The organism is Pseudomonas sp. NFACC39-1 (assembly GCF_900110355.1).
GTDB classification, from domain to species: domain Bacteria; phylum Pseudomonadota; class Gammaproteobacteria; order Pseudomonadales; family Pseudomonadaceae; genus Aquipseudomonas; species Aquipseudomonas tehranensis.
On the sequence record NZ_FODL01000005.1, the window covers coordinates 288,358 to 403,700 of the forward strand.

The following is a 115,343-nucleotide window of genomic DNA, read 5'->3' on the forward strand; positions in this document are numbered from 1 at the left end:
CCGCGCGAGCAAAAACAGTTCATGTCGGGCCTTCGGCGTGCTGCCCGCAAGGTCGGCCTGGCGACTGACCCATCCAGCGGTTTCGACAGTCTCTTCGCGCAACTCGATTCCTTGGGCGCAAATCCCTACCTGGGCTTCTATGGTCAGGACTACGGGGACGCATGGAGACCCGAGGGGCATTTCGAGGCGTGTCGGCGCGTGAGTCACATTGGTATCGACGACCTGATCGTCGACAGTTCGCAAGAAACCAACTGGCCACTGTTCAGTGAATTCCTTCGGGTGCGGACCGATGAGCTGGTCGCATCGGCGCCGGAAAACGAATACCTGAGCCCACTGCTGTCAGCCCACCTGCATGGCCTGCAGGCCTGCTATCTACAGGGGCGCAGCTATGAAGCCGGCTATGGCGACTATGTACAACGGGCGATCATGATCATGCATCGCAAGCAGTTGCCCGAGCACGTCTGCGAGCAGGCACGAATGCTGTTTGGCCCACCCACCGCTATCCCCGAGCGGCGCGCCCAGGCTGCCAGCGACGCGCACAAGACCCTGGGGCTCAATGAAACGCAACTGGTGTGTATGTTGTTCGCTCCCTTCGTGGAGCAAGGCGCTGGCCTTGAGCACTTCCTGCGCTGCTGTCATCCCGGCATGCTGGTGGCGCTGCCGGATCTGCACAAGGCCATGCAGGGCGCGGCCATCGCCGATCAGGTGGCGCAATGGATGGTCGACGTCAGCGGCCTGTCCATCGACATGCTCGGCAAGCTGTATCGGGCCAGTATCACGCCGCCGGAGCAGGAACAGGCATCGGGAATGGATGCGCAGCAGCCTGTCGATGACGTCGACATTGAAGAAGCCGGGCAGGGCGACGATGCCATGCGCGAACGTGCGGCACGGCATTGAGGGGCAGGATTTGACGGATTCATTCGCCACGTCGCCTGGCCCAACCCCATGAAAGGTTGCCGGGAAACAGACTTCGCGTATCAGGCGGTTTATCGTTACCTCACCACCCTGATCAACGAACTGGGCGCCGACGCCCGAGTGCGTTTGCCGTCATTACGGCAACTGGCCGAGCGCCTGAACGTGTCGATCTCTACCATCCAGTACGCTTATTCGTTGCTGGAGAAGGAAGGGCGGGTCTATTCGGTCGCCAAATCCGGTTATTACGCATTGCCAGTACCCTGCGTCGCGACACTGGGCGGCGGTGATGATCTGCTCGAGACCCTGTATGTCAATGCACGGCGACCGGGAATGCTGGTACTCAGCGCTGACGAGCCTGCGTCGATGCAACCGCTGGACAGCCCGCTGTTGTTACTGGAGCGTGAGCTGCTGCGTCAGTATCCGCGCTCCTCACAGATGCCCTCGCAGCCTTGGGGCGAGCTGGAACTGCGCACCGCGCTGGCGGCTCGCTATACGTCTTCGCCGGCCCGATGCTGGAACGCCGACGATGTTTATATCGGCGCTGATCTGCGCGGCGTATTGGAGATTCTGATCGCTGTGCTGGCGCTCAAGGGCGCCACGGTGCTGATCGAGTCCCCCTGCGACTGGACGGTTCTGCGCTTGCTGCAGGCGGCCGATATCGACGTGATCGAGCTGCCACTGCTGGCGGATGGGGAGATCAATGTCGAGCAACTGGAACAATTGCTGACGAGTAAAGCGGTACGCCTGGTCATCCTGTCCTCGGTCCTGAATATGCCCAGGGGCACGCTCGTTCCTGAAAACAACCGTCGCGCCGTAGCGCGCTTGCTGGAGCTGCACGGCACATGGGTGCTGGAGAACGACAGCTATACAGACCTGGCGTTCGAAGCCGGGGTTACGCCTTTTCGAGACTTGCTCGACCCGGACCGGCTGATCGTCTATTCCACTTTCGAAAAAACCATCGGCCCCGAGGCCCCCTACGGCTATGTGTTGTCGCGACAGCTGACGCTGGAGCTGCAGCGACATTTCCTGCTGCGCGCGTTTCGTCTGTCACCGATTCGCCAGAAGGCCATCGCACGTTTGTACAGCAACGGACGGATCGATCAGCACTTGCTGGTGCTGCGACGATTGTTGCGTGAGGGTGCGCTATCGACAACGCAAATGCTGCGCGAGCGGCTAGGGGACAGCCTGCAATGGCTGGAGCCCCAAGGGGGCGCAACGATCTGGACCCGATCTTCGCGGCACGTCGATCTGCGACGGGTCTTCCAGCGGCTGCTGGCGCAGCGAATCGTCATTGCGCCGGGGGAGCTGTTCAGTTTGCAAGGGTTGTATGCACAACATCTGCGCCTGACCCACGCCTTGAGCGGTTCACGCGATCTGGATACTGCACTCTGTGCGCTGGCCGATGCCTTGAGACTTGAGCAATCGTAACGGAGGGCGATGGATCGAACCCATCGCGCCACGGTCGAACTGTCAGTAAACTGCATCCATTTTATCGAGCCACTCCATTCAGAGGTTTTGCATGACAGTCAGTCCATTTGCGGGCAAGCCGGCACCGGCAGAGTTGTTGATCGATATCCCGCGACTGGTGACGGCCTATTACACCGGCCGACCCGACGCCTCGGTGTCGACCCAGCGTGTGGCTTTCGGCACTTCCGGGCACCGTGGCAGTTCCTTCGACCTGGGGTTCAACGAATGGCATGTGCTGGCTATCAGCCAAGCGATCTGCCTGTACCGTGAAGCCCAGGGCATCAACGGCCCCTTGTTCCTGGGGATCGATACCCATGCGCTGTCCACCCCGGCAGGCGCCAGCGCGCTGGAGGTGTTCGCTGCCAACGGGGTCACCGTGATGATTGCCGAGGCCGATGAATACACGCCCACGCCGGCGATTTCCCACGCCATTCTTTGCTACAACCGCGGCCGCACCACCGGTCTGGCGGACGGCATCGTCATCACCCCGTCCCACAATCCGCCACAGAGTGGTGGCTACAAATACAACCCCACCAACGGCGGCCCGGCCGATACCCACATCACCAAATGGATCGAAGCCAAGGCCAACGAGCTGCTGGCAAGCCAGTTGACCGGCGTCAAGCGCGTCAGCTATGAGCAGGCCCTGAAGGCCGACACCACTCACCGTCACGACTACGTCAACACCTACGTGGCGGATCTGATCAATGTCATCGACTTCGATGCCATTCGCGCTGCCGGCTTGCGCCTGGGCGTGGACCCGCTGGGCGGAGCAGGAGTGCGCTACTGGCCCGCCATTGCCGAGCATTACCGCCTGGATCTGGACGTGGTCAACACTCAGGTGGATTCCACCTTCCGCTTCATGACCGTCGACTGGGACGGGCAGATCCGCATGGACCCGTCCTCCAGCCATGCCATGCAAGGGTTGATTGGCCTCAAAGAGCGTTTCGATGTGGCCTTCGCCTGCGACCCGGACCATGATCGCCATGGCATCGTGACGCCGTCCGGCGGTTTGCTGGCGCCGAACAACTATCTGGCGGTGTCCATCGACTACCTGTTCCAGAACCGTCCGCAGTGGCGTGCCGATGCCGCCGTGGGCAAGACGGTGGTCAGCAGCGGTCTGATCGATCGCGTGGCCAAGCGCCTGGGTCGACGCCTGTATGAAGTGCCGGTAGGCTTCAAGTGGTTTGCCGACGGCTTGTTCGACGGTTCCTTGGGCTTTGGTGGCGAAGAAAGCGCCGGCGCCTCGTTCCTGCGCAAGGACGGCGGTGTGTGGAGTACTGACAAGGACGGCCTGATCCCGGCGTTGCTGGCAGCCGAAATGACCGCACGCACCGGTCGCGACCCAAGCCAGGCCTACCGCGCCCTGACGGATGAACTGGGTGAGCCGTTCTCCGTGCGCGTCGATGCCAAGGCCAGCCCGCAACAGAAGGCGCTGCTGAGCAAGCTGGCACCGGACCAGGTCGCATCCACCGAATTGGCCGGGGAGACCATCCAGAGCATCCTCAGCCATGCACCGGGCAATGACCAGGCCATCGGCGGCCTGAAAGTCATGACTGAAAACGGCTGGTTCGCCGCGCGACCATCAGGCACTGAGGACATCTACAAGATTTACGCCGAAAGCTTCATCAGTGATGAGCACCTCAAGCAATTGGTGGTCGAGGCGCAGGCGTTGGTCGACAGCGCCATTTCCGGACAGTGATTCAACCCCATCGCGAGCAGGCTCGCTCCCCACATTGGCTTTGCGGTGCACCCCGGCCTCTGTGGGAGCGAGCCAGCTCGCGATGACGGTGGGTCGGGCGACACTGATGGCGATGTGCGACACCACTTTCACTTCATCGCCTAAATCCATGACTTACAAGCTTTTGAGTGGAATCCGCTGGCAAATACAGACACCATAGCCGCCATGGTTCTGAACACCGGAGTCCCTCAGCGTGTCGCAACACACTCCCGATCTTCCCCCCGAACTTCTGCCCCTGGCGCAGATGTCTTTACTCAAGCGCCTGGCCGCGCGGTTTTTGGGGCATGGCCTGACGCGACTTCGAGCCCAGCATCGGGCTTCCTGGCTGCACGGCCAGGCCGACGGCTTTCGCAGCGGGTATAGCGCCGGTTTTGACTACGGCCATAAGGAAGGCAAGGCCGAAGGGTTGGAAGAAGGCCGTCAGGTCCTGTTGATTCGGGATTCCCGAAGCACTGAACACCCGGCACCGAAAGTCGATGATCTGTTGTTCGATGACTGGCGCCTGCCGTTGACCGCCGAACTCAAGAAACGCATCAAGGCCGATGTTGCCCGATTGCTTCCTGCTCACGCCCAGCCGAGCGCCGCGCAGTGGAAGATGATCCTGAGCGATACGCCGTCTACCTCGGTCGTTGCCGGCGCAGGCGCCGGGAAGTCCACGACCCTGGTGCTACGTATTGTGCTGCTGTCCCATTACCTGGGTTTTGAGTTGGATTCGATGACCGTGGTGACCTTCACGCGGGAGTCGCGCAAGGATTTCATTCACAAACTCATTGAGGTTTTCGCCCTCTGGGGGCGGACAATCAGCCTCAAGGAAGCTCGCGACCTGGTGCGAACCTTCCATTCACGCATCTTGCCCATGGTGCGCAGCCTGCCCGGGTTCGAGCGGCTCCAGGCGTTTGAAACCCTGAGCCACCGCACCGAATCGCCGGATGATGACGCCCAAGGCAATCCCTTTGAATTGCGCATCAACGATGCTCAGCGCCAACAGCTCAATGCCTGCTATCACGGTCTTTATCAGCGCGACGAGCGTTTTCGCGAACTGATCAAGCCGATGTCCCGCCATGCCTTGCAGCTCAAGGAGCTGGAATGCGACCACCCTGATGTGCAGAAACGTGTAGCCGTGACCGAGCTGGCCGCCCAGCGCGATGAAGAGCTGTGCGATGCGATCGAAGACCTGTGGTTTCGCGCCGGTGCCTGGCCGATCAAGGGCATCGTGCCAAAGCGTCAGGCATTCCAGATCAATGGCGCGACCTTTCATTGTCACGGCTATGTTCCGACTCTGGACGCCTGGGTGATGCTGGGTTTCGATCCGCGGGAAGACGCCCGACTCAGCCGGCCGGGCGCCAAGCTGAGTATCCGTGCGGAGTGGGCGGTCAAGCGCACCCTGTTTCAAGCTTTCTGCTCTAAGCCATTGATATGGCTTGATAGTTATGAGGCGTCAAAGCGTGTATTGAGCGTGTTGGCCGGCGATGCCAGCGCAGGCCCAGGGTTCGATTACAAAGTGAAAGGCGAACTGGGTTCGGCACCGTTGCTGGATTGTTTCGTCGCGGCCGCCGGCTTTATCGAGAACCTGGGCCTGGACGTCCCGGACGCCGTGGGCCGGATGTGTTTTGCCCAGGATGACCCGGATCGTTATTTCTTTGAGGCTCTGAGTCGCTACTGGCGGGCATTTGAAGATCATTTGCTGGATCAGTCGCCGCCCGTCATGACTTATAACCGAATGTTCGCGCTGTTCAGTGAGCATTCCCCCGAGAACTTCAAGCTGTTGAGCGATGCGATACTGCGTCCTCTGTCGCACTTGATGATCGACGAGTTTCAAGATGTCTCGCCGCAGATCGTCTCCTGGCTTCGCGCCAGCCTGCGGGAAGTGCGCAGCCGCGGTCCCGCCATGCATGTGGGACGGGGCGCCCAACGTTCCTCCTTGCTGTGCGTGGGCGATGATTGGCAGTCGATTTACGGCTGGCGCGGCAGCTCCCCGAGTTATTTCATGGCGTTCAACAAACAGTTTCCTTCACCGGCAAACACCCGGGTCATGCTCACCGACAACTACCGTAGCCATCAGCACATCATTGACGCCGCCGAACACGTCGTGCGCGCGGCTGCGGCGATTCCCGGCAAAAAGGCCAAGGCCAGTGGCGTGCCTAGAACCTTGAGCCCGGTCAATGTGCTGGACAGAGACGACGAAGGCCTGGCGAAGCGGCTGGACGAACACTACCGCAAAGGCGATTCAATCTTGATGCTCTATCGAAAAAGCAGCGATAAACTATTGATTGAAAAGCATATTCAACCAACAGTTAATGTGGATTCTAGCTTGCCGTACCCGGCGCGACGCCTCCGACAGATGACTTACCACAGCGCCAAGGGACTTCAGGCCGATGCGGTGTTTTTGCTCGGTGACTGCCAGCACTCAACCAGTTCCCCCTACAAGAATCAGGTCTACCGAATGGCCGGGCTTGGCCAGGAGGGCGATGCCGAGCCGTACGACACGGCACAGAAAGACGAGATTCTGCGTCTGGCCTATGTCGGCATTACCCGGGCGGTGCAGCACTGCTATTGGTATGTCGATGGGCAGGACACACAGGTCAACAAGGCGCCCAAGGCGTCGGATCGGATAGGGACCGGCAAGCCGTTCTTTGCCGATCATCGCCGCGCCCGCAGCTGAGAACCTCGAGGCACGAACAAAACCGTCAGCCACAAAGAAGCCCACTACTGTGGGCTTCTTTTTTTCAGGAGGCAAATCGTCGCAAGCCAACCGGTGGCACGAAGGCTTCCAACTCGGCTTCCACCGCTTCGATTATTCGCTCCACGTCAGGGGCGTTCATCACTGTCGCGCAGGGAATGCCCGCAATCGCGATCATAGTCTCGCCGCTGGCACGGTCAAACAGCCGGGCGACCATACTGCCCGGTGCGTCCATGCTGGCCTCGAATCCCATGGGATGAAAGTGCCAGCGCATCAACTGGCAGGCGTTGGGAAACGTAACCTTGCTGAAAGATCCTCTATTCATCTGTTGCCCACCTTCTTCATCAAGCGCTTCCGTTTGCTCATATCAGGAAGGAAGAGCCATCATGGCTCTACCAGTGAGAACTAAAAATAGCACCTGAAAATGAATGTCATGTGGCTTTTTTCAGGCCGTTTGGCGATTGGTTCACTTTTTTTGATTTGCATCACGACTTATGCCGTTTTGATCAGGCCCTCACTTTCTCTGGGCAAGGATGTCATTACGCCCATCCAGAGGCTCTGGTTCACGGCATTGCAAGACCACTAGCCAGGCCAACAGCATCAACGATGTGGCTACGGCGAAGGTCAGATGCAAGCCATTTGTTACCGCTTCGGGGGAGGCGCGGACGATGCCATTCGTCGGTACAGTCAGGGCAAACACCGCGCCGAGTGCCGATGCACCGGTCAGGAAACCCAGATTGCGCGACAAGTTGAGCAGCCCTGAGAAGACGCCACGTTTGTCTGCTGGCACGTTCGCCATCACTGCGGTGTTGTTGGCCGTCTGGAACAGCGCATAGCCAAGGGTCGTTACCGCGATAGCACCGACATAGCCGCCCACACCGAGGGTCGGTGACATCAGAGACAGCATCAGGCAGCCGACAATCATGACCAGCAGCCCGACGAGCCGCACAGGGCGCGCGCCGAACCGGTCCACCAGCCGCCCGGCAGGCACACCCGTCAGCGCAGCCACCGACGGTCCCGCCGCCAACGCCAGCCCCACCAGCGCGGCAGGCAATCCAAGGGCGACGGACAGGTAGAAGGGCCCTACCAGCAGCGTCGCCATCATGACCGTTGCCACCAGAGCACTGGTCACCAGCCCGCAAACCAGCAGCCGGTCTCCCAGCAACGCCACGGGAATCAACGGCGCCGCGACCCGCCGCTGGGCCAAAACAAACAGACTGCCGCCCAGGATCGTCGTCAGCAACAGCGCCATATTCAACCAGCCGAAGTGCCCCCGCCCCAATGTCGTGGCCAATGCATAGGCAGCAAGCGTTGCTGCCAATAACAGCGTGCCTAACGCATCAAAGCGCGGGCGCCCGACTACCCGCATGGGTGGTTGGGCGGGCAATGAGCGCCAGGCCAGGCCAAACGTCAGCAGTCCAAGAGGAACATTAATCAAAAATAGCGCCTGCCAACCGAAACCGCTGATAAGCGCACCACCCAGTGAGGGGCCAAGGGCGGTTCCGACTGCGGAGAGGGTGCCCAACAGCCCCATCGCGCTGCCGGCCTTTTCCTTGCTGACCGTTTCAGCCACCAGGGCCAGGGTCAACGTCATCATGATGGCCGCACCAAGACCCTGTAATGCCCGGCCTGCGATCAACAGCCAAAGCGAAGGCGCCATGCCGCATAGCGCTGATGCGAGGGTGAACAGCACGATCCCGGCCAGTAGTAACCGGCTACGACCGAGCAAGTCCCCCAATCGCCCGAGGCTGACAATCAGGGTGGTTATTGCCAGTAGATAGGCAAGGACGACCCACTGCACTTGCTGGAAGGAGGCCTCGAACGCATGGGCCAGTGTCGGCAAACCCACCGTCGCCACGCTGGCGCCCAGGGAGGCCAGCAAGGTCGACAGTGAAAGGCTGGTCAAGGCCCAGCGCGGTGAAAAGACCCGTTGTGCGCCCGTCGCGCTTGGCAGGCTGGGTTGGGTATTGGCTGGTTTCATCATGTCCTCTGGCTCTGCCGCTCTAAAAATGGAGCTGTCAGAACGTTACGCCTGGGCATAACATGGCGGAAGACGCACGGATTGCACTTTATAGCTGCATGCAGCGCCACCTATTCCAACCCAGGGCTGCGCCATGTCCACACCCGACCTCAATCTGCTGATTACTCTCGATGTCTTGCTGTCGGAAGGCAGCGTGGCCCGCGCCGCTCGGCGACTGCGACTCAGCCCTTCGGCCATGAGCCGGGCGCTGGCGCGGTTGCGCGAAACCACGGGTGATCCTCTGCTGGTGCGGGCCGGGCGCGGCCTGGTGCCCACACCCCGCGCATTGGCATTGCGCGAGCAGGTCAGCCAGTTGGTGCAGGATGCCCAAGCGGCACTGCGGCCGTCCCGGGTGCCGGATCTGCGCCGACTGAGCCGCACCTTCACCCTGCGCACCCGGGAAGGGTTCGTTGAAAACTTCGCCATCGACTTGATTGCCCATATCAGCGAACAGGCGCCCGGTGTACGCCTGCATTTCCTGGACAAGGCCGACAAGGACAGTACGGCGCTGCGAGAGGGCAGCGTGGACCTGGAAACGGCGGTCGTGGACAAGGACACCAGCCCGGAGCTACGAACCCAGGCGTTGTTCACTGATCGCCTCATTGGCGTGGTGCGCACGGGTCACCCGCTGAGTCGGGCCGAGGTGTGTACCGCCGGTTATGCGGCAGGCGGGCACATCGGCGTTTCCTTGCGGGGTCTGGACCACAGCGTCATCGACCAGGCCTTGCGGTCATTGAACCTGACACGGCAGATCGCGATCACCGTCCCAGGCTTCTCCACTGCGCTGGGCCTTGCCCGGTCCAGCGACCTGATCGCCAGCGTCCCTGAACGCTATACCACCCGCCTGCGCGTCGGCATGCACAGCTTTGCGTTGCCGTTTGCGCTGCCGACATTCACGATTTCCATGCTTTGGCACCCCCGAATGGATGCCGATCCTGTGCACCGCTGGTTTCGCGGTTGTCTGCGGGAAGTGTGTTCAGGCAAAACCGTAGAGATTTAGCCGCCATTAGTTAGTAGCGTTTCGCTGGCACTTAGTTGCTAGAAGTGCGACGTGATTGGCAAATAGGTGGTTAACCTCATTTAATATTTAAATAGAATCTTGTCCTACAATCTTTAATGTCTTCCGCGAAATACCTGTGCTAACGGGGCGCCGTGTATCTTTTGCCGTTGTTGAAGGCGTGAGTGCGTCAAAGGGTCAAAAAAATTCGCTGGACGTTTGATTTCCAATTGTGTCAGTTTTCTTGCGTCCTCAATTGGGCGAGTGATAGGACGCTCTCGCCAGAGATTGTTCTATCTGACAAAAACTGTTCCATTGCAAACAAGGAAGTGTGTTTATGTCGAAAGTCAAAAACAGCGCTATTGATTCTGCTGAGCAACTGCTCTGGGCGCCACAGTCACTGGCGGCGGCCAGCAGTGCATTCAATCAGATCAATAGTTTCAGCCACCAATACGATCGTGGCGGCAACCTGACCGTCAACGGCAAACCCTCGTACTCCGTGGACGAAGCGGCCAACCAGTTGCTGCGCGACGGTGCGGCCTACCAGGACCGGGACGCCAGCGGCAAGATCGAGCTGACCTACACGTTCCTGACCTCTGCCTCCTCAAGCACCATGAACAAGCACGGCATCAGCGGTTTCAGCCAGTTCAGCGCCCAGCAGAAAGGCCAGGCGGTCCTGGCCATGCAGTCCTGGGCGGACGTGGCCAATGTCACGTTCACTGAAAGGGCCAGCGGTGGCGACGGCCACATGACCTTCGGCAACTACAGCAGCGGCCAGGATGGCGCGGCGGCATTTGCCTATTTACCGGGCACGGGCGCCGGTTATGACGGGACTTCCTGGTACCTGATCAACAGCCGCTACACCCAGAACAAGAACCCGGAACTGAACAACTATGGCCGTCAGACCCTGACCCATGAAATCGGTCACAGCCTGGGCCTGGCGCATCCTGGCGACTATAACGCCGGTGAAGGCAGCCCGACCTACGATGACGCCACCTATGCTCAGGACACCCGAGGCTACAGCCTCATGAGTTACTGGAGTGAAACCAACACCAGCCAGGACTTCAGCAAGGGCGGCGTCGAAGCCTATGCCTCGGGCCCGCTGATGGATGACATTGCGGCCATTCAGAAGCTCTACGGTGCCAACACCAGCACCCGGACCGGCGACTCGACCTACGGCTTCAACTCCAACACCGGTCGCGACTTCTACAGCGCATCCTCGTCTTCGGACAAAGTCGTGTTCTCGGTATGGGACGCCGGTGGCCGCGACACCCTGGATTTTTCAGGCTTCACACAAAACCAGAAAATCAACCTCAATGGCGCCTCGTTTTCCGACGTAGGCGGCATGGTGGGTAACGTTTCCATCGCTCAGGGTGTGACTGTCGAGAATGCCATTGGCGGCTCGGGCAGTGACTTGCTGATCGGCAACTCCGTGGCCAACGAACTCAAGGGCGGTGCCGGCAACGACATCCTTTGGGGCGCCGGCGGTGCCGACAAACTGTGGGGCGGTTCGGGCTCGGACACCTTCGTGTTCGCCGCCAGTTCTGACTCACGGCCAGGTGCGGTCGATCAGATCCTCGATTTCGTCAGCGGCCTGGACAAGATCGACCTGACCGCCATCACCAAAGGCGCGGGCCTGCACTTTGTGAACGCATTCACCGGTGCGGCGGGTGATGCGGTGCTGTCGACATCAGGTGGCAACAGCCTGCTGTCGGTGGACTTCTCCGGGCACGGCGTGGCTGACTTCCTGGTCAGTACCGTCGGCCAGGCGGCTGTCTCGGATATCGTGGCCTGATGTCCTCGATCCCGTGGGAGCGGCCAGCGCTCTTGCGGGATCCTTCAGGATTGAACCTATGTGCAAAAGCCCTAAGCCCCGAGGTGTCCAGGCAGGTGCCTGGTTACTCGCTACGCTGATGATGTTTACCGGAGAAGTCGCCATGGCGCGCAGCCTGTTGTTAGCAGAACCTTCGCAGTTGGCCGGCCAGTGGCAGGCTGTTCTGTCGGGGCCGCAGGAGCCTGCGCAGCCCCCATCGTCCCAAGACGCGCCGTCCAGCATCTGCCTTGTCGAGCTTCGGGCAGATCAAACCCTGGTCGGGCAAACCGCCTGCCTGGGACAGTGGCTGGGCGATGAGCCGGTCCATTGGTTCACCGAGCCAGACGGCCTTTCACTGATTGGCAAACAGAACAGCCGGATTCACTTGCAACTGCGTCAAGAGCAACGCTATCAAGTTACCTTGAAATCAGGTCAGGTAGTGACGCTCGAACGGAGTCCACCCCCAACCATTCCTTAACACGTTGGTACAGTGTGCCAATGCCCCAGGCGCGCCTGTTGAAACAGGCGCACACCGCGCCGCGGCCCGATGTAAATCATTTAAAGATTGGCAAGTTGAATAACCTGGCAAAGCCAACAGCAAGGATATCTACATGAACATGACAAGGCGCGCTGCGACGGTGCCGCTGTTTAGAGCGCTGGGCGACTATAAAAGTATTCTGATCAGCGTCGGTTGTTTTACCGCACTGATTAATGTCCTGATGTTGGCGCCTTCGATTTATATGCTCCAAGTGTATGACCGGGGCCTGTCATCACAAAACGAAACCACGCTGTGGATGTTGTCGTTGATGGTGGTGGGCTTCTTCGTATTTATCGGGCTGCTGGAAATGCTGCGCAGCTTCATTGTTATCCGTATCGGCAGCCAGCTGGAAAGACGCTTGAACCTTCAGGTGTACAAGGCCGCGTTCGAGCGCAACCTGTGCCAGGGCGAGGGCAACGCCGGGCAGTCGCTGGGTGACCTTACCCACATCCGCCAGTTCGTCACCGGACCTGCGCTGTTCGCATTCTTCGACGCCCCGTGGTTTCCCGTGTATTTGCTGGTGATCTACCTGTTCAACGTCTGGTTGGGCGTGTTCGCCAGCGTTGGCACCTTGCTGCTCATCGGCCTGGCCTGTCTCAACGAAGCCATGACTAAAAAGCCGCTGGGGCAGGCCAGTGTTTACTCGCAACAGTCCAGCCAACTGGCGACCAGCCACTTGCACAACGCCGAGACTATCCAGGCCATGGGCATGCTCGGCGCATTGCGCGGGCGCTGGTTTGCCGTGCATTCGCGCTTTCTCGGCCTGCAAAACCAGGCCAGTGATACCGGCGCGGTGATCAGCTCCCTGAGCAAGACTCTGCGCCTGTGTCTGCAATCGCTGGTACTGGGGTTGGGGGCGCTGTTGGTGATCAGGGGCGACATGACCGCTGGAATGATGATTGCCGGCTCAATCCTGATGGGTCGGGTGCTAAGCCCCATCGACCAGTTGATCGCCGTGTGGAAGCAGTGGAGCGGGGCCAAACTGGCCTATCGCCGTCTCGACGCGCTGTTGCAGGCTTATCCGCAGCAGGACGAGGCGATGAAATTGCCGGCGCCCAAGGGCCAGGTGAGCTTTGAACAGGTCAGCGCCGGCCCACCGGGGCGGCGCAACGCGACGCTGCATCAGCTCGGTTTCAGCCTGGACGCCGGGGAAGTGCTCGGGGTGCTGGGCGCGTCGGGGTCCGGCAAATCCACCCTGGCCCGCGTGTTGGTGGGGGTATGGCCGACCTTCGCAGGCACAGTGCGGCTCGACGGGGCCGACATCCATCGCTGGAATCGCGACCAGCTCGGCCCGCACATTGGCTATCTGCCCCAAGACATTGAGTTGTTCAGCGGCAGCATTGCCGAAAACATTGCCCGTTTTCGCCAGGCCGATCCGGAAAAGGTCGTCGCGGCCGCACAACAGGCTGGTGTGCATGAACTGATCCTGCGCATGCCTCAAGGCTACGACACCGTGCTGGGAGAGGATGGCAGCGGTTTGTCCGGTGGCCAGAAACAGCGCGTCGCCCTGGCCCGGGCAATGTATGACCAACCGAGCCTGGTGGTGCTCGATGAACCCAACTCCAATCTCGACACAGTCGGTGAAGCGGCACTGGCCGGCGCCATCGCGCAGATGAAAGCCCAGGGCACCACGGTCGTGCTGGTGACCCATCGCTCCTCGGCGCTGGCTCAGGCCGACAAGCTGCTGGTGCTCAATGAAGGCCACCTACAAGCGTTCGGTCCAAGTCAGGAGGTGCTGCGGGCTTTGTCCGGCCAACCGCAATCGCAACGCGACAAACCCCAGGCAGCCCCCAACGGGCTGAGCATGAGTCGCCAGTACTCGGCGGCCAGCAAACCCAGCGGCGCATGAGCAAGGATCGCGACATGAATCTGCAACACTCTCAAGACCTCGAACATCCCGAGCGCGATGCCCGTTTCTTCACCCGCCTGGGATGGGCACTGGCGATCATTGGTGCCGGCAGTTTTTTCACCTGGGCCAGCCTGGCGCCGCTGGACCAAGGTATTGCGGTGCAAGGCACCGTGGTGGTGTCCGGCAAGCGCAAGGCCGTGCAATCGATGAGCAGCGGCGTGATCAGCCGGATCCTGGTGCGTGAAGGCGAGGCAGTGAGGCAGGGCCAACCGCTGTTCCAACTGGACCAGACTCAGGCTGCGGCCGATGTGCAATCGCTGCAAGCCCAGTACCGCATGGCCTGGGCCAGCCTGGCACGCTGGCAAAGCGAGCGGGACAACCTCCCACAGGTCAGCTTTGCGGCTGAACTGAGCCACGACCCCGATCCGCGCCTGGCGCTGGTGCTCGAAGGCCAGCGGCAGTTGTTCAGCAGCCGCCGCGAAGCGGTGGCCCGGGAGCAGGCCGCGTTGCGCGCCAATATCGAAGGCGCCACGGCGCAACTGGCGGGCATGCGCCGGGCTCGCAATGACCTCAATGCCCAGGCCCAGTCCCTGCGCCAGCAGCTCAGCAACCTGCAACCGTTGGCGGACAACGGCTACATCCCGCGCAACCGTCTGCTGGATTATCAACGGCAACTGTCGCAAGTGCAGCAGGAACTGGCGCAGAACAGTGGCGAAAGCGGCCGGGTGGAGCAGGGCATCGTCGAGTCCCGCCTCACGCTTGAACAACACAATGAGGAATACCAGAAGGAGGTTCGCAGTCAGTTGGCCGAGGCGCAACTCAAGCGCGAAACCCTGCAACAGCAACTCAAGTCTGCCGCGTTTGAGCTGCAACACAGCGAGATCCTCGCCACCGCCGACGGCATCGCCGTGAACCTGGGCGTACACACCGAAGGCGCCGTGGTCCGTCAGGGCGATACCTTGCTGGAAATCGTGCCCCAAGACACGCGCCTGGAAGTGGAAGGGCGCCTGCCGGTCAACCTGATCGACAAGGTGGGCACCCATTTGCCAGTGGACATCCTCTTCACCGCCTTCAACCAGAACCGCACGCCGAGAGTCCCGGGGCAGGTCAGCCTGATTTCCGCCGACCAGATGATTGATGAAAGAACCGCTGAGCCGTATTACATCCTGCGCAGCAGCGTCAGCGAAGTGGCGATGGAAAAACTCAACGGGCTGGTGATCAAGCCCGGAATGCCGGCGCAAATGTTCGTGCGCACGGGTGAGCGCTCGCTCATGAACTACCTGTTCAAACCGCTGCTCGACCGAGCCGGCTCCGCGTTGACCGAAGAATGAGGATGTTCGGGGGTATGAAGGGACGTTATTGGCTCGCCGCGCTGGCGGCGGTTATCTGCAACAATGCCTGGGCCATGGGGCCATTCGAGTTCTATGAACAAGCCCTGCGCAATGACCCGGTCTACCTGGGCGCGATCAAGGAGCGCGATGCCGGCCTGGAGAACCGCACCATTGGCCGCGCCGGGCTGCTGCCGCACCTGGGCTACAGCTACAACAAGGGCCGCAACCAGTCCAAGGTCACCTACCTCAACGAGCGCGGCGCCAGCCAGCATGACGACCGCAACTACAGCAGCTATGGCTCCAGCCTGACCCTGCAACAACCGCTGTTGGACTACGAGGCCTACGCCGCCTACCGCAAAGGCGTGGCCCAGGCGCTGTTTGCCGACGAAAACTTTCGTGGCAAGAGCCAGGAGTTGCTAGTGCGGGTGTTGAGCGCCTACACCCAGGCGTTGTTCGCCCAGGATCAGATCGACATTGCCCAGGCCAGGAAAAAAGCTTTCGAACAACAGTTTCATCAGAACGAGCACCTGTTTGCCCAAGGCGAAGGTACGCGCACCGACATCCTTGAAGCCGAGTCGCGCTATGAGTTGGCGATTGCCGAAGAGATCGAGGCTCGCAACGAGCAGGACGCTTCCTTGCGCGAACTGGGCTCGCTGATTGGCGTCCCGACCCTGAACATCGGCGACCTGGCGCCCCTGAGCGAAACGTTCCAGACCTTTGCCTTGCAACCGGCCAGCTTCCAGACATGGCACGAACTGGCCGTGAGCAACAACCCGACCCTGGCATCCCAGCGCCAGGCCGTGGACGTGGCGCGCTACGAAGTCGAACGCAACCGCGCCGGACACCTGCCCAAGGTCAGCGCCTACGCGACGATGCGCCAGAACGAGTCGGAAAGCGGTAACACCTACAACCAGCGCTACGACACCAACACCATTGGACTTGAGATCAGCGTGCCGCTGTACGCCGGTGGCGGGGTCTCGGCGTCGACCCGTCAGGCCAGCCGCAACATGGAGCGGGCCGAATATGAACTGGACGCCAAAACCCGGGAAACCCTGATCGAGCTGCGCCGACAGTTCAGCGCCTGCATGTCGGGGGTGAACAAGCTGCGGGCATACCGCAAAGCTCTCAGCGCCGCCGAGGCGTTAGTGGTATCGACCCGGCAAAGCATCCTCGGCGGCGAACGGGTCAACCTCGATGCCCTGAACGCCGAAGAACAGCTCTACACCACCCGACGCGACCTGGCCCAGGCCCGTTATGACTACCTCATGGCCTGGACAAAGTTGCACTACTACGCCGGCACCTTGGGCGCGCAAGACCTGGCCCAGGTGGATGAGGCGTTTGTGCCGCCGGCGCTGACCCAATGACTGGCAGTGCTGTGTGGCGAGGGGATTTATCCCCGCTGGGTTGCGAAGCAGCCCACCCACAAGAGCTTCGCCGCTATCAGCAACCTTTCCAACAACAAAAAAAGAGGTCATCACGATGGGTATCTACGACTATAAAAACCTCGGCACCACCGAGTCCAAGGCGCTGGTCAGCGATGCAATGGCGATCATGCTGTATTCCTACCACAATCTGGACCACGGCTTTGCCGCCGGCTACCAGCAGAACGGCTTCGGTGCGGGGCTGCCCGCCACGCTGGTGACGGCGCTGCTGGGCAGCACCGATTCGCAAGGGGTGATCCCCGGCGTGCCGTGGAATCCCGACTCGGAACAGCTCGCCCTGGAGGCGGTGCAAGAGGCCGGCTGGACCCCGATCAGCGCATCGCAACTGGGCTACACCGGCAAGGTGGATGACCGGGGAACGTTTTTTGGTGAGAAGGCCGGCTACACCACCGCGCAGGTGGAAATTCTCGGCAAGTACGACGACGATGGGCAACTGACACAAATCGGAGTGTCGTTTCGTGGCACCAGCGGCCCACGGGAGACTCTGATCAGCGACTCCATTGGCGACGTCATCAGCGATCTGATGGCGGCTTTCGGCCCCCAGGACTACGCGAAAAACTACGTCGGCCAAGCATTCGGCAACTTGCTCGGGGACGTCGCTGCGTTTGCCCAGGCCCACGGCTTGACGGGCCAGGACGTGCTGGTCAGTGGCCACAGCCTCGGTGGGCTGGCGGTCAACAGCCTGGCGGACTTGAGCACTAGCCAATGGTCGGGGTTCTACAGCAGCGCCAATTACATCGCTTACGCCTCACCCACCCAAAGCAGCACCGACAAGGTACTGAACATCGGTTATGAAAATGACCCGGTGTTCCGGGCACTGGACGGCTCCACGTTCACCCCCGCATCGGTGGGCGTACATGATGCTCCGCAGGCGTCAGCCACCAACAACATCGTCAGCTTCAACGACCACTATGCCTCGGCGGCCTGGAACGTGTTGCCGTTTTCCATCCTCAACATCCCCACCTGGATATCCCACCTGCCCACCGGTTACGGCGATGGCATGGGCCGGATCCTCGATTCGGCGTTCTACGACCTCACCGAGAAAGACTCCACGATCATCGTCGCCAACCTGTCGGATCCCGCACGCAGCAATACGTGGGTCCAGGACCTCAATCGCAACGCCGAAACCCACACCGGCAGCACGTTTATCATCGGCACTGACCGTGATGATCTGATCCAGGGCGGACAGGGCAATGACTATCTGGAGGGCCGCGCCGGCAATGACACCTTTCGCGACGCTGGTGGGTACAACGTGATACTGGGCGGGCAGGGCAGCAATACTCTGCAACTGCAGTCCTCGGTGAAGGATGCAAGCTTCGTCCAGGACGGCGCCGGGACCTTGTACGTGCGCGATGCCCAGGGTGCAATCAGCATGACCCGCGACATCGATACGCTCGTCAGCAAAGAACCCGGTTTGTTCTGGGGGCTGGTCAAGGACGAGGTGAGCCACAGTGTCACGGCCAACGGCCTGGTGGCGGGCAGCGAGCTCACGGCGTATGCATCGTCGACCACCGGCACCTCGGCTGACGATATGTTGACCGCGCGATCATCGGGGGACTGGCTGTTCGGGCATGACGGCAACGATGTGCTACTGGGCGGTACGGGTAACGACACCTTTGTTGGCGGCTCGGGCAATGATCGGCTGCAATCGGGCGGTGGCGCTGACACATTCCTTTTCAATGGCGCGTTCGGCCACGATCTGATCAGTGGGTATGATGCCGGCGACAAACTGGTGTTCCTGGGCGTGCAGGGCGCCGGGGCAGGTTACGACTACCGCCAGCACCTGTCTCAGGTCGGCGGTGACACGCTGCTAGAGGTCGGTGACAGTTCGGTGACCCTGGTGGGGGTCAACCCCGGCCAGGTGGGAGGCGACATTGTATTTGCCTGATTCAGGATCGTTTTGAGTAGCCTGTGGCGAGGGGATTTCCCTCGCCACAGTAATTGATTTGAGGAGAAGTGAAGCAGTGAGCAGCAAGAAAAGCCCCATCATCGGCCTGATGGGGGCCTTGGCCTTGGCCTCGGCTGGCGCCTTGGCCGAGTTGCCGGATCAATCGATTCTGACCCGCTATGGCATCACGCCCGAGCAATTGCCCGCCGCCGAACGAGGCAAACCGTTCGATGCGCCTTCGTACCTGCCTCGCTTTGAGATACAGACGCCCAAGTCATGGGTTTCGGTAGGCGTTGATGAAGCGAAGAGACCCGACATGACCGGGAATATCAGCATTGATCGTTCCACTCAACTGGAATACGAGCACTGCCTGCGAATGCAGGAACGGTCGTTGCGACGAAAAGGCGCGAAGATCAGTTGTGACGAGGGCGGCTTGGCGCTGGAGATGAGCCTGGATCCTATCCGCTGATTTCAAACAGGCCCTCTGCGGACAGAGGGCTGGAATAAACTCAGTCTTCCTTACGCACCGTCGCCACTTCATCGGCGCGGACCCGCACTTTTCTGCCGGAAATGTCTTCGAACTCATAGAAGCCGTCAGCGGTACGGGTGTTGGGGGCATCCTTGGTCAAATACTGGGTACCGTTCTGCAAGGTCACCACAGTTGGTGATGAGCAGCCGGCCAAAGCCAGCAACGCAGCGGCGACCAGGGGCAGACCCAGAATCCTGATGTTCATATCCGTAACCTCTCAATCAAAAAGGCGCAGTTCAGTTGATTAGACCGTGCCATCACTGTAGTTAACCGCCATTGGTCTCGCTTGCCGTAGGAAAGTTCATCGTCGGAGCAGGTTTTTCCTCCTGAACGCGGGCGACCGCTCATCTTTTGCAGTTGCTTGGGCCCGCCGCAGCTGATATCTGTACGCATAACCAGTATTCCGGCAGGCATGGCACTTCTTTCCGTGACAAATAACCCTCTCGATGACCCCTTCTACTATCTGAACAACTTTGAGCAAGTGCTCGCCTGGTTGGCAGCGCGCTATGCCGATGTGCTCAGCGTCGAGGAGCAACGCTTCATCGACGATTTCGCCACCTTGCCCCGTGCATCCCAGGGGTTGTTGGTGCGCATGGTGATGCGCAAGGGGCGGCATTTTCGCCATAGCAAGCTGCAGTACCCTGAGATCGGTGATATTGGCAGCGCCGTCGAACCTTTGTTGGCGCTGGGCTGGGTCGAGGATCAGGCGCCTCTCGGGCTTGTCGAGCTGTTTGAGGTGTTGCGCAAACAGGAAATCATCCTGTGCCTGGGTCACCTGATCGAACACCCCAAGGCGAAAAAGGGCCAGTGGCTCGAATCCTTGCAGGGCCATTTCGATCAACCACAGCCTTTTTGCACCTGGTGCCCGCTGCTGGAAGACCGACTCTTCAGCCTGACGATCATGAACCTCTGCGACCACCTGCGGTTGCTGTTTTTTGGCAATCTCTATCAGGATTGGTCGGAGTTCGTGCTGGCGGATCTGGGTATCTTCACCTATGAAACCGTTGAGTTCAGTGCCCAGTCCCGTGGCCTGCGCAGCCGCCAGGATGTCGATGCCTGCCTCTTCCTCCACGAATGTCAGCAGCGTTTCGAAGCCGGCGAGCCTCTTGAAGAGATCGTTGCCCAAATCCATGCCCTGAGCCTGGACAACCCCTGGCTGGAGCGACGCCGGGGCAAGCTGCTGTTTCAGATCGGCCAGCACGCGGAGCGCATCGGCGATTTCACCTTGGCCTTGCGCATTTATCAGGATTGCAGCTACTCCGGCGCACGGCTGCGGATGATCCGGGTGATGGAGCGCATCGGTGAATACGCCCCGGCCCTGGAATGGGCGCAGGCGGCGGCACTAGCGCCGCAAAGCGCCGCCGAAACCCAGGCCCTGCTCAGAATCCTGCCCCGGCTGCGGCGCAAGCTGGGCGGCCCCCCGGTGCCGCGCACCATGGCGCGCAAGGTCGAGCGGTTGGACCTGCACCTGCCGCGTGTCGATCCGGCCTTGTCGGTGGAGTATCACGTTCAGGCCCATCTGCACGATGAAACCGCGCCGGTGCATTACGTGGAGAACAGCCTGATCAACTCGCTGTTTGGCCTGCTGTGCTGGCCGGTGATTTTTGCGCCGTTGCCGGGAGCGTTTTTTCACCCCTTCCAGCGCGGGCCGGTGGACCTGCTCAACGAGGACTTTCACGAGCGACGCGCCGAGCTGTTCGCGGCCTGTTTCGCGCAGCTCGACGATGGACGCTACCGGGACACCATTGTCCGTCGTTACACAGAAAAGTGGGGCGTGCAGTCGCCTTTCGTGTTTTGGGGTGCACTGTCCGAAGAGTTGCTCCATCAGGCCCTCGACTGCCTGCCTGCTGAACACCTCAAGCACTGGTTCAGCCGCCTGCTGCTGGATATCAAGGCCAACCGCGCCGGCATGCCGGACCTGATCCAGTTCTGGCCGCAGCACAAGACCTACCGCATGATCGAAGTCAAAGGCCCCGGCGACCGCCTGCAAGACAATCAACTGCGCTGGCTGGAGTTCTGTCACGAACACCAGATGCCCGTCGCCGTCTGCTATGTGCAGTGGGCGGAGCAGGGCGCATGACCCAGGCGCCGGGCTACAGCATCGCCGTTCGGGCACTGTGCGAGTTCACCGCCAAGACCGGCGACCTGGACCTGCGCTTCACACCGTCGCCCACGGCCATGGAAGGGATCGTCGGCCACCGTACCGTGGCCTCGCGGCGTAGCGAGGGTTACCAGGCCGAAGTGAGCCTGGAGGGCCGCTACCAGACGCTACAGATCAAAGGCCGGGCAGATGGCTACGACCCGGCCTGCAATCGCATCGAAGAAGTGAAGACCTACCGGGGCGACCTGGACAAGCAACCGGCCAATCATCGCCAGCTGCATTGGGCCCAGGCAAAAATCTACGGTTGGCTGATGTGCCAGAAGTTGCAATTGCCGCGGATCGACGTGGCGCTGGTCTACTTCGACATCGTCAGCGAAAAGGAAACCTGCCTGACGCAAAGCTTTGAAGCGGCGCAGCTTGAGGTTTTCTTTGAACAACAGTGCGCGCTGTTCCTCGCTTGGGCCGAACAGGAGATGGCTCACCGACAGGCGCGCAACCTCGGCGCTCAGACGCTGGCATTTCCTCACGCTGGCTTCAGGACCGGGCAACGACACCTGGCTGAGTCGGTGTTCAAGGCCATCAGCACCGGCCGCTGCCTGATGGCCCAGGCGCCCACCGGCATTGGCAAAACCGTGGGCACCTTGTTTCCGATGCTCAAGGCATTGGCGCCTCAACGACTGGACAAGGTGTTCTTCCTCACGGCCAAGACCCCAGGACGCAAACTGGCGCTGGATGCGGCCCGAGTGATTACCCAAAGCGCACCGTCGATGCCGTTGCGGGTGCTGGAGATGATCGCTCGGGACAAAGCCTGTGAGCACCCGGACAAGGCCTGCCATGGCGAAGCCTGCCCGTTGGCCCGCGGGTTCTATGATCGACTGCCGCACGCCCGTGCGGCGGCGGGCCAGGTCACGCTGCTCGATCAGGCGGCGTTGCGCGATATTGCTCTGGCCCATGATATCTGCCCGTACTACCTGAGCCAGGAAATGGCCCGCTGGGCAGACGTGGTGGTCGCTGACTACAACTATTACTTTGACTTCAGCGCCTTGCTCTTTGGTCTGGCCCAGGCCAATGGCTGGACCGTCGCGACCCTGGTGGACGAAGCCCACAATCTGGTGGAGCGGGGACGGCAGATGTACAGCGCGACCCTCGATCAGTCCGTCTTGGCAGCAGTGCGCAAAACCGCACCCGAGACGTTGAAGAAAGCCCTACAGCGGGTCAATCGCCAGTGGAACGCGCTGCATGAGCCCCAGGTTGCGGTCTATCAGGCGTATGAAAAACCACCGGAGAAACTGCTCCAGGCCCTGTCGCTGTGCACCACGGCTATCAGCGATTACCTCAATGACCATCCCCAGGGACTGGATAGCGGTTTACAGGCGTTTTACTTCGATGCCTTGCAGTTTGCCCGGGTGGCGGAGTCCTTTGATGAGCACTTTCTGTTCGACATACACAAGCGTGAATATGGCCGACAGCGAAGCGCATCGACCCTGTGCCTGCGTAATGTAGTGCCGGCCGCTTTTCTGCGACCCAGGCTGACCGCCGCCCGCAGCAGCGTGCTGTTTTCCGCCACCCTGAGCCCCCGGCACTATTATGCTGACTTGTTGGGCGTCCCGGCGGACACTGTGTGGATCGACGTGGAGTCGCCATTCCAGGCGCAACAGCTTGATGTACAGGTTGTCAGCCGGATCTCGACCCGGTTTGCCCATCGCCAGGCGTCCCTGGAACCTATCGTCGCGTTGATGGCCCGCCAGTTCAGCGAGCGCCCGGGCAATTACCTGGCCTTCTTCAGCAGTTTTGACTACTTGCAGCAAGTGGCCGGACTGTTTGCCGAGCGGCATCCGCAGATTGCCACCTGGTCGCAATCACGCGGCATGGGCGAAGCACCCCGGCAGGCGTTCCTTGAACGATTCATGGAACACAGCCAGGGGATTGGGTTTGCGGTGTTGGGCGGTGCGTTCGGGGAGGGCATCGATTTACCTGGCTCCCGCCTGATCGGTGCGTTCATCGCGACCCTGGGGCTGGCGCAGTTCAACCCGGTCAACGAGCAGATGAAGCTGCGCATGGCGGCTATTTTCGGCGATGGCTACGATTACACCTACCTGTATCCCGGCCTGCAAAAAGTGGTGCAGGCTGCGGGTCGTGTCATTCGTACGCAGCAGGATCGAGGGGTGGTGATGTTGATCGACGATCGATTTGCTGAGGCGAGGGTGCAGCACTTGTTGCCGCGCTGGTGGTCAGTTAGTCAAGAGCAGCACAACTGCTGTGGGAGTGAGCTTGCTCCCACAGGGGATCTGTGGTGAATCTCATATCGCGACCAAGCTGCTGATTCCCACGGATCTAATCACTATTTCCGATGCCGCACTTGCTCCATACTTCGCAAAAAATCCTTCTGGATGCCTTGGCCAAAAAAATGCTCGAAGACGCCCCCAAGACCGCACTCATCAATCAGGAACAGCGTTTTCGCCTGCTCATCGACGCCGTGGTCGACTACGCCATCTACATGACCGACCCCTCCGGTATCATCACCAGTTGGAACTCCGGTGCCAGGCGTTTCAAGGGCTACGAGGAATCCGAGATCCTTGGCCAACACTTCTCACGCTTCTACACTGACCAGGATCGGGCAGACGGTCTTCCGCAACGGGCGCTGGACACGGCCTTGCGCGAGGGCCGTTTCGAAGGCGAGGGCTGGCGGGTGCGCAAGGACGGAAGTTTGTTCTGGTCCCATGTCGTCATTGACCCGATCATCGATAGCCAGAGCGGCAACTTGCTGGGCTTTGCCAAGATCACCCGCGACCTGACCGATCGCAAGATGGCCGAGGAAACCCTCAAGCAAAGCGAACAGCAGTTTCGCCTGCTGGTGCAAAGTGTCACCGATTACGCCATCTATATGCTCGACCCTGACGGCCAGGTGACCAACTGGAACCTGGGTGCGCAACGGATCAAGGGTTATCTTCCGGCGGAAGCCATCGGCCGGCATTTTTCGATGTTCTATACCCCTGAGGACCGCCAGGCCGGTGAGCCACAACGAGCTTTGAGCATCGCCGCCAATGAAGGGCGCTTCGAAAAAAGGGGCTGGCGGTTACGCAAGGATGGCACGCGGTTCATGGCGCATGTGGTCATTGATGCGATCCGCAGCGACACGGGGACACTGCTGGGTTTTGCCAAGATCACCCGCGACATCACCGATGCCACGCGAGCGCAGCAAGCCTTGGAGCAGGCACGCGAAGCGCTGTTCCAGTCCCAGAAACTGCAAGCCATCGGCCAGCTCACCGGTGGCATCGCCCATGACTTCAATAACCTGCTGACGGTGATCCTCGGCAACCTGGAAATTGTGCGCAAACGCATGCCCAGCGACCCCAAGCTCATGCAATTGCTGGATAACGCCAGCCAGGGCGCGCTTCGCGGTGTTTCGCTGACGCAACGCATGCTGGCATTTGCCCGCAGACAGAAACTGTCCTCCGAATCGGTGGAACTGTCGGCGCTGGTGCAGGGCATCAGTGGTTTGCTGCAAAGCTCCATCGGCCCTTCGATACACATCCAGACCGACTTTGCCCAAGCGCTTTCGCCGGTGCTGGCCGATGTCAACCAACTGGAACTGGCCATCCTGAATCTGGCGACGAACGCTCGGGATGCCATGCCACATGGTGGGCGGATACTGATCACCGCCCGGGAACGCTCAGGCACCGAGGCCGGAAAGGACACGCCGATGGCGCCAGGGCAATACATTTGCCTGTCCATCACCGACGAGGGCGAAGGCATGGACGAGGCCACGCTGGCTTCGGCTGTGGACCCGTTCTTCACCACCAAGGGCGTCGGCAAGGGCACGGGCCTGGGCTTGTCCATGGTGCACGGCCTGGCCGAGCAATTGGGTGGCCGCCTGATGCTCAAGAGCCGCAAAGGTGAAGGCACTACCGCTGAGCTGTGGTTGCCAGTGGCTGACAGTTCGGCGCCAGGCAAGGCGCCGTCCCAGGCCACGACCACACAGCCGGTGAACGAGCTACGGGTGTTGGTCGTGGATGATGACAGCCTGGTGCTGACCAGCACCCGGTTGCTGATCGAAGATCTGGGCCACCGGGTGCTTTGCGCCCCATCAGCGGCTCAGGCGCTGCAGATGTTCGAGCTCAACCCGGACATCGATCTGGTGATCACCGACATGGCCATGCCGCAGATGGACGGTGCGCAGCTGGCGAAACTGTTGCGTGACCGGCATCCGACCCTGCCCATCATCCTGGCCACCGGTTACGCCGAGCGTCTGGAGGGGTTCGCCACGCAATTGCCGCGGCTGACCAAACCGTTCAAGCAGATCGATCTGGTGCGGGTCATTGGGCAGGCGATGAAGTAGCCTCAGGCATGCACCTGCCACAGGTTCATTCGGTATTTTTCTTGAACCCGCGCAGATTCATCGCACACAGGCAGAATTGCAGCACGATCAGCGCGTAGGCGTCTGAATGCAGCCCCCAGATGACCCACAGGATATTGCTCGCGATAAAGCAACTGAACCCGGCCACCCGCCGTCGGGGCTGACGTGAGCCGATCAGCCAGGCGGCCAGCACCGTTACCACCATCGCCGGCCATTGCACCCATCCAAGATAGTCCACAGATCCCTCCTTAAGCATTTGGTGATTTAGAGACCGTGACGATCGGTAAGTGTTTCGTTGAACCCGGGTCGCACCTCTGGTCCGGTGGTCGGAACTTGCCTGTCGCTCATTTCTTCTAACAAGTCCCAAACCCACGCCCGAGGCGCAGCCTGCGCAATGCCCAGAATACTCACCAGCCATACCCCGGATGAAGAACTGACGGAACACAATGCCAAGCTGTTCGGCTCGCCCAAGGAACGCCTGGATTTCTATCGTCGGGAGATCCAGTACGAAACCAGCATCCTGGCCAATCGAACCGATGCCTACCTGGCTGCCCAGTCCTTCCTGGTGATCGCCTTTGCCTCATGCATGGCCAACCTGAACCCGGAGTGGGGCAAGTTGTTCACCTTGATCGTGCCGCCGTTCCTGGCGCTGCTGGGCTTCCTGAGCTCGCTCAACGCCTGGCCAGGAATTCGCGCCGCTTACGAGATCATTGACCATTGGCATTTCAAGCAAAGCGAGTTGCTGCGTGCAGAGCCATTGATGGGCTTGGCCTACGATGAGTCCCCGCTGTTCAGCGAACAGGAATCGACCCACAAGGGCTATCGCAAGTCGTTGTTGTTTTCGGTGCGTACGCCATGGATCTTTGCCACGTTCTGGGTGTTGCTTGGGGTGTACTCGATCTATATCCAGGTGAGTGATCCAGGCGGCTGAAGCCTCAACTCGATTTTTTGTGGCGCTCATACCAGGCCAGTATGGGTTGGGTGCTCAGGCCATGGACCAGAATGCTCAGGGCCACCACCGACAGCGTGATATCGATGCACAGCTGGACCATCTCTGGCTGTAAATCATGGTTCACCGCATAGAACAGATAAAACAGACTGCCGATGCCGCGTATGCCGAACCAGCCAATCAGCAGCCGTTGCGGCCTGTCCAGCAACCGCCCCCATGGCAACACCCACAAGCTCAACGGGCGAATCACGGCAAACAGCAGGCCGCCGATGACCAGCGCCCGCCAGTCCCAATGAGTGGCAAGCACCACCCCCAACAGCGTCACCAAAAACACTTCCATGGAACGCTCCACCAGACTGCCGAAGGCGAGCATGTCGCTCATCATGACCCCGGCGGCCACCTGACCCTCTTCCAGCGTCTCGGCGTCACCCCGGACCGCGTCCCGGGGGGTGGCCGCTTCGTGCCCCACGACCGGTTGCACCAGGTGTTCGGCCGGAAGTGAGTGTTCATCCGTCGATTGCACCTCGGCCTGGCGCAGGCCCAGGCCGGCGGCGAACACCGAAAGAAAACCATAACCCTGGAGGGCTTCGGCCACGACATAGGCCAGGGCAATCAGTGCCAGGGCCAGGTAATCGTTGGGCGAGAGCGTGCTGTCGGCGTTCTTGATGCGCATTGACAGGGTCAACCAGCCGATACCCCGGCCCATCCAGTAACCGGTGAGCAAACCGACCGGCACCGCCCACAGCACATCCTGCAGCATCCAGTCGCCGAGAAAACCTAAGCCGTCCTCGTTCAGCAACAACAAACCCAGAATCACAAAGGGGAAGGCCGTGCCGTCGTTCAAACCGGCTTCCCCCGACAGGCCAAACCGCACCTGATCGTCATCCCGGGCATCGTTGACCTGCACCAGCGCGGCAAGCACCGGGTCAGTCGGCGCCAGGATCGCCCCGATCAACACCGACACACCCCAACCGAGGCCGAACAGGTAATGCAGTATCAGGCTCAGGCCCGCGATAGTCAGGATCATCACCGGCCCGGCCAGGGTATAAGCCACGCGCCAGCTTCGGTCCTTGAGGGGCAAGCGTAACTTGAGGCCGCTGACGAACAACGAAAACACCACCGCGACTTCCGTGAGGTGTTCCATCCAGGCCGAGGAGTCGGCAATGTCCAGCCTCAACAGCTCCAGGCCCGCCGGCCCGATGGCAACGCCCAAACCCAGGCAGATTGCCGAGGTGGTCACCGGCATCCAGCGCAGGTAGGAGGACGTCAGGGCCAAGGTCAGCAATACGGCGCCGAGCACCGCTACCCATACCGTAAAAATCATTGCTGCTCCTTGGATAGCGGACAGGTCAAACAGGGGAGCCAATGTTCGGCTCCTGTCAGTGATTCGAGCGTTGCGCTGAAGCAGGGGTTCCCATCGAAGCGGTACGGCCCCGTTTGTCCGGCCACATTTCACCCCAAGGGAATTTTTCGTCATTCCCGGCGCTCTGCAAAAGAAGAGACGTGCTGCTTCAGCGTCCTGCCGAGAACCCAAGAGGCCCTTATGACTGCGCTGACACCCCTCCAATCCCGGCCTGCCACCGTGCATTCATTCATGGATGCCGGGAACGTGCGCCAATGCTATGAGCGCCTGCTCAATGGCCCCGACGATGCTGACAAACAGGCCGTCGCCCAGGCCTTCCTCCAGCAATGCCTGGGGCAGGCCGCGACGCTGCCCCTGGAAATGCCCGGCGACCCCGCGGCCCTGCAAGCCTGGGTCGAGCAACACAGCGCCGGTGTGGCCCGCCAGTACGCCGAGTATCTAGAGCGGCGCAAGAACGCCGGTCCGCGAGAGTTTTTCACGTGCAAGGCCCACGCCTTGTATTTCCTGCAGGCGGTGGCGCCGACCAAACTGGTGGATGGCGCGTGGTTGTATGGCGTGCTCAAGCATTGGCACGACCATCGTTTTGAAGGGCTGCTGTGCACCTATCTGGAAGAGCTGGGAGACGGCAATCCTTCGCAAAACCATGTGGTGATCTATCGCAAGCTGCTCGCCGAACACGACCTGTCGGACGCGCCCGACATTGAAGACGAGCGCTACCTGCAAGGGGCCGTGCAATTGGCCCTGGGCTATGCCGGCGATGAATACCTGCCTGAAGTGATCGGTTACAACCTGGGTTACGAACAATTGCCCTTGCACCTGTTGATCAGCGCTTATGAGCTGACTGAACTGGACATCGACCCTTACTACTTCACCCTCCACGTCACGATCGACAACGCGAGCACCGGTCATGCCCACAAGGCCATCCAGTCGCTGCTGCAACTGATGCCGATGGAGGCGGACCGCGAAGCCTTCTGGCGCCGGGTCACCCAGGGTTATCGCCTCAATGATCTGGGCCAAGGCAGCCGAACCATCATCGAGTCATTCGACCTGTATCGCGAAGTACTGGAGATGCTCGAACGCAAACGCCCGTTCGGCCAGCACATGCATTCCGATTACTGCAAGTTCGAAGGCAAGACCGTCAATCAATGGCTGGCAGCACCTGGACAGCTGGAGGGGTTCCTGACGGCGATGCAAAACAAGGGCTGGATAAAACGTCATGAAGATCCGCAGAACAGCCGGTTCTGGACCCTGATCGAAGGGGCGGGCGCGGCCATGTTCGGGGTGTTCAGCCCCTATGAAAAACAGTTGCTGCATGACTGGATCGCCGGTGACTGGCTGAAAGGGGGCGCCCGAAAGGCCCCACGCCGCACCCAATGCGCCGCGTGCGAACCACCGACGCCGACCGAGGATCCCGATGTACAGAGCCTGCAACAGACCCTGCGCGGCCAGGCGCCCGATGCGCAGATGCAGACCCTGATGCCGTGGCTTTCGGCACGCTGCCACAGCCATCCGGCCGGCCTGCTGGCGACTCGTCGTTTCATCGAACTCAAATCCGCGCTGCGCTAGGAGCCCGCATGAATCAGGAAGAACGCCTATCAGAAACCGACCTGGCGCTGTTGCAATTGGGCCGACGCCTGCAAGCCGACGGCTATCGCTTCATTACCCCGACACCCCTGACCCACGAACGCGTCAACCAGCGGCCTGGTAATGAGCGCTCCAGGACCCTGAGGGACGTGTTCGGCTGGTCGCGCCCGTTTGCCCCGGGGCTGATCAGCGCCGATGAGCAGCGTCAATTGCAGCAAGCCGAGGTGCTGGAGGAGCGCGGCGGCCTGCTGCATAGCCGGGTGCGCTGGTCGAGCCTGGACGGCCTGTTGTTCGCTCATTCGCAATTTCCCACCCAAGCCAACGACGCGGTGTTTTTCGGTCCCGACAGCTATCGTTTCGCCCAGCTGATCCATACTTATCTGCAACAGAACTTCACGGCAATACATCGGGCCGTGGACATTGGCTGTGGCGCCGGTGTCGGGGCGCTGGTCATTGCCCGCGCCCGGCGCGAGGCACAGGTGCTGGCGGTGGACATCAATCCAATGGCCCTGCGCCTGAGCGCGGTCAACGCAGCGCTGGCCGAGGTGTCCAACATTGAGATCGCCCGCAGCGATGTGCTCCAGGATGTGGAGGGCGACTTCGACCTGATCGTCGCCAATCCGCCGTACATGGCCGACCCCAGTGAACGGGCCTACCGCCATGGCGGTGGCGCACTGGGCGCCGGGCTGTCGCTGCGCATCGTCGAACAGGCCCTGCCACGGCTGACGCCCGGTGGCTCGCTGGTGCTCTACACCGGTGTGGCGATGGTCGATGGTCGTGATCCGTTTCTCGAGGCGCTTGAGCCTTGGCGCGACTCGCCGGATTTCGGCTGGACCTACAAGGAATTGGACCCGGACGTGTTTGGTGAAGAACTGCTCACCCCGGGTTACCAGGATGTAGAAAGGATCGCCGTGGTGGCGTTGGTTGTAACCCGCATCGGCGCGGGTATCGGAGGGACTATCGATGAACAGGCGACTGAAGTTCGGCATTGAAGAGGAGTATTTCATCACCGATCTGCAAACCCGTTGCATGCCGGATCAACCCTCGACAGAGGTTGTCGCGGCGTGCCAGGCGCTACTGGGCAAGCATTTCGCCCATGAAATGTTCCAGTGTCAGATCGAGATGGCGTCGCCTATTTTTCGCAACCTGGCCGAGGCGGCCGATTATCTGTCCCGGGTGCGCACAGGCCTGACCCAGTGCCTGGCCGCCCATGGCCTGGGCCTGCTCAGCGCAGGATCTCATCCCATGGCGACCCAGGGTCTGCAGCCCACCGACGAACTGCACTTTCAGCAACTGTTCGACGATTACCAGCGGGTGGCCCGCCGTAGCGTGGTCTCGGGCCTGCATGTGCACGTAGAGGTGCCGGCCAATAAGGACCGTGTCCGGGTCATGAATGAGGTGCTGCCCTGGTTGCCGATGTTCCTGGCCCTGAGTGCTTCGTCGCCCTTCTGGAACGGCGCCTACAGCGGGTTCAGCAGCTACCGTCAGGTCGCTTGCGATGAATGGCCGCGCATGGGCGTGCCGGAGTTCTTCGAGGACGAATCGGCGTTTGCCGGCTACGTAGACATGCTCATGCGCACCGGATCCATTCGCCAGCCCAGCGATTGCTGGTGGGTGATGCGGCCTTCGTCGCGTTATCCCACGCTGGAGCTGCGAATCTGCGACGCCTGTCCGCGTGTTGAAGATGTCCTGTGCCTGGCCTCGCTGTTTCGCCTGATGGTGGCTCATGCCATTGCACAACCTGCGCCCGGCGCGCACTTCAGCCTGACCTCCCACTGGATCCTCAAGGAGAATCGCTGGCGGGCCAAGCGTCATGGAACCCTGGCCGAGTTCATCCTGGAGGGGCAGGAGCAGCCGATGATGATCGGGGAGTGGATCACACTAGCGGAGCAAACCTTTGGCGAAACGGCCGCCGCGCTGGGCGTTGAGGATGTGTTCAAGCAGGCACGGCGTATCGTCCAGGAAGGCTCCAGTTCCGATCGGCAAATCGTGCTCTACGAACAAGGGCTGCTGCTGGGTGACTCCACCGAGCACGCCTTGAGCAGGGTGGTCGATCAATTGTTGGCCGAAACCGCTGGGATGCCCGTGGCCGACCCGTCGCTGTTGCAAGTGGCAGGTGGTCCATGAGCAGCAAGACCCTGGAGGATTACAACCGGATGCGTGACTTCGCCGCCACCCCGGAACCGGCGGCCAAGCGTTCACGTAAATCGGCGAAAACCGCTCATGCCTTGCAGTTCTGTATTCAAAAGCACGACGCCTCACGGCTGCATTATGATTTCCGGCTGGAGCTGGACGGTGCGCTCAAAAGCTGGGCGGTGCCCAAGGGGCCGTCCCTGGACCCCAAGGTCAAGCGCTTGGCGGTGCATGTTGAAGACCATCCGCTCGATTACGCGACCTTCGAAGGCAGCATCCCCGAAGGTCACTATGGCGCCGGCGACGTCATTGTCTGGGATCGGGGCGTGTGGATTCCCCAGGGCGATGTCCACGAGGCCTATGAAAAAGGCCGGCTCAAGTTCGAGTTGCAAGGGGAAAAACTCAGCGGTCTGTGGAACCTGGTGCGCACCCACATGCCCGGCAAGCAGGAGCAGTGGTTCCTGATCAAGCACCAGGACGCAGCGGCACGCCCCGAAAGTGAGTACGACGTGGTCCAGGCCGAGCCGGACAGCGTGCTCAGCGAGCGTACCCTTGTACCCAAGCGCCGTGGCAAGTCTGCCGTCCAGGTCAAGGCAGTGCAGCAACCGAAAAAAGCCACCACGGCAAAACCGTCTAGGAAAACCTCGACCACCACCCTCAGCGGCGCGGTGGCCGGGCCAATGCCCAAGTCACTCAAACCGCAACTGGCTACGTTAGTAGAACGCGCGCCTGACGGCGAATGGCTCTATGAAATCAAGTTTGACGGCTACCGCGTCATGGCCCGCATTGAAAACGACGACGTCAGGCTGATCACCCGCAACGGCCATGACTGGACCCACAAGCTACCCAAACAGGCCGAGGCCCTGGCCGGATTGGGGCTGGAATCAGCCTGGCTGGACGGCGAAATGGTGGTGGCCAACGACCAAGGCGTCCCGGACTTCCAGGCCCTGCAAAACGCTTTCGACGCCGGCAGCAGCAACAAGATTGCCTACTACTTGTTCGATCTGCCTTACCTCAATGGCATGGATCTGCGCGAGGTGCCCGTGCAAGAGCGGCGGGCCGCGTTGGCGGCGGTGCTTGCGAGCAACAAGAATCCGTTGTTGCGGTTCTCCGATGCCTTCGAAGAAACCCCTGAAGCCTTGCTCAACAGTGCTTGCCAAATGCAGATGGAAGGATTGATCGGCAAACGCATGGGCAGTGCCTACGTTTCCCGGCGCAGCAACGATTGGATCAAGCTCAAGTGCAAGAATCGCCAGGAGTTCGTCGTCGTCGGTTTCAGTGAGCCCAAGGGCGCCCGCAATGGCTTCGGCGCCTTGCTGCTGGGGCTGCACGATGCCGACAGCGGGCAATTGCGCTATGCCGGCAAGGTCGGCACAGGGTTCAACGAGCAAACCCTCACAAGCATTCACCAGCAATTGTTGCCCCTGGAAAGAAAAAAGGCTGCGGTGGTCAACCCACCCACCGGATATGACGCCAAAGGCGTGCATTGGCTGGAGCCGACGTTGCTGGCTGAAGTGGCGTTTGCCGAGATGACCAAGGAAGGCTCGGTCCGCCATGCTGTGTTTCATGGTTTGCGCAACGATAAACCGGCGAAGGCGATCACCCAGGAGCTGGCCAAACCCGTGAAAAAGACCGCGAAAAAGGCGCCGGCCATGGACGGCAAGGTGCGTATTACCCACCCGGAACGGGTCATCGACGCCAGCAGCGGCACGACCAAGCTGCAACTGGCCGAGTACTACGCCAGCGTCGCCGAATTCATCCTGCCGGAATTGGCCGATCGCCCGGTGGCACTGGTCAGGGCGCCGGATGGCATTGCCGGTGAGTTGTTTTTCCAGAAAAACGCCGAGCGCCTGGCGATTCCTGGCATCACCAGCCTGGACAAATCATTGACCGGACAGCCGGTGATGATCATCAACAATGCCGAAGCGTTGATCGGCGCGGTGCAAATGAGCACGGTGGAGTTGCACACTTGGAATGCCACTTCGGTGAACCTGGACAAGCCTGATCGCTTTGTGCTCGATCTTGACCCGGATCCGGCCCTGCCTTGGAAAAGCATGGTGGAAGCGACGCACCTGACCTTGTCGGTACTCGATGAACTAGGGCTCAAGGCGTTTCTCAAGACCAGCGGCGGCAAGGGGATCCACATTGTCGTGCCCTTGACCCGCAAATTGGGTTGGGACGAGGTCAAGGGCTTCAGTCATGCGATTGTCAGCCACATGGCCAAGCTATTGCCGGATCGCTTCTCGGCGGTCTCAGGGCCAAAGAACCGGGTAGGGCGGATCTTCATCGATTATCTGCGTAACGGCCTGGGCGCCACCACCATCTGCGCCTATGCCGCACGAACCCGTGAAGGGTTGCCGGTGTCGGTGCCGATCTTTCGCGAGGAAGTCGCCGAACTCAAGGGCGCGAATCTGTGGAACGTGCACAACGTCCATGAGCGTTTGGCACAAGTGGGTCACGAGCCGTGGGCGGGCCTGAAGAAGACCCGCCAAAGCATCACCGCCGACATGCGCCGACGCATTGGTATGAAAAAGACCGAGAAGTAATCTTGTTCGGTGCCTCCCGACTGTCAACTCACCGGAACGCGCAGGTATTCCGGCTGCAGGACGTTGAACCACAGCAGGATCATTTCCACCAGGATGGTCACCAGCACCAACAGCCCTACGCCCCATACGCTGGCCGAGTACAACAGACCTTGTTCCTTCTTGATGTTCATGAACTTGGGCAGGCCAACAAACAGCAAAAAGGTCGAGTAGGCCGACGCCATTGCCAGCGCGATCACCGCCAGCCAGCGGTTGGGGTAGAGCCCGAAGATCCCGGCCAGGAAGTAGGGCGTGGCGGTGTAGGCGGCAAAACCAATGCACTGGTTGACCGTAGGGCGGGCATCGAAGGTGCGCGACATCCAGCGGATGAACAGCCCCATGAGCATCACGCCGGCCACGATGGTCAGGTACAGCAGCACACTCAGTTGAAGGGCGCTGGCCGTGCTGAGCCGTACCGTTTCGTTTTCAGCCAGGCTCCAGCCGGTCCAGGTGGTCCCAATGAACAGGCACACCACGGGAATCAGGGCGAGCAACAACAGGTGAGCCAGATAGTGGCGCGGGTGAGCTTGTTCCTGTTCGCGGATGTCTTTCCAGGCAAACTCGGGGTGGGTGAACAGTTTGACGAAAGGGGCAGACATGACGACCTCCTGATCAGTACAGCCTCTGCTGAGGCCCATACGGATTTGAGGTTCAGGATCGGCCCGGGGTTCATTTATTTGGAGTGCCCGCGGGGCATGATCCGAGGGAATGAATCAATACGGCCGGGGTCAATCCATCAGATCCCTGAAGGACTGTATGCCATGACTGTTGCTTGCTCCCTGGTTGATTACCTGCGTGAACACCAGTTGCGCCTGACGACGGCTGAATCCTGCACAGCCGGCAAAATCGTCACCCTGTTGGCCGAAGTGCCGGGCAGCGGCTCGCTGATTGAAAGCGGTTACGTGGTGTATTCCCCAGAGGCGAAGCAACGATTGCTAGGGGTCAACCCATGCACCATCGACACCTTCAATCTCACCAGCCGTGAGGTGGCCGAGGAAATGGCCCTCGGCGCGCTGCGCGACGCCAATGCCAACGTCGCCGTAGCCACCACCGGCATTCTCGGGCCGGACGACATGGACGGCATTCCGGCGGGTACCGTCTGTTTTGCCTGGGCGTTCGATATGCGCGGCGAGCGAGCGCTGTTCAGTCGCCAGGAGAGGTTTTTCGGCAGTCGCAACCAGGTCCAACGGTGGGCCGCTGAACATGCCCTTGTGCAGTTGCGGCACTTTCATCAACGCGCACTGGCGGGTGAACGCAGATAGGAGCCCCCATGACCCATCCCACTGAATCCGAGGAGTTGCGCAGCCGCCAGTTCCCGGTCCGTGAAGACATGGCCTACCAGCTCAAGGTCTGGCGTTTCGAGCGAGTGGGTTGGTACGTGTTGGTATTGCTGGTGGTCCTGACGTTGCTTGGGTTGTTCTCTCGCGGCCCGTTGAGCACTCGAGATGTACACAGCGGTGATGGCCGACTCGGCGTCGAGTACGAAATGTTCCACCGCAACGGTTCTACCAACCCCATGGTCATCCATCTGAAGGGGCAGCCCAATGCTGTGCTGGAGGTGGAACTGGTCGGCCAGTGGCTGGAGGGTTTCGAGGTGCAGACCCTGCAGCCCCAGCCCGTGCGCTCGGCGAGTGCGCAGCGGGGCCTGAAGCTTTGGGTCCAGGCGGATGCCAAGGGAGAGGCCAGCCTTTATCTGTCACTGCTGGGCGATGGGCTGGGGCTCTATCACAGTCGTATTGCCACGCCCGGTGGCGCCACGGTCAGTTTCGATCAATTCATTTTTCCCTAGGTGACGTATGGACTCTGTGCTGCGGGCTGCCGCGATCTATGGGGCATTGCTGGTACTGTTCAAGATCGCTGGGCGTCGCTCCCTGGCGGAAATCACCACGTTTGATTTTGTCCTGCTGATGATCATCGGCGAGGCCACTCAGCAGGCGTTGCTGGGGGACGATTTCTCGCTGACCAATTCGTTGATGGTGATCGTGACGCTGATTGCCATCGATGTCGGCCTGTCGTTGCTCAAGCAACGCTCCCAATGGGTCTCGCAACTGATTGACGGCGGCCCGACCATTATTGTGGAGGATGGGCGAATACTGAAGGCACGCATGCGCCATGCCCGACTCATAGAAGAAGACATCATGGAAGCGGCACGGTCGAGCCAGGGGATCGAGACACTGGAACAGATCAAGTTCGCGATTATCGAGCGTAACGGCAAGATCTCGGTGATTGCCAAGGAGTCGTGATCCCCTTCACATGATTTATGGCGAGGGCTAAATCCCCTCGCCACAACAGCTGCGTATCACTGCTTGACTCACAGGATCGGCTTGCCGCCCGTAATCCCATATCGGGAACCGGAAATGTAGCTCGCCTCATCCGAAGCCAGCAGTACATAGATCGGCGCCACTTCCACCGGCTGGCCAGGACGGCCAAGGGGCGTCTGGGAGCCGAAGTTCTGCACTTCTTCCTCAGGCATGGTGGCGACAATCAGCGGTGTCCAGATCGGCCCTGGCGCCACGCTGTTCACCCGGATGCCCTTGGGCCCGAGCATCTGCGCCAGGCCGCCGGTGAAGTTGGCGATGGCGCCTTTGGTGGTGGCGTAGGCCAGCAGAGTCGGCTTGGGCATGTCGGAGTTGACCGAAGTGGTGTTGATGATCGAGCTACCCGCCTTCATATGCGGGACGGCGGCCTGGCAGATCCTGAACATCGAGGTGATGTTGATATCAAACGTGCGCACCCACTCTTCGTCGGGGATGTCTTCCAGGTTTTCGTGGGTCATCTGGAACGCCGCGTTGTTGACCAGAATGTCGATATGCCCGAAACGGGCGACGGTTTCGTCGACGATCTTGCGGCATTGGGCCTTGTCCGCCAGATCGCCGGGCAGCAACAGGCATTGGCGGCCGGCCTGTTCTACCCAGCGGGCAGTCTCCCTGGCGTCTTCATGCTCGTCCAGGTAGGAAATGGCCACGTCCGCGCCCTCGCGGGCGAAGGCAATCGCCACGGCACGACCGATGCCGCTGTCGGCGCCCGTGATCAAGGCGATCTTGCTTTCCAGGCGTCCGGAACCGGTGTAGCTCTGTTCTCCGCAGTCTGGATACGGGTCCATCTTGCGTTGAGTGCCGGGCACCGGTTGGCTTTGTTTTGGAAACGGCGGGGTAGGGTAGTCAGTCATGACATTCTCCATGCTGGATGTATAGTCGATGGAGGGTGGACTGTGGGCCTTCAGGCAGAGTTCGGTCGGATTCCGGGGCCGGTCGATGAGCGCGAGGTGCCTTGCGATCGACATCGACTTAATGTGGGGCGAATGTGAATAAGGAGCAGGCCATATGTTCAGTCACATACAAATCGGCGCGCGGGACCTGCCAGCAATGGTCGCGTTTTATGATGCTGTGCTGGGTTGCCTGGGGTTGGTACGCCTGCCCAGCGAAAACGACTCGGGCCCGCCGGGAGAAGGCTGGCATCAACCTGGCAAGCGTTGGCCCCAGGTGTTCGTGCAATTGCCGTTCAATGGTTTACCCGCGACTTGGGGCAATGGCATGCAAGTGAGCTTTGCCGCCGATTCACCGCACACCGTGCACGCCGCCTGGGCGCAGGCCATCGCCCTGGGCGGCACCGACGAAGGCCCGCCGGGCCCGCGCCCCCAGTACTCAGAAGGGTATTTCGGGGCCTATTGCCGCGATCCGGAGGGGAACAAGTTGTGTTTTGTTTATGCGCCGGATATGTGCGAGTAAAACGCGGATCCATTGTGGCGAGGGAGCTTGCTCCCGCTGGGGCGCGCAGCGGCCCCAACAACCGGACAATCCGGTGTGTCAGGCAGGCCGAAGGGGACTGCTGCGCAGTCCAACGGGAGCAAGCTCCCTCGCCACAGGTTCTTCGTCGTCAGGGGGATCAGCCCCTGGCCTTCAAGCTTCGCTCCATCCGCGCAATCCCTTCCTCCAGCAGCGCCCGTGGGCAGCCGAAGTTCAAGCGCACGAACTGCCCGGCATCGTCGCCAAAATCCAGTCCGGCGCTCAGGCCGACCTTGGCTTCTTTCAGGAAGAAGCCCTGCGGGTCGTCCAGCCCCAATCCCGAGCAATCCAGCCAGGCCAGGTAAGTCCCCTGAGGCACGGTCATGGTGATGCCTGACAGGCGGGTCTTCACGGCGTCGACCAGGTAGTCGCGGTTGGCTTGCAGGTAAGTCTTCAATTCTTCCAGCCACGGGCCAGCTTCGCTGTAGGCCGCGCGGGTCGCTTCAAGGCCCAGGGCGTTGACGCTGTCGACCATGCCGGCCCGGGCGCTGTTGACCCGCTCGCGGACTTTGGCGTTCTGGATGATGGCGAATGAAGTTTTCAGTCCGGCAATGTTGTAGGCCTTGCTGGCCGACATCAGGGTGATGGTGCGCTCGGCAATCTCCGGGCTGAGGGTGGCGGTGGGGATGTGCACACGACCGTCGAAGCACAGCTCGGCATGGATTTCGTCAGAGATGATCCAGGCATTCTGTTCCAGGCAGATATCCGCCACGGCCTTGAGTTCTTCCCGGCCAAACACTTTACCCAGCGGGTTGTGAGGGTTGCTCAGCAACAGTGCACCACCGCCGTGCAACGCATCACGCAGCGCGACCAGGGGCGTGTGGAATTGGCCGTTGAGCGGGTTGAACGGCAGTTCCACCTTGTTCAGTTGCCAATGAGCGGGAGCATTGCGCAACGGCGGGTAGTTGGGCACCTGTACCACAACGTTCTGCGCAGGCTCCACCAAGGCGTGCAGCGCCATGTTGAACCCTGGTTCGACACCCGGCAGGAAGACGATCTGCTGAGGCTCGACGCGCCAGGCGTACTTGTTCCAAAGGTCCGCAACGATGGCGGCGCGCAGCGAGTCCTGGGCCACGCTGTAGCCGAGCATGGGGTGTTCGAGACGTCTGTGCAGTGCGTCGATGACCACCGGCGGAGCAGGGAAGTCCATGTCAGCCACCCACATGGGCAACACATCGGCAGGGTAGCGACTCCACTTGGTGCTACCGGTACCGTGGCGCTCCAATACCGTGTCGAAATCGAAAGTCATGGTGGTTCCATCAGGTCTGGGAATGAGATGGCGAACATCATAAAGCAAAGATCAATGAAAAAAGGTAGGTGGCCCAGTGCCACTAACCAAGGGTAATCGGCTACAGTTCCATTCCGACACGCCGATAAGCCTGCGAGCGGCATTGGTAACGGATCCTCCACCCCCCGAAAAGGACAGCCCCCATGACATCGCCCGTGCGCTTTAACGATCACTACCGTAAAGCTGATCGCATTATGCTGGGGCTGCTCTGGCTCACTTTTGTCTACTCCCTGTGCCTGGCCTTCCTGCACTCCACCTTCAGCCAGGCGCTGCTGATAGGGGCGACGACCTGCGTGCTGACCACCGTGCTTTATCGGGGCCTGGGCGGCACCCGGGCCATGCGCTGTGTCATCGCCGTGGCGCTGATGGTCATGGCCGCCCTGCACATCAACCAGACCCGTGGCGTGATCGAGTTCCACTTCGGGATTTTCGTCCTGCTGGCGGTGCTGACGTTCTACCGTGACTGGCTGCCGATCATCGTGGCCGCCGCCACTATCGCTATTCACCACGTCGGTTTTCACTGGCTTCAGCACCAGGGTTATCCGGTATTCGTCATGGCCAACCACGGCGGCTGGACCATGATTTTCATCCACGCCTTCTACGTGGTGGTGGAAAGCGTGATCCTGATTTACCTGGCGAACCAGAGCTTGGCCGATGCCACGGAAAACCAGGATGTGCTCGATAAAGTGCTGGCCGCCGCCATGCAGTTGAGCAGTGACACCCAGACCCAGCGCAACCGGGGGGACAAAGTCTCTTCGTCCGAGCGTTTCGATCATTTCCTGCAGCAGATCACCAACCTGGTAGACGGTGTGGTGCGCGATACCCGCAACCTCTCGGACTTGGGCCAGGATCTTTCTCAGGTCGGCCAGACACTGGAGCACGGCGCCAGGCATCAGCTCAATGAAGTGGCACAGATGAGCGGCGCGATTGGCCATCTGGTCCAGGCCATGGACAGCATTGCCGGGCATGTCGGCCAGACGGTACAACGCGCCGGCCAGGCCAGTGAACAGGTCAACCGCGGGCGCAGCACGGTTGACCAGAGCCGCGAGGAAATTGTCGAGTTGGCCGGTCGCCTCAACCTCACCAACGAAACCGTGCAAGGCCTGGCCGAGCAGGCGCAACAGATCGGCCAGGTGCTGGATGTCATTAACAGCATCGCCGAACAAACCAACCTGCTGGCCCTCAACGCCGCCATCGAGGCCGCCCGGGCCGGGGAGCAGGGACGCGGTTTTGCGGTAGTGGCGGACGAGGTCCGGACCCTGTCGCAAAAGACCTCGACGTCCACCACGGAAATCCAGCAGATCATCGCCAAGCTGCAACAGGGCAGCCGTCAGGCAGCCCTCGCCATGCAAGACAGCCAGGAAGGTGTACAACGCTGCGTATCGGCCAGCCAACTCGCCTCGCAACTGCTACATGCAGTGGTAGAGGACATCGCGGCGATCAACCACTTCAACGACCTGATCGCCAGCACCACCCAAGAACAGTCCGAGGCCTCGAAGGGCATCAATGAACGCTTGCAAAGTGTCCAGGCAGTCGCTGAGCGCAACGCCGATAACATTGGCATTTTGACTCGGAGCAGCCAGTGCCTGCCACCGTTGGCGGAACGATTGGCGGTGTTGGGGCAGGCGTTTCATCGCAAAGGTGGGGCGGTTTGACTGGCTTGCTTCGCGCTGGCGGATACACAAGTGCAGGGCGGATTTCACGCAAGGCAGCTTCGTACTGACCTTGCATCGGCAGTGCCAACAGACATGGGGAGTTGTTCCTGGAGCTTTTGGCGTTAAAAGTTGACAAGGAGGTAAACGGAATGAGCAAAAACCAAGCCGATCAGGTGCACTGCTATCACTGCGAGGGGGACTTTACGGGGTGGGAGCATGTGCCTCCGCAAAGCTTCTTTTTCAAGGGCGAACGAGGCGGGTTGATCACTGTTCCATCCTGCGATTTGCATAACCAAAAAAAGTCCAAGGATGATGAGTATATTCGTGCGATTTTACTCTCTTCTGCCAAGCTCGACGATAAGCCGCATCTCGCCCCTCTGAGAGATGTTCACGAGAGGGCGTTGTGGCATGCAGGTAACCGTTTGGGTGATTGTATTAAGGATAAACAACAGGCCAAAAAAATCTTAGAGATCATCGAAAAGCATACGGGTGATCCTGTCGCTGGGATGAAGAGCTTTTCAGATATGGCGCAGGCAGGAATTGGCACCGGTTTGTTGGGTTTGTTAAGTGTCGACCTGAAAGATGAAACCATTGTGGATGCAAACGGTGAAGAACAACAAACGAGCTCATTTGTTTATGATCGACAACGATTTGATAACTTCTTCGAGTGTATTGCAAAAGGACTGTTTTACCATGAGGCAAAGTGGACGTGGTTGGGCAAGGTTATTTTATTGCCACACACCTTCCTTAGAGACGATGCATCTGATGCAGAAAAAAATCTCAGTGAGCACTTTCGTCAGATGTTGAATCGCCAGTCTGCCAAAGGGGAGCATAAAGAGGTGTTTTTTTATGATGTGCTCACCGTCGTCGATCCTGACACTAATGATCCAGAAAAATACATTATAAATTTTTGCTTTTTTGACACTTTTGAGTTTACTGCGGTGCTTTCAAAAGAGAATTTCATTCCCTATAAATTTGCTGCTAAGTGAAGGTTTGCAGTATCCGATGGAGAGTCTGTCTGGAGCATTGAGACATCGGCCCAGTGCAGCCACTGTAAATCACCTTGAATCGGGCAACTATTCCGGCGGATCCGGCAAGCGGATCTGTTCTTCGCTCCACATACTTTCACGACCCTGAGACCCTGCCACGGATGTATGCGCGTGGCAGGCCTGTCTGGTCGAAAACATGTGTGTGAGTGTTTGATATGGAAAACAACGCTATCCGGTTTGCCTGCAACGGCTGCGGGATCTGCTGCAAAGGCCGTCTGATTCCGCTGACACTGGCGGAAACCAGGCAGTGGCTACAACGGGGGCATGAGGTGGCGGTGATACTGGAGGCGTTTGATGAGTCGACGTGGGATTCGCAACCTCATCAGTTCACTCACAGTGCCCAGCGAGCCGTGGAAGTGACCAGCGGCGAGGCCAGGATCCGGGTCGTTGCGGTGTTGGCGGGCAACGCGTTGGAACAATGCCGGAATCTCGGCGACGACGGCCGTTGCGGTATCTATGAGGAGCGGCCACTGGTCTGTCGAATCTACCCGATGGAAATCAATCCCTTCATTGCCTTGGACCCCGGAAACAAAATTTGCCCTCCTGAAGTCTGGGAGGAGGGTGACATCTTGTTCACCGACAGGGTGGTTGATCCGCTCCTGGCTGATCAGATAGAACGCTCCCGTCAGGCTGACAGGGACGACGCACACGCCAAAATTGCACTGTGTGAGGCCATGGGGCTGAACGTTGCGGCGTGGAAGGGTAACGCGATGGCCGTGTATCTGCCTGACCGAGCGCAGTTGCTCGAGGCCTTGGATCGCCACAACTGCGGGATAGCTGCGCCGGCAGGTCCGGATTGGAAGGTGCGGGTCGACGCCCCGGCGTTACGCCACCAACTGCATCAAAAAGGGGTGGCGTTGGACGATCAACCCTCAACCGATTACATCTTCCACCGGCTGTAGGCTCAAGCTGGAGTCATCACTTTGGGCATACTGCACCTCTGAAACATCTTGTTATATCTAGCCATGCGTGATGGGTGTCACGGATGGCTCGTTGAATCGTGCAAGAAATTGCGCCGATCAGGCAAGCGACTCGAACCGCCGGCCCTCCATACTGCGGCCATGCTGACCCACGACGGTTTGCGGTAACGGCGAACGTCATCCGCGGTTGCCCGTGGGCAGCGATGGGGCTGATGGTTTAAGGAGTCGAAGGTGCAACCCAATACTGAACACGACCAGACCGCTGGCGATATCAACCGCCTGGCCGTCGCGGTCAGTCAGATTCTATCCAGCGAAGGCGATCGGGTGACCGACATTCCTGGCTTGAGCCTGCATCGGCGCCAAGCGGTCACCGCCCCCATGCACTGTATCTATGGCTTGGGCATTGGCGTCACTTTGCAGGGCCGCAAGCAAGCCATGATAGGGGACGAAATCCTGACCTATGTGCCTGGCCAGTCCATGGTGACCAGCGTAGATCTACCGGTTATTTCACATATCTCTCAGGCCAGTGCCGCCAAGCCATTTCTGGGCATGATGCTGAGATTTGAAAGCGCCACGGTGATGCAAGTGGCCGAGCGTATGCACCTGTCCCAGCGCATGAGAGATGGTGCGTTTCGCCCGATTACCGTGCAACCCCTGGATGCCGGGGTGCTGGATGCCCTGATGCGTTTGGTGAATCTGCTCAGAGAGCCGCAATTGTTGGAGGCTGTGGCTCCGCTGATCAAGGAAGAAATCATCGCTCGCCTGTTAAGCGGTTCCCACGGCCCGCAGTTGCTTCATGTGGTCACCGCCGGCTCGCCCAGCCAACACATTGCCAAGACCGTCGCCTGGTTGAAACTCAATTTTCGTCAGGCATTGCGCATGGACGATTTGGCGGCACAAGCGCACATGAGCCCTTCTACCTTTCGTCAGCACTTTCGCGCCGTGACAGGAATGAGCCCGCTGCAATACCAGAAGCAACTGCGGCTCCAGGCTGCCCGGCAGTTGATGCTGAGCCAGAACGTCGACGCCAGCAGTGCAGGGGGGCAGGTTGGGTACGAAAGCGCTTCGCAGTTCAGTCGCGAATACAGCCGCCTGTTTGGCGAGCCGCCGCAGCGGGATATCAAACGTATTCGTTTGTAACAGGGCGGCACGTCTGGCGGTGCAACCACCAGACGTGCCTCGCGCTGTTGTCACGTCATCTTGAACGGCAACTCCCGCAATGGCTTGCCCGTAAGACTGGCGATGGCATTGGCAAAGGCCGGAGCCAGCGGCGGCAGGCCGGGCTCGCCCATTCCCGTGGGCGGTTCGGCGCTTGGCACGATGTGCACGGCAATCTCTGGCATGTCGGTGATGCGCGGCACGCTGAAGTCTGCAAAATTACTCTGCTGCACGACGCCGTCCTTCAAGGTGATGGCGCCTCCGGGCAGGCACATCGACAATCCCATCAACGCGGCACCTTGCACCTGAGCCTCGACACTGCGCGGGTTGACCACCAGGTTGCAGTGCACACCTGCAGTCACTTGGTGCAGCACCGGGCGACCGTCCTCTAGCGAAGCTTGCACCACGTAAGCCACCACCGAACTGAACGACTCATGCACCGCCACGCCCCAGGCATGCCCAGCCGGTAGCGGGCGTTTGCCGTATTCGCTCTTGTCCACCGCCAATTGCAGCGCAGCGCGATGGCGCGGGCTTTGATCGGCGAACAGTTTCATCCGGTAGGCCACCGGATCCTGCTTCGTTGTACGGGCGATCTCATCGATCAAGGTTTCCATCACAAACGCCGTATGGGTGGAACCTACGCTGCGCCACCACAGGATGGGGACGTTGACGTTTGGGTGATGGACCGTCAGGCGCATCGGCAGCGGATAAGGATCACGCATCCCTTCCGTGGCGGTGGGGTCGATGCCGTTTTTCACCCGGCCACCAAACACGGTGCCGGTGAGAATGGATTGCCCGACCAAGGCGTGATCCCAGGCCAGGACCTTGCCGCTTTCGTCAAAACCGATGCGCGCACGGTGCAGGTGCATGGGGCGGTAGTAGCCGCCCTTGATGTCGTCTTCTCGGCTCCAGAGTGTACGGACAGGGGCATTGAGCCCTGCAGCACGGGCGGCCTTGGCCACCTCGCAAGCCAGCACGACGAAGTCGCCTGTGGGCACGCCGCGCCGGCCAAAACCACCGCCGGCCGTCTGCACATTCATTTGTATTTGCTCGGGTTTGAGGTTCAGCACCTTCGCAGCCGCTGCACTGTCGCCGCCGGGAAACTGCGTACCGACCCACAGTTCGGCGCGGCCTTCGTTGAGCTGCACCGTACAGTTCAACGGCTCCATGGGGGCGTGGGCGAGATAGGGGAATACGAACTCGGCTTCCAGTTGATGCGTTGCGGTTGCCAGCGGCGTCATGTCGGCATCGAAACGCAGTGGGCCGGGTTGACCGGCCAGCTCCCGGTACTGGAGCAATTGTTTTTCGCTGTCCACCTTTTCGACGGACGCCAGGTCCCATTCCAGCTTCAAGGCATCGCGTGCGAGCTTCGCCTGCCAGTAACCATCGGCGAGCACCGCGACACCTTCAGCGCCGCCGTCCAGCGGCACGCGCAGCACAGCTTTCACGCCCTGGGTGGCGCGTGCGGCGCTGTCATCCAACGAAGCGATTCTGGCACCGAACACCGGCGGGTGAGCAACCACGGCTGTGAGTTGCCCTGGCAGATGCATATCGATGCCGAAGTCCTGCTGGCCACTGCTCTTGGCCTTGGCGTCGATGCGCGTGGTGGCATGCCCAATGATGCGAAACTCCTTGGGATCCTTGAGCGTCACCTTTTCGGGCACAGGCAGCGCCATAGCGGCTTCGGCCAATTCGCCGTAGCTGGCTTTACGGCCCGCTGGGCCGAGTACCGTACCGGCCTGGGTGCTCAAGCTGTTGGCGTCGACGTTCCAACGCGCGGCCGCCGCGGCGAGCAGCATGGCGCGGGCGCGCGCGCCAAGTTCGCGGTACTGGGTATAGCTGTTCTTGATCGAGTTGGAGCCGCCGGTGAGGTGCACACCAAAGATCGGATCCTGGTAAGCAGCGTCACTGTTGCCGTTGCGCGCTCGCACCAGACTCCAGTCGGCATCGAGTTCTTCGGCAAGAATCATCGGCAGACTGGTCTGCACGCCCTGGCCGAACTCCAACCGGTTGATCGTCACGGTGACTTCGCCGTTGGGCGCGATCTGCACGAATGCCGACGGTTGCTGGTTCGGCTTGAGTGGCGCTGCGGCCCCGCCGTTGGCCTCTTGCGCCAGGGCCAGATGAGGAAAAGCGCCCAGGGCTAGACCGCCGATGCCGACAATCTTGAGGAAGCTGCGGCGGGGAAGGGTGGTGGGGCCGTCAGCCTGATCATGCTCAAGCATGTGCTGCAAAGCGCGGGGAATTTCGTCTGGAAAAATCTCGTTCAACATGGCGAACTCCGGTCAGGCAAGGGTCTTGGCGGCATCTGCCACAGCCACGCGGATGCGCGCGTAAGTGCCACAGCGGCAAATGTTGCCGGCCATCGCCGAGTCGATTTCGGCCGCCGTAGGTTGCTTACCCTTGGGCTGGGCTTTGAGAAACGCCGTCGCGCTCATGATCTGGCCGCTCTGGCAGTAGCCGCACTGCGCCACGTCGTGTTTGACCCAAGCTTCATGCACGGCGGTGCCGACCGGGTCACTGCCATCGGTGGCCGCTTCGATGGTGGTGATCTTCTTGCCTTGGGCGGCGGCGATTGGCGTCACGCAGGAGCGAATGGCCTGACCATCCAGGTGAACGGTGCAGGCGCCGCATAAGGCGGCGCCGCAGCCAAACTTGGTGCCGGTCATGCCCAGCGTGTCGCGCAGGGTCCAGAGAATCGGGGTGCTTGGGTCTACGTCGACCGTATACTCACGGCCATTGATGTTGAGGGCGCTCATAGCGGTTCCAGCTCCGGAAGGTTTGGCTCTGGTTAACTATAGGAAGCAATTCAGGGGGCTGATTGCATAATCCGCGCGGATGATTGCCCAATCGTGCGAATCAGCCGACGTTGGGCAAGCGCTGATAAAGGGCCAGGAGAGTTTCACGCAAGTTCCACTCCCTGGCCCTGAATGGCGCTGGACGCTTACATCAGGGGAATGCTGTAACTCACGATCAGGCGATTCTGGTCCTGGTCGCGGGCGACTTCACTGCGGGACATCGCGTTGCGCCAGCCAAAACCCAGGTTTTTCAACGTACCGCTCTGGATCACATAGTCCAGGGAGATATCGCGTTCCCATTCACTGGCGTCCTGGCCGCTGGCGGTCTGGATATTGTCGCCCTTGAGGTACATCACCGACGCCTTCAAGCCCGGAACGCCAAGCGCTGCGAAGTCGTAGGCATACTGGGCGAATGCCGTGCGCTCACCCGCCTGGATGAACGTCTGAATAGTCCGGTCGGTGTAGAGATAAAGGCTGGCGCCGGCTTCGCCTTTACCCACCAGGCCACCCTGGTTGAGTTGGGTAAAGTTGCTGTCTTCAGACACGCTTTGATAGCCGGCGGTAATGGCATGGCCACCCAGCGAGTAAATGAACGCCGCGCTCCAGGTATCGTTGTCGATTTCGCCGCTACCGTCCTTGGTGTAGCCGCCCAGTTTGTAACCACTGGCGCGACCGGCGGCGCTGCTGTTCTTGCCGTCGGAGGTGGTCTTGAAGTAGCGCAAGTCGGTTTTCAGCGAGCCGTATTCGCCCAGTGGCAACACATGCAAAAAACCGGCGAAGTGCTGCTGGTAATAGTCTTCGAGATTGGCGTAGTAATACTGTGCAGTCAGATCCTTGGTCAGCTTGTAGTCGCCACCGGCAAAGGTAAATTTATTGCTTTCCTGGCTGCCGCCCGCCACCGCCAGCCCGGCGCGGTCACTCGATGCACGCCCGGTGGCGTGTTCCAGTTGGCCGGCGGTGAACGTCAGGTTGTCGATTTCATTGCTGGTGACTTGGCCACCTTCGAACGTTTGTGGCAGCAGGCGGCCATCGTTGGACACCAGGATCGGCAGCTTCGGTTGCAAGGTGCCGTAGCGCAGTTCGGTCTTGGAGACGCGCATCTTCGCCGTTGCGCCAAGACGCGCCCATTGGTCGGCAGCTTTGTCACCGTCGTTGGGAAACATCGAACTGCCCACATGGCGACCTGCGCCACTGTCGAGTTTCAAACCCAGCAGGCCGATGGCATCCAGACCAAACCCCACAGTGCCGTCGGTAAACCCGGACTGATAATTGAGCATGAAGGCCTGGCCCCATTCCTCAGTCTTCGAGGGCGCGGCGGAACCGTCACGGTTATCGTTGTTGAAGTAGAAATTGCGCAAGTTCAAGTTGGCCTTACTGTCGCTGATAAAATCAGCAGACGCCAACGGACTCAGGACAATACTCACGCCGCCGGTTAATAAACTCAGTACGTTGAATAGCGTTTTCATCAGGACGAACTCCAGCGCGGAACCTCTGTTCCGGGCACAGTGAAAAGGCAGCAGGAAGCCCTCGGCCGATCAAATGATTGGCCGATGCGTTCAATAACTCGTTAGAAAATCTTCAATAAATAGAGTGGGGTAGGGATTAAATCTCCAAAGCAAGCCGTCAGTGAAAGTCCCTGGGTTATCAGTCGATCAATCCATGAGCGTCATAAAACGGATACGGTCCGGGATACTCGCCAAATACGCCGTTATGGGTCACCAGTGCCTGCCCCTGCCAGTGGTGCAGCAGATACCCCGGCGGTTCCAGATTGAAATGCGCGGGAGCGGCTGGCTGTAGATCCAGGACGATTTGATGTGAGGTGCCGGGGCACACGCAGCTCAGGCTGCCGCCGAAACGCCGTTGCATCGGCCGATGCAAGTGCCCGCACAGCAAGCGCTCCACCTGCGGGTGTCGGGCGATGACCTGCTCCAGTGCCGCCGCGTTGATGAAGGGTTCACGGTCCATATGGCCAATACCGCTTACAAACGGCGGGTGATGCAGCACCAATAGCGTCGGCGCATCGGGACGACGGGCCAGTTGCTCATCGAGCCAGCGCAATTGGCTGTCCAGGAGCTGACCGCCATGGGCGCCGGGAATGGTGGTGTCCAGGCCAATAAGGCGTATCGGATGCTCCTCCACCACCCAGTCCAGGGGGGCGTCAGCCCGTATCGGCAGGTAGCGGTGGTCGGCAAATGCCGCCCGCAAATGCTCGCGATTGTCGTGGTTACCAGGCACCAGGTAGCAAGGCATGTGCAGGCGCGCCAGTTCAGGGTGCAGCGCGGCATATTCATCAGGGCGGCCGAAGTCCACCAGGTCGCCACTGACCACCACGATGTCGGGACGCGGCACCTGGGTGTTCAAATGATCAACCGCACGACGCAATGCTGCGAGGGTATCGACAACGCCGTAAGTCAGTTTTTGCCCGGCTTTAAGGTGCAGATCACTGATCTGCGCGATGAGAAACGGATGATTCAAAATAAGGCCTCTGAAAACACAAAGATCACGATGACAGGGTGAACAGCACTTGTGGCTCGACGGCCAGGGCAATCAGGGCACCGGGGGCGTGGATAGCGCTATCGGTGCTGTCCACCAGCAAAGGTTGAGCCGCCCCCACATCCACCAGCAGACGGCTTTGAGCCCCCTGGAAAAACTGGCCCACCAGACGCCCGTGCAGATGGCCTTCGCTGTCCATCACCCGCAAATGCTCGGGGCGGCAATAGACCGTGGCGGGCAGGTCGGCGCCATTCCATGGCAACTCACCGCCACTGACCTTCAAGCCATGGGGCGTGTGCTCGATCACCGAAAAAGCATTGAGATTGCCGACAAAACGAGCGACGAAAGCGTTGGCAGGCTGCTGATAGACGTCCCGCGGGCTGGCCAGTTGCGCGACGCGGCCGTGCTCCATGACCAGGATGCGATCCCCCAGGGCCATGGCTTCGCCCTGATCGTGGGTGACGAATACGGCGGTAATGCCCAAACCGCGTAGCAACTGGGCCAATTCGCTGCGCAGGCGTTCACGTAACTGTGCATCCAGCGCCGCCAACGGTTCGTCGAGCAACAACACCCGGGGCCTGGGCGCCAGGGCGCGGGCGAGGGCGACTCGCTGGCGCTGGCCGCCGGACAATTCGTGAATACTGCGCTTGCCGTGATCCTGCAAGCCGACAAGTTCCAGCAACTCCGAACAGCGCTTGTTGCGCTCGGCGGGGGACACACCGCGAACTTTCAGGCCATAGACGAGGTTGCCGGCCACATCCAGGTTGGGAAACAGCGCATAGTTCTGGAACACCATGCCCACGTCGCGACGTTCGATGGGGAAGCGGGTGACGTCACTGTCGCCAAAAAATACCTGGCCCACGTCCGGACGCTCAAGGCCTGCGATCAGGCGCAGGGTGGTGGTCTTACCGCAACCGGACGGGCCGAGGATCGCCAGGGTTTCTCCAGCCTCAATGGTCAGGTCCAGGTCATGTACGGCAACGGTGCCGTCAGAGAACGCCTTGCGACAACCCTTCAGGCGAATAGTGGTTCCGCTCATCGATTTGCTCCACGAGAAAGGCGCGCGCTGATGGCCTGCAATGCAACAAGCAGCGGCACAATCATCAACAGGAATATAAGGGTGTAGGCGCTGGCGACTTCCAGTCTGGCCGAGGCATAGCTGTCGGCCAGGCCCACCGGCAAGGTTTTGGTCATCGGGGTGTGGAGCATCCAGGTCAGGTTGAACTCACCCAACGACAGGGTGACGACCATCAAGACCCCGGCGAGAATCCCCGCCCGACAGTTGGGCACCACCACGCTGAAGAAGCGCCGGATCGGCCCGGCACCCAGGCTGGCGGCGGCTTCTTCCAGGACCGGCAGGTGCTGGCGTTGCATCACCGCCATCACCGGGCGCACCAGAAAGGGCAGGGTGAACAGCACATGGCCGACGAGAATGAATAACCAACTGCTGCGAAACCCGCCGAACTGACCATAGGTGAGCAGCAATGCCAAGGCACTGGCCAGACCGGGCATCGCCACCGGCAACACCATCAGTTCCTCGAACGCGCGGCTGAAGCGGTTGTTCATCCGCACCAGTGCGTAAGCCGCCGGCACCCCCACCACACAGACACACAGCGCACAGGCGACGGCCAACTGCAGCGACAGCCAGACCGTCGGCGAATACGCCTGCCAGACTTGCACCAGCCAGTCGAAGGTCAGGCCGCTGGACAGCCCCTGGAAGTAATTGCGCGTCAGCCCGGCCAGCAGCGACATCACCACCGGCACCAACATAAATGCGCACACCAGCAGGGTAAACGCCAGTTGCCCGACAAACAGCGTTGAACGTCTCACAAGACTGTCCTCGAATCTTTGGCCAGCCGCCGGGCCAGCAACAGGACCGCCCAGGTCACCAGCCCCAACACCACCGACAGCGCAGCGGCCACGGCGAAATTGGCGTAGTTGGTAAACACGTTGTAGATCGCCACCGGCGTCACGTTGAGCCGGGTACCCAGGGTGAAGGCGGTACCGAACGCGCCCATGGAGGTGGCAAAGCAAATCGCCCCGCAGGAGACCAATGCCGGCGCCAGGCCGGGGACAATGACATCACAGAGCACACGCCAATGATTGGCCCCCAGTGAACGAGCCGCCTCTTCCAGGCTGCGATCCAGGCTTTCGCAAGCAGCCATCACCGTAAGGATCACCCGCGGAATCGAGAAGTACAGGTAGCCGATGCACAAGCCCATCAACGAGTAGGCGAAAATCCAGCGCTCACCCACCAGGGCCAGACCCAGGGTGGCGAACAAGCCTTGGCGGCCGGCCAGCAGGATCACCAGGAAACCAACGACCACGCCGGGAAATGCCAGCGGGAAGGTCAACAAAGCGACAAGTACCGAACGGCCGAAGAAACGCTGGCGACTGAGAAAAAAACCACTGAAGCCGCCCACCAACAGCGCCGCGAGGGTCGTTGCCAGGGCCAGCAGGCAGGTCTGCGCCAGACTGCCCAGGTATTGCGCGCTGCTTAGCACCTGCCAATAGCCGCTGTCGCTGCCATCGCGACTTTGCCCACCGAGCAAGACCAGGTGTGCCAGCGGCAACAACCAGAAGGCGAACAGCACCGCCGCCGCGGGCGCAAGCGCCCAGGCAGCGGTCGGCCGTAAGCGCGGCACCATGGCCCAGCCCGACAGTACGTTCCGGGCTTTTACTGCCGAGACGGTCACTTACTTGACCTCGCTCAGATAACGTGCGGAAAAGGCTTCCTGCGCCGCGGCCATCTGCTCGTAGTTGACCACGCCGGCCCGGGCGTAATCGCTGTCGGGCAAGAACTGCGCGGCGACGTCGGCCGGCATTTTCATTGCCCGCACCGGCCGCAGGTACGCCTTCGCCCAGAGCGCCTGGCCTTGCTCGGACAAAACAAAATCCAGGACCTTCTCGGCGTTGGCCCGATGGGGGGCGTTGTCGACAATGCTCATCACGTAAGGCACGCTGATGCTGCCTTCCTTGGGAATCACAAAGGCAACGTTGGCCTTGTCTTTGTAACGAGCCCGATAGGCGTTGAAGTCGTAGTCCACCAGAATCGGCAACTCACCGGACAGCACCCGCGCATAAGCCGTTTGCTTGGGCACGATCGGCGAGTTTTTCGCCAGCTTTTTGAAGTAGTCGATGGCTGGAGCGAAGTTATCCAGATTGCCGCCCATGGCCTGGTTGATCGCTACCGCCGAGACGTAACCGACAAAAGCACTGGACGGGTCAAGGTAGCCAACCATGCCTTTGTACTCAGGCTTGAGCAGGTCGGCCCAGCTTTGCGGCACGGGCAGGCCGCCCAGCGCATCGACGTTGACCATGATGCCCAGGGTGCCGGAGTGAATGGCAAACCAATGCCCCTTGGGATCCTTCAAACCCGCCGGGATCTGCTCCCAACCCTTGGGTTTGTACGTGCCGACCACCCCGGCTTTTTGCGCCTGCAAACCGAACGTCACGCCGTAATACACCACGTCCGCCACCGGTGCGGCCTTCTCGGCGACCAGTTGCGCCAATGACTGTCCGGAGTTCTTGTTGTCCAGTGGAACCTGCACGCCAGTGGTATCGGCAATCGCCTTGAGCTGCGTGCCCCAGTCGGCCCATTCGGGTGGACAGTTGTAGCAAATGGCCGTTTCGCCGGCCTGGGCCAGGCTGGCCGCGCCGCATAACAGCAGTGTCGCCAGGGTTTTACGCAAGTGGATCATCAAGCGTCTCCTCGTAGGGTTGAGTGCTTTCGCCCGGCCGGATATGACAAGGCAGGCAATGGGAAACCGGGGTGGCGCCAGCGATCTGCGCCAACAATTGATCAATCACGGTGCAGGCCAGTGCCTCGATGGGCTGAACAACGCTGCACAGCGTCGGGTGCATTTGGGTGCCGAGGGCGATGCCGTCAAAGCCAATGACCGAGAGTTGCCGGGGCACTTGCCAGCCGTTGCGGCGCAGTTCGGCGATCAAGCTGATGGCCAGCAAATCGTTGGAACAGACCAGTGCACTGAGCGCCTGGGGGCCATGCAATAACGGCTCGATGGCGGCGAAGTCAGCCTGGGTATGGGCGGGCATTTCAATCACCGGCAGGCTGGCGAGACCGGCTCCACGCATTGCCTCGCAATAACCGGCATAACGCAGGCGAGCACGGTCGGACTGCAGGGCAGGGCCGGCGACCATGCCGATTCGAGTGTGTCCAGCCTCCAGCAGATAACGGGTGGCGAGCGCCATGCCTGCGCGGTTGTCCACCGACACCGCGCTGTAATCCGGATTACCCGGCTGGTGATAAGCCAGCACAAAGGGCGTGTCCTCACTGTCCAGGCTTTGCAGCACCCGGTTGCTCTCGGCATCGGTCACCGTGAGGACCAACCCGTCGACACGCTGACGTAACAACTCCTCAACCACTGCGCTTTCGCGCTCGCTGTTGTAATCGGTGGTTGCTAACAACAGGTTATATCCGTGGGCACGCGCAGCGCGCTCCATCGCCTGAAACTGCTCGGCGAACACCGGATTGAGCAGGTTGGGCACCACGACACCGATCAGCTTGGTCACCTGCAGGCGCAGTTGCCGGCCGAGACGATTGGGCCGAAAACCCAGCTGGCGCGCTGCGGCGAAGACCTGTTCCCGGGTGGTCGGACGCACCACTTCAGGGGAGGCAAAGGCTCGCGCCGCGGTCGCCCGCGAAACCCCTGCCAGCCGTGCAACTTCTTTCAAATCAGTCATTGTCACTCGCTTGAGATCGATCTCATTGGCGAGGACATTACTCAGGGTGTATGGCGTTTCGGCGACGCAGTGATGACGATTTGATGTCAGTTGCTGATATCTATCGTTGAGAGCTATCCGGGGCGCATGCTTGTTGTAAACCCGTACTGCCTGGCGGACCACACCACTGCCAACGTCAGCAGCAAGAGCGCGACCAGCACAGGCGCAAACGCAACGACACCCAGATGATCGAGCAGGATGCCCCCCACGATCCCGCCGCCGGCAATGGCGACGTTCCAGGCCGTGACCAGCATCGACTGGGCGAGATCGGCCGCGTCTCCGGCCGTCTTGGCGATTGCCGTTTGGAACAACGTGCCGGCCCCGCCAAAAGCGACTCCCCAGGCCGCCGTTGCGATGTAGATCGCAGCAGGGCTGTCGCTCATGGCGGCCAGTGTCAGGGCCGAGATGGCGAACAGTGCCGTGCTGGCAAGGGTCAATACCCGTAGATGGCGATCAATCAACACGCCGACGACCCAGATGCCCAGCAACGAGGCGACCCCGAAGACCAGCAGCACCAGGTCGATCCGCTCGCCCAGGCCCGCCGCCATCAGGAACGGCGCGATATAGGTAAAGAGAATGTTGTGCGCCAAGACAAAGGCCAACACCACAAACAGCACCGAGCGAACGCCTGGCAGGGTGAAGACGTGGCGCAAGGCAACGCGTTTGTCGGTGGTTTGCCCGGGAAAGTCAGGCACTTTGAGTCTCACCCAGACCATCAAGGCGACGGCGAACAAACTCATGATGGCGAAGCTCATCCGCCACCCGATCAAATTACCGAGCAAGGTGCCGGCCGGTACGCCCAGGGATAACGCCAAGGGTGCGCCAACCATGGCAATTGCAATCGCCCGACCTTTCTGGCTCTCGGGCACCATGCGGGCGGCATAACCGGCCAACAAGGCCCAGAGCAGCCCGGCCGATACGCCACCCAGCAAGCGGGCAACGATCGTCAAGCCATAATGGGACGAAAGCGTCGTGACCGTATTGGCAACGGCAAAACCGGCGATGGCCAGCAGCAACAGCGACCGGCGCCGCATGCCTTGGGTCGCGGCCGTCAAGGGAATGGCCGCCAGCAAGGAACCTATCGCATAGACCGTGACCAACTGGCCGGCGAGGGCTTCGGAGATCGCCAGCCCTTCGCTGATCTGTGAGAGAAGGCCGGCGGGCAAGGCTTCGGTGAGAATGGTCACGAACGCCGCCAGCGCGAGGGCGAACAGTGATCCGATGGGGAGCGGCGCAGCGTGTTGAACGACCTCGGCATCGTCGTCGATATGGGTATTGGCAATCGTCATGTGTCACCTGCTTGGTGCGCCTCTGACCCGCCGGATAGCGGCGTCAAGCGCAGATTGATAGGTGTCCACTACGGTAAGTGTCGCTCTTTGGCGAGACAAGAATGCTAGAGTGCGCAACACATCGGAAAAAATGTCCGCAATGGGAGCCTGGCGTGGAATCACTGAGCGGGATTGATTTTTTTGTTCGCGCGGCCGAAACCCGCAGCTTTTCAGAGGCGGGCAGGGCGCTTGGCATTTCGTCTTCGGCGGTGGGCAAAAGCGTGGCCCGGCTCGAGGAAAGACTGGGTGTGCGGCTGTTTCATCGCAGCACGCGCAGTATCACGCTGACGGCAGAAGGGACGCTTTTCCTCGAACGTTGCCGACGCATTCTCTGCGAAATCGAAGCGGCCGAACTGGAACTGTCGGAAACCCGCAAAGCGCCGCGGGGCAAACTGCGCGTGAGCTTGCCCCTGGTTGCAGATTTGGTCATGCCGACGCTGATGGCCTTCATGCGCCGCTACCCCAGTATCGAATTGGACCTGGATTTCTCCGACAGGCTGGTGGACATCATTGAGGAAGGTTTTGATGCCGTTATTCGGACCGGAGAGCCAAACGACTCCCGGCTGATGTCCCGCCCGTTAGGCGCGTTCAAGCTCGTCGTGGTCGGTTCGCCCCGATACTTCGCCGAACACGGCACACCGCAGGTGCCGGCGGATCTGCTGCGCCATGCCTGCCTGCTGTACAAATTCCCCAGCACGGGCAGGCTGCAGGTCTGGCCGGTGAACGGGGAAGGGCAGTCCGATCTCAACCTGCCGGCCACCCTGGTCTGCAACACCACCGAGGCGTTGCTGTACGTCGTGCGCGATGCATTGGGGATTGCCTGCGTGCCGGATTTCACCGTGCGCGCTGCCATCGCCGCCGGTGAGCTGGTTACCGTCCTCGACGAGTTCAATCGGCATCAGAGCACCTTCCGCATGCTCTGGCCTTCAAGCAAGCACCTGGCGCCGAAACTGCGGGTGTTCATTGATTTCATGAGCAGCGAATTGTTCAAGTGACTCTCTGGCGATATGTCCCAACCCTGCGGGAGCCTGTTCAGCTCAAGGGGCTTTGTTCTCGACCAAACAGTTTCCGCCATCCACCACGATGACTTCGCCAGTGAGGTAGCTCGCCTCTGAGGACGCAAGGAAAGCAACCACTGCGGCCACCTCTTCGGGACGTCCGGCCCGGCCCATCGGTGTGTAACCGGCCGCCTTGGCTTCCTCGGCAGTGGTCGACCCTGTGGTGATCCAGCCGGGAGCGACGCTGTTTACGGTGATCCCTTGCTGGGCGACTTCAAGCGCCAGGCTCATGCTCATTCCAACCATCGCCGCCTTTGCGGCGCTGTAAGCCGCTTCACCGGGGTTACTGCAGCGGGTGCCGGTAGTGGAACTGATGTTTACGATGCGCCCGTAATGACGCGCCCGCATGCCGGACAGAACGCCCTGTGTAAGCAGAAAAGCCGTGGTCAGATTTCGCGCCAGTGTAAGGTTCCAGGTATGCAGATCCATGGTTTCCAAGTCGGAAAAAAACTCCGGGCTTCCTTGCATGGCCATGCCCGCGTTGTTGACCAGAATATCGATCTGCCCCCAGAGAGACTCTGCCCATAGAATAAACTCACGCACCTGATGCTCATCGGTAAGATCGACGGCCCGCCCTTGAACTTCGAATCCTTCGGCACGCAGTTCTGCGACTCGATCATTGATTCGCGCACTGCTGGCGGTGACGATCAGTCTGGCACCTGCAGTACCCAGCCTGCGCGCGATGGCCATGCCGATCCCAATCTCACTTCCAACCCCACTGACAAGGGCGACAGGGTTCTGTCCGGTTGCGTTTGGCATGGAGCCTCCAGAGGGGTGTAAGTAATGATCAGGTGTCGGAGCCTGAGTTGCGTTTGAGCTATATAAACACCCTGATCAACGCCCGAACACCCCCGTCCTCCCCAACAACTGCTTTTGCCGCCAAGCCGGTGCACTCGTGGGGAAAAGCACTTCGGTTGGTCGATAACGGGCGATGCCGCAGGCGGCGGCGATGCGCTGGCGTTGCTGGCCCTGGGCAAGGGCGTGCCGAAAACTGCCTTCGCTCTGCATGTGTCCCAGCACATAACCGACGCCCGCCTGGAAATCGCCGCCATGGGCCTGCCACCAAGCGGTGATTGACTGCGGGTCGGGCCAGGGTAGATTTTCGTCAGGGTCCATCGCCACGTTGGTGTCTTGCGGGTCATCGTTCGGGCCTGCGTCGAAATCGGGCAGGTTCTGCAGTTCCAGATCGAGCAACGCCAGGTCAGCGCCGGTGATCAGACTGAAGGCTTCACCGGCGACCCGGGCATAGGGCAGGTCGCTCATCTGCTGGATCAACCACGGTACACAGACCGGATCGCCCAGCAGCCCAAGGGCTTGGATGCCGATACGCCGATCCCGGGGATCCTGGACCAACTGGCGTATCCAGGCGATGCTGGGTTCGCGTTCCTGCCAGGCGATCAATACGCAGAGCGCGCGGTACTGGAACTCGCCCGGTTGTTCGGCAAACTGTCGCAATGGCTCCAGGGCTTGCGCGTCGCCCATCTGTGCGGTGGCCCAGTTGGCCCAGAAGCGCGTGGCCGCATTCTCATGCAGACGATGGGTACGAATCGTCGGCAGCAGGTCACGCCGGCGCAGTTCGCCGGCCGTACGGGTCGCCCGTGCCAGCACGCTGGGGTCGGTATCGGAAAGTCCGGCAAGCAGGGCGGCGCCAGGGTCGTGGCGATGCATGCCGCAGGCGGCCAGACCGAGGTGGCGGAACTGTGGGGAGGGAGAGGCAAGCATACGGTCGATCCAGGGCGATACCCGCTCCCAGTCGAGCCACCCCAAGGCCATCAAATAACCGCGTTCTGTTTCCGGCGCCTGTCGTAAGTGTTCGCTAAGGCACGACAACATTTTCCCATCGGCCGACTCGAAGGCCAGCACCACGCAGGCAAACATCTCGCCGACAGCGTCTGGTCCAATCTGGGCCAGCAAGGTGTCGTAGCCCGCCTGGCCAGCGATGGCCAGGCCGTCGATGTGCGCCTCGATGCGCAGGTCGAGTTTGCGCAGCTCTTGCAGGTCGTAGTGCGAGGCGCGTACGGCGTAGCCGCGAAGCATGCTGAGAAAAGAGACTTCCTCGGCGTGAAGGGCGACCGTCTGAGCCACCACGCCGTCCATCAATCCTTCCACACGAACCGCTGGATCATGTCCAGCACGGTATAGCCGGCCGCATTGAAACAGCGCGGATCATCTTCGGGCAATTCCCACAGCTCACGCATCCGTTGCGCGGACAAATAGCGCTCGCGCACCCCGGTGATCGATCCCGGTCTGCGTCCGTGAAGACTCATTTGCGGCGCGGTGAGGCGCTGCATGATTTCATCCAGCGAGACGCTGTGAAACTTGCCCTGATCCGCAAGCAGGATGAATGCTTCGGCATCCACCTGCCGCACGACCGTCATGCACACGGCCAGGAAGTCGCGCTTGACCTCGGCATCGAACTGACCGTCCGTACCGTCCTCGAACTCAAAGATTGCCGGAAACGCACGGTCGCTGAAATTGAACTGGAGCCCGCCGCGATCCGTTCCTTCGCCATCCGGAAAACTGCACAGCGTCGCGAAATACCGTCCCTGTCCGAGCCTGAGCTCTACCTCCAGGCTCAGCCAGCGATACCGCTGCAGACATTGTTCCAGAGACACACAGTCGGTCGCGATCGAGGCAGTATCGAGCCACTCGCCGGAAACAGGGTCTACCACCAACTCTGACACACAGTCCGGCAATTTCGCGGCCATGATGTGTCGGGTCTTCAACGCAGTGATCACGGCCAGCAACTTCCCTCTCAGACTGTCCTGAGGTAGCGAAGGGAAGTGGATCGATATCGGATACGAAAACGCCATACGCTAGTGCTCCTGAATCTTTCCCGACATGTGTGGCTTGTTTTCCTTCCCGAACTTTTTTTCCAGGTTACTCCGCTGGCCTTTCGGGACGGCGACGTGCACGACGGTTCCCGGGCCAAACACATCCGGTCGCTGTGCCAACTGTTCTTCCCGCTTGAACTGTGAGAGCCCGACCTGGCCCCAGCTCGCCTTGCACTCCTTGACCACACCCTCACGCGTCACCACGTCGAACTCCTGGATCACCAGGCCGCAGTCCCGGCAGGTTATTTTTACCGCCACCTCCTTCGCTTGGGTCTGCTCAGCCACTTTTACCTCGAAGCGCTCACCCTTGATCAGGGTGTCGTATTTCAGCGCCGCCTCGAACAGCTCCTGCTTCTCACTGGGGCTATTGGCCTTGTTGGCCTTGTCCACCATTCGATCCAGCTTTTGCTCCCTGCGCTGCTGCAATTTTTTCTGTCGACTGATGCGCACCTGCTGGTTGATCTCGTGTTCGTCCTTGGGTGGGTCACGCTTGAGGTTGGTATGAGGGCAGGACGAATCCTGGGCGACGCCGTCAGTGGTCGGGCCCGGGGGCGTCTGCGCTGGCATCGACGCATGATTGTGTGTGGTCAGGTCCAGGTGCCGGTCGACGTTCTGCCCCTCGAACTTGACGTCCATCGACCATGAAACGAAATACACCTTACCCTTGATCTTGCTGGTGACTATACCTTTCTTGGGCGCGTTGCCGGCCTCGTCGCCGGTGCTGGTTTTGAAGTAGCTCTGGTCTTTGAGCATGACTTCTTTGCCACTGATCCTGACCGTTCGGCTGCCGCGCGACGTGTCTTTTGCATAACCGGTATTCGGATAGGGGATGGGTACACCCAGCGGGGTAGGCGGCGCTTGAGGTGGGGTGAAGCAGACATCCGGAAACCTGGCGATCGATACTCCGTCCCCCGCCTTGCAGGAAATCTCCCGATTGTTGGCAAAAACCTCATTGGCCATCAGGCAGCCCTCGCGGTCTGATAACTGAGTAGCGCGACCGCGCGCTGGCCGGCGTCGTTGCCCAGGTGGCAGAAGATGTTCGGCCCTTCGCCATAGCCCTTGCGACAGGCGGCCAGTGCCACGGCGAGTATCACCGGGCCGATGGCGGCGCCAACTTCGCCGATGCAGTCGGCCGGATGCCAGAGATGGAAGAACTCTTTGCGTACCCGCAGGCTGCGGCTCAGGGCCAGAGAGGCTTCCTTGAAGTAGTACTGTTCGCCGCAAATATCAGTCAGACGATAATCCATCTGCTCCAACCCGCAGCCCGCTTCGTTCAGCGCAGCGCGTATGGCCTGGGTCAGGCCTTCAGCGCGCAACGGGATATCTTCGGCCTCCACCGTGGCTGGCTCCATGCCAAAACCCAGGCCGATGCAGGCCAATTGCGGCTGATCGCTGGCAAAGGGGGCGGCGATCACCACGGCGGCGGCCCCCTCGCCGGGAATAAAACCGTTGGAGTTCTGACTGGTGAGCAGGCGTTCGCGTTCTTCGAAGGCGGCCAGGGTCGCTCCCTCAATAAACGAGTCGACGCCGGCAATCAGCACGTGGCGATGGCCGCCCTGATGAATCAGCGTGCGTGCATTGAGCAGGGCCACGGCGGCACTGACCCGGCCACGGGCGATGATGGAAGAATCGGGATGAAAACGCAGGCCCAGCTCGGCTTCGATGGCGTGCAGCAACCCCTGATCGAGACCGGCGAGGCGGCCGGGGCGCTCGGCTTCCGCGACACCCAGCAACAGCGGCGTTTTGTGTGGATCGACCCCGGGGGGGCTCTGCAGTGCCTCGGCGATTGCTCGGCTGGCCATCTTGATCAGCTTGGTGCGGTCGAGCCACGGTTGTTCCAAGGGCACGCTGGCGGCGATCAGCCATTCGCCGCTGCTGTCGATAAAGCGGGTTTCCTGAAAGTTGTCGATGGCGCAGCGGATCGCCGCGCAGCTTGCCGGTGCGCTGAGGCCGACAGCGCTGACCATGCCGGAGCCAATGATCCAAAGAGCGCTCATCACGGCGTTTCCTCGGGGGCACGCGTGGCGTTGACCAGCGCACCGAGCGACGGGTAATACTCCTTGCCCAGCTCACGGGCGCGCCACCAGCCCGTGGACACAGTGCCGACCAGCACTTGGGCAATCTCGAACATGTTGCGTCGAAGCGCACGAGAGACACGCCAGGTCAACTGCACCTGGCGAGCGTCTGTGTCGATCAACAGAGTATCGATCACCGCGTGCACCGTCTCATGACCGCCTTTTTTCAGGAAAAAGGTCACCGGAACGTCCATTTTGGGAATGCGAAAGCCAGCGCGCTCCTGGGCGGTGAGGTTTAGCAGCAGCACCTCTTCGCCGCCGCGCAAGTAATCGAGCTGCTGATCCTCAGGCGTTGCCTGAAAATAGCGGTTGTCGAAATCCCCTGGCAAAAACGGAAAGCAGTCGGCCAGCCAGGCATCGTCATAAGTACCGGCGTAGCGGACACGTTGCGGCCAGCTACGCCCGAGTGGGCCGAGGGCCATGGGGCGGAAGTCGCCAAAGGGGCTGTCTATCGGCTTGCCCAGTTCCTCGGTGTTCGGCATGGGCATGCCGACGATGTTGGAGCTATTAATGCGGCGTGAGTACCAGCCGCAACCGTTTGGGTTATCCGGGTAGCAGTCACGTATTTGCGGTGCATTCGCCACGGGATGTGAGCCACCATAGGCCTGGGCGTAGGAGATGCTTTGTTCGGTAAAAGGTTGCGGCAAGCCGGGAGAGACGCCCAGGAGCCCTTGTTGCCATTGTCGGGGGCCGAGGACGGAAAAAGCCTTGCTCACCCGACCGACGCGAATGCCGGCGGCCAGCTGCGTCACCGGCCGTCCACCGGGTGCATAGGCCTTGCCACACACCAGCACATCGCAGCATGGTTTGACCGGGGCGAAATCCATTTCCTGCAACGGGGGGCTCAGACCAGGCTCGCCGAGGAAGGTGTCGGCCATCAGCAGCGGTTGCTGGGTCTCTGCGAGGGTCGCGGCGCGGCCGTCCAGCGGTAGACTGAACGTGCCTTTGGCCACCACGACCAAGGATTCGCGACCATCGGACCCCAGGCCCAGGGTATAGGCAGCAAGCAGTTTGCTGGCGTTGAGCAGTTCCATAGGCCGCTGACCTGTCTAGTTGATCTGCACCGAACCACCCTTTATGCGGTTGACCCCGCTGGAACGGCTGGACAGGTAGGCGCCCTGGATGATCACTTTGCCCGCGCGGGTCAGGGTGATGCTGGCTTTGCCGCAACGCAGGACGATCTCGCGCTCGGCGCTCAGTTCAATACGTTGCTCATCCAGGCGCACGCTGGCGAAGGGCGCTGGTGAGACCGGCGCGCCGAGCAGAAGACCGATCACCAGCGGACGGGCCGGGTCGCCTCCTTCGAACATCAACGCCACCTGACAACCGATGTCCCCAGGGCTTAGCAACGCAGTGTTACGTGCAACGATGCCACTGCTGTTCGCGCAACCTGGGTAAGTGACCTTGGGCGCGCTGGCGTCCGGCAGATCGAGCAGGGTGCCGATGACGACTGTGTCTATGCGGGCCTGGGTGGGGAGGGGCTGTTGAACCGTCATAGAGATATCTCCATTGTTCTAGTTCTGCAAAATCTTCTGTCCCTTGATCACCACGTTCCTGTTGGCCTTGACGTTGATGGCGCCGGAGCCGTCGATGGTGATGTTCTTGCCACGAATCATGATGGTGCCGTCTTTTTTCAAAGTGATGCTCGCATCGCCCGTGGTCAGGCTGATGGAGTCGCCGGCGTTGAGGACAAAGTTCTTGCCAACGTCCAGGCTGTCGTTCTGCTTGATGTTGGTGGTGCGGTTACGGGCGACGTCGCGGGATTCGTTCTGGCCGATCTGGGTACTCTGGTTGCCGTTGATCTCGATCCCTTCGTTGCCTTTGACCGTTTCGTTGCGGTTGCCGGTGATGCCGATGGTCTCGTTACCGCCCACGTCTTCGGTGCGGTTGCTGACGATGGTGATATTTTCGTTGGCACCGACCTTTTCCGTGCGGTCCGCGCCGATGGTGATGGTCTCGTTGTTGCGCACGTTTTCGGTGCGGTTGGCGCCGATGGTGATTTTCTCGTCGCTGCCCACATCTTCGGTGCGGTTCACGCCGATGGAGATGGTTTCGTTGTTGCCGACGGTTTCCTTGCGGTCGACGCCGATTTTGATGGTTTCGTTGTTGTCCACCGTCTCTGTGCGGTCGTGTTTGACGTGCACGGTTTCGTCGTTGTCGATGGTCTTGCTGCGGTCATGGCCGACCCAATGGGTCTCGTCATTCTCGACTTCGATGTCCTGATTCTTCTCGGCGTGGATAAACAGTTGCTCCGCGCCTTTCTTGTCCTCCATGCGGATCTCATTGAAGTTGGCCTGTGAGCCGTCCTTGCTTGAGCGACTTTTCACGCCACTCTGAGTGGCATTGGCCGGCAGCTTGTAGGGCACGGTCTGTTCGGCGTTGTAGACGCGACCGGTGATGATCGGCCGGTCCGGGTCGCCTTCCAGGAAGCTGACGATCACTTCCTGACCGATCCGCGGGATCTGTACCGCCCCCCAGTTCTTGCCAGCCCAGGCTTGGGACACGCGAATCCAGCAGGAACTGTTTTCGTTGGATTGGTCATGGCGATCCCAGTGGAAATGCACCTTGACCCGGCCATACTGGTCGGTCCAGATCTCCTCGCCACTGGGGCCAACCACCACGGCGGTCTGCGGCCCACGGACAATGGGCATGGGCGTCAGAGGGAGAGGGCGGAAGGCCTGGCTGGCATCCATGCAGTCCAGCTCGCTGACGAACTGTTCAGCTGAGTCTGACTGCCCGCTTTCATAGACTTCCTGACGGATCTGATAGCGCGCGACCACCACCAGGTATTCGCGATTCTGGTCCGCACGGTCATAACCCGTCAGCGTGAACAAATGACCGGAGCCCAGCCCGCGGGCTCGGCCGCGCAACTGCACGCGCTCGAACTGGCTGTGAATGGCTTCGATGCGGGTACGCGCGTAGTGATCGCCATCGTTGCTCTGCAGGTACTCGCCTGGGTAGTCATAAAGCGGGTGGTCAGCGTTGCTGTGGTTGCGTACCACACTGGAGCGCACTTCAAGGCTGGCGCGCGGGCGCAGGAAGTCATAGTCGTTCAGCGCCAGCGAACCAGGCTGGACTTCCCGTGCCAGTTGCCAGTCATAGAAATGATCGCGCTCGCGCATTTGCCGATCGGGTGGATAGAAGGGGACAGCGTCGTAGTCCGCCGGCGTGGAGTGAGCGCCATAGGCGTCGGCCAGCACCAGAACATGACGCTCCTTTTCATGGCGGAAGTAGTAATAGATGCCTTCCTGTTCCATCAGCCGGCTGACGAAATCGAAGCTGCTTTCGCGGTACTGAACGCAATATTCCCACTCACGGTAGCTGGCGCTGAGACTGTCTTCAAAATCAGAAAAACCGAGGTCGCGAAACACCTGCTTGATGATGTCCGGCACGGTCTTGTTCTGGAAAATCCGACAGTCCGAGGTCCGCGTGAGCAGCCAGAACCACGGTCGCAGACTGACCCGATAACCCGCGAACTGGCCGTGGCCGGTCAGTTGCCGGCAGCTGCTGATAATGCCGTGGAAATAGCGTTTGCCTCCGTTGTACAACTCCAGGGTCAGCCCCATCGGCTTGCCCAGCAATTGATCGAACTTGATCGCCCGGTCTTCGGAGGTAAGGTCCAGTTCGTAGTGAAACAACCGCCCCAACTCTTCGCTGCCATCCATGCTCTGCAGCACCAGGACATCGCCGCCGAGGGGGCTGTCGACCTGTACCAAACGGTTGTTTTGAGTGATTGCCATCGACGGCTTCCTTGGCTCGTGTTCGGGCGTCAGTGGGCCGTAAGGAAGACGGCGTACTCAAGGTCGTCGCCATAGGGGGGAGCAGGGGGCGTTGTGTCGAACAATCTTGTGTCGAACAATCGGTGTACATTCACCACAGAGGTGATCTCCATATCGGCCCTGCGATCTGCACTGAGTCAGAGCAGACGTACGATTAGATCCGTCTCTCTGACAATAGCACATGTGTCGGGGGGCAACTGCCGGAGGGCGGGCGGCTGGTGTCGAAGCCTTCCTTGGCAAGGCGTGACGGTCTGCAAATCAGACGGAGTGCTCCAGGTTGGCGACAGGCTGGGCTTTTTTCCGGTGGCACAGGTGATCGAGTGTTACGAACACCACCGGCGTCGTCAGCAATGTCAGCACCTGGCTGAGCATCAAGCCACCGACAATTGCGACCCCGAGCGGTTCGCGCAACTCGGCACCCGTGCCGAAGGCCATCATCAAGGGCACGGCACCGAGCAGGGCGGCCAGCGTGGTCATGAGAATCGGCCGAAAACGCGCCAGGCACGCCTGATGGATGGCGTCGCGAGCGGACAGGTGGCGTTCGCGCTGCGCGTGGATGGCGAAGTCGATCAGCAGAATACCGTTTTTCTTGACGATGCCGATCAGCAGGATCAGGCCGATCAGTGCCATGATCGAAAAGTCCAATTGCCAGGCCCACAGCAACACAATCGCGCCAATGCAGGCTGACGGCAGGGTTGAAAGGATGGTCAGTGGATGCACCAGGCTTTCATAAAGCACACCCAGGATGATGTAGACGGCCACCAACGCTGCCAGGATCAAAAACGGTTGGCTGGCCAGGGACGATTGGAACGCCTGGGCAGAGCCCTGGAAGGTGCCGTTCATTGACGTCGGCATGCCGATCTCGCGTTCGATGTCCTGAAGTGCCGCCACCGCCTGCCCGAGTGCAACTCCAGGGGCGAGGTTGAAAGACAGATTGGCGGCCGGCAGCATGCCGTTGTGGTTGATGACCACAGGGCCGCTCGCCGGCGGCTCGATCCGCGCAAACGTGAGGAGTGGCACCATCTGCCCGGTCAGCGGCGAACGCAGGTGGAAGTAACTGAGGCTTTCGGCATTGCCGCGCTGTGCCGTGCTCAGCTCGAGTATCACTTGGTATTGGTTGACCTCGGTCTGGTACTCGCTTATCTGCCGTTGCCCGAACGCATCGTACAGCGCGTTGTCAAGGTCTTGGGCGGTGAAGCCATAGCGTGCGGCCTCGTCGCGATCCAGGGTGATACGGGTGATGTTGGCATCCAGTTGCAAGTCATGGGAAGCATCACGGAACAGCGGGTTGGCCCGCAGCCGATCGGTCAGCGCGGTGGCCCAGGTCGCCAGCTCGGCACTGCTCTGCGCACGCAACACGTATTGATACTGCGCACGGGGCTGGCCGGCACTGAGGTTGATGTCCTGCACGGCGCGCAGAAACACCTGGATGCCAGGCACCTGCGCCAGTTGCGGGCGTAGCCGGTCGATGACCTGACTGACCGTCTCGTCCCGCTCCCCGGGGTCGTTCAACACCAGCCAAACCCGACCATTGCCGATCGAGTCGGTGATGGTGCCACCGACGGCGTGGTTATAACTGATGACCGCCGGATCCTTGCTGAAAATCGCTTCCAGTTGTTTGTGTTTCTCGATCATCTCCTCATAGGGGATGTCGGCCGAGGCCTGGGTAAATCCTAGGATGAAGGCTGTGTCCTGCAACGGAAAGAAGCCTTTGGGAATCACGATGAAACTGGCCACGCTGAGGGCCACGGTTCCAAAAAACACGCCTAGCATGATTCGCCGATGACCCAGGGTCCAAGTCAATGTGCGGTCGTAGAGCTTCAGCAAAGCGGCGAAGAAGTCTTTGTCCGACTTCACACGATGGCTGGGCGCCTTCATGAAAAGGGAGGCGAGCGTCGGGGCCAGGGTCAGGCAGACCACTGCCGAAATCATGATGGCGGCCACGGAGGTCAGGGCAAACTCGCGGAACAATCGACCGATCACCCCGCCCATGAAGAGCAGGGGGATGAAGGCGGCAATCAGCGACACACTGATGGACACCACCGTAAAGCCGATTTCACTGATGCCCTTGAGCGCCGCTGTGCGTTTGTCCGCACCCAGCTCCAGGTGTCGATGGATGTTTTCGATCACAACGATCGCATCATCGACGATGAAACCGACCGCTATGACAATCGCCACCAGCGTCAGGTTGTTCAGACTGAAACCAGCCAGGTACATCGCCGCGCATGTCGACACCAACGATACCCCCAGCACAGTGGTGACGATCAGCGTGGCTGACAGTTGTCGCAGGAACAAAGCCATGACGCCGATGACCAGAACGATCGCGATGCCCAGCGTCAACTCCACCTCATGCAAGGAGGAGCGGATGGTGCGGGTCCGGTCGTTCAACACTTCGACCGTCATGTCTGCTGGCAAGGACGCCTTGAGTTGGGGGAGGGCTGCCTGAATCCGATCGACGGTGGCGACGATGTTGGCCCCCGGCTGTCTCCGGATCACGAGTACGACGCCCGATTGGCCATTGGGCCAGCTTTGCGTGTAGTCATCCTCCGAGCCCAGCGTGACGCGTGCCAGATCCCGTACCCGCACCGCCGAGCCGTTGCGGTAGGTGACAATCACATTGTCATATTCATGGGGTTCGAAGAGCTGATCGTTGACTTCCAGATTGGAGACTCGGTGTTTACCGAACAAAGCTCCCTTGGGCAGATTGACGCTGGCCCTCTGCACTGCGGTGCGGATGTCTGCCAATGTCACGCCGGCAGCGGCGAGAACCTCGGGACGGGCCTGGATACGGATCGCCGGGCGGCGCTCGCCAATTACGTTGATCAGGCCAACCCCCGCCAGTTGACTGAGTTGGCGAGAGAGCACGGTATTGGCCAGGTCACTGACTTCCATCAGCGACAAGTTAGCGGAGTACGCGCTGAGAATCAGGATCGGACTGTCGGCAGGATTGACCTTGCGCCATACCGGCAGGCTAGGCATGTCGCTGGGCAAACGCGCCGACGCATTATTGATTGCCGCCTGGACTTCCTGCGCGGCGGCGTCGATATTTTTGTCCAACGTGAACTGCAGCGTCAGCGTCAGCATGCTCAACGAACTGGCCGAGGTCATCTCGGTAATGCCGGGTATCGAGCTCAGTTCGACTTCCAGCGGCGTCGCTACCGAGGAGGCCATGGTCTGGGCACTGGCTCCCGGCAGTGTCGCGGTGATCTGGATCGTCGGAAAATCGGCTTCCGGCAGCGGTGCGATGGACAAACGGGGGTAGGCGATCACCCCAAGCAATACCAGAGCAAAACTCAACAAAATAGTGCCGATGGGGTGATCCATACACCAGGCGTAGACACTGCGAGCGGCCATCAGAAAGCACTTCCGCTGGCGACCGAGGAGGGGGCTGTATCGCGTCCCTCAAGAATATGCACCTGCGTGCCTGGACGCAGCCGGGAGTGGCCGTCGTCAACGATCCGGTCGCCGGCTTCCACGCCTTCAACCACCGCAATGTCAGCGTCGGCGTAGGTGACCGTCACTGGCTGAGGAGCGGCCTTGCCGTCTCTGACGCGCCACACGAATGTATTTTGCGCGCCCTGTCGCAGAGCACGCTGCGGCACCACCATGGCCTCGCGCAGTATCGCGGCCTGCACCGTGATCACCACCGATTGATCCGGCCATAGGCGTCCGTGGACGTTAGCAAAGTCGCCTTTGATTCGCACCGTCCCAGTGGCGTCGGAAACCCGGTTATCGATCAGGCTCAGGCTTCCCTCGCTCAAAAGTTCACCGCCGTCGCCCGAGTATGCGCGAAGGGTCACCGGCGCTTGCCCTGAGTCGGCAACCAGCGTACGCAACTGCGGCAGGAGCGCCTGGGGAAGGGCGGCCTCGATGCTGATCGGGTCCAGCTGAACCACTGAAAACAAGGCTTGCGTGTCACTGGCCCGGACATAACTGCCTTCATGAACGTTACGGATGCCGATCCGACCATCAGTAGGGGACAGGATCCGGGTGTGGGACAACTGCACCTGATTGGCGGTGACGGTCGCTTGCTGGCTCTGCACCGTTGCGCGCAATTGAGCAACCATCGCTTCTTGCTGGTCGAGGGTTTGCGCCGATATAGCCTGGGTCTTGGCCAGTACCCGGTAACGCTTGAGATCAAGGCTCGCCGAAGCCAACTGAGCTTGAGCCACAGCAGTTTGTGCCTTGGCGTGCTCCAGAGCGGCAATGATGGCGCGATCATCGATACGTGCCAGGAGATCTCCGCGCTTGACGACCTGACCTTCTTTGACCGGCAATTCCAGCAGAAAGCCGTCAAGCTGGGAGCGGATTTCGACGCTGTGCAGAGAGCGCACATTACCTATCGCGTGGATGAGTACAGGGACGTCGCGGTGGCGCATTTCGATTGTACTGACCGGAACCGAAGGCGGGGCGGTTGTCACAGCAGCCACCGACTCTCGCGACCACAGCCACCAGGTTGCGCCACCCATGATCAACAAGCTGCCAAGTGTCAGCGACACACTGAAAAAGGTATTGGGGATCTTCGATTGCAACATGACGACAACTTCCCTGCGGAATGTAAAGTTCACGAACAACGAAACGGTCCAGCGAATAGCCACCGGCCCCTCTGAAGGCGATGTAAATGAAAAGAATCGTCATCAACACCGGGTATTCGATATCGCAATCAATCCATGGCCAGTTCGGACCGAGGATTTAAGCGATCGCTGGCATTTGCAGCGCCACCGCCAATGCCCGGGGCGCCGGGATGCCCTTGAGCCCCGGCCTCCAGCACCTGCGCCATCACCTCGGATTGCCAGGCGAAATACGGGTTGTAGGTCAGCCGTGCGTGGACTTTGCCGGGCTCTCGATAACCCCAGTCCGAATACCAGACAGGGCCACCGGCCTGGCATTGCTGGTACGCCATGTCGCTCTGGCCGTTCCAGCACAGGCGCTGGTTACCTTGGCGACCGTATTGCGGATTGTCGGGGGAGAACAGCACGCCCATATGGGAAAACTGACTGATGTGTTCGGCCGGCATCTGGTCGCTGCGCACCAGCAGGCGTGGACTTCGCAATTCGTTGGCGAGGTTGCCGTACCAGATCATCCGCGACGCCGGGTTGGGGAAGCGTCGATGGAAGGCGTCCCGGATAAACTCCACATCCACCACCGAGTCATGGGCCGCACTGACCACCAGGACCGGGCGGTCGAACGCCTGCGCTGCCAGCTTGCTGCGCACGGCGGTACTGCTCAGGTAAAACTGGGCGAAGCCATTGGTCGGCACATTCTGGTAGCGCAGTGACGTCTGCTGCGGGGCGGTGCTGGACGGCTGCCGTAGCCACGGCTTGACCTTCGCCAGCCACGGCAACACCCAATCAAACGCAACATTGGACTTGAACGCCGGGGAAAACAGCAACAGCCCGGCGATCGACTGATCGTCCATGGCGTAAGCCACAACCAGGTTGGCACCGGTGGAGAAGCCGCCCAGATAGACCTGGCCGACATCCTTGCGCAGCAGCGTCACCTGTTGTTCCACGGTGCGACGCCAATCATTGATGTCAACGTCGAGCATATCGGCCGGCCGCGTGCCGTGTCCGGGCAGTAGCACGGTACGTACCCGATACCCTTGGCTGGCCAGTTGTGTCGCGATATCTACGAACGAGCCGGGCGAATCGCCAAGGCCGTGAACCAGAAGAACGCCTCTGCCATTGGGCTGTGCGGGCACCCACTCACGGGGAGCGTTCCAGGCCAGTTCCAAAGTGTGGTCGGGATTCTGAAACTGCCGATTGCGCTCAATCTGTGCCAGAGCTTGCAGGCGGTAGTCGCCGAAGCTGACCGGCATCGGCGGGGCGGCCTCGACCGGCGCTCGCGCGCAGCCGGCAAGGCCGATCATCAAGAGCGCGTAGAGTGCTTTCATCGGTTTTCCTGTGTGTCCATGTTGATATTCCATCAAAAACGAAAGATGTACCCCGCAGGCGGTGTCATCGATATACCGTTCTTTCGAGCAATTGGCTTCTGAACGGTAAGTGGATGGCGCGGGCGCCCGCGGCGTTGCAAATCCCATTGCACAAAGCCCGGACGACAGGCACGTAAATCGGCTGGCTGGGCTGGCGGGCCTCAAGGGTCTGAGTGGGATTGATCAGGTACACCGCGATTTGCCTCGGCAGCAACGAGAGGAGTGGCCAGTTGGTGCGATTGTCATCTACCGGGCTCGGATTAGCCGTGGTAGGGCCATTATCACCGGACGTCACGAACGCCACCCCCATCAGGCAGGCGCCTTTAAGCTGCGAGCGCAGGCGACCAGGGTTTTCTGCAAGCCCCAAGTCCGCGACAACCACCACGTCATGAACGCTCACGTGACCCTCGTCACTCACCTCGACGTCGAGCACGACTGCCACGCAGGTCTGCGAGTCATAGTGGGCGGCGATGCCCTGCGCTCGGCCATGTCCTGAGGGTTTGCCCCAATGCCCCTTGGTGGCCGCTTCGGCGATGACGTTGCGCATTCGATTGGCATCGAAACCTGATGGCGGCCCAGTGCCGTCGCTCACCGTGGACGCCGAATCAATCAGGGACAGCAGGTAGTCCTTTTGATCCAGCTTGCAGGCTCGGACCTGCGCGGCCACGAATCGCTGCTCGGCGAACACGCAGAGCAGCAGGTCTTTTCTATCCAGATTGCTGTCAAGCGTCGATGGCCAGGTGAATTGATTAAGAGCGCTGTCGTGGGCATCAGGGTGGCTCATTTGCGTTTCTCCTTCCAGCTGACATCGCAAGACCAGTCATGGCGTTACTTTAGGCGGGCGGAGCTGACGTCAGGGTGACGGGTACCTGACAGGAACATGTCAAACGCGGATCCCACTCAATGTGAAGGTCAGTCGCTAGAGGCTGGTCAGAACGACGCTTTGAGCGCAGGAACAGTGTGTGGTCACTCATAGCGCTCTGAGCGGATGGCTGCTACCAGCTGCTGAAGTTCCTGTGGCACCGGCTCAAGTGGAATCCGCTCCTTTTCCACCAGGGCCTGTCGGTCCAGCATCTTGAAGTGGTGCTGGCTGAGCATGTTGAAACTCAGCCCCGCTACCGTCAGGACGGCAATCACCGAGGTCATGAACATCAAGCTCATGCGGGCGGTCAGCGAGAGGTGCTTCATATTCACTCCGGCGCATCCATCATGTACCCCATTCCGCGGGCGGTATGGATCAGCTTGAGATCGAAATCGTCATCGATCTTGGCGCGCAGCCGACGTACAGCGACCTCAATCACGTTGGTGTCGCTGTCGAAGTTCATATCCCAAACCTGCGAAGCAATGAGAGACTTGGGGAGCACCTCGCCGCGCCGGCGCAGTAGCAGTTCCAGCAATGAAAACTCCTTCGCCGTCAGGTCAATTCTTTTCCCAACCCGGACCGCGCGCCGCTTCATCAGATCGACTTCCAGATCGGCAATTTTCAGGGTGGTTTGCGTGGGTGAGCCATTGCCTCTGCGCAGCAGCGTTCTGACCCTGGCCAGAAGCTCTGAGAAAGCAAATGGCTTGATCAGGTAGTCATCCGCGCCCAGTTCCAACCCTTTAACGCGATCCTCTACACCATCGCGTGCGGTCAGGAACAGCACTGGAATGTCTTTTCCGGCTGCGCGCACCCTGCGCAGTACTTCCCATCCGTCCAGCCCCGGCATCATCACATCCAGGATCAGCAGGTCATAGGGCTCGCTCAGCGCGTGCTGCAGGGCATCCGTACCTGTCATAACCCGGTCGACATTGAATCCCGCTTCGGTGAGGCCTTGCTGCAGATATGCACCGGTTTTGGGTTCATCTTCAGCTACCAGTAGTTTCATGCGAGCAGACTCCAAAAAACGGGTGGCCTGAGTTTGTAGGCAAACAGCGGCCCCAACCAGAAGCTTACGAAAATGTAATTCTGACTTCAGGTCACTGACAGGGTGGTTTGTCTAGGGTGCAAGCATGAGCACTAGGTTGTGCTTTCGGCCCTCGATAGACCAAAAGCAGAGGTGCCGGTCATAGTTTGCACTGATGGAGACTGCCCCATGAAATCGCTGAAACCTTTGCTTCTGGTTGGTTCGCTACTGCTGTCTTCTATGGCTTGGGCCGAAGGGGGCAGCGACCGTGTATTCGAACGCATCCAGCAGATGCGCGACAAAGCAGAAGCCGTGCTGATCCAAGCGGAGAAGGCCCCGGTCGGCGAGCGGCATGTGCACATAAAGGAGCATATGAACATGCTCGAAGAGATCATGAGCCAGCTGCACAACGAACATCCTGCCCCAGGCATGTCCGCCGAAGAGCATCTGGCGTGGATGGAGAAGCACGACAAGTTGGTAGACGACGTGCTGGGTCAAATGAGTCGCGAGCACAAGCTGATGATGGCCGACAAGGAATGCCATCCGTAAAGATTCCCCCATCTTCCAGGCCTTCCGTGATTGCTCCTTTGGCCTAGCGGCGCCTCTTATGGTCATTGAATCGAGGCTATTGTCATGGACCACACGCACGACACCGGCACTACTGAACCAGCTTTTTGGAAGAGCAAGATAGGCATCGCACTGATCATGCTGGCCGTAATCGGCATCTTCTATGTTGCGCGCGAGCACTACGGTCATCTTTCGCAGGCTTTGCCATACCTCATCTTGCTGCTATGCCCGCTGATGCATTTGTTTGGCCACAATCATGGCGGGCACTCCCACTCCAGCGGAGCCGCGGTTTCCAAGGACGAGGATAGGAAGTAAATCGAATGCAAAAGACCTCCTGCCATCATGACCAGGGCCATGCACATCATTCGCACGGCCACTCTGAGAGCCAGCGCGATCCGGTATGTGGCATGGAGGTGAAACCTGACAGCCCTTACCGCGAGATCGTTGAAGGGACGACCTATCGCTTCTGTAGTGCGAAGTGCCTGGAGAAATTCCAAGCACACCCTCATCAGTACATGAGCCATCAGTCTCATGGGGGGCATCACCAGCACGCGGCTCCAGCACCTACATCGGTGTCAGTAGGTGCTGAATACACCTGCCCGATGCATCCAGAGATCCGTCAACCGTCTCCCGGAAACTGCCCGATCTGTGGGATGACGCTGGAACCTGTCATCCCGGAGCTGGAAGAGGAGGAAAACCCAGAGCTGAAGGACTTCTCACGACGGTTCTGGTGGACCCTGCCATTGACCGTCATCGTGACCGTGCTGGCGATGGCTGGTCATTCCTTGCAGCTGTTTCATGGAACATCCCAGAACTGGGTTGAGTTGGTTCTGGCAACACCCGTGACGCTTTGGGGGGGCTGGGTATTTTTCACTCGTGGAATAGACTCCATCCGGCACCGCAGCCCCAACATGTGGACCCTGATCGGATTGGGAACTGCAGCTGCCTACCTCTACAGTGTGGCAGCTACCTTGGCCCCGCAGTGGTTCCCGGCGGCCTTCGTTCAGGATGGACGCATCGGCGTCTACTTCGAGGCCGCTGCGGTGATCATCTCGCTCACGCTGTTGGGCCAGATGCTCGAACTCAAAGCCCGCTCGCAGACCTCTGCCGCCATTAAGTCACTGCTGGGATTGTCCCCCAAGACTGCCCGGCGCATCAGACCTGACGGCCAGGAAGAAGATATTCCGCTGACCCACGTCCATCAGGGTGACCACTTGCGTGTCCGGCCGGGCGAAAAGGTCCCGGTGGATGGCACCGTGCTGGAGGGCGAGAGCGCTGTCGATGAATCGATGCTCACCGGCGAACCGGTGCCCGTCAATAAGCGGGTAGGGGATCCCCTGATCGGTGCCACCCTGAATACCCACGGCAGCCTGGTGATGGAAGCGCAGAAGGTGGGCGCCGAAAGTATGTTGTCGCAGATCGTCCAGATGGTGGCTAGGGCCCAGCGCTTCAAGGCGCCCATGCAGCGTATGGCCGATGCCGTGGCAGGGTATTTCGTGGTGGGGGTGATCCTGATCGCGATCCTGACATTTTTTGGCTGGGGGCTGTTCGGGCCGGAATCAGGTTGGGTATTTGGCCTGATCAACGCCGTGGCCGTACTGATCATTGCCTGCCCATGCGCCCTGGGCTTGGCAACGCCGATGTCGGTCATGGTCGCTACCGGCAAAGCCGCCAGCAGAGGTGTGTTGTTCCGCGATGCCAGCGCTATCGAAAACCTCTGCAAAATCGACACCTTGATCGTCGACAAGACCGGGACACTGACGCTGGGGCGGCCGGCCTTTCATAGTGCAGAGGGAACCGGGTCGTTCGATTCGGTCGAGGTTCTGCGCTTGGCTGCAAGCCTCGACCAGGGCAGCGAGCATCCACTGGCTCATGCCATTGTCGATCATGCGCGTGAACAGGGTCTTGCCTTGGTGAAACCGGAGACCTTCGAATCTGGCTCAGGCATTGGTGTGCGCGGAGAGGTCGATGGCCATCGACTGCAGCTCGGGAACACCGCGCTGATGGAGGAGGCGGGCGTTGACATTACCCCACTGCGTAACCGTGCAGAGCAACTGCGCTTGGAGGGTATCAGCATCATCTATCTGGCAGTCGATGGCCGCTTGGCGGGCCTCCTGGCCGTTTCCGATCCGATCAAGCCAACCTCCCAACAGGCCGTCGCTCAACTCCAGAGCGCGGACGTGAAGGTCATCATGGCCACTGGCGATGGCCTCACCACCGCAAGAGCTGTGGCGAAGCAGTTGGGCATCGAGGAAGTGCATGGCGAGGTGAAGCCGCAGGACAAGGAGAAACTAGTCGCCGACCTGCAGAGCTATGGCCGGCGTGTCGCCATGGCAGGCGACGGCATCAACGATGCGCCGGCCTTGGCCAGGGCCGACGTCGGCATCGCCATGGGCACGGGCACCGACGTGGCGATGAATAGCGCCCAAGTGACCCTGGTCAAGGGAGACCTGATGGGCATCCTGCGAGCGCGCACCTTGTCAGTGGCCACGGTGAAGAACATGAGGCAGAACCTTGCCTTTGCATTTCTCTACAACGCGATGGGAATCCCGCTAGCGGCCGGGCTGCTGTACCCGCTGACCGGGCATCTTCTGTCGCCCTTGATCGCTGCTTTGGCAATGAGTGTCAGTTCAGCCTCGGTGGTTTTCAATGCGCTTAGGTTGAAAACAACGGACGTTGGCTAGTCTGCTAATTGGTAGGCGGGTAATCTCAGGCAGCAAGCTGCCGGACTTGGCGGTTTTGCACAACTCCAGCGTGTTGTACTGCAGTCTGACAGAACCGTAATGTTCGGATCAGGTTGCTGACAGGGCTTCGTGGTTAACGTAGCAGCGAGCTTAACGCTCGCCCCCATTCGTTACGGGGGCTTCTAAACTTACGAGGATTTACGAAATGAAATCGATCAAAACCCTGTTTGTAGTTGCTGCCCTGAGTGTTTCCAGCCTGGCGTTGGCCGAAGGCGGTGCCGATCGCACGTTTGCACGCATGGAACAAGCCCGTCAGGCTTCGCTGGAAGCCTATCAATTGGCCAAGCAGCAGGAGGATGAAGCCCCCGTCGCCGGCAGCCAATCCAAACAGGCTGAACACGCCAACTGCTGAGCCCCTCGACCTTTCAGAAATGTAATCACCCGGATGGCTGAGATATGCCAGTTTCATACTGCTTGGTGTCGGGGAAACTTGCGCAGCGCGCAAGTCTTGAAGACCAAATCTCCCGGCACTGAAGCAGTCAATGAACCCGAGACCGGATGCACATCAGCGGCTCATCTGACGGATTGGACGTAACGGCATCAAAGCAAAACCACAAGGCGTACTTTAGGGTGACTTGGAAATTACATTTCAGTCAGCGTGATGTCATTTATTAATTTTGGTTCCGGCAGCCTGTCCCGGTTACCCGGTATTCAAGAATATTCAAATTGCCGTTGGAATCCTCGTATGTCATCTGGGCCGGCATCACACCACAGCTTGAACCCGTAGGGGTGCTGGCTACGACCTTGGCGATGTCAAGCTTCATGCCATAGCGGTAGTGAACGACTTCGGGACGATTCTTCCCGTTAGTCGCAGCATACTCTTGTATGGCCTGTTCATTGGCTTGAATCATCCGACCATAAACACGATCAGCGCCACCTTCTGCCATGGCTGCAGAAGAAATAGCCATAATTGTAAGTGCGGCGATAGCGTTGAGGGCTTTCATATTTAATAACTCCTTCCAAGTAGTAATTAAAATATACCCTCGCAACCTGTCACAAAAATGAAGTCGAAGTTACATCGCCGTAATGCTGTTTGTGCTGTTACTCAGGCGAGCCGCACTTGGTGTGCGGCTCACCTGAGCGTCTGGAGTTACAGCGCCTGCGAAGCGCGAACTTTTCCTGTGCGCTGTCTTCGCATCAGCCAGTAGGCTGCCGGCAAGACCAGCATGGACATCAGCGGGGCGGTGATCATGCCGCCAACCATGGGGGCGGCGATGCGTTTCATCACCTCTGAGCCCGCTCCACCGCCCCAGAGAATGGGCAGCAGGCCGGCGATGATCACGGCAACCGTCATCACCTTGGGACGAACGCGCAGCACCGCGCCTTCACGAATGGCCTCAAGCAGGGCCGGATCACCGCTGCGCCCGGCATCCAGCCGAGCATGCCAGGCGTTCTTCAGATACAACAGCATGATCACCCCGAACTCGGCCGAGACGCCGGCCAGGGCGATGAAACCCACCCCAGTGGCCACCGACAAGTTGAAGCCGAACCAGTAGAGCAGCCAGATACCCCCCGACAGGGCGAAGGGCAGGGTGGCCATGATCAGCAGGGCCTCGCTGAAGCGGTTGAAGGTCAGGTAGAGCAGCACGAAGATAATCAACAAGGTCGCCGGCACCACCCAGGCCAGCCGCGCATTGGCACGCTCCAGGAACTCGAACTGTCCGGAGTAGGAGACGGTCATGCCAGCGTCGAGTTGTACCCGCTCAGCTACGCGTTGCTGCAGCTCGCGCACGGTCGATGCCAGGTCGCGTCCACGGACATCGACATAGACCCAACCGGACAGACGCCCGTTCTCGCTGCGAAGCATCGGCGGCCCTTCGGTCAGACTAACCTGGGCGACGGTGCCCAAGGTGATCTGCTGGCCGACTGGGGTGAGGATCGGCATACGCCGTAGCGCCTGCGGACTGTCCCGCCACTCCTTGGGATAGCGCAGGTTGATCGGGAAGCGGGCGAGCCCCTCAACTGTCTCGCCGATATTGCTGCCGCCGATTGCGCCCGATACCACCGCCTGCACGTCGGCGATGCTCAGGCCATAGCGTGCCGCGGCCAGTCGATCGATCTGGATATCCACATAGCGCCCCCCGGTAAGGCGTTCTGCCAATGCCGAACTCACCCCAGGCACCTCTTTGGCCACCGCCTCGATATCGCGAGTAATGCGTTCGATATCGACCAGGGAGGTTCCGGAAACCTTCACGCCGATGGGGCTCTTGATCCCCGTAGCCAGCATGTCGATGCGGTTGCGTATTGGCGGCACCCAGATGTTGGACAGCCCTGGGACTTTCACGGCGCGATCCAGCTCCTCAATCAGCTTCTCCGGCGTCATACCCACGCGCCATTGCTCGCGCGGCTTGAACTGCACGGTGGTCTCAAACATTTCCAGCGGCGCCGGATCGGTAGCCGTCTCCGCTCGCCCGGCCTTGCCGAACACCCGGGCCACCTCCGGCACCGTGAGGATCATGCGGTTGGTTTGCTGCAGCAGTTGGGTTGCCTTGCTCGCCGGCAAGCCGGGCAGTGCCGAAGGCATGTACAACAGATCGCCTTCGTCCATGGGCGGCAGGAACTCTCCTCCGAGTCTGCTGAGGGGCCAGAGACTAGACACAAAGACCAGCACGGCCAGCGCCAGCGTCACCTTGGGCCAGGCCAGCACCCACTCCAGCACCGGCCGGTATGCGCCGATCAGCCAGCGGTTCAAGGGGTTCTGCTGTTCGCTGGGGATATGCCCACGAATCCAGTAGCCCATCAGCACCGGTACGAGGGTGACCGAGAGGCCGGCAGCGGCGGCCATGGCATAGGTCTTGGTAAAGGCCAGTGGGCCAAACAGGCGTCCTTCCTGGGCTTCCAGGGTAAAGACCGGGAGGAACGATAGGGTGATGATCAGCAGGCTGAAGAAGAGTGCCGGTCCGACTTCGGCCGCGGCTTCTCCGATAACTCGCCAGTGTGCCTCACCCTGGAGCGGCTCATTGGGGTGTCGTGCCTTCCAGGCCTCGATGTGCTTGTGTGCATTCTCGATCATCACCACGGCGGCATCGACCATGGCGCCGATGGCAATGGCGATACCGCCGAGCGACATGATGTTGGCGTTGACGCCCTGGTAGCGCATGACGATGAAGGCCATCAGGATACCCAGGGGCAGGGTGATGATCGCGACCAGCGACGAGCGCAGGTGCCAGAGAAAGATCAGGCAAACCAAGGCAACCACCACGAACTCTTCCAGCAGCTTGTAGCTGAGATTGTCGATGGCACGGTCGATCAGTTGCGAACGGTCATAGGTAGTAACCACCTCGACGCCGGTCGGCAGGCTGGATTTTAGGCTGTCCAGCTTGGTCTTCACGGCAGCGATGGTGTCCCGGGCATTCTTGCCGGAGCGCAGGATGACCACGCCACCGACCACTTCCCCCTGGCCGTCCAATTCGGCAATGCCGCGACGCATCTCTGGCCCCAGTTGAATGGTGGCCACCTGGCCTAGCAGAACCGGAATTCCGCTTGCCGAAGCCCGCAGCGGCACATTGCGAAAATCATCCAGGCTCTCCAAATAGCCCGAAGCCCTCACCATATACTCGCGCTCTGCCAGTTCCATTATGGCGCCGCCGGTTTCCTGGTTGGCGCTCTTCAGCGCCGCCTCGACCTCCTGCTGAGTGACCCCATAAGCCACCAACTTCTGCGGGTCGAGCAGCACTTGGTATTGCTTGACCATGCCGCCGAGGGTGGCCACTTCGGCTACGTTGGGCAGGCTCTTGAGTTCGTATTTGAGGAACCAGTCCTGCAGTGCCCGTAGCTGGGAAAGATCATGCTGGCCGCTGCGGTCGACCAGGGCGTACTGGTAGATCCAGCCTACGCCGGTGGCATCCGGGCCCAGAGTGGTGGTGACACCCTCCGGCAGGCGTTCCTGGGCCTGATTGAGGTACTCCAGCACGCGCGAGCGCGCCCAGTAGAGATCGGTATCGTCTTCAAACAGCACATAGACGAAGGAGTCGCCGAAGAAGGAGTAGCCGCGCACCGTCTTCGCCCCCGGGACCGATAGCATGGTGGTGGCCAGTGGATAGGTCACCTGGTTCTCGACGATCTGCGGTGCCTGGCCGGGAAAGCTGGTTCTGATAATGACCTGGGTGTCTGAGAGATCCGGCAACGCGTCCACCGGCGTGTTGCGCAACGACCAGATCCCTAAAGCGGTGATGAACAGGGTCGCCAGCAGCACCAGGAAGCGGTTGCCTATCGACCAGTGGATCAGGCGCGCGATCATGGCTGCTCTCCTTGCTTGTCGAGCCGCTCTGCATTGTTCTGCTCGACATGGCGGGCCATGACCCCCTGAAGGCTGGCCTCCGAGTCGATCAGGAACTGGCCGGAGGTAACGACCGACTGCCCTTCCTCAAGACCGGACAAAACCTCCAGACGCCCATCGGCCTCGCGGCCCAAGGTTATTTCCAGGGGGCGGTAGCGTCCATCGGCTTCGGCCAGCATCACCAGCGCACGCTTTCCGGTGCGAATCACGGCTTCACTCGGGACTAGTAGCGCGGGATGCCCGGCTTCGCTGCTCAGGTGCACGGCGGCGAACATGCCAGGGCGCAATTTACCGGCGGGATTGGGTAACTCGCTGCGTACCGTGAGCGTACGCGTCTGCGGGTCGGCACTCGGTAGCAAGGCAACGACACGACCTTGCAGAGGCTGTTCCGGGAAGGCGGTCAGGGTGGCGGCGACGCTAGCGCCAAGCTGAACCGCCCCAGCTTGGTCTTCGGGGATTGCTGCATCGAGCCAGACCGTGGACAGCCCGTTGATCCGCGCCAGATCCTGGCCGGCTGCAACGGTCATCCCGGCACGCACGTCCAAGGCCTGCAGCTCACCGGCGATAGGCGTGGTGATGGTCTGAACCGCCCGTGGCTGGCCGCTGCGACGAACCTGCTCGACCAACGCTTGAGGCATGCCCAGTAGGCGCAGGCGCTCCTGGGCTGCACTTATCAAGCGCGTGTCAGCAGTACGCAACACCGCCAGGAACTCCAACTGGGCGGCAGACCATTCGGGAATCAGCAGGTCGACGAGGGGCGTACCGGCGGGCAGTACATCGCCAGGGGCATGTCCGTAAGCCCGTTCGACGAACCCACCAGATCGGGCCTGCAGCTTCGCCACCTCGCGCTGGTTGTAGGCCAGGGAACCGACGGCCTCGATACCCGAAGGCAGCACACCGCGAATCACTGGTGCGGTGCGCATTCCGAGGTTTTGCACGGCTTGAGCGGGCACGCTCAGGGTCGAGGAGTCCTGCTCAGCACCTGCGTACTTGGGGACAAGCTCCATATCCATGAAGGGTGACTTGCCCGGTTTATCGAAGCGCTGGTCAGGTTGCATCGGGTCATACCAGTAGAGCACTTTGCGCTCATCCGTCGGTGCGGGAGTTGACATGACCTCATGTTTGGCCGGCCTCTCGGCCAGCCAGTAGCCACCGCCTGCCGCGGCAATGCCCATGGCCAGCAAGGCCGCGGAAAAACCTAATGCTGAAATCTTCATTGCAGGCCCTCCACATAGGCGTAGTACAAGCTCGCGGAGAGCTGACTCAGCTTGCGCTGCTGTTCGATCTGTCGCAGCTGAGCCTCGATCAGCTCGCGCTGAGCGGTGATGACGGATGCCAGCTGACTGTTGCCGGCCTGATAGGCGGCCAGTTCGAGATCGGCACGTTTGCTCGCCAGAGGGATCAAGGTTTTCTCGGTACGCGCCAGCGCTCTGCGTAGTTGCTCCAACTCGGCAAGGCCGCTTTCCAGCTCAGCCTGATGGACGCGCAGCAGCACTTCCTGCTCGGCTTCCATCTGCGACACACTCTGTTGCTTGGCGTTGATCTTGGGGCCCTGACGTGTTCCGACGAACAACGGCAGGTCGAAGGTAAACTGCACCATCACCATGTCGCCAAACTGGTTGTCGCGGTTGTTGTAGGCAAACTCTACGCCCCAGTCGGGAGTTTTCTCGGCTACAGCCTCATTCAACTCTGCGCTGGCCTCGCCAACCCGGGCAGATGCCGCACGCAAGTCGGGATGCTGAGCCAAGCGATGCTGCAGATGCGGGACGTCCATGCTCAGGCTGGGTGTGCCTCCCGCCAGAAGCTGATCAGCTTCGTTGCCTATCCAGCGGCGTAGCTTGGCCCGAGCAATCGCCACGTCGCGATTCAGTTCATCCCGCCGATCCTGCAAAGCCAAAGCTTCCTGATCGGCCTGCAGCAGTTCGCCAGGCTGAGCGCTGCCGCCGGCGATCAGCGATTGCACCGTCGAGCGGAGCATCTCGATCTGCCGGTCCAGTTGATCGAAGAGGCCAACACTGTGCTCGGCGTAGTACACATCCAGCCAGCTCAATGCCGTCTGGCGTTTGACCTCAAGCTGCATGGCGCGCTGCTCGGCCTCGGCCCGGACAACGGAGGCCTCGGCCAACTGGCGACGGGCCTGGCGTTTATCGCCATTAGGAACCTCTTGCATGAGTCCAATGCGGCGCATGGTCATCGAGTCCCGATTCAGGGCGTAACGATCAGGCCCCTCGATGGGCAGGTTGTCGATGCCGAGAATCAGCTTGGGATCGGGCAGGGCGTCCGCGGGCCCTACGGCCTGCTGTGCCGAGGCGACCCGTGCTTGTCGTGCAAGGTTCTCAGGTGCGCGCTGTTCGGCGAGTGCCTGCGCTCGTTCGAAGGTCAGGGGCTGCGCCTGCGCGGCAACCCAAGGTACTGCCCAGAATGCGGCAGCTAACACACCGAGATAGCCTCGGCGTGGGAAAAGGAAAGCGGACATGCTTTCGCCTCCAATGCGATTGATCGGGGTCGCTACCACGAAACTTGGCCGCGACGATGCGCCTGACTTTAAGGCGCGGGATGATCACTGCATTAGACGAAACGAGGAGGGCGCCAGAGTCCTGCGGGCTCTCGCTTAATCACCGACTGGGTCAGCAATATCTCGGGGCGTGAGGGGAGAGGGGATATGCTCTTGATTACGGTGGTCTGGAGAAGTCCTCCGGTCTTGCATTCCTGGCCGGATTTGCAGGGGGACTTACTGGCCACCCCATCAGACTTGTCCATTTGTTCGCAGCACGGAGCATCGGCCGTTGCATGGCCCTGATGATCGGCGCTCTGCATCGGGCAAGGTGGTGCTGGCATGCTGAAAGCCATCCCGCCGAAGGTCGGCAGCACGAGGCTAGCAATCATTACCAGGATCAATCCAATCCGACGCACAGCAATTCACCAGGAGGGGCGATAGGGCGACGATAGCAGATTGCTCCGAGGCATGAACGCCTCCTTTATGACGATAACAGCACTTCGTTGATTTGGATCACATAGACCGTCTAATCTCGCAGCGCGACTCTATGAGAATCACACCTTCACGTTTCGCTAGTGGATGAGATATCCAGTTGCCTATAGAGATCCGTCGTTTCTTCAACGGGTGAGGAATCACAGCAGTTTGAAGTTGTACTCAAGGACAAAGTAAATGCGGTCGATGTCCGCCCCGCCTTGTGCTTCGTTCGCCCGATGAGAAACGTGGGTGAAATGCACTAAAAGATCTTTCGCCGGCCCGGACTGGATGGTGTAGCTTAGATCAATGTCGCGCTCCCAGTGCTTCCCGCCTTTGCCTTGCTGAGGGCCATACTCTTGTTCGCTAGGATCAAAAGGGAAGTAAGCCCCTCCTTGTGGTGCATGAGTACCGTCGATATCACGTCCAGTCACATACCGTGACATGAACTTGAGCCCAGGAAATCCCATGGATGCGAAATCCAGGTCGTAGCGGGCTTGGTAGGAACGCTCATGGGGGCCATTGAAATCGGCGAACTTGATGGCGTTGGCTAGGTATATGGAGTCGCCCCCTACGAAATCGAAAGGCGTGTCACCATGATTTTTTTGGACCGCCAGGGTAAAGGCTTGGTTGCCAATATTGTGTTTGGCAGAAAGGCTATAAGCTGTTGTGTTGATGCCTCCCGCAACTGAGCGCCCGTAGTCAATCGTATGGTAGATGTTGAAATCTACAAACGTATCCCAGCGATGGGCATACACGTTCGCGTAATACTGTCTCCAAGTGTCTGTTAGCTGGGATGAATACAGCCTGGCGCCTAGGTTCTTGTTGGACGTGAAGTCAGCCCCAACGAAGCTGATTGAGCCCATATCGGTGTTAACGCCATACCCGGCAAAATCCCCTTTAGAAGAGGAGGAATCCTGGTTTTTGAATGCCGTGAATTTGCCACCGACCAAGTGTATGCCCGTAAGCTCGTCACTTTCTAAGAGCCATCCCGTTGCGTATTCGGGTTGCAGACGTTTGTCGGAAGTGTCGAAGACTGGGGTTTCTACTTCCATCTCGCCGAACTTGATAAAGGTCTGCGAGAGGCGAGTCTTGATCACGCCGCCGCCGTCGCTGAAGTTTTGTGCGGACTCTCCATCACTGTCGACGGGTAAAAGCCCGGTTCCTGAGTGTCCCTTACCGCCATCGAGTTTTTGCCCGACAAAAGCATGCACATCCACACCAAAACCAAATGTTCCGGGCGTGAAGCCTGACTCAAACGTCGTGATGAAGCCCTGTGCCCATTCTCGCTGGTAATTTTTCGCGGCGTTTTCGGAGCGGTTATCATTGTTTAAGAAGAAATTTCGGCTGATAACGTTGAGCGTTGCGTCCTCTAGAAAGCCCGAGGTTCTGGGCTCTGTCGAGTCTGCTGCCATAACCTTTCCAACACACAACAGGCACCAGCAAAGCACCGGGTTCTTCATGGTGTACCTCCGAATAGAGGTAACTTCAGGGGCTCGCTTAGGCGGTCGAGGATCAGCTGAACGTGGGCCATAAGAATGTCCTTGAAACGACGGGAGTGCGCCAGCGCGACACGAAGGGTCAGCACCACCTCCTTTGGATAAACAGGTATGCGCAGAGGGATTCATTCTTGGTTGCAGGGCTGTGGCTTGCGAGTTAAATGTTGTTAATTCCACTCATCCAAGGCGATAGACACCATCTCGGGAGCAGTCAGCAGTCAGCAGTCAGCAGTCAGCAGTCAGCAGTCAGCAGTGTCCAGGGGACGAGGGGACGAGGGGACGAGGGGACGAGGGGTGCAGGTGACACTATGAGCAAACACCTCTACACACGCCGTTTAACATAATATACATTATGCGTATCATTGCAGCGCGTAATCAGAGGCAGTGCCCATCAGATTTCAATGGGCAAAACCCCTCTCAATATCAGACCTGGGCAAAACCTCCATCCACGAACATTTCGCTGCCGGTCATGAAGCTGCTTTCATCCGACGCCAGGAACAACGCCGCTGCTGCGACTTCTTCGGGCTGACCAATTCGACTCAGCGGCAACTGTGCGGTCATGTCTTCAATGATCGCGTCTTTCTGGCCGGTGCCGGCAAGCGCCATGTCCAGCCCCGGTGTCGAGATCGGCCCGGGTGAAAGTACGTTGACGCGAATACCGGTGCCTTTCAGATCCAGCGCCCAGCTCCTGGCGAAGTTACGCAGCGCGGCCTTTGTGGCGCTGTACACACTGAATGCCGGCGTGCCCATGCTGCCTGTGGTCGAGCCGGTGACGATTATCGAGCTGCCTGCGTGCATCAGTGGCAGCGCTTTTTGCACGGTGAACAGTGTGCCTTTGACGTTGATGCCGAATGTGCGATCAAACGACTCTTCGGTGATTGATCCGATGGGTTGGAAATCGCCAAGGCCGGCATTGGCAAACAGCACATCTATGCGGCCTTTGGCAGCTTTGACCTGGGTGAAGATACGATCCAGATCGTCCAGATTCGAAATGTCACCCTGGATGGCAATGGCCTCAGGGCCGATCTGGTGTAACGCCTTGTCCAGTTCTTCCTGCCGGCGTCCCACGATAACCACCTGCGCGCCTTCCGCTGCAAAACGAATGGCACTGGCCAGGCCGATGCCGCTGTTGCCGCCGGTAATCACTGCAATTTTTCCGTTAAGCCTGCTCATGGTCAACTCCCAAGAATGTTGAGGCCCAACTCTAGATCCAGGCTATTCTTTTGAATAGTATGCACCTTTTAGTAAGTACCCCCTTGGAGCTTCAGACCATGGTCAACAACAGCTTTAATTGCGGACTCGAAGCCGCCCTGTCCGTCATTGGCGGCAAATGGAAACCCTTGGTCTTGTATAACCTGGCGAAAAATGTTCACCGGTACGGCGAACTGAGACGTGCGATCGGCGGCGTGACCGATAAGGTGCTGATCCAACAGCTCAAGGAGCTGGAACGCGATGAAATAATTGCACGCATCGACTTCCAGGAAATACCACCCAAGGTCGAGTATTCCCTCACGCCTTTCGGGCAATCCCTGGCGATTGCGCTGGGCGGGCTGTGCACATGGGGCACGGAACATATGCAGACGGTCGAGCGCATCAGCGCACGTCGCGCGTCTGCCCTCGCCCATTCTTGAACCCCTGCTCATGAACCTAACTAAACCAAATAGTCATTTAGTTTAGTTAGGTCGAGAACTACCAGCGCGTTCGCAAAGTCATGCCGACGCTGCGCGGGTCGCCTGTAAGCACTCCGTAATCACCTGCGCCAAGCCGGGCGTAAACCGCGGTGATGTAGTTCTTGTCGAACAGATTGCGCGCCCACAGTTCGGCTTCCCAACGCCTGTTGCTGCGGCGCAGTCCAAGACGCAGGTTGGTCAGCCCGTAGGATGGCTGATAGCTGCCCGGGCCACCTTCGAGCGTGCCGTAGTAACCGCTGCGGAATTTGTAGTCCAGGGCGCTGAACAGCTCCAGGCCATGCTCCAGTGGGTAGCGATAGTCGATTCCGGTATTGGCGTTCCACTCTGGGGCGTTGAACACGCGTTGACCTCCCAAGTCGCAGGACCACTGCGCGCTGGTTGGCGAGCACGGCGCGTTGGGAAAATCACGGTAGCGTGCGTCACTCCAGGCGATTCCCAGTCTCAAGTCAACCCGTTCGCTGGCACGTAGCTGCGCGTCCAGTTCGATCCCGCGCAGGCGCACTTTGCCGACATTGATCAGGTTGTCGCGGATCGGCGGCGAAAACTGGTTCGCCGGCGCACGGTTGGTCAATGCCTGGTAGTCGTCGACATCGGCCTGGTACACAGCCAGATCGAGCACGCCGCGTTCGTTCCAGAAGCTGCGCTTGAGACCCACTTCGACCGAAGTGACCCGCTCCGCATCGAATGTCGATGAGACATTGGGGCCGATTACGTCGAGATTGATCCCACCGGCCTTGTAACCGCGCGACCAACTGGCATAGCCGAGCAGGTCATCGGCAAACTGGTAGCTGAACGTCAATTGCCCGGAAAGGTTGCTCTCCTCGATCGCATCACGTCGGTAGTACTCGTCGCCGAGTGCGACGCTGCGCAGCAACGGGCCCGCCAACTGCGAGATCAGGTCCGGACCCAGTGGCGACAACCCCGAAACGCTGCGCGACAGCCAACCCTGCTTGCGCTCGCGGGTGTAACGCAGCCCTGGTGTGATCGCCAGACGGTCCGTGGCATGCCAGGTGAGTTGACCGAACACGGCGCGGCTGTCGGTGCGCTGCTGACCGTCGAAGTCCTGCTGCGCGCCATCGAGCAACGACGGGGCAATCATTCCGGGCGTAATGCCCAGCCAGTCGATTTCCGGTCGATCCCCCAGAAAATAAGCGGCCGCGTCCTCGCCGAAACGCACGCCCACCTCGCGGTTCAACTTCTGCCGCAAATAATAAAGGCCCACCACGTAGTCGAAGTGTTCGTTGGGGGAATCGGCCAGGCGCAACTCCTGGCTGAATTGATGCTGATCGAGTTTCACGGCGGCGTTTTCGGCCACCGACAGCGGCATGCCATCGCCGTCCTGGTCAGCATCATAGGTCCAGTCCCGGTAACCGCTGATGCTGGTCAGCGTGGCGCCGCTGTCGAGCAGCCAGTTCAACTCCAGCGTTGTGCCGGTCTGCAGCGTCTTCACCGTGCTCGGTTCGTCTTGCTGCACGCGACGCGCATAAGGGTCTACAGGCAGTTGGCGGTAGCCAACGAAGGCGGCTCGATCGATGCTCGTCTGGCTGTAGTTGCTGGCCGCAAAGGCGTTGCCCTGCTCGTCCTGCCAACCATACTCACCGATCAGCCGCGCGCTGAACGTTTCGCTCGGCGTCCACAGCAACTGACCCCGTAGGCCCTGGCGGTTCTGGTCACCCAGGTGGCTGCCGTCGTAAGTGTTCTCGATGAGGCCATCGCGCTCTACGTCGTAGCCGGTCAGGCGCCCTGCCAACACACCGTCGATCAGCGCGCCTGAAACCGTACCGCGATACTGACGCAGGCCATCACTGCCCACCGACACCTCGCCATTGCCCTGCGGCTCAAAGGTGGGCGCGCGGCTGCTGATGTTGATCGCACCCGCCGTGGTGTTCTTGCCATACAAGGTGCCCTGTGGCCCCCGCAACACCTCGACCCGCTCGATGTCGACCAGGTCGACCAGCGACATGCCCTGGCGCCCGAGGTAAACCCCATCGAGAAACACCCCGACACTGCCGTCCAGACCATCGTTGTAGGAGCTCGAACCGAGTCCGCGAATACCGTAGCTGGCATAGCGCGCACTCGGCACGGCTACCAACAGACTCGGCACGCGCTGCTGCAGGTCCTCGGTACGATAGATGCCGGCATCGTTCAATTGCTCGCCATTGAGCACGTTCATCGCAATCGGCACTGCCTGCACGCGCTCCTCGCGGTGGCGGGCAGTGACCTTCACCTCGTCGAGCACCAAGACCGAAAGCCGGCCAGGCTCAGCCTGTTCAGCACCAGAATCCTGATCATCAGCCTGTGCCCCACTCAGATAGAACCAACATACAACATGAAACAAGCATCCATAACGCACTCTGGGTTCAATCATCCTGGACACAGCAAACCTCTGATAGCGAACTGACATGTAGCATCTGCGAGGCTACATCATCCAGACTATGGAAAAAATCGTAAACGCTCGGGACAATCCAGCCCCAGGGTGCGGTAACAGCCAAGAACTGCTTGCATCGCGCGTTTGAGCTTGTAGGATCCGCGCATTGTGACTGGATGGCCGAGATTCACCACGGCCAAAAACGACCGTTAGCACGCCCATTCGTCTACCCTCACAAAGCGCCATGCGGTTGTTCGCGAGTGCCTGGCGCTTCAATATTCTTGCGTTAACGTACCGGAGATTTTCCATGCTCAAGCGTTCCCTGGCATTGGCCGTCGGCTTGACCCTGTCTGTCAGCGCCCTGCTGGCCCAGGCTGCCGACACCTTGAAAGTCAGTGCGATTCCCGATGAAGCCCCTACCGAACTGCTGCGCAAGTTCAAGCCTTTGGGGGCGTATCTGGAACAACAGACCGGCATGAAAGTCGAGTTCATTCCCGTGAGCGACTACCCGGCTGTGGTCGAGGCGCTGGCGACCGACCGCATCGACCTGGCCTGGCTGGGTGGTTTCACGTTCGTGCAGGCGCGCTTGAAAACCGGTAATGCGATCCCGCTCGTGCAACGCGAGCAGGACGCCCAATTCACCAGTAAATTCATCACCGCCGACCCGGCGGTCAAATCCCTCGCCGACCTCAAGGGCAAGAGCTTTGCATTCGGTTCGGTGTCTTCCACCTCTGGCAGCCTGATGCCGCGCTATTTCATGCTCCAGGACGGTATCAAGCCGGAAAGCTACTTCAGCCGCGTAGGTTACTCCGGCGCCCATGACGCCACCGTCGCCTGGGTCCAGGCCGGTAAAGTGGACGCTGGGGTACTGAACGCCAGCGTCTGGGAAAAACTGGTCGCCGCCGGCAAGGTCGACACCGCCAAGGTCAAGGTGTTTGCCACCACCCCGGCCTACTTCGACTACAACTGGACGGTGCGCGGAACGCTCGACCCGGCGCTGGCAGCCAAAATCAAGGCAGCCTTCCTGGCACTCGACCCGGCAAATCCGAAGGACAAGGAAATCCTCGATCTGCAGGCTGCCAGCCGCTTCATCGAAACCAAGCCTGAGAACTACAAGGGCATCGAAGAAGCCGCACGCGCCGCCGAACTGCTCAAATGACATTAGATCTGACCCAGGTCAGCGTTACCCACGCCAACGGCGTCCAGGCGCTACGTGGCATGGAGCTGCACATCGGTGCCGGCGAACAGGTCGCCATCATCGGTCCGTCCGGCGCGGGTAAATCGAGCCTGCTCAATCTGCTGGGCACGGCCCTACCACCGGCGAGCGGTGAAATGCAGGTACTCGGTGAACGAGTCTGGCAGTTGTCTGCCCGCCAACGGCAGCGCCTGCGCGCGCGCATCGGCCTGATTCACCAAGCGCCGCCTCTGCCACCGCGCCAGCGCGTGGTCACGGCGGTGCTCGCTGGCAAACTGGGGCAATGGGGCATGGGCAAGAGCCTGCTGAATCTGCTGCACCCGCTGGATGTTTCCGGCGCACGGGCGGCATTGGCCAGGCTGGATCTGGGTGACAAACTGTTCGCGCAATGCCAGCAACTCTCTGGCGGCCAGTTACAACGCGTGGGTATTGCCCGGGTGCTGTATCAGGCCCCCGAGGTATTGTTGGCCGATGAACCGGTTTCGGCCATGGATCCGGTGCTGGCCGAGCACACCCTTTCAGTGCTCTGTCGCCATGCCCGGGAGCACAACGTCACCCTGGTCGCCAGCCTGCATGCGGTGGACCTGGCCCTGGCGCACTTTTCGCGGATCATCGGCCTGCGTGACGGACAGATCCTGTTCGACCTGCCGACCGATGCTGTCGACCGTGAACGGCTCGACAAACTTTACGCCAATGAGCAGTTGCAACCCTCGCCTGCACCACCCTCCCCCTTGAGTGTGCAGATCCCCCGATGCTGACACGCGATACTCGAGACCCCGCCAGCGGCCCTCGCCTGCTGCTCTGCCTGTTGGCGTTTGTCCTGCTGTGGCCAGGCATCCACTTCAGCGAGCTGGACCTTGGCGTGTTGCTGGCGAGCGACAGTCAAAGCGAGATGGGCCGGTTTGTCGCCGCCTTCTGGCCACCAGCCCATGGCGATGCGTTCATTGAGCTGCTCTTGCAAGCCACCTTGCAAACCCTGGCCATCGCCACAGCCGGCATGGCCCTGGCATTGCTGTTCGCCGTTCCCGCCAGCTTGCTGGCCAGCCGTGCCCTGTCGCTGTCGGCGGCCTCCCGTGGCGGCCAACCGGGCTATTGGGGGCAACTGCTGCGTTGGCCGGTACGCGGCCTGCTGATTTTCCTGCGCAGCGTGCCGGAAATCGTCTGGGCGCTGCTGTTCGTACGCGCGGTCGGCCTTGGTCCGACGGCCGGGGTGCTGGCCATCGCCATCACCTACAGCGGCATGTTGGGCAAGGTCTACGCGGAAATCTACGAGTCGGTCGACCAGCGTCCGGCCCATGCGCTGTTGCAGGCCGGCAGTGGCCGACTGACAGCCTTCTGCTACGGGATCCTACCCAATGTCGCGGCGGAGCTGCTGTCCTACACGGTGTACCGCTGGGAGTGCGCCATCCGCGCCTCGGTGGTGATGGGCTTCGTCGGTGCCGGTGGCCTGGGCCAGCAAATGGACCTGTCGTTGCGCATGTTCGCCGGTGGTGAAGTGGCCAGCATGCTGTTGACGTTCCTCGTCCTAGTCCTGCTGGCCGATCAACTCAGTCGCCTGCTGCGCTGGAGGCTGGCATGAACCGCCTGATCAACGCGCTATTGTTCCTGTGCATCGGCGCAGCTGTCGTCGCCTCGTTCGCCTATCTGGGCATCGACCTCGGCCAGCTTGGCGACAGCGGCAACCTGAACCGGATGGGCGCTTATGCCCAACGTTTTCTCAGCCCGGACCTGAGCCCCAGCCATCTGAAAGCAATCGGCCACGGCGCCCTGGAAACCATCGCCATGTCCGCCCTTGGCACCCTGCTTGCGGCGGTGTTCGGCCTGGTATTGGCCTTGCCTGCCGCCGGGCGCTTCGGTTGGCCGATGCAAAGCGCCTCGCGCCTGATACTCAACGCCTTGCGCGCGGTTCCTGAACTGGTGTGGGCGGCGCTGATGGTCCTGGCTGCAGGGCTGGGCCCCAATGCAGGCACCCTGGCATTGGCCCTGCACACCACCGGCGTGCTCGGTCGGCTGTTTGCCGAGGCGCTGGAAAACACCCCACCAGAACCGGCCGAAGCCATTCGCCTGCAAGGCGGCAATGCCGTGTGGGCGTTCTGTTACGGCACCCTGCCCAACCTGATGCCGCAGCTGTTGGCCTACAGCCTGTACCGCTGGGAGAACAACATCCGCATGGCCAGCGTGCTCGGCTTCGTCGGCGCCGGCGGATTGGGGCAAATGCTTTATGTCAGCCTCAGCCTGTTCCAGGAGGCGCAGGCCAGCACGGTGATTCTGGCGATGCTGTTGCTGGTCCTTGCGGTCGATACGCTGAGCAGTTGGAGTCGTCAGCGCTGGGTCAAGGCCTGACGGCTACAGATCCGCGCAATCATCTGCCGCTCAAGGACCCAATAAAACCCGATGCCAGCGATCTGGCGTCGGATTCTCCAGGCAGGAGCAAGCAGTCTTATGAAGAGGATAATTCAGCTGCCGCCATTACCAAGCGACAACTTTCGATCTTACCTTCGCCTTCTCTTCCTCCTCGACTCGTTCTCGTCATCCTCGTCCCCCTCATCATCCTCCTCTTCGTCTAGGTCGTCCTCGTCCTCGTCACCCTCATCATCGTCATCGTCATCGTCATATCCGTAGTAGTACATCTCCCGCTGCTGCCGTGTGCGTTCGTCACCCAGATCATCATCCTGGGCGGGATACAAGAGAGGAGAAAAATAGGGATCCTCTTCCTCTTCCTCTTCATCTTCATCTTCATCGTGATCTTCATCGTTATCGGAAGAAGAGCTTTCATGTCCGTCTTGGATATTCGAAGCAAAGACAACGGGAAGCGCTGGCTGAACCGGTACCGTGGAAGGGGCAATACTGTCCTCGTCATCGCCCTCCTCTTCTTCCTCAAAATCCCCGTCGTCATCGTCATCGTCATCGTCATCGTCATCGTCGTCATATCCGTAGTAGTACATCTCCCGCTGCTGCCGTGTGCGTCCGTCACCCAAATCATCATCCTGGGAGGGATATGGGAGAGGAGACAAGTCCGGGTCTTCCTCCTCGTCTAACCAAGGAATACTGGATACCTCCATGTCATCGAAATCCGGGTCCACATCACCCAAGGTCGACGGCAAGACCGTGCCCAGAACGCCACGGGGATGTGGCAACACGGCACGCGGAAAAGCGATGACATGGAAGATTTGGTCGAGGGCCTCTCCTACTCTGTCGGGCGCCGCTCGCCTGGAGCGTCCCTGCTGCGCGGCGAGATAGTAAGCACGCCGATTGTCGCCATTCTCCCCCTCACACTCCGCAATGATATCGAGGGCTCGCTTGATCAAGTCTTCGTCTGTCTCGGCAACAGCGACGCCCCTATAGAATGCTTTCTCCTCCGCACTCCGTCGAGAGAACAGCAGGAACCCCGCACGAATCACATTGATCATGGCCGAAGCGTTATCCCGATAGCCATCCGTGTCGAAGGAAATTGCATACTTCACACAAGCGAGACCATCGAGGGTGTCGATCGCGTTGATAATCGAGATATTGGTTAATCCTTCTTCTTCAATCAGTGACTTGAAAGAGGCCATCAACCCCTTGTTTTTCGGGTTTCCGGCAATCACGACCTTGAACTGATCGTCAAATACTTCGGCCCTTTCTCCAATGGCCAACGCCAGCGCCCGCAACGTTGCCGCCGTGACATGCCTGCCACAAATAGTCCCGAAAATCAGAATACCTTTCAGTTCGCGATGCGGGTTTGGGGGCAAACGGCTGATAGCTGTCGATGACGATGACGATGACGATGGGGGAGCGTGTCGGGTGGTTTCTTTCAATCGTGCTATCCAGTGGCCAATCACTACATCGTAGTCAAATCCCGTTGCAGGCAGTTTCGTCGTGCTCTCGGAACTCGAACTGGAACTGGAACTACCTCCTCCGATGCTCAAACTTGAACTTGAACTTGAACTTGAACTTGAACTTGAGGCCCCGCCGCCTGAACGAGGGAATATTTCAGGACCGAGTGCCAGGCCTCTTCGCAAGGCATCCGCGGCCTCGCCACTCTGTGTGCGCATGAAGTTGGGCACCTGGGACAGATGAATCACCTGGGCGGCGCCTCCCAGCAAACGGACAAGTTCAAGGCGGACAGTGGGGTTCAGTGCGATTATGCCGTCCAGGTGGGGGCTGAGTTTTTTAAGCATGCCCTGGCCGCGGAACTCATGCACCGTCAGGATAAACCGGCACTCCTTACCGGACTTTTTGCATAGAGCTTTGATGCTTACCACCAGTCCCTCATGAATACCACGGCCCGTGTGGGCGTTTGCCTGACCGGTGAATCTCATATGCCAGTTCACCACCACAACGGGGACGCCCGGTGAATGCTCGATCAGATCTTTCACGGCCGCCAGCGTCACTTGATTGAATTTCTCCTGGTTCTCCCCTTGAGTAACGGTTTGCGAGGCCATCGCATGAAACCCTCTGACACACGCGGCCTGGGAGCTGCTCGCCGAACGGAAGAAATCCAACATCCAGTTGTAATAGGCGCCATCGCCGTTGCGGATGTCGATGTTGACCGCGGCCCCGAACGAGATCAGCAGTGCATAACGTTGTCTGTCCGGGACCGGCGCCAGTTCCATAGGGGGCTCCCGCGCTTAGCTGCGATAAAGGGCCGCGAGGCGACGTTTCAAGACCTCGCTCAGATCATCGAGCGACTCCTCGCCTAGTACCTGACACATCCAGGCGAGTTCCTCTGGCTGTAGTGCGCGGTCGTGGCGTTGGCTGAATCCCAGCGCCTGGGCACGTCCGGCGAAACCGCTGTCCGAGTCCGAGGGATCGATGTGTCCGAGCTGGAAAACGTAGGGCTCGACGAGAAACCCAGTCTGCAAGAGCACCTCCACCGTTACCGCATCCGGGGCAATGGAGTGCTTCAATACGCCATCGCCATCCAGCCGACCAGGGCGATCGGGCAGTGGTTTTCCGTCGGCCGAGAGGGTCCGCACAATACAGGGCAAATCTCGCCTGGGTTCACCTCGCCAGTCGAGGAATCGCACCTGAAACGTCTCAGGGACATCCTTGCGCTTCACGATATGGCGCGTGTCCAGCGTGGCCAGCATCGAGTTCTGCCTACGTTCGGGAATATGCACTGACTCACCGGGCTGCAACAGATAGGGACTGCGCCCTGCCTCTCGCAGCGCCACGTTGGGCAGTGCTTCCCATAGCGTACGCAACGCGAAACCGTGCCGGAACGCCAGGTCGGCGAGGCATTCGCCCGCTAGAACCGTGTGTTCGATTACATTTGTAACCACGTCCCTCCTCGGTTCCCAGGTAATGGGTGCCAGGGGCCCTTGGATGGAAGGGACGATGCTCTCCTGACGAAGTGCAATCCAGGCGTCACGGTCCCAGTCCGGAAAGGTCAACGTGAAGTTACCGGGCGAAAGCCCCTCAAATCGTACCTGCCCCGAGTGTCTTGTCACGCTGTACCGCGCGCGCGTCGGCCCGTCGTGCAGTGCCACCGCGACATCGACGAGAGGTTGCTCATCCTCGCCCACCACCAGGACTTCAATGGCATGCGAAGACGTCAGGGGACAGCCCATCACAGGCCCACTCGTTTCAGCAGGCCGGTTCGAGGCGTCGCTGGCGCGTTCGGCGTCATCCAGTTGGGCAAGCAGGCGTGGGTCCATAGAGCTCCAATAAAGCGCAACGTCATTCGTGCGCAGGGCGGGTGTCAACGCTGCCTTGCACCAGCGCCTCATTGGCGACTTGCGTGGCGACGCGATAACGAAGCTCATCGAAGGCCCGATCCAGGCGGTCCGAAGCGCTGCTTACACGAGGGTCGGTGAGAATCTGCATGACCCACTGCAGCTGCGGTCGTTTGATAAAATCCCAGTCCGTGACGGCGGACAGATGAAGAAAACGCCATTGCAGATGAGCACTGTGAAGCCCCAGCGCGGCCGCCTGCGTCAGAGCCCGCTCCACGCGCCCTGGCCAGAGATCCCCACGTTCAGCATCAACATCCGGAAAGTGCCGCCGCAGATGTTCGCAGGCTAACGCGACGAAGGCCTGTCGAGTCACGGTGGCCAAGGCGGACAGTTGCTCGTCTCGAATGAAAAACATAAAACGCCCCCTCAAGGTTCTCCAGACGTTTTTCCTTGGAAAAAGCGCCTGAACACCGCGCTCGCTGTGTCACACACTTGCCTGCCGATATCCTCCCTGGGACCGGCGCACCACAGTTCAAGCGTGCGATCCATGGCAAGTACGGTGGCGATGGTGTTGAATCCGGCCTTGGCCAGTGCGGCCCGCGACTGAAAGTTGGCTGGCTGCGTGACCGCGAAAATATGCTGTATGCCGCGAAGACTCGCCAACGTCCGCGTCAGCTCCAAAGCACCCGTGCCAAAGCCATGCCCCTGTTGTCGGGGCGTGATCCAGTAGGTCATCAGCGCGGCTCGTCCAGCGAGGCACAAGCGTATCGAGCCGACAAAACCTGAAGTGCGGCAGAAAACTGCTATCGCCAACAGTTCGTCGGGGCGCATTCCCGCTTCGTGGATATAGCGTTGAGCGTCCGCCAGGCAATGAAGTCGAGGTACCCCTGCCGATGCCGCCAAGTCGGCCTGCCGCTGCGCCTCGTAGAGCCAGGCCGCGTGCTGCACTCCTAGCACGCTCAGGTACATGCTCTTCGCCGATAAAGTCGGATCACTCACCACGTCACCGCCAATCAGGCGCTGGCAGTGTTGCCGCCACCGAGCCAGCTCGCCCTGCTGGACACGGTATTGTGCGTTCTCCGGCACCAGTTGTGCGGCGGTGGCAAAGCACTCCGCAGCGCGGTCCTGAAGGCCCAGCCGCCACAATCGCAATCCCTGCCGCATCCGCCTTTGCGCGACGCTCCGTTCAGCCTGCGTGCTCATGCCGGTCGTCCCTGCCTCCACTGTCTTGTCCTGTTGGGTGATGACGTGATCAGAACGCCCCTGACAACACGCGCATGGTCTGAGCCTGGCTGTCAAACGATGTCCAGCGCGCGCCCTCCTCCGATTCGACGAGCAGTCGCTTCAACGGCCCGAGAAATTTCGTGAACTCCTCATGGGTACAGGTCGGCAGGAAGATCGACAGCACCCGTGGGTCGTAATAACGAAATACCAGCCGCTTTCCCTCCCGTGTTTGAACGTGAAGGAGTTTTTTACAATGTAACCGTATGTGGAACATATCCACGGAGGCCGGCGCGACGATGAATATCCCCCAGGCTCGTCCCCAGCCGTTGCCAAGCATCGCCATCGTCGCGGGCGACCCAGGTGTTAGCTTTACAAGATAGGGTGCCGCTGCCCGTAGGCGCGGGGTCAGCCAGCCGGAGTATAAGCACCAGAATGTGAGTTCGCCGTAACGAACCATTTTTGAAATCCGGGGATCGCGCGCTCCGTCGAGCAACCAATAGACCTGTTGGCCAGAATAATCACCTTCGTCTGGCCACAGCAGGGTCATCAGTCGGTCTAGCGCGCAGGCGTTCATGGGGTGGGGCAAACCTCAAGGAGCGGGATTGCTTCCCTCGCCGCCGCCTCAAGCCTGGCCGCCTCAAGGTCCTGCTGGGCGTGAGTTTCCTCAACTGCGGCTGGGGCGATGACCTGAAGTTGCTCTCTGGTTACCACCGGCTTCACGGCTCTTGCGGGTTCAGCGCCCCGAACCACACTATCCACCCCCGGCAGCCTGATGGGCTTCGTCGGCTCGTGCTTATAAAAATAGGCACATAAATTCCCGTTCTGGAGGTGGTTTGCAACCTGTCGCAGAACCTCTTCATCACCCAGAAGCTGGATCAGGGAAACCTGGCTGGATAATAAAGCGCGTAGCCGGTGTATATGACCAGCACCGCGCAAATACCGACGAACAAAGCTTTCCGCCTGCCAGCTCTCATGCAGGCTCAGCTTGACTGCAAGACCATCGTAGCTTTCGCGGCCCCTATTTGATTCGGGCTGCCTGTCACCAAAACTGCCTCGCTCACCCACTTCGATGCGGTCCAACCCGCTGAATAAACACAACCGCATCGTCTGACAATCCCTTTGACGGAAATGAACTGATCCCTGTTTCTCTTCCCTTCCAGATCTTTCGCTATCGGCCCGCCAGAACGCCTCGACACGTGCCATGTGGAGGACATTGTGCGTTGAGCACCCGCAAACTTTGTATAGCAGCATCGCTCAAGCTGCTCCAGAACTAAATTCCGCTGTAATGAAAGTGACCGGACTTGCATCGGCGCCCGCCCACGCGCCGGTGCAGGACGAGCGGGCCCGGAGTTCGTCACAGGGCTGCCTGCCGGATACCGGCTCGAAGCGCTACCTCCCACGCGGTTGCAGCCTGTCAGCGAACTGAAATATCCCCGACTTATTCTGCAGATGCGCGCATTGCGGCGATGTGCGGGTTGTACGTGCCTGCCCGTTCGGAAATGATCCAGGGAGTCCGCCATGAAAATCAGTGTATTCGGTAGTGGTTACGTGGGATTGGTGCAAGCGGCCGTGTTGGCCGAGGTGGGCCATGACGTGGTGTGCATGGACATAGACGAACAGAAAGTCGAAAGCCTGCGCCAGGGCCAGGTGAGTATCTTCGAACCCGGTCTGGCCGCGCTGGTGCGTGAGGGGCTGGAGGCAGGACGCCTGCATTTCACCCACGATGACCAGCTTGCCGTGCAGCACGGCCAGGTGCTGTTCATCGCCGTGGGTACACCTTCCAGGGAAGATGGCTCGGCCGATTTGAGTCAGGTTCTGGCCGTCGGTGAGGCGGTCGCTCGTTACCGCGAACAACCAGTCCTTGTCGTGGAGAAGTCGACCGTACCGGTGGGCACCGGCGATGCCTTGCGGGCGCACATCGACAAATGCCTGCTCAAGGCCGGCCGTTTGTTGCAGTTCGATATCGTGTCCAACCCCGAGTTTCTCAAGGAAGGCTCGGCGGTGGCCGATTGTCGCCGCCCGGATCGCATCGTGATCGGCTGCGAACGCGATGAGGTGCGCGACACCATGCGCGACTTGTATGCGCCCTTCAATCGCAACCATGACCGGATTCTGTTCATGGACCTGCGCAGCGCCGAGCTGACCAAATACGCGGCCAATGGCATGCTGGCGACGAAGATCAGCTTCATCAACCAGATCGCGGAGCTGGCGGAACACCTGGGTGCTGACATCGAATCCGTGCGCCTGGGTATCGGTGCGGACTCGCGCATCGGTTATCACTTCATTTACCCAGGCTGCGGCTACGGTGGCTCGTGTTTTCCCAAGGACATGCGTGCGCTGATCCACACGGCCGAGCAAGCCCACTGCTCAAGCGATCTGTTGCAAGCAGTGGAAACCATCAACCAACGGCAGAAACACAAGCTGTTCGAACGCATCCAGGCGTTCTACCAAGGCGATTTGCGCGGTAGAACGTTTGCAGTGTGGGGCTTGGCCTTCAAGCCCAACACCGACGACATGCGCGACGCGCCGAGTCGTACCCTTCTGGAGGCGTTGTGGGGTGCCGGCGCCAGTGTCCGCGCCTTTGACCCGGAGGCCATGCAGCAGACCCAGCAACTTTATCCCGACGAATCGAAGCTGATGTTGATGGGCACGCCGGAATCGGTTTTGCCGGGGGCCGATGCACTGGTGATCTGCACTGAATGGCAACCGTTCAAGGCGCCGGATTTCGATCTGATCCAGCAACGACTCAAGGCTGCGGTGATTTTCGATGGCCGTAACCTGTATGACCCGGACCGCATGGCAGACAAGGGCTTTACCTATTTCCCCATAGGGCGTGGGCAATCGTGCAACCTGCCGATTGCTCAGCAAACCTGGTTTCACGCGTCCAAAAGCGCATGATTCCTTTACTTCAAAATAAGTGCACTAAAACAGCATTAATATGAATTTGTAAGCAAGGGCCGCGAACGGCACACTGTGCATCGTTCCTCCCCCAACTGTTGGAACACTTAAAGGGCTTTCAGGGATTCTCCCGTAAGCCCCTTTTTTTGTTCGTTTTTTGGATTTTCGCTGAATGCTTTCGCGCTGGTTCCCCGCTGCTATCAATACCCGCCCCACCGAATGGAGCCGGGCCGCCATCGGCATGGCGCTGGGGACGATGTTCAGTGTGTGGCTGTGTGGCCAGGTCTTCGGCCTTGAAGTGGCGCAACACCTGATTGGCCCGCTCGGCGCCTCGGCCGTGCTGTTGTTTGCCGTTTCTTCGGGTGCCCTCGCCCAGCCCTGGTCGATCTTCGGCGGTTACCTGTGCGCCTCGGTGCTGGCATTGCTGGTGGCCCATGTCCTGGGCCGCACCCTGGGGAGCGCCTGCCTGGCGGCCGGCATGGCGCTGGTGTTGATGTGCTGGTTGCGCTGCCTGCACCCTCCGGCGGGCGCCCTGGCAGCGACGATGGTATTGGCCGATCCGTCGATCATCGCCTTGGACTGGCAGGCCGTCGGCGCCGCCATGCTGGCCGGTTCCACCCTGCTCTTGAGTGCATTGGCCTACAACAATCTGACGCGCGTGCGCTATCCCAAGCGAGCCAGCGAGCCGACGCCCGTCATTCCCGCCGACCAGTCCCCCGTCGACAGTCAGGCCATTACGGCTGAGGACTTGAAGCTCGCTCTTGAGCAAATGGAAGCATTCTTTGACGTAACCCCCGAAGATCTCGAGCAATTGATCCACGCCAGCGAACGCAATGCCAGGCGTCGCAGCATCACGCAAGTGCTCTCGGGTCGCGGCTGAACCTGTGGCTGCTATAAATATGCAGACAGGACCTGCACGTATCCCGGTTGTGCAAGGCAAATTTGCACTGGTACGATCCTGACCGGGTACGCGCGACACAATTCATAAAGAACAATAAAAGCAGGGAGTTAGCGATGACAGCTCAGGTTTCATCACAAGCCTCGGGACCCATCGAAGCCGTGGCTCATGAAGTGCTGGTCGAAGTGCGCAACCACATCGGCCACTTGACCCTGAACCGCCCCGCCGGTCTCAACGCCCTGACGCTGGGCATGGTGCGCAGCTTGCAGCAACAGCTCGATACCTGGGCTCTGGACCCACAGATCCGCGCCGTGGTACTGCGCGGTGCCGGTGACAAGGCGTTTTGCGCCGGCGGCGATATCCGCTCGCTGTATGACAGCCACAAGCAGGGCGACAACCTGCACCAAGACTTCTTCGTCGAGGAATACGCCCTCGACCTGACGATTCATCACTATCGCAAACCGATCCTCGCCTTGATGGATGGTTTCGTCCTGGGCGGCGGCATGGGCTTGGCACAAGGCGCCGACCTGCGGGTGGTGACCGAACGTAGCCGCCTGGGCATGCCGGAAGTCGCCATCGGGTACTTCCCCGACGTCGGGGGCAGCTATTTCCTGCCGCGCATTTCTGGCGAACTGGGCATCTACCTGGGGGTCAGTGGCGTACAGATCGGTGCTGCCGACGCGCTGTATTGCGGGCTGGCCGATTGGTATCTGGACAGCGACAAGCTCGATCGGCTCGATGAGCGCCTCGACCGCCTGGAATGGCACGACGCCCCCCTCAAAGATCTGCAAGGCCTGCTGGCGAAACTCGGCATGCAGCAGTTGCCTGCCCCGCCTCTGGCCGACCTGCGTCCGGCCATCGATCACTTCTTTGCCCTTGCGGACGTGCCAAGCATGGTGGAGCAGTTGCGTCAGGTCACCGTCGCCAACAGCCATGAGTGGGCGCTGAAAACCGCCGACCTGCTGGAGACCCGCTCGCCCCTGGCCATGGCCGTGACCCTGGAAATGCTACGTCGCGGCCGGCATCTGAGCCTGGAAGACTGTTTTGCCCTGGAACTGCATCTGGACCGCCAATGGTTCGAGCGCGGCGACCTGATCGAAGGCGTGCGCGCCTTGCTCATCGACAAAGACAAGAACCCGCGCTGGAACCCGCCGACCCTGGAGGCGCTGGACAAGCGCCACGTGGCGAGTTTCTTCGACGGCTTCGACGACCACGGGAACTGAACCATGCACGACCTTGAGCTGACCGAAGAGCAAGTGATGATCCGCGACATGGCCCGGGATTTTGCCCGCGGCGAGATCGCCCCTCATGCCCAGGCCTGGGAAAAAGCCGGCTGGATCGACGACGCCCTGGTGGCGAAGATGGGTGAACTGGGTCTGCTGGGCATGGTAGTGCCCGAGGAATGGGGCGGCACCTACGTCGATTACGTGGCCTATGCCCTCGCGGTGGAAGAAATCTCCGCGGGCGATGGCGCCACCGGGGCGCTGATGAGCATTCACAACTCGGTGGGTTGCGGGCCGGTCCTCAATTACGGCACTGAAGAGCAGAAGCAGACTTGGTTGGCCGATCTGGCCAGCGGCCAGTCCATTGGCTGCTTCTGCCTCACCGAACCCCAGGCCGGGTCCGAAGCCCACAACCTGCGCACCCGCGCCGAACTGCGGGACGGCCAATGGGTCATCAATGGCGCCAAGCAATTCGTCAGCAACGGCAAGCGCGCGAAGCTGGCGATTGTCTTTGCGGTGACGGACCCGGAGCTCGGCAAGAAAGGCATTTCCGCGTTTCTGGTGCCCACCGATACGCCGGGGTTCATCGTCGATCGCACCGAACACAAGATGGGCATTCGCGCCTCGGACACCTGCGCCGTCACCTTGAGCAACTGCAGCGTCCCCGAAGCAAACCTGTTGGGAGCACGAGGCAAAGGCCTGGCAATCGCCTTGTCCAACCTCGAAGGCGGCCGCATCGGCATTGCGGCGCAGGCCCTGGGCATCGCCCGTGCGGCGTTTGAAGCGGCCCTGGCTTACTCGCGGGACCGGGTGCAGTTCGACAAGCCGATCATCGAACACCAGAGCATCGCCAACCTGCTGGCCGACATGCACACCCGGCTGAACGCCGCCCGCCTGCTGATCCTCCATGCCGCCCGCCTGCGCAGCGCCGGCAAACCATGCCTGTCGGAGGCCTCCCAGGCCAAGCTGTTCGCCTCGGAAATGGCCGAGAAGGTCTGTTCCTCGGCGATACAGATTCATGGCGGGTACGGCTATCTAGAGGACTATCCGGTGGAGCGCTACTACCGCGATGCGCGGATTACCCAGATCTATGAAGGGTCGAGCGAGATCCAGCGAATGGTCATCGCCCGGGAGTTGAAACACTACCTGGTGTGATGGCTGCAAAAGCATCGCGAGCAGGCTCGCTCCCACAAGGTCCGGTGGCGAACGCAAATGCTGCGTACACCCGAGATCCAGTGTGGGAGCGGGCTTGCTCGCGAAAGCGGTGGATCAGTCACTTCTTATGCTGGATGTGCCGGCGTCTTCGCGGGCAAGCCCACTCCCACAGGGTTTCGGTGGCGTACGTCAATGCTGCGTACACCCGAGATCCAGTGTGGGAGCGGGCTTGCTCGCGAAAGCGGTGGATGAGTCACCTCTACGCTGGGTGTGCCGGCGTCTTCGCGGGCAAGCCCGCTCCCACAAGGTCCGGTGGCGAACGCAAATGCTGCATACACCCGAGATCCAGTGTGGGAGCGAGCCTGCTCGCGAAAGCGGTGGGTCAGTCACTTCTTATGCTGGATGTGCCGGCGTCTTCGCGGGCAAGCCCGCTCCCACAGGGTCCGGTGGCGAACGCAAATGCTGCGTACACCCGAGATCCAGTGTGGGAGCGGGCTTGCTCGCGAAAGCGGTGGGTCAGTCACTCCTATGCTGGATGTGTCGGCGTATTCGCGGGCAAGCCCGCTCCCACAGGGTTTCGGTGGCGTACGTCAATACTGCGTACACCAATGGACCCTGTGGGAGCGAGCCTGCTCGCGATGGCGTCAGTCAGGACGCCGCATTACTTGTCCTGAAACTCCGCCGCGCGCTTGGCCACGAACGCCGCCATGCCTTCCTTCTGATCATGCGTGGCAAATGCCGCATGAAAGACCCGGCGCTCGAAACGCACACCTTCGGACAGGCTGACTTCAAAGGCGCGGTTGACGCTCTCCTTGACCATCATGCTGATGGGCACTGACTTGGAGGCAATCAGAGCGGCGGTTTTCAGCGCGTCGTCGAGCAACTCATCGGCCGGCACGATGCGCGCGACGATACCGCAACGCTCGGCTTCCACTGCATCGATAAAACGGCCGGTCAGGCACATTTCCATGGCCTTGGCCTTGCCCACTGCGCGAGTCAGCCGCTGGGTGCCACCCATGCCCGGTAGCACCCCAAGGTTGATTTCCGGCTGGCCGAACTTGGCATTGTCACCGGCCAGGATAAAGTCGCACATCAACGCCAGTTCGCAACCACCGCCCAAGGCAAACCCGTTCACCGCCGCGATGATCGGCTTGCGCCGGTTGGCCACTCGGTCGCTGTCGCTAAACAGGTCATCGAGGTAAATCTGCGGATAGGTCAGCTCTGCCATCTCTTTGATGTCGGCACCGGCGGCAAAGGCTTTTTTCGAGCCAGTCAGCACGATGCAACCAATCTTCGGATCAGCCTCCAGCGTATCCAGCGCCTGGTTCAGCTCGCTGACGATCTGCGCGTTCAAGGCGTTCAACGCCTGGGGACGGTTGAGGGTGATCAGGCCAACGCGGTCCTTGATCTCCAATAAAATCGTTTCGTAGCTCATGCAGGACTCCTGTTAAGCATTTGTATATTTATCGACCCCCGTAGGAGCTGCCGAAGGCTGCGATCTTTTAAAAGACCTGAATCAAAAGATCGCAGTCTTGGGCAGCGCCTACGAAAGCGCTGTTCAAAGATTGCGCGAAATGACCATGCGCTGAATGTCGCTGGTGCCTTCGTAGATCTGGCAGACCCGAACGTCGCGGTAGATGCGCTCCAGCGGGAAGTCGTTGAGGTAACCGTAACCGCCCAGGGTTTGCAACGCCATGGAGCAGACTTTTTCGGCCATTTCCGAGGCGAACAGCTTGGCCATGGACGCTTGCACCAACGCCGGCTGGCCGTTGTCGCGCAAAGCAGCGGCGTAATGCACCATTTGCCGCGCTACGGCGATCTGGGTGGCCATGTCCGCCAGGCGGAACGCCACGGCCTGGTGCTCGATGATCGGTTTGCCGAAACTTTGCCGCTCGCGAGCATAATCGCGGGCCGCTTCGAACGCCGCGCGGGCCATGCCCACCGACTGCGCCGCAATGCCGACCCGCCCGCCTTCCAGGTTTGCCAGAGCGATCTTGTAACCCTCGCCCTCCTCCCCCAAGCGGTTGCCCACCGGAACACGCACATCCTCGAACAGGATCTGGCAGGTGTCGGAAGCGTGCTGACCAAGCTTGTCTTCGACCCGCGCCACGCTGTAGCCCGGCGAATCGGTGGGCACGATGAACGCACTGATGCCGCGCTTGCCGGCGCTCGGATCGGTCACCGCAAACACAATCACCACCCCGGCGTTCTGCCCGGAGGTGATGAACTGCTTGCAGCCATTGAGCACGTAGTGGTCGCCATTGAGCTTGGCGCGGGTCTTCAGACCGCTGGCGTCGGAACCGGCCTGGGGCTCGGTCAAGGCAAAGGCGCCCAGCATCGCGCCGCTGGCCAGCGGCTTGAGGAAACGTTCTTTCTGCTCGTCGTTGCCATACTTGAGAATCGGCACACAGCCCACCGAATTGTGCACGCTCATGATCGTCGAGCACGCACCGTCGCCGGCGGCGATTTCTTCCAGGGTCATGGCGTAGGCCAGGTAACCGGTGTCGCAACCGCCCCACTGTTCCGGCACGAGCATGCCGAAGAACCCCAGCTCGGCCATCTCGCCGATGGCTTCTTTCGGGAAGCGGTGCTCACGGTCCCACTCGGCGGCGAACGGTTTCAAGCGTTCCTGGGCGAAGTCTCGGGCCATGTCGCTGATTTGCGTCTGTTCTTCAGTCGGGAGCATGTCGATTCCTTAATACAGGCATTCAACGGCCATGGCCGTGGCTTCGCCGCCACCGATGCAGATGGCCGCGACGCCACGCTTGAGGCCTTTCTGGCGCAGGGCCGAAAGCAGCGTCACCAGGATCCGCGCGCCCGACGCACCGATGGGGTGGCCCAACGCGCAGGCGCCGCCATGGACGTTGACCTTGTCATGGGGGATCTCCAGCGCGCCCATGGTCGCCAACGCCACTACCGCGAAAGCCTCGTTGATTTCAAACAGCTCCACGTCGTCGAGCGACCAACCGGTTTTGTCCATCAGTTTCTTCACCGCGCCGATGGGGGCGGTGGGGAACAGGCTCGGCGTGTCGGCAAACGCGGCGTGGCCGTGAATCACCGCCAACGGCTTCAAACCTCGCTCCCGGGCCTGGCTCTGGCGCATCAGGACCAGGGCTGCGGCACCGTCAGAGATGGAACTGGCATTGGCTGCGGTCACCGTTCCGCCCTCGCGGAACGCCGGTTTGAGCGAGGCGATCTTGTCCAGGCGGGCCTTGGGCGGCTGCTCATCGTGGCGCACGGTGACCTGTTCCTTGCCGACCATGACCTGCAACGGCACGATCTCGGCGTCGAAACTTCCGTCCTTGATCGCCTGTTGGGCGCGGGTGGTGGAGGCGATGGCGAAGTCATCCTGGGCTTGGCGACTGAAACCGTTGGCTTCAGCGCAATCTTCGGCAAAGGTGCCCATCAGGCGGCCCTTGTCGTAGGCATCTTCCAGGCCATCGAGGAACATATGGTCGAGCACCTTGCCGTGGCCCATGCGCAAACCGCTGCGGGCGCGGTCGAGCAGATATGGCGCGTTGGACATGCTTTCCATGCCGCCAGCCACGACCACCTCGGCGCTGCCGGCGATCAGCATGTCATGGGCGAGAATTGCCGCTTCCATGCCCGAACCACACATCTTGTTGAGCGTGGTGCAGCGGGTCGACTTGTCGAGCCCAGCCCCCAGCGCGGCCTGGCGCGCCGGGGCCTGGCCCTGGCCTGCCGCGAGCACACAGCCAAACAGCACTTCTTCCACCGCATCAGGCGCAATACCGGCCCGCTCCACGGCAGCTTTAATGGCAGCGGCTCCCAGTTGCGGGGCGCTGAGGCTTTTCAGTTCACCTTGAAAGCCGCCCATGGGGGTGCGGACGGCGCTGACGATAACAATCGGATCATGGGACATGACAGTTGCTCCTACTTGGCAGCCATACGCAAGGCGCCGTCGAGACGGATCACCTCACCGTTGAGCATGGTGTTTTCAATGATATGCCTGACCAGCGCCGCGTACTCGGCCGGTTTGCCCAGGCGCGGTGGAAACGGCACGCCGGCGGCCAGGGAGTCGCGTACTTCAGGCGTCATGCCGGCCATCATCGGGGTTTCGAAAATACCTGGGGCGATGGTCATCACACGGATGCCGAAGCGCGCCAGTTCCCGGGCGGCCGGCAGGGTCAGGCTGGCGATGGCGCCTTTGGAGGCCGCGTAGGCAGCCTGGCCGATCTGGCCGTCGAAGGCCGCCACCGACGCGGTGTTGATGATCACACCACGTTCACCGTCAGCATCGGCCTCGGTTTCACTGATGGCGGCGGCGGCCAGACGCAGCAAATTGAAGCTGCCGATCAGGTTGACGTTGATCACCTGACTGAAGCTGGCCAGCGCGTGTGGGCCGTTCTTGCCGAGGATCTTTTCGCCGCGCACGATGCCGGCGCAGTTCACCAGGCCGTTGAGGCCGCCGAACGCATCCACGGTGGCCTTGACCGCCGCAGCCGCAGCCGCCTCGTCACTGATATCCGCCACCACGCTCTGGCACCCAAGCTTTTGCGCCTGGGCAGCCACGGCTTCGGCATTGAGATCCACCAGCATCACCTTGGCGCCGGCCTTGACCAGCATCTCGCCGGTGGCCGCGCCGAGGCCGGACGCGCCACCGCTGACGAGGAAAATCTTGTTGTCGATCTGCATCATGGTTTCCTTGGATTCAAGCTGAAACGTTATGCGCCGCGGCTTCTTGGGCCTTGGCGACTTCCTGATTGCGCAAGATAAAGCGCTGCAATTTGCCGCTTGGGGTTTTCGGCAAATCACTGACAAATTCGATTTCACGGGGATAGGCATGAGCGGCGAGGCGCTTACGCACGTGCTGGCGCAGCTCTTCGGCCAGCTCCGGCGCGGCGCGGTACTGGGCCCCGAGCACCACGAAGGCTTTCACCAGTTCGGTGCGCTCGGGATCGGGCTTGCCGACCACCGCAGCCTCGACCACGGCCGGGTGTTCGATCAATGCGCTTTCCACGTCGAACGGGCCGACGCGATAGCCGGAAGTGGTGATCACGTCGTCGCTGCGGCCGACGAAGCTGATACTGCCATCGGGGTTGAACTCAACGGTGTCGCCGCTCAGGTAATAATCGCCGACGAACGCCTTGGTGGGCCCGCCCTCATAACCAGCGAACCAGCACATCGGTGACTGGCTGCGGTCGACGGCGAGAATGCCCGGCTGACCCACGCCCAATTCACGGTTATTTTCATCCAGCACCACGATCCGGTGGCCCGGCGAGGCGAAACCGGCCGCGCCCATGTGCACCGGATGCTCCAACCCGTGGTGATTGCACAGCACCATGCCCAGTTCGGTCTGGCCGTAATGATCGTGGATCACCACGTTCAGGTTGTTGGCAAACCAGCGGATGACCTCCGGGTTCAGCGGCTCGCCGGCGCTGCTGACCACGCGCAGCGTGCCCTTGATCGAGCGGGCGAACTGCTCGCCCCCAGCGATTAGCAAACGATAGGCGGTGGGTGAACCGGCGAGGTTGGTGATGCCGTACTTGTTGATGACTCGGCAAGTGCTTTCCAGGGTGAACGGCCCATCGTAGAACGTGATGGGATGCCCCATTGCCAGAGGGCCAGTCACACCGAAGTAGATGCCGTAGGCCCAGCCCGGGTCAGCGACGTTCCAGAAGGCGTCTTCGGGACGCAGGTCCACGGCGTCACGCATGTAGTTCTGGAATGCGACGATGGCCTTGAGCGGCACCGACAGCGCCTTGGCCGGCCCGGTGGTGCCGGAGGTAAACATCAGCAGGAACGGGTCTTCGCCACTGAGCATCACCGGTTCGCAGTGGTTTGCATGGTTCGCCACTTCTGCCCAGAAACTGTAATCGCCGCGAACGATGCCCTGGCCTTTTGCGCCGCCGACGGTGACCACTGTGGGGCAATCGGCAACATCGTTGAGTTTGGGGCGATTGACCGCGTCGGTGACCACAACACGCGCGCCTGAGCTGCCCAGGCGATGTTCGATGGCCTTGGGGCCGAATGCAGTGAACAGCGGCTGATACACCGCGCCGATGCGCCAGGTGGCGAGTACCACGATCAGCAGTTCAGCGGTGCGCGGCAGCAGGCCGGCCACCTTGTCACCCTTGCCCACGCCTTGGGCAAGGAGGAAATTGGCAAACCGCGCGGCGTTATCCTGCAGGTCACGGTAAGTCCAGGTCGCATCGCTGCCGTCACGGCCCTCCCAGAACAAGGCAATGCGCCCCGGCAACGCATGCCGGTCGCAACACTCGACACAGGCGTTCAGCGCCTCGAGCGAGCCGTGCAGTGCGGTATTGACGGTGTGCAGGTAATCGAACTGTGACGTGGCGGACGAGTAATCGCGCATGACCAGAATCCCTCTGTACTTTTTATTGGTTGGGGGAACCGTAAACAGCAGCGAAATACTCGCGCCGAAGGGCTTGGGCGGCAATGGTCAAAGCTATCAAGTTGCTTGACTGGTTTGGCCATGGTTGGGTGATCTGGAGTCTGAGAGGCTCGCTCCCACCGGGGCAATGCGACCTCTATGTGGGAGCAAGGCTTGCCCGCGATAGCGTCAACCCAGCCAACCCACATGCCGGATCAGCCAGGATCGTTGAGGATCAGGCTGCGATAATGCCCCGGATTGGACCCGGACCACTTGCGAAACGCCTTGTAAAAAGAACTGGCATCGGCAAACCCCAGGCGCGCGGCGATTTCCACGAAGCTGATGGAAGGTTCGGCTAGCCAGTTGATGGCCAACTCCTTGCGCACACTGTCCTTGAGCCCTTGATACGTCTGGCCCTCCTCCGCCAAGCGGCGGCGCAGGGTCGAGGCCGAAACACACAATTGCTGGGCCAGAGCCTCGGTCTCCGGCCACTGCTCGGGCGGTAACTGGCGCAGGTCGTGCCGGATGCGGCTGGCAAGGCTTTGCGGGTCGCGATACTTGACCAGGATGTTGGCCGGTGCCTGGGCCAGAAAGCGGTGGAGTTCCTCGGTGCTGCGTCGGATGGGCAGGTCCAGGCATTCGGCGGCGAAGATCATCCGGGTGCGGGGCCGGTCAAAGCGCAGGTTTCGCGAGAACATCACACGATAGTCGTCGCAGAAATCCGGTTCCGGGCAACGCAACTCAATGGAAAGAATCGGAATACGCCGCCCGGCCAGCCAGCAGGCCACGCCATGAACAATCATCCAGTAGGTGAAATAGGTGAAGGCCCGGCGCGGGTCCTGATCGTCCTCCAGCAGGACGATCTCCGCCAGGCTCTGCTGGCGGCTCCACTGAGCCGGCAACTGTTCGAACATCAGCGAGAGGAACCCAAGCCCCGCGGTCAACCCGCCCGCCAACGTCGGCTGGGCCATGGCGCATTGGCAAAGAAAGGCCAGGCTGCCCGACTTGAGTTTGCGCCCATCCATGCCGAAAAACTCGTCATCCAGGCGCCTGGCCAACAAACGCCAGAGCCGCGCATAGGCGTGAGCCGGGACCCTCGCCTGGGGGGTGTCGAGCAATCCTGGATCGATACCGACCTTGCTCAGCACTTCATCGGTGGCCGGCCCAGGGGCGCAGCTTTGCAGCAGCGCCTCACGCACCAACTGGATGGAGATGGTGTCTTTTTCCGACATGGCACGGGCTTTCACAGGATCCGGTAAAGCAGCCGCTCTATCCGCACCCGGCTGACCCGTTTCAGAAACCTGGCGACTGCGGCGGGATAGTCCGGCAGGGTTTCCAGGTCCAGGTATCGATCGATGCGCCGGGTGTGCTGGTAAATCTGCTCAAGCTCGGCCTGGCGTGGCCCCAGTAGCTCGCCCTTGGGGTCATCCAGCAACAACGCGTTTTCCAGGTCCAGGCGAAACGCTCGCGGGTTGAGGTTATTGCCGGTCAACAACGTATAGCGCTCGTCGATCCACATGCCCTTGAGGTGATAGGTGTTGTCGCCGTCACGCCACAGGTGCAGGTTCAACTGGCCGCTGTCAATGTAGCGCTGATGCCGCTTGGCGAAGCGTCGCAGGCTGATTTCGTAGAGATAGGGCAGCGCGGCGATGATCTTGAACGGCTCGCTGGGCGGCATGTAGAAGTCATTGGCGGTTTTGTCGCCGACGATAATGTCGATCTTGACCCCGCGAGCCAGCGCGCGATTGATCTCCCGGGTCACCCCCAGGGGCAGATTGAAATACGGCGTGCAGATGGTCAGTTGCCGGCGGCTGCTGGCAATCAATTCACCGATCACCCGGCTCAACGGATTGTTCTTGCCCACGCCCAGCAACGGGCTCACCGACAGGCCGCTCCTGTCGAGGCTGCCGGCCTGCGTGTCATACGCTGCGTACTTGAGCCGGCTGCGCAGATCGCCGATGTCCTTGCGCAGGCTGCGAGTGCTGGGCAGGTTCGGCAAATCCAGACGATGCACAGCGCTGGAAGCAATCAAACCATGCTGTATCAGGTGCTGCATCGAATCGGCCAGCGCCTCATTTCGCAACAGGTGGTAGCGGTCGTAGCGGTATTTGTCGAACTTGTGCAGGTAGACGTTATTGAGGCTGGCGCCGCTGTAAAGCACACAGTCGTCGATCACGAAACCTTTGAGGTGCAGCACGCCGAACAACTCGCGGGTCTGCACCGGCACACCGTAGATCGGCACTTCGCTGGCGTGAGTGCGGGTCTGCTCCTGATACCACGCCGAATTGCCCGGCTGCTTCTTGGCACCAATCAGCCCGCGCTGGGCTCGCAGCCAGTCCACCACCACGACCACGTCCAGTTCCGGACGCTTGGCCTTGGCGGCGTGCAAGGCATCGAGGATTTCCTGCCCGGCCTCGTCCTCTTGCAGGTACAGGGCGACGATGTAGATGCGCTGGGTGGCCTGGGCGATTTTCTCCAGCAGGCAACGGCGGAACTGGGCTGCGCCATCGAGGATGGTCACGGCATCGGCGGTCAGTGCAAAGCTGCGTAGCTTAGGCAGCAAGGGGCGTTTGAAAAGCGACGGCATAGGGCTCGCAAAAGGTCGAATCCGAAGAATGGTTGAGCTTACACCATCGATGGGTTCGGGTCTTCAGGGCGTCATGAAAAAACAATTTGACCAAGGAGAACGATCGTTCTACTCTTGGCGCCATGAACGAAATCAATAGCAATGAGACCCGAGACATTATTCTCGATGTCGCCGAAAAGTTGATCTATAAAAGTGGCATCGCGGCCACCGGCATGGACCTACTGGTGAAAACCGCCGGCGTCTCCAGGAAAAGTATCTATCGCTACTTTACCAATAAGGACGATCTGATCGTGGCCGCCCTCCAGCGGCGTGACGAGCGCTGGATGCACTGGTTCAGCAGTGAGGTCGACAAGGCCCCTACTCCGCGCGCTCGGCTGCTCAACCTGTTTACCGTGCTCAAAGCCTGGTTCGACAGCGAAGGCTTCCGCGGCTGTGCATTCATCAACACCAGTGGCGAAACCGGCGACCCACAGAACCCGGTCCGCCAGGTCGCCAAACTGCATAAACAGAAGTTGCTCGATTATGTAACCCGGCTATGCACAGAACAAGGCGTCGAGCGCCCGGACGCCTTGGCCCGACAGTTACTGATCCTGATCGATGGCGCCATTACCGTCGCACTGGTCATGGGCGATCACAGCGCAGCCGACCAGGCCCAAAACATACTCACGTCTTTATTGGCCGACACTGAATAACCTGTTTCCTGTAAACCGCTGTGCCACTTGCTCAATCACTCACTGGAGATCTGCCATGTCATCCACTGCTGAAGTTCGTCCGCCGCTGCCGCCGTTCACCCGTGAATCGGCCATTGAAAAAGTCCGCCTGGCCGAAGACGGCTGGAACTCCCGCGACCCGCAACGGGTGTCCCTGGCCTATACGCTGGACACTCAATGGCGCAACCGTGCCGAATTCGCCCATAGCCGCGAAGAGGCCAAGGCATTTTTGACCCGCAAATGGGCCAAGGAACTGGACTACCGGCTGATCAAGGAACTGTGGGCCTTCACCGGCAACCGTATCGCCGTACGCTACGCCTACGAATGGCACGACGATTCGGGCAACTGGTTCCGTTCCTACGGCAATGAAAACTGGGAGTTTGACGAGCAAGGGTTGATGTCCAACCGCTACGCCTGCATCAACGACATGCCGATCAAGGAAAGCGAACGCAAATTCCATTGGCCGCTGGGGCGCCGGCCGGATGATCATCCGGGGCTGTCTGACCTGGGGCTGTAAGCCCACAGCATTTGTATAGGCAACAGAAACCTTGTGGGAGCGGGCTTGCTCGCGAAGACGGTTGCTCATCCAGCATTACTACCCGCTGAAGCACCGCTTTCGCGAGCAAGCCCGCTCCTACATGGGTGCTGCGGGGCTCGGCCCAGCGCCCGCTCGCAACGGCGCTAGACAAGCGGCCACTCACCAGGGTTGACCGGCATGCCGTCAGGCATCACATTGCCTGGACCGCCGAGACATTCAGGGGCGGTTCGATTGTTGCTGACCTGTGGAGCCCATGACTGCGTCGATTCCAATCCGTCCCCCCTGCCCGCCTGGTGTCTGTGACTGCGGGCGTGATGTGTTGCTGCAAACCCCGGGCAGTGACCTGCGCATCCTTTGCTTTAACCGCCAGGAAGAAAAACGCCTGCTCGAACGGCTGGAAAATATCCAGAGCCTGGACGAACTCCAACGGTTGCAGCAGCGTATGTACGAGAACCTCGGAATCCGCCTGACCGTCGAACCGGGCTACAACGAAGTGCGCACCATGCGCGGCATCGCCATCGAGTTCCAGGCGCAGCCCGGCCTGTGCCGCAAGATTCGCCAGTCGATCCCCACCGCCATTCGACGCGGGTTGGAAAAACGTCCCGAAATCGCCTGGCGACTGCTCGATGCCCACGACCTGTTCCGTGACGCCTGAAAAACAGCTTCATCCCTGAAGCTGCACACCGGCCTAGAAGTCCACGGTGGCCGAAAGCAGGTAAGTGCGCGGCGTTGCCAGCGTCAAGCCTGCCTCACTGTCATCCGAGGCGCCGGCGGAACTCCAGTAGCGCTTGTCCGCGACGTTTTCGACATTGGCACGCAGCGTGATGTTCTTCTGGTCCACCTTGAACGCGTAGCGCGCGCCCACATCCAAACGCTCCCAGGAATCGATTTCCTTGGTGTTGGACTGGTCCAGGTACTGGGCGCTGGAGTGGATGGCGCGGCTGGTCAGGGTCAGGCCCTGCACAGTCGGCACATCCCACTCGGCGCCCAGGTTGAGGTTGTATTTGGGCGTGGCCGGCGCCCGATTGCCATCAAAGGTGCCATTGGTGGTGTCGGTCAACTCGCTGTCGATGTACATGACCCCGCCGAGCAAACGCAACCCCTTGAGCGGCTCACCAAACATGTTCAACTCAACCCCGGTGTTCTCACGTTTGCCGTTCGGACCGAAAACACGGGTCGTGGCGTCGGTCGCATAGGCAGGCTGCTTGATCCGGAAAACGGCGGCGGTGACGGCGAGCGCACCCGCGTCATATTTGGCACCGACCTCGACCTGACGACTGATGAACGGCGGGAATATTTCGTCCTCGTTGACCGAGGTCGATGGCGCGATCTTGCCCTGGCTCAAGCCTTCCATGTAGTTGGCATACAGCGACAGCTTATCGGTGGCCTTGAACAGGATCCCGCCCGACGGCGACATCTTCTCCTCGTCGTACGCGGTGGCGCCTTTGACGTTATTCGTCCAGTCGTCAACCTTGATCCGCTGCCAGCGGGTGCCCAGGGTCAGCAGCAGTCGATCATCGAAGAAACCCAGGGTGTCGGACAACGCCACGCCCGTGGAGCGGTTTTCGGTATAGACCTTGTTGTCCTGGCGCGTGGGGTCTCCCGGCGTCGGCGTTTGCACCGGGTCATACAGGTTGCTCGGAGACGAAGCATAACGCGCGCCGCCATTGGTGAAGTCCATGTAGAAATAGCTGGCGGCCAGATTGATCTCATGGCTCACCGGGCCGGTA

96 protein-coding genes and 2 pseudogenes (2 of these 98 only partly in view) are annotated in these 115,343 nt (G+C 60.4%); 45 read left to right on the plus strand and 53 right to left on the minus strand.

What is annotated here, in order from left to right:
* From BMY45_RS13200 to BMY45_RS13215, 4 genes are all read left to right on the plus strand, one after another.
* Nucleotides 1–897: the 3' portion of a hypothetical protein gene (locus BMY45_RS13200; protein WP_092398195.1), read on the plus strand. It extends 591 nt beyond the left edge of the window; 897 of the gene's 1,488 nt are visible here — the last part of the coding sequence; its start codon lies beyond the left edge, outside the window; the stop codon is at nucleotides 895–897.
* Nucleotides 898–945: 48 nt separating this feature from the next.
* Nucleotides 946–2,343, plus strand: a complete 1,398-nt coding sequence (locus tag BMY45_RS13205; RefSeq protein ID WP_092398197.1) for an aminotransferase-like domain-containing protein — start codon at nucleotides 946–948, stop codon at nucleotides 2,341–2,343.
* 91 nt (nucleotides 2,344–2,434) lie between these two features.
* Nucleotides 2,435–4,081 (plus strand): phosphoglucomutase (alpha-D-glucose-1,6-bisphosphate-dependent), encoded by a 1,647-nt coding sequence (gene pgm / locus BMY45_RS13210; RefSeq protein WP_092398199.1) that lies wholly within the window; start codon nucleotides 2,435–2,437, stop codon nucleotides 4,079–4,081.
* Nucleotides 4,082–4,313: 232 nt separating this feature from the next.
* Complete coding sequence (locus BMY45_RS13215; RefSeq protein WP_092398201.1) at nucleotides 4,314–6,782, plus strand: UvrD-helicase domain-containing protein; 2,469 nt, start codon at nucleotides 4,314–4,316, stop codon at nucleotides 6,780–6,782.
* 64 nt (nucleotides 6,783–6,846) lie between these two features.
* Here BMY45_RS13215 and BMY45_RS13220 read toward each other — a convergent pair whose 3' ends face one another.
* Together BMY45_RS13220 and BMY45_RS13225 are read right to left on the minus strand one after the other, a co-directional pair.
* Nucleotides 6,847–7,125: a DUF1652 domain-containing protein gene (locus BMY45_RS13220; RefSeq protein ID WP_047226440.1), complete on the minus strand. Its 279-nt coding sequence runs from the start codon at nucleotides 7,123–7,125 to the stop codon at nucleotides 6,847–6,849.
* A 189-nt stretch (nucleotides 7,126–7,314) separates the two neighbouring features.
* Nucleotides 7,315–8,781, minus strand: coding sequence for an MFS transporter (locus BMY45_RS13225; protein ID WP_092398203.1), 1,467 nt, complete (start codon nucleotides 8,779–8,781; stop codon nucleotides 7,315–7,317).
* Nucleotides 8,782–8,914: 133 nt separating this feature from the next.
* Here BMY45_RS13225 and BMY45_RS13230 point away from each other — a divergent pair, with 133 nt between their 5' ends.
* The 8 genes from BMY45_RS13230 to BMY45_RS13265 all read left to right on the plus strand — a co-directional run bounded on the left by BMY45_RS13230 (nucleotide 8,915) and on the right by BMY45_RS13265 (nucleotide 19,147).
* Nucleotides 8,915–9,820 (plus strand): LysR family transcriptional regulator, encoded by a 906-nt coding sequence (locus tag BMY45_RS13230; protein ID WP_092398205.1) that lies wholly within the window; start codon nucleotides 8,915–8,917, stop codon nucleotides 9,818–9,820.
* Nucleotides 9,821–10,154: 334 nt separating this feature from the next.
* The gene (locus BMY45_RS13235) at nucleotides 10,155–11,612 is read left to right on the plus strand and encodes a serralysin family metalloprotease (protein WP_092398207.1); all 1,458 of its coding nucleotides are present in this window, start codon (nucleotides 10,155–10,157) and stop codon (nucleotides 11,610–11,612) included.
* A gap of 58 nt (nucleotides 11,613–11,670) precedes the next feature.
* Nucleotides 11,671–12,108, plus strand: a complete 438-nt coding sequence (locus BMY45_RS13240; RefSeq protein WP_092398209.1) for an AprI/Inh family metalloprotease inhibitor — start codon at nucleotides 11,671–11,673, stop codon at nucleotides 12,106–12,108.
* 133 nt (nucleotides 12,109–12,241) lie between these two features.
* Nucleotides 12,242–14,017, plus strand: coding sequence for a type I secretion system permease/ATPase (locus BMY45_RS13245; protein ID WP_092398211.1), 1,776 nt, complete (start codon nucleotides 12,242–12,244; stop codon nucleotides 14,015–14,017).
* Entirely contained in the window at nucleotides 14,014–15,348 is a 1,335-nt protein-coding gene (locus tag BMY45_RS13250; RefSeq protein WP_092398213.1) for an HlyD family type I secretion periplasmic adaptor subunit, read from the plus strand. Before BMY45_RS13245 ends, BMY45_RS13250 begins: the two co-directional genes overlap by 4 nt.
* Before the next feature lie 14 nt (nucleotides 15,349–15,362).
* A complete protein-coding gene (locus tag BMY45_RS13255) occupies nucleotides 15,363–16,712 on the plus strand; it encodes a TolC family outer membrane protein (protein ID WP_092398596.1) in 1,350 nt (449 codons plus the stop codon).
* Between the two features lie 115 nt (nucleotides 16,713–16,827).
* On the plus strand, nucleotides 16,828–18,678 hold the full coding sequence (locus BMY45_RS13260; protein WP_092398215.1) for a polyurethane esterase: 1,851 nt from the start codon (nucleotides 16,828–16,830) through the stop codon (nucleotides 18,676–18,678).
* Between the two features lie 76 nt (nucleotides 18,679–18,754).
* The gene (locus BMY45_RS13265; RefSeq protein ID WP_371913925.1) at nucleotides 18,755–19,147 is read left to right on the plus strand and encodes a hypothetical protein; all 393 of its coding nucleotides are present in this window, start codon (nucleotides 18,755–18,757) and stop codon (nucleotides 19,145–19,147) included.
* Nucleotides 19,148–19,187: 40 nt separating this feature from the next.
* Here BMY45_RS13265 and BMY45_RS13270 read toward each other — a convergent pair whose 3' ends face one another.
* Entirely contained in the window at nucleotides 19,188–19,412 is a 225-nt protein-coding gene (locus tag BMY45_RS13270; protein ID WP_092398217.1) for a YgdI/YgdR family lipoprotein, read from the minus strand.
* 207 nt (nucleotides 19,413–19,619) lie between these two features.
* On the opposite strand from BMY45_RS13270, the gene BMY45_RS13275 reads away from it, so the two are divergent.
* The 3 genes from BMY45_RS13275 (at nucleotide 19,620) to BMY45_RS13285 (ending at nucleotide 25,647) form a co-directional block, all read left to right on the plus strand.
* On the plus strand, nucleotides 19,620–21,287 hold the full coding sequence (locus tag BMY45_RS13275; RefSeq protein WP_092398219.1) for a VRR-NUC domain-containing protein: 1,668 nt from the start codon (nucleotides 19,620–19,622) through the stop codon (nucleotides 21,285–21,287).
* Nucleotides 21,284–23,605: an ATP-dependent DNA helicase gene (locus BMY45_RS13280; RefSeq protein WP_092398221.1), complete on the plus strand. Its 2,322-nt coding sequence runs from the start codon at nucleotides 21,284–21,286 to the stop codon at nucleotides 23,603–23,605. The genes BMY45_RS13275 and BMY45_RS13280 overlap by 4 nt, the downstream gene beginning before the upstream one ends.
* Nucleotides 23,606–23,715: 110 nt before the next feature.
* On the plus strand, nucleotides 23,716–25,647 hold the full coding sequence (locus BMY45_RS13285) for a hybrid sensor histidine kinase/response regulator (RefSeq protein ID WP_092398600.1): 1,932 nt from the start codon (nucleotides 23,716–23,718) through the stop codon (nucleotides 25,645–25,647).
* 25 nt (nucleotides 25,648–25,672) lie between these two features.
* Here BMY45_RS13285 and BMY45_RS13290 read toward each other — a convergent pair whose 3' ends face one another.
* The gene (locus tag BMY45_RS13290) at nucleotides 25,673–25,903 is read right to left on the minus strand and encodes a hypothetical protein (RefSeq protein ID WP_092398223.1); all 231 of its coding nucleotides are present in this window, start codon (nucleotides 25,901–25,903) and stop codon (nucleotides 25,673–25,675) included.
* Nucleotides 25,904–26,059: 156 nt separating this feature from the next.
* Between BMY45_RS13290 and BMY45_RS13295 the strand changes: the two genes are divergently transcribed.
* Entirely contained in the window at nucleotides 26,060–26,596 is a 537-nt protein-coding gene (locus tag BMY45_RS13295; RefSeq protein WP_092398225.1) for a hypothetical protein, read from the plus strand.
* 4 nt (nucleotides 26,597–26,600) lie between these two features.
* Here the strand turns inward: BMY45_RS13295 and BMY45_RS13300 are convergent, their stop codons facing one another.
* On the minus strand, nucleotides 26,601–27,938 hold the full coding sequence (locus tag BMY45_RS13300; protein ID WP_092398228.1) for a cation:proton antiporter: 1,338 nt from the start codon (nucleotides 27,936–27,938) through the stop codon (nucleotides 26,601–26,603).
* A 219-nt stretch (nucleotides 27,939–28,157) separates the two neighbouring features.
* Between BMY45_RS13300 and BMY45_RS13305 the strand changes: the two genes are divergently transcribed.
* From BMY45_RS13305 to ligD, 4 genes are read left to right on the plus strand one after another with little or no spacing between them, the layout of a single operon-like run.
* Complete coding sequence (locus BMY45_RS13305) at nucleotides 28,158–29,543, plus strand: iron-containing redox enzyme family protein (protein WP_092398230.1); 1,386 nt, start codon at nucleotides 28,158–28,160, stop codon at nucleotides 29,541–29,543.
* 8 nt (nucleotides 29,544–29,551) lie between these two features.
* Nucleotides 29,552–30,553, plus strand: a complete 1,002-nt coding sequence (locus BMY45_RS13310) for a methyltransferase (RefSeq protein WP_092398232.1) — start codon at nucleotides 29,552–29,554, stop codon at nucleotides 30,551–30,553.
* Nucleotides 30,525–31,688 (plus strand): carboxylate-amine ligase, encoded by a 1,164-nt coding sequence (locus tag BMY45_RS13315; RefSeq protein ID WP_092398234.1) that lies wholly within the window; start codon nucleotides 30,525–30,527, stop codon nucleotides 31,686–31,688. Before BMY45_RS13310 ends, BMY45_RS13315 begins: the two co-directional genes overlap by 29 nt.
* A complete protein-coding gene (gene ligD, locus BMY45_RS13320; RefSeq protein WP_092398236.1) occupies nucleotides 31,685–34,240 on the plus strand; it encodes a DNA ligase D in 2,556 nt (851 codons plus the stop codon). The genes BMY45_RS13315 and ligD overlap by 4 nt, the downstream gene beginning before the upstream one ends.
* Nucleotides 34,241–34,263: 23 nt before the next feature.
* Here the strand turns inward: ligD and BMY45_RS13325 are convergent, their stop codons facing one another.
* A complete protein-coding gene (locus BMY45_RS13325; protein WP_092398238.1) occupies nucleotides 34,264–34,875 on the minus strand; it encodes a Yip1 family protein in 612 nt (203 codons plus the stop codon).
* 162 nt (nucleotides 34,876–35,037) lie between these two features.
* Between BMY45_RS13325 and BMY45_RS13330 the strand changes: the two genes are divergently transcribed.
* Genes BMY45_RS13330 through BMY45_RS13340 form a run of 3 tightly spaced genes read left to right on the plus strand, consistent with a single transcriptional unit; the run spans nucleotide 35,038 to nucleotide 36,519 of the window.
* Entirely contained in the window at nucleotides 35,038–35,538 is a 501-nt protein-coding gene (locus tag BMY45_RS13330) for a CinA family protein (protein ID WP_092398240.1), read from the plus strand.
* Nucleotides 35,539–35,546: 8 nt separating this feature from the next.
* Nucleotides 35,547–36,065 (plus strand): hypothetical protein, encoded by a 519-nt coding sequence (locus tag BMY45_RS13335; RefSeq protein ID WP_092398242.1) that lies wholly within the window; start codon nucleotides 35,547–35,549, stop codon nucleotides 36,063–36,065.
* Between the two features lie 7 nt (nucleotides 36,066–36,072).
* Nucleotides 36,073–36,519, plus strand: coding sequence for a DUF421 domain-containing protein (locus BMY45_RS13340; RefSeq protein ID WP_092398244.1), 447 nt, complete (start codon nucleotides 36,073–36,075; stop codon nucleotides 36,517–36,519).
* Between the two features lie 68 nt (nucleotides 36,520–36,587).
* Here the strand turns inward: BMY45_RS13340 and BMY45_RS13345 are convergent, their stop codons facing one another.
* Nucleotides 36,588–37,445, minus strand: a complete 858-nt coding sequence (locus tag BMY45_RS13345) for an SDR family oxidoreductase (RefSeq protein WP_092398246.1) — start codon at nucleotides 37,443–37,445, stop codon at nucleotides 36,588–36,590.
* A gap of 154 nt (nucleotides 37,446–37,599) precedes the next feature.
* On the opposite strand from BMY45_RS13345, the gene BMY45_RS13350 reads away from it, so the two are divergent.
* A complete protein-coding gene (locus BMY45_RS13350; RefSeq protein ID WP_092398248.1) occupies nucleotides 37,600–38,004 on the plus strand; it encodes a VOC family protein in 405 nt (134 codons plus the stop codon).
* Between the two features lie 157 nt (nucleotides 38,005–38,161).
* On the opposite strand, the gene BMY45_RS13355 is transcribed toward BMY45_RS13350, so the two are convergent.
* A complete protein-coding gene (locus BMY45_RS13355; protein WP_092398250.1) occupies nucleotides 38,162–39,310 on the minus strand; it encodes a MalY/PatB family protein in 1,149 nt (382 codons plus the stop codon).
* A 182-nt stretch (nucleotides 39,311–39,492) separates the two neighbouring features.
* Here BMY45_RS13355 and BMY45_RS13360 point away from each other — a divergent pair, with 182 nt between their 5' ends.
* The 4 genes from BMY45_RS13360 to BMY45_RS13375 all read left to right on the plus strand — a co-directional run bounded on the left by BMY45_RS13360 (nucleotide 39,493) and on the right by BMY45_RS13375 (nucleotide 44,113).
* Nucleotides 39,493–41,004 (plus strand): methyl-accepting chemotaxis protein, encoded by a 1,512-nt coding sequence (locus BMY45_RS13360; protein WP_092398252.1) that lies wholly within the window; start codon nucleotides 39,493–39,495, stop codon nucleotides 41,002–41,004.
* 149 nt (nucleotides 41,005–41,153) lie between these two features.
* Entirely contained in the window at nucleotides 41,154–41,993 is an 840-nt protein-coding gene (locus BMY45_RS13365) for a hypothetical protein (RefSeq protein ID WP_092398254.1), read from the plus strand.
* A gap of 215 nt (nucleotides 41,994–42,208) precedes the next feature.
* Nucleotides 42,209–42,955: a YkgJ family cysteine cluster protein gene (locus BMY45_RS13370; RefSeq protein ID WP_092398256.1), complete on the plus strand. Its 747-nt coding sequence runs from the start codon at nucleotides 42,209–42,211 to the stop codon at nucleotides 42,953–42,955.
* Between the two features lie 249 nt (nucleotides 42,956–43,204).
* The gene (locus tag BMY45_RS13375) at nucleotides 43,205–44,113 is read left to right on the plus strand and encodes an AraC family transcriptional regulator (protein WP_092398258.1); all 909 of its coding nucleotides are present in this window, start codon (nucleotides 43,205–43,207) and stop codon (nucleotides 44,111–44,113) included.
* A 50-nt stretch (nucleotides 44,114–44,163) separates the two neighbouring features.
* On the opposite strand, the gene BMY45_RS13380 is transcribed toward BMY45_RS13375, so the two are convergent.
* The 10 genes from BMY45_RS13380 to BMY45_RS13425 form a co-directional block, all read right to left on the minus strand.
* Nucleotides 44,164–46,404: a xanthine dehydrogenase family protein molybdopterin-binding subunit gene (locus tag BMY45_RS13380; protein ID WP_092398260.1), complete on the minus strand. Its 2,241-nt coding sequence runs from the start codon at nucleotides 46,402–46,404 to the stop codon at nucleotides 44,164–44,166.
* Nucleotides 46,405–46,416: 12 nt separating this feature from the next.
* A complete protein-coding gene (locus BMY45_RS13385) occupies nucleotides 46,417–46,890 on the minus strand; it encodes a (2Fe-2S)-binding protein (protein WP_092398262.1) in 474 nt (157 codons plus the stop codon).
* 185 nt (nucleotides 46,891–47,075) lie between these two features.
* The gene (locus tag BMY45_RS13390) at nucleotides 47,076–48,395 is read right to left on the minus strand and encodes an OprD family porin (protein WP_092398264.1); all 1,320 of its coding nucleotides are present in this window, start codon (nucleotides 48,393–48,395) and stop codon (nucleotides 47,076–47,078) included.
* A 178-nt stretch (nucleotides 48,396–48,573) separates the two neighbouring features.
* The gene (locus BMY45_RS13395; RefSeq protein ID WP_092398266.1) at nucleotides 48,574–49,404 is read right to left on the minus strand and encodes a phosphodiesterase; all 831 of its coding nucleotides are present in this window, start codon (nucleotides 49,402–49,404) and stop codon (nucleotides 48,574–48,576) included.
* A gap of 25 nt (nucleotides 49,405–49,429) precedes the next feature.
* Nucleotides 49,430–50,461 (minus strand): ABC transporter ATP-binding protein, encoded by a 1,032-nt coding sequence (locus tag BMY45_RS13400; protein WP_092398268.1) that lies wholly within the window; start codon nucleotides 50,459–50,461, stop codon nucleotides 49,430–49,432.
* The gene (locus BMY45_RS13405; protein ID WP_092398270.1) at nucleotides 50,458–51,252 is read right to left on the minus strand and encodes an ABC transporter permease; all 795 of its coding nucleotides are present in this window, start codon (nucleotides 51,250–51,252) and stop codon (nucleotides 50,458–50,460) included. The genes BMY45_RS13400 and BMY45_RS13405 overlap by 4 nt, the downstream gene beginning before the upstream one ends.
* Nucleotides 51,249–52,070: an ABC transporter permease gene (locus BMY45_RS13410; RefSeq protein ID WP_092398272.1), complete on the minus strand. Its 822-nt coding sequence runs from the start codon at nucleotides 52,068–52,070 to the stop codon at nucleotides 51,249–51,251. The genes BMY45_RS13405 and BMY45_RS13410 overlap by 4 nt, the downstream gene beginning before the upstream one ends.
* 48 nt (nucleotides 52,071–52,118) lie before the next feature.
* Entirely contained in the window at nucleotides 52,119–53,123 is a 1,005-nt protein-coding gene (locus tag BMY45_RS13415; RefSeq protein ID WP_092398274.1) for an ABC transporter substrate-binding protein, read from the minus strand.
* The gene (locus BMY45_RS13420; RefSeq protein WP_092398276.1) at nucleotides 53,107–54,126 is read right to left on the minus strand and encodes a LacI family DNA-binding transcriptional regulator; all 1,020 of its coding nucleotides are present in this window, start codon (nucleotides 54,124–54,126) and stop codon (nucleotides 53,107–53,109) included. The genes BMY45_RS13415 and BMY45_RS13420 overlap by 17 nt, the downstream gene beginning before the upstream one ends.
* Nucleotides 54,127–54,239: 113 nt before the next feature.
* Complete coding sequence (locus tag BMY45_RS13425; protein ID WP_092398278.1) at nucleotides 54,240–55,454, minus strand: MFS transporter; 1,215 nt, start codon at nucleotides 55,452–55,454, stop codon at nucleotides 54,240–54,242.
* Nucleotides 55,455–55,606: 152 nt separating this feature from the next.
* On the opposite strand from BMY45_RS13425, the gene BMY45_RS13430 reads away from it, so the two are divergent.
* Nucleotides 55,607–56,488, plus strand: coding sequence for a LysR family transcriptional regulator (locus tag BMY45_RS13430; protein WP_092398280.1), 882 nt, complete (start codon nucleotides 55,607–55,609; stop codon nucleotides 56,486–56,488).
* A gap of 42 nt (nucleotides 56,489–56,530) precedes the next feature.
* On the opposite strand, the gene BMY45_RS13435 is transcribed toward BMY45_RS13430, so the two are convergent.
* The 14 genes and pseudogenes from BMY45_RS13435 to BMY45_RS13505 all read right to left on the minus strand — a co-directional run bounded on the left by BMY45_RS13435 (nucleotide 56,531) and on the right by BMY45_RS13505 (nucleotide 73,039).
* Nucleotides 56,531–57,310 carry an SDR family NAD(P)-dependent oxidoreductase gene (locus tag BMY45_RS13435; RefSeq protein WP_092398282.1) on the minus strand — a complete coding sequence of 260 codons (780 nt, stop codon included), beginning with the start codon at nucleotides 57,308–57,310 and terminating at the stop codon, nucleotides 56,531–56,533.
* Nucleotides 57,311–57,385: 75 nt separating this feature from the next.
* Entirely contained in the window at nucleotides 57,386–58,648 is a 1,263-nt protein-coding gene (locus BMY45_RS13440; protein WP_092398284.1) for a TIGR02270 family protein, read from the minus strand.
* The gene (locus BMY45_RS13445) at nucleotides 58,648–59,364 is read right to left on the minus strand and encodes a hypothetical protein (RefSeq protein WP_092398286.1); all 717 of its coding nucleotides are present in this window, start codon (nucleotides 59,362–59,364) and stop codon (nucleotides 58,648–58,650) included. The genes BMY45_RS13440 and BMY45_RS13445 overlap by 1 nt, the downstream gene beginning before the upstream one ends.
* 560 nt (nucleotides 59,365–59,924) lie before the next feature.
* Nucleotides 59,925–60,345 (minus strand): annotated as a pseudogene (locus BMY45_RS13450) (DUF4150 domain-containing protein); the annotation flags it as partial.
* Nucleotides 60,345–61,385: a 3-oxoacyl-ACP synthase gene (locus BMY45_RS13455; protein WP_092398288.1), complete on the minus strand. Its 1,041-nt coding sequence runs from the start codon at nucleotides 61,383–61,385 to the stop codon at nucleotides 60,345–60,347. The gene BMY45_RS13455 and the pseudogene BMY45_RS13450, both read right to left, overlap by 1 nt.
* Nucleotides 61,382–62,494: a DUF2169 family type VI secretion system accessory protein gene (locus tag BMY45_RS13460; RefSeq protein ID WP_092398290.1), complete on the minus strand. Its 1,113-nt coding sequence runs from the start codon at nucleotides 62,492–62,494 to the stop codon at nucleotides 61,382–61,384. Before BMY45_RS13460 ends, BMY45_RS13455 begins: the two co-directional genes overlap by 4 nt.
* 15 nt (nucleotides 62,495–62,509) lie before the next feature.
* Nucleotides 62,510–62,956, minus strand: coding sequence for a DUF6484 domain-containing protein (locus BMY45_RS13465; RefSeq protein WP_092398292.1), 447 nt, complete (start codon nucleotides 62,954–62,956; stop codon nucleotides 62,510–62,512).
* Nucleotides 62,957–62,974: 18 nt separating this feature from the next.
* Nucleotides 62,975–65,200 carry a type VI secretion system Vgr family protein gene (locus BMY45_RS13470; protein ID WP_092398294.1) on the minus strand — a complete coding sequence of 742 codons (2,226 nt, stop codon included), beginning with the start codon at nucleotides 65,198–65,200 and terminating at the stop codon, nucleotides 62,975–62,977.
* Between the two features lie 297 nt (nucleotides 65,201–65,497).
* Nucleotides 65,498–68,593, minus strand: a complete 3,096-nt coding sequence (locus BMY45_RS13475; protein WP_092398296.1) for an efflux RND transporter permease subunit — start codon at nucleotides 68,591–68,593, stop codon at nucleotides 65,498–65,500.
* Nucleotides 68,593–69,774, minus strand: coding sequence for an efflux RND transporter periplasmic adaptor subunit (locus tag BMY45_RS13480; protein WP_177193347.1), 1,182 nt, complete (start codon nucleotides 69,772–69,774; stop codon nucleotides 68,593–68,595). Before BMY45_RS13480 ends, BMY45_RS13475 begins: the two co-directional genes overlap by 1 nt.
* Before the next feature lie 128 nt (nucleotides 69,775–69,902).
* Nucleotides 69,903–71,132 carry an alpha/beta hydrolase gene (locus BMY45_RS13490; protein ID WP_256573650.1) on the minus strand — a complete coding sequence of 410 codons (1,230 nt, stop codon included), beginning with the start codon at nucleotides 71,130–71,132 and terminating at the stop codon, nucleotides 69,903–69,905.
* 64 nt (nucleotides 71,133–71,196) lie between these two features.
* Nucleotides 71,197–71,955: a molybdopterin cofactor-binding domain-containing protein gene (locus BMY45_RS13495; protein WP_143071640.1), complete on the minus strand. Its 759-nt coding sequence runs from the start codon at nucleotides 71,953–71,955 to the stop codon at nucleotides 71,197–71,199.
* A 260-nt stretch (nucleotides 71,956–72,215) separates the two neighbouring features.
* Nucleotides 72,216–72,359: pseudogene (locus BMY45_RS27565) on the minus strand (two-component sensor histidine kinase); the annotation flags it as partial.
* A 2-nt stretch (nucleotides 72,360–72,361) separates the two neighbouring features.
* Nucleotides 72,362–73,039 (minus strand): heavy metal response regulator transcription factor, encoded by a 678-nt coding sequence (locus tag BMY45_RS13505; RefSeq protein ID WP_092398302.1) that lies wholly within the window; start codon nucleotides 73,037–73,039, stop codon nucleotides 72,362–72,364.
* 207 nt (nucleotides 73,040–73,246) lie between these two features.
* Here BMY45_RS13505 and BMY45_RS13510 point away from each other — a divergent pair, with 207 nt between their 5' ends.
* The 4 genes from BMY45_RS13510 (at nucleotide 73,247) to BMY45_RS13525 (ending at nucleotide 76,720) form a co-directional block, all read left to right on the plus strand.
* Nucleotides 73,247–73,606, plus strand: a complete 360-nt coding sequence (locus BMY45_RS13510; protein ID WP_092398304.1) for a co-regulatory protein PtrA N-terminal domain-containing protein — start codon at nucleotides 73,247–73,249, stop codon at nucleotides 73,604–73,606.
* Nucleotides 73,607–73,690: 84 nt separating this feature from the next.
* Nucleotides 73,691–73,939, plus strand: coding sequence for a DUF2933 domain-containing protein (locus BMY45_RS13515; protein WP_092398306.1), 249 nt, complete (start codon nucleotides 73,691–73,693; stop codon nucleotides 73,937–73,939).
* A gap of 5 nt (nucleotides 73,940–73,944) precedes the next feature.
* On the plus strand, nucleotides 73,945–76,308 hold the full coding sequence (locus tag BMY45_RS13520) for a heavy metal translocating P-type ATPase (RefSeq protein WP_092398308.1): 2,364 nt from the start codon (nucleotides 73,945–73,947) through the stop codon (nucleotides 76,306–76,308).
* Between the two features lie 205 nt (nucleotides 76,309–76,513).
* Entirely contained in the window at nucleotides 76,514–76,720 is a 207-nt protein-coding gene (locus BMY45_RS13525; protein ID WP_092398310.1) for a co-regulatory protein PtrA N-terminal domain-containing protein, read from the plus strand.
* Between the two features lie 259 nt (nucleotides 76,721–76,979).
* Here the strand turns inward: BMY45_RS13525 and BMY45_RS13530 are convergent, their stop codons facing one another.
* The 6 genes from BMY45_RS13530 to BMY45_RS13560 all read right to left on the minus strand — a co-directional run bounded on the left by BMY45_RS13530 (nucleotide 76,980) and on the right by BMY45_RS13560 (nucleotide 86,287).
* Nucleotides 76,980–77,312: a DUF2790 domain-containing protein gene (locus BMY45_RS13530; protein ID WP_092398312.1), complete on the minus strand. Its 333-nt coding sequence runs from the start codon at nucleotides 77,310–77,312 to the stop codon at nucleotides 76,980–76,982.
* Nucleotides 77,313–77,458: 146 nt separating this feature from the next.
* Nucleotides 77,459–80,608 (minus strand): efflux RND transporter permease subunit, encoded by a 3,150-nt coding sequence (locus BMY45_RS13535; RefSeq protein ID WP_092398314.1) that lies wholly within the window; start codon nucleotides 80,606–80,608, stop codon nucleotides 77,459–77,461.
* On the minus strand, nucleotides 80,605–81,864 hold the full coding sequence (locus BMY45_RS13540) for an efflux RND transporter periplasmic adaptor subunit (protein ID WP_092398316.1): 1,260 nt from the start codon (nucleotides 81,862–81,864) through the stop codon (nucleotides 80,605–80,607). Before BMY45_RS13540 ends, BMY45_RS13535 begins: the two co-directional genes overlap by 4 nt.
* Nucleotides 81,861–83,123 (minus strand): TolC family protein, encoded by a 1,263-nt coding sequence (locus tag BMY45_RS13545; RefSeq protein WP_092398318.1) that lies wholly within the window; start codon nucleotides 83,121–83,123, stop codon nucleotides 81,861–81,863. The genes BMY45_RS13540 and BMY45_RS13545 overlap by 4 nt, the downstream gene beginning before the upstream one ends.
* 653 nt (nucleotides 83,124–83,776) lie before the next feature.
* Nucleotides 83,777–85,078, minus strand: coding sequence for an OprD family porin (locus BMY45_RS13555; protein ID WP_092398322.1), 1,302 nt, complete (start codon nucleotides 85,076–85,078; stop codon nucleotides 83,777–83,779).
* Nucleotides 85,079–85,537: 459 nt separating this feature from the next.
* Nucleotides 85,538–86,287, minus strand: a complete 750-nt coding sequence (locus BMY45_RS13560) for an SDR family NAD(P)-dependent oxidoreductase (protein ID WP_092398324.1) — start codon at nucleotides 86,285–86,287, stop codon at nucleotides 85,538–85,540.
* A 98-nt stretch (nucleotides 86,288–86,385) separates the two neighbouring features.
* Between BMY45_RS13560 and BMY45_RS13565 the strand changes: the two genes are divergently transcribed.
* Nucleotides 86,386–86,745 (plus strand): winged helix-turn-helix transcriptional regulator, encoded by a 360-nt coding sequence (locus BMY45_RS13565; protein WP_092398326.1) that lies wholly within the window; start codon nucleotides 86,386–86,388, stop codon nucleotides 86,743–86,745.
* A 58-nt stretch (nucleotides 86,746–86,803) separates the two neighbouring features.
* Here BMY45_RS13565 and BMY45_RS13570 read toward each other — a convergent pair whose 3' ends face one another.
* Nucleotides 86,804–89,032, minus strand: a complete 2,229-nt coding sequence (locus tag BMY45_RS13570) for a TonB-dependent receptor (RefSeq protein WP_256573651.1) — start codon at nucleotides 89,030–89,032, stop codon at nucleotides 86,804–86,806.
* 448 nt (nucleotides 89,033–89,480) lie between these two features.
* Between BMY45_RS13570 and BMY45_RS13575 the strand changes: the two genes are divergently transcribed.
* The 4 genes from BMY45_RS13575 to phnE are packed head-to-tail and all read left to right on the plus strand — an operon-like array spanning nucleotide 89,481 to nucleotide 92,711.
* Nucleotides 89,481–90,332, plus strand: coding sequence for a putative selenate ABC transporter substrate-binding protein (locus BMY45_RS13575; protein ID WP_092398329.1), 852 nt, complete (start codon nucleotides 89,481–89,483; stop codon nucleotides 90,330–90,332).
* Complete coding sequence (locus tag BMY45_RS13580; protein WP_092398331.1) at nucleotides 90,329–91,126, plus strand: phosphonate ABC transporter ATP-binding protein; 798 nt, start codon at nucleotides 90,329–90,331, stop codon at nucleotides 91,124–91,126. The genes BMY45_RS13575 and BMY45_RS13580 overlap by 4 nt, the downstream gene beginning before the upstream one ends.
* Entirely contained in the window at nucleotides 91,120–91,947 is an 828-nt protein-coding gene (locus BMY45_RS13585) for a PhnE/PtxC family ABC transporter permease (RefSeq protein WP_092398333.1), read from the plus strand. Before BMY45_RS13580 ends, BMY45_RS13585 begins: the two co-directional genes overlap by 7 nt.
* The gene (gene phnE / locus BMY45_RS13590; RefSeq protein ID WP_092398335.1) at nucleotides 91,944–92,711 is read left to right on the plus strand and encodes a phosphonate ABC transporter, permease protein PhnE; all 768 of its coding nucleotides are present in this window, start codon (nucleotides 91,944–91,946) and stop codon (nucleotides 92,709–92,711) included. Before BMY45_RS13585 ends, phnE begins: the two co-directional genes overlap by 4 nt.
* A 149-nt stretch (nucleotides 92,712–92,860) precedes the next feature.
* On the opposite strand, the gene BMY45_RS28180 is transcribed toward phnE, so the two are convergent.
* Genes BMY45_RS28180 through BMY45_RS13630 form a run of 6 tightly spaced genes read right to left on the minus strand, consistent with a single transcriptional unit; the run spans nucleotide 92,861 to nucleotide 98,452 of the window.
* A complete protein-coding gene (locus tag BMY45_RS28180) occupies nucleotides 92,861–94,963 on the minus strand; it encodes a hypothetical protein (protein WP_177193348.1) in 2,103 nt (700 codons plus the stop codon).
* 15 nt (nucleotides 94,964–94,978) lie between these two features.
* The gene (locus tag BMY45_RS13610) at nucleotides 94,979–96,007 is read right to left on the minus strand and encodes a carboxypeptidase-like regulatory domain-containing protein (RefSeq protein WP_092398339.1); all 1,029 of its coding nucleotides are present in this window, start codon (nucleotides 96,005–96,007) and stop codon (nucleotides 94,979–94,981) included.
* A gap of 22 nt (nucleotides 96,008–96,029) precedes the next feature.
* Nucleotides 96,030–96,440 carry a hypothetical protein gene (locus BMY45_RS13615; protein ID WP_092398341.1) on the minus strand — a complete coding sequence of 137 codons (411 nt, stop codon included), beginning with the start codon at nucleotides 96,438–96,440 and terminating at the stop codon, nucleotides 96,030–96,032.
* A gap of 11 nt (nucleotides 96,441–96,451) precedes the next feature.
* Complete coding sequence (locus BMY45_RS13620) at nucleotides 96,452–97,228, minus strand: GNAT family N-acetyltransferase (RefSeq protein ID WP_143071643.1); 777 nt, start codon at nucleotides 97,226–97,228, stop codon at nucleotides 96,452–96,454.
* 49 nt (nucleotides 97,229–97,277) lie between these two features.
* A complete protein-coding gene (locus tag BMY45_RS13625; RefSeq protein WP_177193349.1) occupies nucleotides 97,278–97,796 on the minus strand; it encodes a DUF4123 domain-containing protein in 519 nt (172 codons plus the stop codon).
* A 23-nt stretch (nucleotides 97,797–97,819) separates the two neighbouring features.
* Entirely contained in the window at nucleotides 97,820–98,452 is a 633-nt protein-coding gene (locus BMY45_RS13630) for a hypothetical protein (RefSeq protein ID WP_143071644.1), read from the minus strand.
* A gap of 315 nt (nucleotides 98,453–98,767) precedes the next feature.
* Here BMY45_RS13630 and BMY45_RS13635 point away from each other — a divergent pair, with 315 nt between their 5' ends.
* From BMY45_RS13635 to BMY45_RS13650, 4 genes are all read left to right on the plus strand, one after another.
* Complete coding sequence (locus tag BMY45_RS13635) at nucleotides 98,768–100,147, plus strand: UDP-glucose dehydrogenase family protein (RefSeq protein WP_092398349.1); 1,380 nt, start codon at nucleotides 98,768–98,770, stop codon at nucleotides 100,145–100,147.
* 172 nt (nucleotides 100,148–100,319) lie between these two features.
* Nucleotides 100,320–101,027, plus strand: coding sequence for an HPP family protein (locus BMY45_RS13640; protein WP_092398351.1), 708 nt, complete (start codon nucleotides 100,320–100,322; stop codon nucleotides 101,025–101,027).
* 134 nt (nucleotides 101,028–101,161) lie between these two features.
* Nucleotides 101,162–102,268, plus strand: a complete 1,107-nt coding sequence (locus tag BMY45_RS13645; RefSeq protein ID WP_092398353.1) for an enoyl-CoA hydratase/isomerase family protein — start codon at nucleotides 101,162–101,164, stop codon at nucleotides 102,266–102,268.
* A 3-nt stretch (nucleotides 102,269–102,271) separates the two neighbouring features.
* Entirely contained in the window at nucleotides 102,272–103,423 is a 1,152-nt protein-coding gene (locus BMY45_RS13650) for an acyl-CoA dehydrogenase family protein (protein WP_092398355.1), read from the plus strand.
* A 661-nt stretch (nucleotides 103,424–104,084) separates the two neighbouring features.
* Here the strand turns inward: BMY45_RS13650 and BMY45_RS13660 are convergent.
* The 7 genes from BMY45_RS13660 to pssA form a co-directional block, all read right to left on the minus strand.
* Entirely contained in the window at nucleotides 104,085–104,858 is a 774-nt protein-coding gene (locus BMY45_RS13660; protein ID WP_092398359.1) for an enoyl-CoA hydratase, read from the minus strand.
* 123 nt (nucleotides 104,859–104,981) lie between these two features.
* On the minus strand, nucleotides 104,982–106,109 hold the full coding sequence (locus BMY45_RS13665; protein WP_092398361.1) for an acyl-CoA dehydrogenase: 1,128 nt from the start codon (nucleotides 106,107–106,109) through the stop codon (nucleotides 104,982–104,984).
* Nucleotides 106,110–106,118: 9 nt separating this feature from the next.
* Nucleotides 106,119–107,306, minus strand: a complete 1,188-nt coding sequence (locus BMY45_RS13670; protein ID WP_092398363.1) for an acetyl-CoA C-acyltransferase — start codon at nucleotides 107,304–107,306, stop codon at nucleotides 106,119–106,121.
* Nucleotides 107,307–107,317: 11 nt separating this feature from the next.
* On the minus strand, nucleotides 107,318–108,079 hold the full coding sequence (locus BMY45_RS13675; protein ID WP_092398365.1) for an SDR family NAD(P)-dependent oxidoreductase: 762 nt from the start codon (nucleotides 108,077–108,079) through the stop codon (nucleotides 107,318–107,320).
* A 16-nt stretch (nucleotides 108,080–108,095) separates the two neighbouring features.
* Complete coding sequence (locus tag BMY45_RS13680) at nucleotides 108,096–109,760, minus strand: AMP-binding protein (protein WP_092398367.1); 1,665 nt, start codon at nucleotides 109,758–109,760, stop codon at nucleotides 108,096–108,098.
* Between the two features lie 233 nt (nucleotides 109,761–109,993).
* Nucleotides 109,994–111,010, minus strand: coding sequence for an AraC family transcriptional regulator (locus tag BMY45_RS13685; protein WP_092398602.1), 1,017 nt, complete (start codon nucleotides 111,008–111,010; stop codon nucleotides 109,994–109,996).
* An 11-nt stretch (nucleotides 111,011–111,021) separates the two neighbouring features.
* A complete protein-coding gene (gene pssA / locus BMY45_RS13690; protein ID WP_092398369.1) occupies nucleotides 111,022–112,365 on the minus strand; it encodes a CDP-diacylglycerol--serine O-phosphatidyltransferase in 1,344 nt (447 codons plus the stop codon).
* Nucleotides 112,366–112,487: 122 nt separating this feature from the next.
* Between pssA and BMY45_RS13695 the strand changes: the two genes are divergently transcribed.
* From BMY45_RS13695 to BMY45_RS13705, 3 genes are all read left to right on the plus strand, one after another.
* Nucleotides 112,488–113,057: a TetR/AcrR family transcriptional regulator gene (locus tag BMY45_RS13695; RefSeq protein WP_092398371.1), complete on the plus strand. Its 570-nt coding sequence runs from the start codon at nucleotides 112,488–112,490 to the stop codon at nucleotides 113,055–113,057.
* 55 nt (nucleotides 113,058–113,112) lie between these two features.
* Nucleotides 113,113–113,592 (plus strand): nuclear transport factor 2 family protein, encoded by a 480-nt coding sequence (locus tag BMY45_RS13700; RefSeq protein WP_092398373.1) that lies wholly within the window; start codon nucleotides 113,113–113,115, stop codon nucleotides 113,590–113,592.
* A gap of 274 nt (nucleotides 113,593–113,866) precedes the next feature.
* Nucleotides 113,867–114,268 carry a hypothetical protein gene (locus BMY45_RS13705; protein ID WP_092398375.1) on the plus strand — a complete coding sequence of 134 codons (402 nt, stop codon included), beginning with the start codon at nucleotides 113,867–113,869 and terminating at the stop codon, nucleotides 114,266–114,268.
* A 33-nt stretch (nucleotides 114,269–114,301) separates the two neighbouring features.
* Here the strand turns inward: BMY45_RS13705 and BMY45_RS13710 are convergent, their stop codons facing one another.
* A protein-coding gene (locus BMY45_RS13710; RefSeq protein ID WP_092398377.1) for a TonB-dependent receptor crosses the window boundary here: on the minus strand, nucleotides 114,302–115,343 show its 3' portion. The gene runs 1,382 nt beyond the window's last position; 1,042 of the gene's 2,424 nt are visible here — the last part of the coding sequence; its start codon lies off the right edge, out of view; its stop codon occupies nucleotides 114,302–114,304.

Bases quoted from the DNA above. Each gene is read 5' to 3' on its own strand.
- BMY45_RS13205 (WP_092398197.1), top strand. From the start codon at position 946: ATGAAAGGTTGCCGGGAAACAGACTTCGCGTATCAGGCGGTTTATCGT.
- pgm (WP_092398199.1), top strand. From the start codon at position 2,435: ATGACAGTCAGTCCATTTGCGGGCAAGCCGGCACCGGCAGAGTTGTTG.
- BMY45_RS13220 (WP_047226440.1), bottom strand. From the start codon at position 7,125: ATGAATAGAGGATCTTTCAGCAAGGTTACGTTTCCCAACGCCTGCCAG.
- BMY45_RS13225 (WP_092398203.1), bottom strand. From the start codon at position 8,781: ATGAAACCAGCCAATACCCAACCCAGCCTGCCAAGCGCGACGGGCGCA.
- BMY45_RS13230 (WP_092398205.1), top strand. From the start codon at position 8,915: ATGTCCACACCCGACCTCAATCTGCTGATTACTCTCGATGTCTTGCTG.
- BMY45_RS13235 (WP_092398207.1), top strand. From the start codon at position 10,155: ATGTCGAAAGTCAAAAACAGCGCTATTGATTCTGCTGAGCAACTGCTC.
- BMY45_RS13240 (WP_092398209.1), top strand. From the start codon at position 11,671: ATGTGCAAAAGCCCTAAGCCCCGAGGTGTCCAGGCAGGTGCCTGGTTA.
- BMY45_RS13245 (WP_092398211.1), top strand. From the start codon at position 12,242: ATGAACATGACAAGGCGCGCTGCGACGGTGCCGCTGTTTAGAGCGCTG.
- BMY45_RS13250 (WP_092398213.1), top strand. From the start codon at position 14,014: ATGAGCAAGGATCGCGACATGAATCTGCAACACTCTCAAGACCTCGAA.
- BMY45_RS13255 (WP_092398596.1), top strand. From the start codon at position 15,363: ATGAAGGGACGTTATTGGCTCGCCGCGCTGGCGGCGGTTATCTGCAAC.
- BMY45_RS13260 (WP_092398215.1), top strand. From the start codon at position 16,828: ATGGGTATCTACGACTATAAAAACCTCGGCACCACCGAGTCCAAGGCG.
- BMY45_RS13270 (WP_092398217.1), bottom strand. From the start codon at position 19,412: ATGAACATCAGGATTCTGGGTCTGCCCCTGGTCGCCGCTGCGTTGCTG.
- BMY45_RS13275 (WP_092398219.1), top strand. From the start codon at position 19,620: ATGGCACTTCTTTCCGTGACAAATAACCCTCTCGATGACCCCTTCTAC.
- BMY45_RS13280 (WP_092398221.1), top strand. From the start codon at position 21,284: ATGACCCAGGCGCCGGGCTACAGCATCGCCGTTCGGGCACTGTGCGAG.
- BMY45_RS13285 (WP_092398600.1), top strand. From the start codon at position 23,716: ATGCTCGAAGACGCCCCCAAGACCGCACTCATCAATCAGGAACAGCGT.
- BMY45_RS13295 (WP_092398225.1), top strand. From the start codon at position 26,060: ATGCCCAGAATACTCACCAGCCATACCCCGGATGAAGAACTGACGGAA.
- BMY45_RS13300 (WP_092398228.1), bottom strand. From the start codon at position 27,938: ATGATTTTTACGGTATGGGTAGCGGTGCTCGGCGCCGTATTGCTGACC.
- BMY45_RS13305 (WP_092398230.1), top strand. From the start codon at position 28,158: ATGACTGCGCTGACACCCCTCCAATCCCGGCCTGCCACCGTGCATTCA.
- BMY45_RS13310 (WP_092398232.1), top strand. From the start codon at position 29,552: ATGAATCAGGAAGAACGCCTATCAGAAACCGACCTGGCGCTGTTGCAA.
- BMY45_RS13315 (WP_092398234.1), top strand. From the start codon at position 30,525: ATGAACAGGCGACTGAAGTTCGGCATTGAAGAGGAGTATTTCATCACC.
- ligD (WP_092398236.1), top strand. From the start codon at position 31,685: ATGAGCAGCAAGACCCTGGAGGATTACAACCGGATGCGTGACTTCGCC.
- BMY45_RS13325 (WP_092398238.1), bottom strand. From the start codon at position 34,875: ATGTCTGCCCCTTTCGTCAAACTGTTCACCCACCCCGAGTTTGCCTGG.
- BMY45_RS13330 (WP_092398240.1), top strand. From the start codon at position 35,038: ATGACTGTTGCTTGCTCCCTGGTTGATTACCTGCGTGAACACCAGTTG.
- BMY45_RS13335 (WP_092398242.1), top strand. From the start codon at position 35,547: ATGACCCATCCCACTGAATCCGAGGAGTTGCGCAGCCGCCAGTTCCCG.
- BMY45_RS13340 (WP_092398244.1), top strand. From the start codon at position 36,073: ATGGACTCTGTGCTGCGGGCTGCCGCGATCTATGGGGCATTGCTGGTA.
- BMY45_RS13345 (WP_092398246.1), bottom strand. From the start codon at position 37,445: ATGACTGACTACCCTACCCCGCCGTTTCCAAAACAAAGCCAACCGGTG.
- BMY45_RS13350 (WP_092398248.1), top strand. From the start codon at position 37,600: ATGTTCAGTCACATACAAATCGGCGCGCGGGACCTGCCAGCAATGGTC.
- BMY45_RS13355 (WP_092398250.1), bottom strand. From the start codon at position 39,310: ATGACTTTCGATTTCGACACGGTATTGGAGCGCCACGGTACCGGTAGC.
- BMY45_RS13360 (WP_092398252.1), top strand. From the start codon at position 39,493: ATGACATCGCCCGTGCGCTTTAACGATCACTACCGTAAAGCTGATCGC.
- BMY45_RS13365 (WP_092398254.1), top strand. From the start codon at position 41,154: ATGAGCAAAAACCAAGCCGATCAGGTGCACTGCTATCACTGCGAGGGG.
- BMY45_RS13370 (WP_092398256.1), top strand. From the start codon at position 42,209: ATGGAAAACAACGCTATCCGGTTTGCCTGCAACGGCTGCGGGATCTGC.
- BMY45_RS13380 (WP_092398260.1), bottom strand. From the start codon at position 46,404: ATGTTGAACGAGATTTTTCCAGACGAAATTCCCCGCGCTTTGCAGCAC.
- BMY45_RS13385 (WP_092398262.1), bottom strand. From the start codon at position 46,890: ATGAGCGCCCTCAACATCAATGGCCGTGAGTATACGGTCGACGTAGAC.
- BMY45_RS13390 (WP_092398264.1), bottom strand. From the start codon at position 48,395: ATGAAAACGCTATTCAACGTACTGAGTTTATTAACCGGCGGCGTGAGT.
- BMY45_RS13400 (WP_092398268.1), bottom strand. From the start codon at position 50,461: ATGAGCGGAACCACTATTCGCCTGAAGGGTTGTCGCAAGGCGTTCTCT.
- BMY45_RS13410 (WP_092398272.1), bottom strand. From the start codon at position 52,070: ATGGTGCCGCGCTTACGGCCGACCGCTGCCTGGGCGCTTGCGCCCGCG.
- BMY45_RS13415 (WP_092398274.1), bottom strand. From the start codon at position 53,123: ATGATCCACTTGCGTAAAACCCTGGCGACACTGCTGTTATGCGGCGCG.
- BMY45_RS13420 (WP_092398276.1), bottom strand. From the start codon at position 54,126: ATGACTGATTTGAAAGAAGTTGCACGGCTGGCAGGGGTTTCGCGGGCG.
- BMY45_RS13425 (WP_092398278.1), bottom strand. From the start codon at position 55,454: ATGACGATTGCCAATACCCATATCGACGACGATGCCGAGGTCGTTCAA.
- BMY45_RS13435 (WP_092398282.1), bottom strand. From the start codon at position 57,310: ATGCCAAACGCAACCGGACAGAACCCTGTCGCCCTTGTCAGTGGGGTT.
- BMY45_RS13440 (WP_092398284.1), bottom strand. From the start codon at position 58,648: ATGGACGGCGTGGTGGCTCAGACGGTCGCCCTTCACGCCGAGGAAGTC.
- BMY45_RS13445 (WP_092398286.1), bottom strand. From the start codon at position 59,364: ATGGCGTTTTCGTATCCGATATCGATCCACTTCCCTTCGCTACCTCAG.
- BMY45_RS13460 (WP_092398290.1), bottom strand. From the start codon at position 62,494: ATGGAACTGCTCAACGCCAGCAAACTGCTTGCTGCCTATACCCTGGGC.
- BMY45_RS13465 (WP_092398292.1), bottom strand. From the start codon at position 62,956: ATGACGGTTCAACAGCCCCTCCCCACCCAGGCCCGCATAGACACAGTC.
- BMY45_RS13470 (WP_092398294.1), bottom strand. From the start codon at position 65,200: ATGGCAATCACTCAAAACAACCGTTTGGTACAGGTCGACAGCCCCCTC.
- BMY45_RS13475 (WP_092398296.1), bottom strand. From the start codon at position 68,593: ATGGCCGCTCGCAGTGTCTACGCCTGGTGTATGGATCACCCCATCGGC.
- BMY45_RS13480 (WP_177193347.1), bottom strand. From the start codon at position 69,774: ATGTTGCAATCGAAGATCCCCAATACCTTTTTCAGTGTGTCGCTGACA.
- BMY45_RS13490 (WP_256573650.1), bottom strand. From the start codon at position 71,132: ATGAAAGCACTCTACGCGCTCTTGATGATCGGCCTTGCCGGCTGCGCG.
- BMY45_RS13495 (WP_143071640.1), bottom strand. From the start codon at position 71,955: ATGAGCCACCCTGATGCCCACGACAGCGCTCTTAATCAATTCACCTGG.
- BMY45_RS13505 (WP_092398302.1), bottom strand. From the start codon at position 73,039: ATGAAACTACTGGTAGCTGAAGATGAACCCAAAACCGGTGCATATCTG.
- BMY45_RS13510 (WP_092398304.1), top strand. From the start codon at position 73,247: ATGAAATCGCTGAAACCTTTGCTTCTGGTTGGTTCGCTACTGCTGTCT.
- BMY45_RS13515 (WP_092398306.1), top strand. From the start codon at position 73,691: ATGGACCACACGCACGACACCGGCACTACTGAACCAGCTTTTTGGAAG.
- BMY45_RS13520 (WP_092398308.1), top strand. From the start codon at position 73,945: ATGCAAAAGACCTCCTGCCATCATGACCAGGGCCATGCACATCATTCG.
- BMY45_RS13525 (WP_092398310.1), top strand. From the start codon at position 76,514: ATGAAATCGATCAAAACCCTGTTTGTAGTTGCTGCCCTGAGTGTTTCC.
- BMY45_RS13530 (WP_092398312.1), bottom strand. From the start codon at position 77,312: ATGAAAGCCCTCAACGCTATCGCCGCACTTACAATTATGGCTATTTCT.
- BMY45_RS13535 (WP_092398314.1), bottom strand. From the start codon at position 80,608: ATGATCGCGCGCCTGATCCACTGGTCGATAGGCAACCGCTTCCTGGTG.
- BMY45_RS13540 (WP_092398316.1), bottom strand. From the start codon at position 81,864: ATGAAGATTTCAGCATTAGGTTTTTCCGCGGCCTTGCTGGCCATGGGC.
- BMY45_RS13545 (WP_092398318.1), bottom strand. From the start codon at position 83,123: ATGTCCGCTTTCCTTTTCCCACGCCGAGGCTATCTCGGTGTGTTAGCT.
- BMY45_RS13555 (WP_092398322.1), bottom strand. From the start codon at position 85,078: ATGAAGAACCCGGTGCTTTGCTGGTGCCTGTTGTGTGTTGGAAAGGTT.
- BMY45_RS13560 (WP_092398324.1), bottom strand. From the start codon at position 86,287: ATGAGCAGGCTTAACGGAAAAATTGCAGTGATTACCGGCGGCAACAGC.
- BMY45_RS13565 (WP_092398326.1), top strand. From the start codon at position 86,386: ATGGTCAACAACAGCTTTAATTGCGGACTCGAAGCCGCCCTGTCCGTC.
- BMY45_RS13575 (WP_092398329.1), top strand. From the start codon at position 89,481: ATGCTCAAGCGTTCCCTGGCATTGGCCGTCGGCTTGACCCTGTCTGTC.
- BMY45_RS13580 (WP_092398331.1), top strand. From the start codon at position 90,329: ATGACATTAGATCTGACCCAGGTCAGCGTTACCCACGCCAACGGCGTC.
- BMY45_RS13585 (WP_092398333.1), top strand. From the start codon at position 91,120: ATGCTGACACGCGATACTCGAGACCCCGCCAGCGGCCCTCGCCTGCTG.
- phnE (WP_092398335.1), top strand. From the start codon at position 91,944: ATGAACCGCCTGATCAACGCGCTATTGTTCCTGTGCATCGGCGCAGCT.
- BMY45_RS28180 (WP_177193348.1), bottom strand. From the start codon at position 94,963: ATGGAACTGGCGCCGGTCCCGGACAGACAACGTTATGCACTGCTGATC.
- BMY45_RS13610 (WP_092398339.1), bottom strand. From the start codon at position 96,007: ATGGACCCACGCCTGCTTGCCCAACTGGATGACGCCGAACGCGCCAGC.
- BMY45_RS13615 (WP_092398341.1), bottom strand. From the start codon at position 96,440: ATGTTTTTCATTCGAGACGAGCAACTGTCCGCCTTGGCCACCGTGACT.
- BMY45_RS13620 (WP_143071643.1), bottom strand. From the start codon at position 97,228: ATGAGCACGCAGGCTGAACGGAGCGTCGCGCAAAGGCGGATGCGGCAG.
- BMY45_RS13625 (WP_177193349.1), bottom strand. From the start codon at position 97,796: ATGACCCTGCTGTGGCCAGACGAAGGTGATTATTCTGGCCAACAGGTC.
- BMY45_RS13630 (WP_143071644.1), bottom strand. From the start codon at position 98,452: ATGGCACGTGTCGAGGCGTTCTGGCGGGCCGATAGCGAAAGATCTGGA.
- BMY45_RS13635 (WP_092398349.1), top strand. From the start codon at position 98,768: ATGAAAATCAGTGTATTCGGTAGTGGTTACGTGGGATTGGTGCAAGCG.
- BMY45_RS13640 (WP_092398351.1), top strand. From the start codon at position 100,320: ATGCTTTCGCGCTGGTTCCCCGCTGCTATCAATACCCGCCCCACCGAA.
- BMY45_RS13645 (WP_092398353.1), top strand. From the start codon at position 101,162: ATGACAGCTCAGGTTTCATCACAAGCCTCGGGACCCATCGAAGCCGTG.
- BMY45_RS13650 (WP_092398355.1), top strand. From the start codon at position 102,272: ATGCACGACCTTGAGCTGACCGAAGAGCAAGTGATGATCCGCGACATG.
- BMY45_RS13660 (WP_092398359.1), bottom strand. From the start codon at position 104,858: ATGAGCTACGAAACGATTTTATTGGAGATCAAGGACCGCGTTGGCCTG.
- BMY45_RS13665 (WP_092398361.1), bottom strand. From the start codon at position 106,109: ATGCTCCCGACTGAAGAACAGACGCAAATCAGCGACATGGCCCGAGAC.
- BMY45_RS13670 (WP_092398363.1), bottom strand. From the start codon at position 107,306: ATGTCCCATGATCCGATTGTTATCGTCAGCGCCGTCCGCACCCCCATG.
- BMY45_RS13675 (WP_092398365.1), bottom strand. From the start codon at position 108,079: ATGCAGATCGACAACAAGATTTTCCTCGTCAGCGGTGGCGCGTCCGGC.
- BMY45_RS13680 (WP_092398367.1), bottom strand. From the start codon at position 109,760: ATGCGCGATTACTCGTCCGCCACGTCACAGTTCGATTACCTGCACACC.
- BMY45_RS13685 (WP_092398602.1), bottom strand. From the start codon at position 111,010: ATGTCGGAAAAAGACACCATCTCCATCCAGTTGGTGCGTGAGGCGCTG.
- pssA (WP_092398369.1), bottom strand. From the start codon at position 112,365: ATGCCGTCGCTTTTCAAACGCCCCTTGCTGCCTAAGCTACGCAGCTTT.
- BMY45_RS13695 (WP_092398371.1), top strand. From the start codon at position 112,488: ATGAACGAAATCAATAGCAATGAGACCCGAGACATTATTCTCGATGTC.
- BMY45_RS13700 (WP_092398373.1), top strand. From the start codon at position 113,113: ATGTCATCCACTGCTGAAGTTCGTCCGCCGCTGCCGCCGTTCACCCGT.
- BMY45_RS13705 (WP_092398375.1), top strand. From the start codon at position 113,867: ATGACTGCGTCGATTCCAATCCGTCCCCCCTGCCCGCCTGGTGTCTGT.